116 protein-coding genes, 2 tRNA genes and 1 riboswitch (2 of these 119 only partly in view) are annotated in these 111357 nt (G+C 59.6%); of the genes, 64 read left to right on the plus strand and 54 right to left on the minus strand.

Going from position 1 to position 111357, the window contains the following annotated elements; genetic code table 11:
• Positions 1-1709, minus strand: partial view of a beta-glucosidase BglX gene (gene bglX, locus AC07VO_RS21795; protein ID WP_018926848.1) — the 5' portion only. Its footprint begins 583 nt before the window's first position; 1709 of the gene's 2292 nt are visible here — the first part of the coding sequence; the start codon lies at positions 1707-1709; its stop codon lies off the left edge, out of view.
• 247 nt (positions 1710-1956) lie between these two features.
• Between bglX and AC07VO_RS21800 the strand changes: the two genes are divergently transcribed.
• The 4 genes from AC07VO_RS21800 to AC07VO_RS21815 all read left to right on the plus strand — a co-directional run bounded on the left by AC07VO_RS21800 (position 1957) and on the right by AC07VO_RS21815 (position 5518).
• A complete protein-coding gene (locus AC07VO_RS21800; protein WP_138866209.1) occupies positions 1957-2568 on the plus strand; it encodes a LemA family protein in 612 nt (203 codons plus the stop codon).
• A gap of 43 nt (positions 2569-2611) precedes the next feature.
• Positions 2612-3352 (plus strand): TPM domain-containing protein, encoded by a 741-nt coding sequence (locus AC07VO_RS21805; protein ID WP_064619843.1) that lies wholly within the window; start codon positions 2612-2614, stop codon positions 3350-3352.
• Between the two features lie 48 nt (positions 3353-3400).
• Positions 3401-4018 carry a TPM domain-containing protein gene (locus AC07VO_RS21810; RefSeq protein WP_018926845.1) on the plus strand — a complete coding sequence of 206 codons (618 nt, stop codon included), beginning with the start codon at positions 3401-3403 and terminating at the stop codon, positions 4016-4018.
• Positions 4019-4291: 273 nt separating this feature from the next.
• A complete protein-coding gene (locus tag AC07VO_RS21815) occupies positions 4292-5518 on the plus strand; it encodes a class I SAM-dependent methyltransferase (protein WP_086944806.1) in 1227 nt (408 codons plus the stop codon).
• Here AC07VO_RS21815 and AC07VO_RS21820 read toward each other — a convergent pair.
• Positions 5508-6422, minus strand: coding sequence for a DMT family transporter (locus tag AC07VO_RS21820; RefSeq protein WP_086944807.1), 915 nt, complete (start codon positions 6420-6422; stop codon positions 5508-5510). The two genes, AC07VO_RS21815 and AC07VO_RS21820, sit on opposite strands and share 11 nt — an antisense overlap.
• A gap of 364 nt (positions 6423-6786) precedes the next feature.
• Between AC07VO_RS21820 and AC07VO_RS21825 the strand changes: the two genes are divergently transcribed.
• From AC07VO_RS21825 to AC07VO_RS21835, 3 genes are all read left to right on the plus strand, one after another.
• Positions 6787-7368 (plus strand): DJ-1/PfpI family protein, encoded by a 582-nt coding sequence (locus AC07VO_RS21825; RefSeq protein ID WP_018926842.1) that lies wholly within the window; start codon positions 6787-6789, stop codon positions 7366-7368.
• 14 nt (positions 7369-7382) lie between these two features.
• Positions 7383-7688, plus strand: coding sequence for a ribbon-helix-helix domain-containing protein (locus tag AC07VO_RS21830; RefSeq protein ID WP_018926841.1), 306 nt, complete (start codon positions 7383-7385; stop codon positions 7686-7688).
• Between the two features lie 192 nt (positions 7689-7880).
• Positions 7881-8225, plus strand: a complete 345-nt coding sequence (locus AC07VO_RS21835; RefSeq protein WP_018926840.1) for a YegP family protein — start codon at positions 7881-7883, stop codon at positions 8223-8225.
• A gap of 72 nt (positions 8226-8297) precedes the next feature.
• Here AC07VO_RS21835 and AC07VO_RS21840 read toward each other — a convergent pair whose 3' ends face one another.
• Entirely contained in the window at positions 8298-9185 is an 888-nt protein-coding gene (locus AC07VO_RS21840; protein WP_086944808.1) for a dihydrodipicolinate synthase family protein, read from the minus strand.
• A gap of 29 nt (positions 9186-9214) precedes the next feature.
• Positions 9215-9997: an aldolase gene (locus AC07VO_RS21845; protein WP_019647929.1), complete on the minus strand. Its 783-nt coding sequence runs from the start codon at positions 9995-9997 to the stop codon at positions 9215-9217.
• A 109-nt stretch (positions 9998-10106) separates the two neighbouring features.
• On the opposite strand from AC07VO_RS21845, the gene AC07VO_RS21850 reads away from it, so the two are divergent.
• Complete coding sequence (locus AC07VO_RS21850; RefSeq protein ID WP_086944809.1) at positions 10107-10649, plus strand: helix-turn-helix domain-containing protein; 543 nt, start codon at positions 10107-10109, stop codon at positions 10647-10649.
• A gap of 46 nt (positions 10650-10695) precedes the next feature.
• Here AC07VO_RS21850 and AC07VO_RS21855 read toward each other — a convergent pair whose 3' ends face one another.
• Positions 10696-11715 carry a DUF4917 family protein gene (locus AC07VO_RS21855; protein ID WP_018926836.1) on the minus strand — a complete coding sequence of 340 codons (1020 nt, stop codon included), beginning with the start codon at positions 11713-11715 and terminating at the stop codon, positions 10696-10698.
• Positions 11716-11871: 156 nt separating this feature from the next.
• On the opposite strand from AC07VO_RS21855, the gene yiaY reads away from it, so the two are divergent.
• Complete coding sequence (yiaY, locus tag AC07VO_RS21860) at positions 11872-13020, plus strand: L-threonine dehydrogenase (protein WP_019580882.1); 1149 nt, start codon at positions 11872-11874, stop codon at positions 13018-13020.
• Here the strand turns inward: yiaY and AC07VO_RS21865 are convergent.
• Both AC07VO_RS21865 and AC07VO_RS21870 read right to left on the minus strand, forming a co-directional pair.
• On the minus strand, positions 13017-14183 hold the full coding sequence (locus AC07VO_RS21865) for an MFS transporter (protein ID WP_086944810.1): 1167 nt from the start codon (positions 14181-14183) through the stop codon (positions 13017-13019). The genes yiaY and AC07VO_RS21865 overlap by 4 nt on opposite strands.
• An 18-nt stretch (positions 14184-14201) precedes the next feature.
• The gene (locus AC07VO_RS21870; RefSeq protein ID WP_086944811.1) at positions 14202-15437 is read right to left on the minus strand and encodes an aminotransferase class I/II-fold pyridoxal phosphate-dependent enzyme; all 1236 of its coding nucleotides are present in this window, start codon (positions 15435-15437) and stop codon (positions 14202-14204) included.
• A gap of 240 nt (positions 15438-15677) precedes the next feature.
• Here AC07VO_RS21870 and AC07VO_RS21875 point away from each other — a divergent pair, with 240 nt between their 5' ends.
• From AC07VO_RS21875 to AC07VO_RS21915, 9 genes are all read left to right on the plus strand, one after another.
• On the plus strand, positions 15678-16586 hold the full coding sequence (locus AC07VO_RS21875) for a LysR family transcriptional regulator (RefSeq protein ID WP_018926832.1): 909 nt from the start codon (positions 15678-15680) through the stop codon (positions 16584-16586).
• Between the two features lie 126 nt (positions 16587-16712).
• Positions 16713-17906: a CaiB/BaiF CoA transferase family protein gene (locus AC07VO_RS21880; RefSeq protein WP_086944812.1), complete on the plus strand. Its 1194-nt coding sequence runs from the start codon at positions 16713-16715 to the stop codon at positions 17904-17906.
• Positions 17903-18829, plus strand: coding sequence for a hydroxymethylglutaryl-CoA lyase (locus AC07VO_RS21885; RefSeq protein ID WP_086944813.1), 927 nt, complete (start codon positions 17903-17905; stop codon positions 18827-18829). The genes AC07VO_RS21880 and AC07VO_RS21885 overlap by 4 nt, the downstream gene beginning before the upstream one ends.
• Before the next feature lie 177 nt (positions 18830-19006).
• A complete protein-coding gene (locus AC07VO_RS21890) occupies positions 19007-20338 on the plus strand; it encodes an MFS transporter (RefSeq protein WP_019580877.1) in 1332 nt (443 codons plus the stop codon).
• Between the two features lie 220 nt (positions 20339-20558).
• Positions 20559-20975, plus strand: coding sequence for a fosfomycin resistance glutathione transferase (fos, locus tag AC07VO_RS21895; protein WP_086944814.1), 417 nt, complete (start codon positions 20559-20561; stop codon positions 20973-20975).
• A gap of 62 nt (positions 20976-21037) precedes the next feature.
• Positions 21038-21676 carry a LysE family translocator gene (locus AC07VO_RS21900; protein ID WP_007935730.1) on the plus strand — a complete coding sequence of 213 codons (639 nt, stop codon included), beginning with the start codon at positions 21038-21040 and terminating at the stop codon, positions 21674-21676.
• A gap of 103 nt (positions 21677-21779) precedes the next feature.
• Positions 21780-23129, plus strand: coding sequence for a sensor domain-containing protein (locus AC07VO_RS21905; protein WP_086944867.1), 1350 nt, complete (start codon positions 21780-21782; stop codon positions 23127-23129).
• Between the two features lie 116 nt (positions 23130-23245).
• The gene (locus AC07VO_RS21910; RefSeq protein ID WP_086944868.1) at positions 23246-23401 is read left to right on the plus strand and encodes a stress protein; all 156 of its coding nucleotides are present in this window, start codon (positions 23246-23248) and stop codon (positions 23399-23401) included.
• Between the two features lie 74 nt (positions 23402-23475).
• Positions 23476-23979, plus strand: coding sequence for a DUF4142 domain-containing protein (locus AC07VO_RS21915; RefSeq protein WP_086944815.1), 504 nt, complete (start codon positions 23476-23478; stop codon positions 23977-23979).
• A 42-nt stretch (positions 23980-24021) separates the two neighbouring features.
• Here AC07VO_RS21915 and AC07VO_RS21920 read toward each other — a convergent pair whose 3' ends face one another.
• The 3 genes from AC07VO_RS21920 to AC07VO_RS21930 form a co-directional block, all read right to left on the minus strand.
• Entirely contained in the window at positions 24022-24429 is a 408-nt protein-coding gene (locus AC07VO_RS21920; protein ID WP_086944816.1) for a low affinity iron permease family protein, read from the minus strand.
• 208 nt (positions 24430-24637) lie between these two features.
• Positions 24638-25168 (minus strand): DUF2867 domain-containing protein, encoded by a 531-nt coding sequence (locus AC07VO_RS21925; protein ID WP_086944817.1) that lies wholly within the window; start codon positions 25166-25168, stop codon positions 24638-24640.
• Positions 25169-25191: 23 nt separating this feature from the next.
• The gene (locus AC07VO_RS21930) at positions 25192-25860 is read right to left on the minus strand and encodes a DJ-1/PfpI family protein (RefSeq protein ID WP_086944869.1); all 669 of its coding nucleotides are present in this window, start codon (positions 25858-25860) and stop codon (positions 25192-25194) included.
• 126 nt (positions 25861-25986) lie between these two features.
• On the opposite strand from AC07VO_RS21930, the gene AC07VO_RS21935 reads away from it, so the two are divergent.
• A complete protein-coding gene (locus AC07VO_RS21935; protein WP_086944818.1) occupies positions 25987-26541 on the plus strand; it encodes a TetR/AcrR family transcriptional regulator in 555 nt (184 codons plus the stop codon).
• Positions 26542-26747: 206 nt separating this feature from the next.
• On the opposite strand, the gene bcaP is transcribed toward AC07VO_RS21935, so the two are convergent.
• On the minus strand, positions 26748-28136 hold the full coding sequence (gene bcaP / locus AC07VO_RS21940; RefSeq protein ID WP_086944819.1) for a branched-chain amino acid transporter BcaP: 1389 nt from the start codon (positions 28134-28136) through the stop codon (positions 26748-26750).
• A gap of 268 nt (positions 28137-28404) precedes the next feature.
• Here bcaP and AC07VO_RS21945 point away from each other — a divergent pair, with 268 nt between their 5' ends.
• Positions 28405-28863, plus strand: a complete 459-nt coding sequence (locus AC07VO_RS21945; protein ID WP_018926819.1) for an Lrp/AsnC family transcriptional regulator — start codon at positions 28405-28407, stop codon at positions 28861-28863.
• Positions 28864-28947: 84 nt separating this feature from the next.
• On the opposite strand, the gene AC07VO_RS21950 is transcribed toward AC07VO_RS21945, so the two are convergent.
• Positions 28948-29487 carry an AidA/PixA family protein gene (locus tag AC07VO_RS21950; protein ID WP_086944820.1) on the minus strand — a complete coding sequence of 180 codons (540 nt, stop codon included), beginning with the start codon at positions 29485-29487 and terminating at the stop codon, positions 28948-28950.
• 127 nt (positions 29488-29614) lie between these two features.
• Entirely contained in the window at positions 29615-30118 is a 504-nt protein-coding gene (locus AC07VO_RS21955) for an inclusion body family protein (protein WP_086944821.1), read from the minus strand.
• 441 nt (positions 30119-30559) lie between these two features.
• On the opposite strand from AC07VO_RS21955, the gene AC07VO_RS21960 reads away from it, so the two are divergent.
• On the plus strand, positions 30560-30889 hold the full coding sequence (locus tag AC07VO_RS21960) for a YXWGXW repeat-containing protein (RefSeq protein ID WP_018926816.1): 330 nt from the start codon (positions 30560-30562) through the stop codon (positions 30887-30889).
• A gap of 71 nt (positions 30890-30960) precedes the next feature.
• Entirely contained in the window at positions 30961-31731 is a 771-nt protein-coding gene (tam, locus tag AC07VO_RS21965) for a trans-aconitate 2-methyltransferase (protein ID WP_086944822.1), read from the plus strand.
• A 51-nt stretch (positions 31732-31782) separates the two neighbouring features.
• Here the strand turns inward: tam and AC07VO_RS21970 are convergent, their stop codons facing one another.
• The 3 genes from AC07VO_RS21970 to AC07VO_RS21980 form a co-directional block, all read right to left on the minus strand.
• On the minus strand, positions 31783-32190 hold the full coding sequence (locus AC07VO_RS21970; RefSeq protein WP_064619786.1) for a type II toxin-antitoxin system HicB family antitoxin: 408 nt from the start codon (positions 32188-32190) through the stop codon (positions 31783-31785).
• A gap of 36 nt (positions 32191-32226) precedes the next feature.
• Positions 32227-32406 (minus strand): type II toxin-antitoxin system HicA family toxin, encoded by a 180-nt coding sequence (locus AC07VO_RS21975; RefSeq protein WP_007984690.1) that lies wholly within the window; start codon positions 32404-32406, stop codon positions 32227-32229.
• 267 nt (positions 32407-32673) lie between these two features.
• A complete protein-coding gene (locus AC07VO_RS21980) occupies positions 32674-33009 on the minus strand; it encodes a hypothetical protein (RefSeq protein WP_018926814.1) in 336 nt (111 codons plus the stop codon).
• A 308-nt stretch (positions 33010-33317) separates the two neighbouring features.
• Here AC07VO_RS21980 and AC07VO_RS21985 point away from each other — a divergent pair, with 308 nt between their 5' ends.
• The 5 genes from AC07VO_RS21985 to AC07VO_RS22005 are packed head-to-tail and all read left to right on the plus strand — an operon-like array spanning position 33318 to position 38348.
• Positions 33318-34790 carry a cytochrome c oxidase subunit II gene (locus AC07VO_RS21985; RefSeq protein WP_064619784.1) on the plus strand — a complete coding sequence of 491 codons (1473 nt, stop codon included), beginning with the start codon at positions 33318-33320 and terminating at the stop codon, positions 34788-34790.
• Between the two features lie 48 nt (positions 34791-34838).
• Positions 34839-36614 (plus strand): cytochrome c oxidase subunit I, encoded by a 1776-nt coding sequence (gene ctaD / locus AC07VO_RS21990; protein ID WP_086944823.1) that lies wholly within the window; start codon positions 34839-34841, stop codon positions 36612-36614.
• Positions 36611-37297: a cytochrome c oxidase subunit 3 gene (locus AC07VO_RS21995; RefSeq protein ID WP_086944824.1), complete on the plus strand. Its 687-nt coding sequence runs from the start codon at positions 36611-36613 to the stop codon at positions 37295-37297. The genes ctaD and AC07VO_RS21995 overlap by 4 nt, the downstream gene beginning before the upstream one ends.
• 6 nt (positions 37298-37303) lie before the next feature.
• Positions 37304-38017: a heme-copper oxidase subunit III family protein gene (locus tag AC07VO_RS22000; protein ID WP_026286474.1), complete on the plus strand. Its 714-nt coding sequence runs from the start codon at positions 37304-37306 to the stop codon at positions 38015-38017.
• A gap of 13 nt (positions 38018-38030) precedes the next feature.
• Positions 38031-38348, plus strand: a complete 318-nt coding sequence (locus tag AC07VO_RS22005) for a cytochrome C oxidase subunit IV family protein (RefSeq protein WP_007935708.1) — start codon at positions 38031-38033, stop codon at positions 38346-38348.
• 51 nt (positions 38349-38399) lie between these two features.
• On the opposite strand, the gene AC07VO_RS22010 is transcribed toward AC07VO_RS22005, so the two are convergent.
• The 12 genes from AC07VO_RS22010 to AC07VO_RS22065 form a co-directional block, all read right to left on the minus strand.
• The gene (locus AC07VO_RS22010) at positions 38400-38954 is read right to left on the minus strand and encodes a hypothetical protein (protein WP_018926809.1); all 555 of its coding nucleotides are present in this window, start codon (positions 38952-38954) and stop codon (positions 38400-38402) included.
• A 265-nt stretch (positions 38955-39219) separates the two neighbouring features.
• Positions 39220-39293: transfer RNA gene (locus tag AC07VO_RS22015), tRNA-Gly, on the minus strand.
• Positions 39294-39475: 182 nt separating this feature from the next.
• A complete protein-coding gene (locus AC07VO_RS22020; RefSeq protein ID WP_018926808.1) occupies positions 39476-40360 on the minus strand; it encodes an alpha/beta fold hydrolase in 885 nt (294 codons plus the stop codon).
• Between the two features lie 316 nt (positions 40361-40676).
• Positions 40677-41369 carry a pseudouridine synthase gene (locus AC07VO_RS22025; protein WP_018926807.1) on the minus strand — a complete coding sequence of 231 codons (693 nt, stop codon included), beginning with the start codon at positions 41367-41369 and terminating at the stop codon, positions 40677-40679.
• Between the two features lie 33 nt (positions 41370-41402).
• On the minus strand, positions 41403-41621 hold the full coding sequence (locus AC07VO_RS22030; protein WP_018926806.1) for a cysteine-rich CWC family protein: 219 nt from the start codon (positions 41619-41621) through the stop codon (positions 41403-41405).
• 122 nt (positions 41622-41743) lie between these two features.
• Entirely contained in the window at positions 41744-43522 is a 1779-nt protein-coding gene (gene atzF / locus AC07VO_RS22035; RefSeq protein WP_086944825.1) for an allophanate hydrolase, read from the minus strand.
• A gap of 25 nt (positions 43523-43547) precedes the next feature.
• On the minus strand, positions 43548-47180 hold the full coding sequence (gene uca / locus AC07VO_RS22040) for an urea carboxylase (RefSeq protein ID WP_086944826.1): 3633 nt from the start codon (positions 47178-47180) through the stop codon (positions 43548-43550).
• A 323-nt stretch (positions 47181-47503) separates the two neighbouring features.
• The gene (locus tag AC07VO_RS22045; RefSeq protein WP_018926803.1) at positions 47504-48145 is read right to left on the minus strand and encodes an urea amidolyase associated protein UAAP2; all 642 of its coding nucleotides are present in this window, start codon (positions 48143-48145) and stop codon (positions 47504-47506) included.
• 11 nt (positions 48146-48156) lie between these two features.
• Positions 48157-48882 carry an urea amidolyase associated protein UAAP1 gene (locus AC07VO_RS22050; RefSeq protein ID WP_064619763.1) on the minus strand — a complete coding sequence of 242 codons (726 nt, stop codon included), beginning with the start codon at positions 48880-48882 and terminating at the stop codon, positions 48157-48159.
• 12 nt (positions 48883-48894) lie between these two features.
• Entirely contained in the window at positions 48895-49683 is a 789-nt protein-coding gene (locus AC07VO_RS22055) for an ABC transporter ATP-binding protein (RefSeq protein ID WP_018926801.1), read from the minus strand.
• A 19-nt stretch (positions 49684-49702) separates the two neighbouring features.
• Positions 49703-50518: an ABC transporter permease gene (locus tag AC07VO_RS22060; RefSeq protein WP_064619757.1), complete on the minus strand. Its 816-nt coding sequence runs from the start codon at positions 50516-50518 to the stop codon at positions 49703-49705.
• A 17-nt stretch (positions 50519-50535) separates the two neighbouring features.
• Positions 50536-51603 carry a putative urea ABC transporter substrate-binding protein gene (locus AC07VO_RS22065; protein ID WP_064619754.1) on the minus strand — a complete coding sequence of 356 codons (1068 nt, stop codon included), beginning with the start codon at positions 51601-51603 and terminating at the stop codon, positions 50536-50538.
• Positions 51604-51665: 62 nt separating this feature from the next.
• Positions 51666-51766: riboswitch (guanidine-I (ykkC/yxkD leader) on the minus strand.
• 281 nt (positions 51767-52047) lie between these two features.
• Between AC07VO_RS22065 and AC07VO_RS22070 the strand changes: the two genes are divergently transcribed.
• Together AC07VO_RS22070 and AC07VO_RS22075 are read left to right on the plus strand one after the other, a co-directional pair.
• A complete protein-coding gene (locus AC07VO_RS22070; protein WP_018926798.1) occupies positions 52048-52284 on the plus strand; it encodes a hypothetical protein in 237 nt (78 codons plus the stop codon).
• A gap of 212 nt (positions 52285-52496) precedes the next feature.
• Positions 52497-52940 (plus strand): hypothetical protein, encoded by a 444-nt coding sequence (locus AC07VO_RS22075; RefSeq protein ID WP_082920899.1) that lies wholly within the window; start codon positions 52497-52499, stop codon positions 52938-52940.
• 50 nt (positions 52941-52990) lie between these two features.
• Here the strand turns inward: AC07VO_RS22075 and dspII are convergent, their stop codons facing one another.
• The gene (dspII, locus tag AC07VO_RS22080; RefSeq protein ID WP_086944827.1) at positions 52991-54103 is read right to left on the minus strand and encodes an enoyl-CoA hydratase/isomerase DspII; all 1113 of its coding nucleotides are present in this window, start codon (positions 54101-54103) and stop codon (positions 52991-52993) included.
• A 132-nt stretch (positions 54104-54235) separates the two neighbouring features.
• Between dspII and ung the strand changes: the two genes are divergently transcribed.
• Positions 54236-54928, plus strand: coding sequence for a uracil-DNA glycosylase (gene ung / locus AC07VO_RS22085; protein ID WP_019580851.1), 693 nt, complete (start codon positions 54236-54238; stop codon positions 54926-54928).
• Between the two features lie 32 nt (positions 54929-54960).
• Here the strand turns inward: ung and AC07VO_RS22090 are convergent, their stop codons facing one another.
• Genes AC07VO_RS22090 through AC07VO_RS22110 form a run of 5 tightly spaced genes read right to left on the minus strand, consistent with a single transcriptional unit; the run spans position 54961 to position 60336 of the window.
• On the minus strand, positions 54961-56001 hold the full coding sequence (locus AC07VO_RS22090; RefSeq protein ID WP_018926794.1) for an AbrB family transcriptional regulator: 1041 nt from the start codon (positions 55999-56001) through the stop codon (positions 54961-54963).
• Entirely contained in the window at positions 55994-57508 is a 1515-nt protein-coding gene (locus AC07VO_RS22095; protein WP_064619745.1) for a tripartite tricarboxylate transporter permease, read from the minus strand. Before AC07VO_RS22095 ends, AC07VO_RS22090 begins: the two co-directional genes overlap by 8 nt.
• 1 nt (position 57509) lies before the next feature.
• Positions 57510-57968 (minus strand): tripartite tricarboxylate transporter TctB family protein, encoded by a 459-nt coding sequence (locus AC07VO_RS22100; protein ID WP_018926792.1) that lies wholly within the window; start codon positions 57966-57968, stop codon positions 57510-57512.
• 58 nt (positions 57969-58026) lie between these two features.
• On the minus strand, positions 58027-59004 hold the full coding sequence (locus AC07VO_RS22105; RefSeq protein ID WP_018926791.1) for a Bug family tripartite tricarboxylate transporter substrate binding protein: 978 nt from the start codon (positions 59002-59004) through the stop codon (positions 58027-58029).
• 39 nt (positions 59005-59043) lie between these two features.
• A complete protein-coding gene (locus AC07VO_RS22110) occupies positions 59044-60336 on the minus strand; it encodes an OprD family porin (protein WP_086944829.1) in 1293 nt (430 codons plus the stop codon).
• A gap of 234 nt (positions 60337-60570) precedes the next feature.
• Between AC07VO_RS22110 and AC07VO_RS22115 the strand changes: the two genes are divergently transcribed.
• Together AC07VO_RS22115 and AC07VO_RS22120 are read left to right on the plus strand one after the other, a co-directional pair.
• A complete protein-coding gene (locus AC07VO_RS22115; protein ID WP_007941432.1) occupies positions 60571-61242 on the plus strand; it encodes a response regulator in 672 nt (223 codons plus the stop codon).
• Complete coding sequence (locus tag AC07VO_RS22120) at positions 61235-62623, plus strand: sensor histidine kinase (protein WP_086944830.1); 1389 nt, start codon at positions 61235-61237, stop codon at positions 62621-62623. The genes AC07VO_RS22115 and AC07VO_RS22120 overlap by 8 nt, the downstream gene beginning before the upstream one ends.
• Positions 62624-62748: 125 nt before the next feature.
• Here the strand turns inward: AC07VO_RS22120 and AC07VO_RS22125 are convergent, their stop codons facing one another.
• Together AC07VO_RS22125 and ygfZ are read right to left on the minus strand one after the other, a co-directional pair.
• Positions 62749-63570: an HDOD domain-containing protein gene (locus AC07VO_RS22125; protein ID WP_086944831.1), complete on the minus strand. Its 822-nt coding sequence runs from the start codon at positions 63568-63570 to the stop codon at positions 62749-62751.
• Between the two features lie 35 nt (positions 63571-63605).
• Positions 63606-64547 (minus strand): CAF17-like 4Fe-4S cluster assembly/insertion protein YgfZ, encoded by a 942-nt coding sequence (gene ygfZ / locus AC07VO_RS22130; RefSeq protein WP_064619736.1) that lies wholly within the window; start codon positions 64545-64547, stop codon positions 63606-63608.
• Positions 64548-64695: 148 nt separating this feature from the next.
• On the opposite strand from ygfZ, the gene AC07VO_RS22135 reads away from it, so the two are divergent.
• Together AC07VO_RS22135 and AC07VO_RS22140 are read left to right on the plus strand one after the other, a co-directional pair.
• The gene (locus AC07VO_RS22135; protein ID WP_007941436.1) at positions 64696-64950 is read left to right on the plus strand and encodes an FAD assembly factor SdhE; all 255 of its coding nucleotides are present in this window, start codon (positions 64696-64698) and stop codon (positions 64948-64950) included.
• Positions 64934-65386 carry a protein YgfX gene (locus AC07VO_RS22140; protein WP_086944832.1) on the plus strand — a complete coding sequence of 151 codons (453 nt, stop codon included), beginning with the start codon at positions 64934-64936 and terminating at the stop codon, positions 65384-65386. The genes AC07VO_RS22135 and AC07VO_RS22140 overlap by 17 nt, the downstream gene beginning before the upstream one ends.
• On the opposite strand, the gene nadB is transcribed toward AC07VO_RS22140, so the two are convergent.
• On the minus strand, positions 65355-66971 hold the full coding sequence (gene nadB, locus AC07VO_RS22145) for an L-aspartate oxidase (RefSeq protein WP_018926784.1): 1617 nt from the start codon (positions 66969-66971) through the stop codon (positions 65355-65357). The two genes, AC07VO_RS22140 and nadB, sit on opposite strands and share 32 nt — an antisense overlap.
• A 557-nt stretch (positions 66972-67528) precedes the next feature.
• Between nadB and rpoE the strand changes: the two genes are divergently transcribed.
• The 4 genes from rpoE to AC07VO_RS22165 all read left to right on the plus strand — a co-directional run bounded on the left by rpoE (position 67529) and on the right by AC07VO_RS22165 (position 71376).
• Positions 67529-68110, plus strand: coding sequence for an RNA polymerase sigma factor RpoE/AlgU (rpoE, locus tag AC07VO_RS22150; RefSeq protein WP_003172477.1), 582 nt, complete (start codon positions 67529-67531; stop codon positions 68108-68110).
• Between the two features lie 30 nt (positions 68111-68140).
• Entirely contained in the window at positions 68141-68728 is a 588-nt protein-coding gene (locus AC07VO_RS22155; RefSeq protein ID WP_086944833.1) for a sigma-E factor negative regulatory protein, read from the plus strand.
• A gap of 8 nt (positions 68729-68736) precedes the next feature.
• On the plus strand, positions 68737-69699 hold the full coding sequence (locus tag AC07VO_RS22160) for a MucB/RseB C-terminal domain-containing protein (protein ID WP_064619726.1): 963 nt from the start codon (positions 68737-68739) through the stop codon (positions 69697-69699).
• A gap of 246 nt (positions 69700-69945) precedes the next feature.
• Positions 69946-71376, plus strand: coding sequence for a DegQ family serine endoprotease (locus tag AC07VO_RS22165; RefSeq protein ID WP_019647985.1), 1431 nt, complete (start codon positions 69946-69948; stop codon positions 71374-71376).
• 75 nt (positions 71377-71451) lie between these two features.
• Here the strand turns inward: AC07VO_RS22165 and AC07VO_RS22170 are convergent, their stop codons facing one another.
• A complete protein-coding gene (locus AC07VO_RS22170) occupies positions 71452-72885 on the minus strand; it encodes a M48 family metalloprotease (protein ID WP_086944834.1) in 1434 nt (477 codons plus the stop codon).
• 97 nt (positions 72886-72982) lie between these two features.
• Here AC07VO_RS22170 and AC07VO_RS22175 point away from each other — a divergent pair, with 97 nt between their 5' ends.
• Together AC07VO_RS22175 and AC07VO_RS22180 are read left to right on the plus strand one after the other, a co-directional pair.
• A complete protein-coding gene (locus AC07VO_RS22175; RefSeq protein ID WP_007941445.1) occupies positions 72983-73222 on the plus strand; it encodes a sulfurtransferase TusA family protein in 240 nt (79 codons plus the stop codon).
• A 31-nt stretch (positions 73223-73253) separates the two neighbouring features.
• A complete protein-coding gene (locus AC07VO_RS22180; protein ID WP_018926779.1) occupies positions 73254-74324 on the plus strand; it encodes an AI-2E family transporter in 1071 nt (356 codons plus the stop codon).
• A 108-nt stretch (positions 74325-74432) separates the two neighbouring features.
• Here the strand turns inward: AC07VO_RS22180 and AC07VO_RS22185 are convergent, their stop codons facing one another.
• Together AC07VO_RS22185 and AC07VO_RS22190 are read right to left on the minus strand one after the other, a co-directional pair.
• Positions 74433-74906 carry a peroxiredoxin gene (locus AC07VO_RS22185; protein ID WP_018926778.1) on the minus strand — a complete coding sequence of 158 codons (474 nt, stop codon included), beginning with the start codon at positions 74904-74906 and terminating at the stop codon, positions 74433-74435.
• Positions 74907-74916: 10 nt separating this feature from the next.
• Positions 74917-75477 (minus strand): glycine cleavage system transcriptional repressor, encoded by a 561-nt coding sequence (locus AC07VO_RS22190; RefSeq protein WP_007898662.1) that lies wholly within the window; start codon positions 75475-75477, stop codon positions 74917-74919.
• A 327-nt stretch (positions 75478-75804) separates the two neighbouring features.
• Between AC07VO_RS22190 and dapA the strand changes: the two genes are divergently transcribed.
• The 8 genes from dapA to AC07VO_RS22230 all read left to right on the plus strand — a co-directional run bounded on the left by dapA (position 75805) and on the right by AC07VO_RS22230 (position 81537).
• A complete protein-coding gene (gene dapA / locus AC07VO_RS22195) occupies positions 75805-76683 on the plus strand; it encodes a 4-hydroxy-tetrahydrodipicolinate synthase (protein WP_007941448.1) in 879 nt (292 codons plus the stop codon).
• A 17-nt stretch (positions 76684-76700) separates the two neighbouring features.
• Positions 76701-77816 carry an NlpB/DapX family lipoprotein gene (gene bamC, locus AC07VO_RS22200; protein ID WP_018926776.1) on the plus strand — a complete coding sequence of 372 codons (1116 nt, stop codon included), beginning with the start codon at positions 76701-76703 and terminating at the stop codon, positions 77814-77816.
• Between the two features lie 4 nt (positions 77817-77820).
• Positions 77821-78579: an MBL fold metallo-hydrolase gene (locus tag AC07VO_RS22205; protein ID WP_019580834.1), complete on the plus strand. Its 759-nt coding sequence runs from the start codon at positions 77821-77823 to the stop codon at positions 78577-78579.
• 28 nt (positions 78580-78607) lie between these two features.
• A complete protein-coding gene (gene purC, locus AC07VO_RS22210) occupies positions 78608-79321 on the plus strand; it encodes a phosphoribosylaminoimidazolesuccinocarboxamide synthase (protein WP_018926775.1) in 714 nt (237 codons plus the stop codon).
• A gap of 84 nt (positions 79322-79405) precedes the next feature.
• Positions 79406-79495: transfer RNA gene (locus AC07VO_RS22215), tRNA-Ser, on the plus strand.
• Between the two features lie 339 nt (positions 79496-79834).
• Positions 79835-80026, plus strand: a complete 192-nt coding sequence (locus tag AC07VO_RS22220) for a YegP family protein (protein ID WP_018926774.1) — start codon at positions 79835-79837, stop codon at positions 80024-80026.
• 169 nt (positions 80027-80195) lie between these two features.
• Positions 80196-81122, plus strand: a complete 927-nt coding sequence (locus AC07VO_RS22225; RefSeq protein ID WP_033064228.1) for a LysR substrate-binding domain-containing protein — start codon at positions 80196-80198, stop codon at positions 81120-81122.
• Between the two features lie 52 nt (positions 81123-81174).
• Positions 81175-81537, plus strand: a complete 363-nt coding sequence (locus AC07VO_RS22230) for a 5-carboxymethyl-2-hydroxymuconate Delta-isomerase (RefSeq protein ID WP_086944836.1) — start codon at positions 81175-81177, stop codon at positions 81535-81537.
• A 3-nt stretch (positions 81538-81540) separates the two neighbouring features.
• On the opposite strand, the gene AC07VO_RS22235 is transcribed toward AC07VO_RS22230, so the two are convergent.
• The 3 genes from AC07VO_RS22235 to AC07VO_RS22245 form a co-directional block, all read right to left on the minus strand.
• Positions 81541-82476, minus strand: coding sequence for a LysR family transcriptional regulator (locus AC07VO_RS22235; RefSeq protein WP_086944837.1), 936 nt, complete (start codon positions 82474-82476; stop codon positions 81541-81543).
• A gap of 147 nt (positions 82477-82623) precedes the next feature.
• Positions 82624-83571 carry a DMT family transporter gene (locus AC07VO_RS22240; RefSeq protein WP_086944838.1) on the minus strand — a complete coding sequence of 316 codons (948 nt, stop codon included), beginning with the start codon at positions 83569-83571 and terminating at the stop codon, positions 82624-82626.
• 15 nt (positions 83572-83586) lie between these two features.
• Positions 83587-84771: a cyanate transporter gene (locus tag AC07VO_RS22245; protein ID WP_086944839.1), complete on the minus strand. Its 1185-nt coding sequence runs from the start codon at positions 84769-84771 to the stop codon at positions 83587-83589.
• Positions 84772-85185: 414 nt separating this feature from the next.
• On the opposite strand from AC07VO_RS22245, the gene AC07VO_RS22250 reads away from it, so the two are divergent.
• From AC07VO_RS22250 to AC07VO_RS22275, 6 genes are all read left to right on the plus strand, one after another.
• The gene (locus AC07VO_RS22250; RefSeq protein WP_086944840.1) at positions 85186-86568 is read left to right on the plus strand and encodes a glutamine synthetase family protein; all 1383 of its coding nucleotides are present in this window, start codon (positions 85186-85188) and stop codon (positions 86566-86568) included.
• A gap of 166 nt (positions 86569-86734) precedes the next feature.
• Positions 86735-88384 (plus strand): phosphoethanolamine transferase, encoded by a 1650-nt coding sequence (locus AC07VO_RS22255; protein ID WP_086944841.1) that lies wholly within the window; start codon positions 86735-86737, stop codon positions 88382-88384.
• Between the two features lie 73 nt (positions 88385-88457).
• The gene (locus tag AC07VO_RS22260) at positions 88458-89120 is read left to right on the plus strand and encodes a class I SAM-dependent methyltransferase (RefSeq protein ID WP_086944842.1); all 663 of its coding nucleotides are present in this window, start codon (positions 88458-88460) and stop codon (positions 89118-89120) included.
• A 117-nt stretch (positions 89121-89237) separates the two neighbouring features.
• The gene (gene rnd, locus AC07VO_RS22265; RefSeq protein ID WP_086944843.1) at positions 89238-90371 is read left to right on the plus strand and encodes a ribonuclease D; all 1134 of its coding nucleotides are present in this window, start codon (positions 89238-89240) and stop codon (positions 90369-90371) included.
• A complete protein-coding gene (locus AC07VO_RS22270) occupies positions 90368-90661 on the plus strand; it encodes a YcgL domain-containing protein (RefSeq protein ID WP_019580824.1) in 294 nt (97 codons plus the stop codon). Before rnd ends, AC07VO_RS22270 begins: the two co-directional genes overlap by 4 nt.
• A 119-nt stretch (positions 90662-90780) precedes the next feature.
• Entirely contained in the window at positions 90781-91713 is a 933-nt protein-coding gene (locus tag AC07VO_RS22275) for a D-2-hydroxyacid dehydrogenase (RefSeq protein WP_018926763.1), read from the plus strand.
• Positions 91714-91804: 91 nt separating this feature from the next.
• On the opposite strand, the gene AC07VO_RS22280 is transcribed toward AC07VO_RS22275, so the two are convergent.
• Positions 91805-92398, minus strand: coding sequence for a nitroreductase family protein (locus AC07VO_RS22280; protein WP_007942200.1), 594 nt, complete (start codon positions 92396-92398; stop codon positions 91805-91807).
• Positions 92399-92672: 274 nt separating this feature from the next.
• Between AC07VO_RS22280 and AC07VO_RS22285 the strand changes: the two genes are divergently transcribed.
• Positions 92673-93122, plus strand: coding sequence for a YcgN family cysteine cluster protein (locus AC07VO_RS22285; RefSeq protein ID WP_007942199.1), 450 nt, complete (start codon positions 92673-92675; stop codon positions 93120-93122).
• Between the two features lie 159 nt (positions 93123-93281).
• A complete protein-coding gene (locus AC07VO_RS22290; RefSeq protein WP_086944844.1) occupies positions 93282-94511 on the plus strand; it encodes a hypothetical protein in 1230 nt (409 codons plus the stop codon).
• A gap of 61 nt (positions 94512-94572) precedes the next feature.
• On the opposite strand, the gene AC07VO_RS22295 is transcribed toward AC07VO_RS22290, so the two are convergent.
• The 4 genes from AC07VO_RS22295 to AC07VO_RS22310 all read right to left on the minus strand — a co-directional run bounded on the left by AC07VO_RS22295 (position 94573) and on the right by AC07VO_RS22310 (position 96719).
• A complete protein-coding gene (locus tag AC07VO_RS22295) occupies positions 94573-94950 on the minus strand; it encodes a YgaP family membrane protein (RefSeq protein ID WP_018926761.1) in 378 nt (125 codons plus the stop codon).
• Positions 94951-95030: 80 nt separating this feature from the next.
• Positions 95031-95501 (minus strand): RNA methyltransferase, encoded by a 471-nt coding sequence (locus AC07VO_RS22300; RefSeq protein ID WP_007942196.1) that lies wholly within the window; start codon positions 95499-95501, stop codon positions 95031-95033.
• A gap of 107 nt (positions 95502-95608) precedes the next feature.
• The gene (locus AC07VO_RS22305; RefSeq protein ID WP_007942195.1) at positions 95609-95983 is read right to left on the minus strand and encodes a YajD family HNH nuclease; all 375 of its coding nucleotides are present in this window, start codon (positions 95981-95983) and stop codon (positions 95609-95611) included.
• A gap of 49 nt (positions 95984-96032) precedes the next feature.
• On the minus strand, positions 96033-96719 hold the full coding sequence (locus AC07VO_RS22310; RefSeq protein ID WP_018926760.1) for a spermidine synthase: 687 nt from the start codon (positions 96717-96719) through the stop codon (positions 96033-96035).
• Positions 96720-96814: 95 nt separating this feature from the next.
• On the opposite strand from AC07VO_RS22310, the gene AC07VO_RS22315 reads away from it, so the two are divergent.
• Positions 96815-97099, plus strand: coding sequence for a hypothetical protein (locus AC07VO_RS22315; RefSeq protein ID WP_018926759.1), 285 nt, complete (start codon positions 96815-96817; stop codon positions 97097-97099).
• A gap of 3 nt (positions 97100-97102) precedes the next feature.
• On the opposite strand, the gene AC07VO_RS22320 is transcribed toward AC07VO_RS22315, so the two are convergent.
• Both AC07VO_RS22320 and AC07VO_RS22325 read right to left on the minus strand, forming a co-directional pair.
• Positions 97103-97576: a cyclic nucleotide-binding domain-containing protein gene (locus AC07VO_RS22320; RefSeq protein ID WP_018926758.1), complete on the minus strand. Its 474-nt coding sequence runs from the start codon at positions 97574-97576 to the stop codon at positions 97103-97105.
• Positions 97577-97662: 86 nt separating this feature from the next.
• A complete protein-coding gene (locus AC07VO_RS22325; RefSeq protein WP_064619681.1) occupies positions 97663-99717 on the minus strand; it encodes a S9 family peptidase in 2055 nt (684 codons plus the stop codon).
• A gap of 102 nt (positions 99718-99819) precedes the next feature.
• Between AC07VO_RS22325 and AC07VO_RS22330 the strand changes: the two genes are divergently transcribed.
• From AC07VO_RS22330 to AC07VO_RS22340, 3 genes are read left to right on the plus strand one after another with little or no spacing between them, the layout of a single operon-like run.
• Positions 99820-100317, plus strand: a complete 498-nt coding sequence (locus tag AC07VO_RS22330) for a hypothetical protein (protein WP_026286473.1) — start codon at positions 99820-99822, stop codon at positions 100315-100317.
• A gap of 32 nt (positions 100318-100349) precedes the next feature.
• Positions 100350-101126, plus strand: a complete 777-nt coding sequence (locus tag AC07VO_RS22335) for a class II glutamine amidotransferase (protein ID WP_018926755.1) — start codon at positions 100350-100352, stop codon at positions 101124-101126.
• Positions 101127-101140: 14 nt separating this feature from the next.
• Entirely contained in the window at positions 101141-101683 is a 543-nt protein-coding gene (locus AC07VO_RS22340; protein ID WP_018926754.1) for a DUF2937 family protein, read from the plus strand.
• 63 nt (positions 101684-101746) lie between these two features.
• Here AC07VO_RS22340 and AC07VO_RS22345 read toward each other — a convergent pair whose 3' ends face one another.
• From AC07VO_RS22345 to AC07VO_RS22360, 4 genes are all read right to left on the minus strand, one after another.
• Complete coding sequence (locus AC07VO_RS22345; protein ID WP_018926753.1) at positions 101747-103858, minus strand: TonB-dependent receptor; 2112 nt, start codon at positions 103856-103858, stop codon at positions 101747-101749.
• Between the two features lie 13 nt (positions 103859-103871).
• Positions 103872-105083, minus strand: coding sequence for an MFS transporter (locus AC07VO_RS22350; RefSeq protein ID WP_018926752.1), 1212 nt, complete (start codon positions 105081-105083; stop codon positions 103872-103874).
• Positions 105073-106995, minus strand: a complete 1923-nt coding sequence (locus tag AC07VO_RS22355) for an IucA/IucC family protein (protein ID WP_086944845.1) — start codon at positions 106993-106995, stop codon at positions 105073-105075. The genes AC07VO_RS22350 and AC07VO_RS22355 overlap by 11 nt, the downstream gene beginning before the upstream one ends.
• A gap of 109 nt (positions 106996-107104) precedes the next feature.
• Entirely contained in the window at positions 107105-108034 is a 930-nt protein-coding gene (locus AC07VO_RS22360) for a LysR family transcriptional regulator (protein ID WP_086944846.1), read from the minus strand.
• Positions 108035-108194: 160 nt separating this feature from the next.
• Between AC07VO_RS22360 and AC07VO_RS22365 the strand changes: the two genes are divergently transcribed.
• The 4 genes from AC07VO_RS22365 to AC07VO_RS22380 all read left to right on the plus strand — a co-directional run.
• Positions 108195-109481 (plus strand): MFS transporter, encoded by a 1287-nt coding sequence (locus AC07VO_RS22365; protein ID WP_086944847.1) that lies wholly within the window; start codon positions 108195-108197, stop codon positions 109479-109481.
• 78 nt (positions 109482-109559) lie between these two features.
• Complete coding sequence (locus AC07VO_RS22370; protein WP_086944848.1) at positions 109560-110312, plus strand: 5-oxoprolinase subunit PxpA; 753 nt, start codon at positions 109560-109562, stop codon at positions 110310-110312.
• On the plus strand, positions 110309-111013 hold the full coding sequence (gene pxpB, locus AC07VO_RS22375) for a 5-oxoprolinase subunit PxpB (RefSeq protein WP_018926747.1): 705 nt from the start codon (positions 110309-110311) through the stop codon (positions 111011-111013). Before AC07VO_RS22370 ends, pxpB begins: the two co-directional genes overlap by 4 nt.
• On the plus strand, positions 111010-111357 hold the start of the coding sequence (locus AC07VO_RS22380; protein WP_086944849.1) for a 5-oxoprolinase subunit C family protein. It continues 570 nt past the right edge of the window; 348 of the gene's 918 nt are visible here — the first part of the coding sequence; its start codon is at positions 111010-111012; its stop codon lies off the right edge, out of view. The genes pxpB and AC07VO_RS22380 overlap by 4 nt, the downstream gene beginning before the upstream one ends.

A 111357-nucleotide genomic window follows, 5' to 3' on the forward strand; every position in this document is an offset into this window, starting at 1 on the left:
AACCAAGTTTCCAGAATCGCGTCAGCCTGCTCTTTCTCTTCGAGAATCGACAGCGGACGGCCATTCATCAACACCAGCACCAGCGGTTTGCCGGTGGCTTTCAACGCCCTGATCAGCTCGCGCTGGTTACCCGGGATGTTCAGGTCGGTGCGGCTCGACGATTCGTGGGACATGCCACGGGATTCGCCCACTGCAGCCACTACCACATCAGCATCCTTGGCAGCTTTTACCGCTTCGTCGATCAACACGTTGGCCGGGCGCGGATCGTCCACTACTTCCGGGGCATCGAAGTTCAGGAAGTTCAGGTAATCGAGGATTTTCTTGTCGTCGGTGATGTTCGCGCCACGGGCGTAGATCAGTGTCGACTGCGCGCCGAGGGCATTTGTCATGCCGTCGAACAGGGTGACCGATTGCGCAGGTTTACCGGCGGCAGCCCAACTGCCCATCATGTCGATCGGTGCTTTTGCCAAAGGGCCGACCAGGGCGATTTTCGCGGTTTTCTTCAGGGGCAGGGTATCGCCCTGGTTCTTCAGCAACACCAGGCTGCGGCGCGCGACATCACGGGCCTCGGCGCGGTGCAGGCGGCTTTCGGCGTAGGTGTCGGCCGGGTCATCCTCGGCCTTGCCGATGCGCAGGTACGGGTCTTTGAACAGACCCATGTCGTACTTGGCGGCGAGCACTTCGCGCACGGCGTTGTCGATGTCTTTCTGTTCGATCTCGCCGGATTTGAGCAGTCCCGGCAGCTCTTTGCCGTAGAGCGTGTCATTCATGCTCATGTCGATGCCGGCCTTGATCGCCAGCTTCGCCGCTTCACGACCGTCGCGGGCGACGCCGTGTTTGATCAGCTCGAAAATCGCCCCGTGGTCGCTGACTGCCAGGCCCTTGAAGCCCCATTCCTTGCGCAGCAGGTCGTTCATCAGCCAGGTGTTGGCGGTGGCCGGTACGCCGTTGATCGAGTTCAGCGCAACCATCACCCCGCCGGCACCGGCGTCGATGGCGGCGCGGTAGGGCGGCAGGTAATCCTGGTACATCTTGACCGGGCTCATGTCGACGACGTTGTAGTCGCGACCGCCCTCGACCGCGCCGTACAAGGCAAAATGCTTGACGCTGGCCATGATACTGTCGGCCGCGTTCGCACCGCTGCCCTGCAAGGCCTTGACCATCACACCGGCAATTCGCGAAACCAGGTAAGTGTCTTCGCCGAAGCCTTCGGAGGTGCGGCCCCAGCGTGGGTCGCGGGAGATGTCGACCATCGGCGCGAAAGTGATGTCGAGGCTGTCAGCCGCGGCTTCCTGGGCGGCGATGCGCCCGGACCGGCCGATGGCATCCATGTCCCAGCTCGAGGCCAGGGCCAGGGGAATCGGGAAAATGGTGCGGTGGCCGTGGATCACGTCATAGGCGAAGAACATCGGGATCTTCAACCGGCTGCGCATGGCCGCGTCCTGCATCGGACGGTTTTCGGCGCGGGTGATCGAGTTGAAGGTGCCACCGATATTACCGGCCGCGATTTCCTTGCGGATCAGCTCCCGAGGCATTTCCGGGCCGATGCTGATCAGGCGCAACTGGCCGATCTTTTCATCGAGGGTCATTTGTTTCATCAGATGGCTGATGAAGGCGTCCTTGTTCTCTATCGGTGCGGGCGTCGTGGCGGCCAATACGGTATGACTGGCCAGGCTGACGAACAGGCCCAGCAAACACAGCTTCTTCATGAATGTTCTTCTCAAAAGGCCCAAGCGGCAGTGAATACGCGCCGGTCAGCCAAAATTTGGGGAGCGACTATTGTTGTTTGGGTATTGCTCAGAAAAATGCAGCACACTTCTTACTGCTTTTTCGCTGGGCATCTTTTAGCCCATTGGCTCGATGCAATCCAGTAGCGGCGCAGATTATGCCCCAAGAGCCGGGGTCAAAGTTCGCCGGTTGTTTTATCAACGCAATGTGCAAGGGAGCATCAACCAGATGAATGTACGACACCCCTATCGGTCGAGCCTGCAGGTTGCAGCCTTGATGTTGCTGACCGCTCTGCTGGCCGGTTGCGGCATCAACACGATCCCGACCCTCGACGAACAGGCCAAGGCCGCGTGGGGCCAGGTGCAGAACCAGTACCAGCGCCGCGCCGACTTGATCCCCAATCTGGTGGAAACCGTCAAGGGTTATGCCCGGCATGAGGAAGAAACCCTGACCGCAGTGGTCGAAGCCCGGGCCAAGGCGACGTCGATCCAGGTGGATGCGAGCACGCTGGATAATCCGGAAAAACTCAAACAGTTCCAGCAGGCGCAGGATCAGCTGACCGGCGCGCTGAGTCGGTTGATGGTGGTGTCCGAGCGTTATCCGGACCTCAAGGCCAACCAGAACTTCCTGGCGCTGCAATCGCAACTTGAAGGCACCGAGAACCGCATCGCCGTGGCGCGTCGCGACTTCATCCTCGCGGTGCAGAAATACAACACCGAGCTTCGCACCTTCCCCGGTCGCTTGTGGCACACCGTGTTGTACAGCGACTTGCCGATCCGCGAAACTTTCGAGGCCACCAGCCCCGGTGCCGAAAAAGCGCCTGAAGTGAAGTTCCAGTAGGCGCCGGACCGGGTTTGAAGTGCCACCAAGGAAGAGGTTGCCAATGCGCGTGATGAAAGTGGGCCTGATGCTGTTGTTCTGGGTCTTTGCCCTGACGGCCCAGGCCGGGTTGAAGTTTCCGGAACTGACCGGACGGGTGGTGGACAACGCCCAAATGATCGAGCCAGCGGTGCGCGAGCAGCTGGTTCAGCAGCTTAATGCCCACGAGAAGTCCACCGGCGAGCAGTTGGTGGTGGTCACGTTGCCGGACCTGCAGGGCGCCGACATCGCGGATTTCGGTTATCAGCTGGGACGCTACTGGGGCATTGGCCAGAAGGACAAGAACAACGGCGCGCTGCTGATTGTCGCGCGTGCCGAGCGAAAATTGCGGATCGAAGTCGGTTATGGCCTGGAAGATCGCCTGACCGATGCGCAGAGTTCGGTGATCATCAATCAGGTGATCACGCCGGCGTTCAAGGCCGGCAATTTCAGCAAGGGCATCAGCGATGGCGTTTCGGCGATGCTGGTGGTGCTGGGGGGCAATCCGCTGAACGAGCCGTCGACGGTGTATGAGCCGCGTGGCAATCAGGAGAGCGATTTCGTTGCGCGGCATCCGGGAATATTCGTGTTCCTGGTGCTGCTGTTTATCCTGACGATATTCGTCGGCCAGATGTTCGGTATTCTGCCAAGTGGAGGGGGTAGAGGCCGGGGTGGTTTCGGTGGCGGAGGTTTTGGCGGCGGTGGCGGGGGCTTCAGTGGCGGCGGGGGCAGTTTCGGCGGCGGTGGTTCGTCGGGCGGCTGGTGATGACACGGCGGGAAACACAACAACAATAGCGAGCAGGCATTCATAAACATGGCATTACTGACTGAACACGAACAACGCAAAGTCGCCGAGGCGATTGCCCGGGTCGAGCGCGACACCGACGCCGAACTGGTGACAGTGCTCGCGGCCCGCGCCGACGACTATGCGTATATCCCGCTGCTCTGGGCCAGCCTGTTGGCGCTGGTGGTGCCGGGTATCGTGCATTACCTGACCGGTTGGCTGACCATGCACAGTCTGTTGCTGGTGCAATGGGTCAGCTTCATCGTGTTGTGCCTGGTGTTCCGGATTCCGAAAGTCACCACGCGCCTGATCCCGCGCTCGGTCCGTCACTGGCGTGCGTCGAACCTGGCGCGTCGGCAGTTCCTGGAGCAGAACCTGCACCACACCGTGGGCGGCACCGGCATGCTGATTTTTGTCTCCGAGGCCGAGCGTTACGTGGAAATTCTGGTGGATGAAGGGATTTCCAAACGGCTGGACAACAAGAATTGGGACGCGATTGTGGCGACGTTTACCCAGCAGGTGAAGCAGGGGCAGACGTTGCAGGGGTTTGTGACGTGCATCGAGGCGTGCGGCGAGTTGCTCAAGGTGCACGTGCCGGTGACCCAGGTGCGCAATGAATTGCCGAATCGGTTGGTGGTGTTGAGCTGAATCAAAAAATCGTCCGAACGCGGCCCGAGCTTTCGGCAGCTTTTGTGGCGAGGGAGCTTGCTCCCGCTGGGCTGCGAAGCGGCCCCAAAACCGGCAAACACACGCTGTCAGACACACCTCGTTGTCTGCTTTGCGACTGCTGCGCAGCCGAGCGGGAGCAAGCTCCCTCGCCACAGAATCTTTGCCGTTTGGCAAATAACAGTGTTCCTGAACCGCATCCCCCCTAAAATACCCGCCATTCCCCGATTCGCACCGCCCGAGGCCGTTTTTTCCATGTCTGTCACCGCCACTCCCGCCAGCCTCGCGCCGGATCACCACGCCCAGTTCATCGACCTGCTGCAAACCAGCCTGGACGCCAATGCCTTCATCAAACTGGTGCTGGCCAAGTACGTTGGTGGCGAAGCGGACTTGCAGCGGTTGATCATCAAGCAGCTGACGGTCAAGGATCAGCCGTGCCTGTCCTTCGTCTACCGCTACAAGACCCGCGACATCACCAAGAACCTGCCGATTGCCGAAGGTGTGGCGACCATTGCCGCGCTGTTGCCGGCATCGTTCAAAAATGCGCATTTACTGTCACTGACCGACGAAGCCCAGCTCGAATACAGCAAAAAGGGCAAATCTTCGCTGTTCAAGAGCAAACCTCAGCAATTGCGTGAAGTGCCGTCCGCCGAGCACAACCGCGAGAAGAACCGCTTCCTCGACCTGAACCGGCCGTTCCTCAAAGACCTCGGCGTGACCAACGCCCAGCATGAGCTGATCCCGGCGATGTCGCGCAAGTGGAAGCAGATCAACAAGTTCATCGAAGTCTTCAGCCATGCGCTGACCTCCTCGCCGCTGGCGCTGGACAAACCGGTGCGGGTGGCGGATTTCGGCTCGGGCAAGGGTTACCTGACGTTCGCGATCCATGACTACCTGCGCAGCACCCTGAAAGCCGAGGGTGAGGTGACCGGCGTCGAGCTGCGCGAAGACATGGTCACACTGTGCAACAGCGCGGCGGCGAAGCTGGAGCATCCGGGGCTGGTGTTCAAATGCGGTGACGTGCGCAGCGTGGCGCCGAGCGAGCTGGATGTGATGATCGCGTTGCATGCCTGCGACATCGCCACCGACTATGCGATTCATACCGGCATCCGTTCCGGCGCTGCGATCATCATGTGCTCGCCGTGCTGCCACAAGCAGATCCGCCTGCAGATCCAGAGCCCGGCGCTGCTCAAGCCGATGCTGCAATACGGCCTGCACCTGGGCCAGCAGGCGGAAATGGTCACCGACAGTTTGCGTGCGTTGTTCCTGGAAGCCTGCGGCTACGAGACCAAGGTGTTCGAGTTCATCTCACTGGACCACACCAACAAGAACAAGATGATTCTGGCGGTCAAACGCGCCGAGCCGGTGGACCCGGCTCAGTTGTTGGTGAAGATTCAGGAACTGAAGGATTTCTACCACATCAGCGAGCATTGCCTGGAAACCCTGCTGCGGGCTGACGGGTTCCTGGTCGCTAAGGCTTGAGCTGAACCCCCGCCGGTAACGTGCCCGGTTGCGCCGGGCGCACTGCGGTCTTGCGCCCGAGCATCACCGTCACGATCACCCCGGCCGCAAACAGCCAGGTAATCGGCTCGACGTGCTCACCGAAGAACAACGCCGAAAACGCGATGGTGAAGAAGATCTGCAGCAACTGGATCTGACTGACCCGGGCGATGCCGCCCATGGCCAGCCCGGCGTACCAGGCAAAGAAGCCGATGAACTGCGAAAACAGCGAGACATAACCGAAGGCCCACCAGGTCCTGGCCGAAATCTCGCCCTGATGTTGCAGCGCCAGATACAACACCGGCCCAATCAGCAACGGCGTCGACAGCACCAACGCCCAGCAGATCACCTGCCAGCCGCCCATCTCCCTGGCCAACCGGCCGCCTTCGGCATAGCCCAACCCACCCACGGCAATCGCCCCGAGCATCAGCAAGTCACCGGCCTGAATACTGCCGGCTCCGCTGATCAGCGCATAGCCGAGCACCAGCGCACTGCCCAGCGCGGCGCAGGCCCAGAAGGCTTTCGACGGACGCTCATGGGACAGCCACGCGGCATACAGCGCCACGCACAGTGGTTGCAAACCGTTGACCAGTGCGCCGTGGGAGGCGGGCAGTGTCTGCATGGCCCAGGCCGACAGCACCGGGAAGCCGAGGATGACCCCGGCGATCACCAGTGTCAGGCCTTTGACCTGTTTCCAGGTGGGCCATTTTTCCCGGCGCCACAGCAATAACAGCGCAGCCGGAATTGCCGCGAACAGCGCCCGGCCAAGGCCGTTGAGCAGCGGATGGAGTTCCTGCACGACGATCCGTGTGAAGGGCAGGGTCAGGCTGAAGATAACGACGCCGAGCAGGCCGAGGGCCATGCCGGTGTTTTCGCGCGAGGACATGATGGATGACCAGAATTCAGGGTGGCGGGAAGTTTCTTTATCTAGCCATAAACCTGAGGCTTTCCGCTGTTACAGCTGGGTGCAGAGTTATCCGTACAGTTAAGCGCGGTCCCTGTGGCGAGGGAGCTTGTCGGATCGCCGCACCGTCCCGTTCGGCTGCGCAGCAGTCGCAAAACCAGAGACCATCGATTGATTGACGAAGCCGGTAGGGCCGCTTCGCGCCCCAGCGGGAGCAAGCTCCCTCGCCACAAAAAGCCAATCCAGTTCATATCGTCCGTAGTAGTCGGTTATTACCCGACCCGCCGGATAAGGACTACCTTGAATACTCCTGCAGGCCCACGCATTTTCCAGAGGAGTCCTCCCCATGGCTGCTAAAAAAATCCTGATGCTGGTTGGCGATTACGTCGAAGACTACGAAGTGATGGTGCCCTTCCAGGCGCTGCTGATGGTCGGCCACACGGTGCATGCCGTTTGCCCGGACAAAACCGCCGGCCAGACCGTGCGCACGGCGATCCATGACTTCGAAGGCGACCAGACCTACAGCGAAAAACCCGGTCATCTGTTTGCCCTGAACTTTGATTTCACCAAGGTCGATGCGGCGGACTACGACGCGCTGCTGATCCCGGGCGGTCGTGCGCCGGAGTACCTGCGCCTGAACGAAAAAGTCCTGGCGCTGGTGCAAGCGTTCGACAAGGCTGGCAAACCGATCGCCGCCGTATGTCACGGCGCGCAATTGCTGGCCGCCGCCGGTATTCTTGAAGGTCGCGAGTGCAGCGCCTACCCGGCCTGTGCCCCGGAAGTGCGCCTGGCTGGCGGCACGTACATCGATATCCCGGTGACGGAAGGCCACGTTCAAGGCAATCTGGCCACAGCCCCGGCCTGGCCGGCGCACCCGAGCTGGCTGGCCGGTTTTCTCGGGTTGCTGGGCACCAAAATCACGCTGTAACGAGGGACCTGCCCATGTGCGAGCTCTACGTCAAGGCCGATCCGATTCTCTACGAATCGCGCTCCCGCTCGCTGCGCATCTGCGGGGTGGTGACCACCCTGCGGCTGGAGAACCAGTTCTGGGACATCCTCAGCGAAATCGCCGAGGTCGACGGCATGACCACCAATCAGTTGATCGCCAAACTGTATGAAGAGGTGATGGACTACCGCGGCGAGGTGGTGAATTTCGCCTCGTTCTTGCGGGTCAGTTGCATGCGCTATTTGAGCCAGCGCCGGGTGCAGGCACCTGAGTTGTCGGTGGTGCGGACGGGGGTGAAGTAGGGCGGCTTTTGTATCGGCCTCGGGGGCGCCTTCGCGGGCAAGCCTCGCTCCTACGGATGTACGCCATATCCGCGATCACAGATATCTGTAGGAGCGAGGCTTGCCCGCGAAGAGGCCGGTACAGGCGACAGAAAACCTGGCTTGGTCTTTACTCTGACGCGCGAAACCTCTCAATCGCCAAGGAGAACAAGCATGTCTGGATGGTACGAAGTGAGCAAAACCAGCAATGGTCAGTTCAAGTTTGTGTTGAAAGCGGCCAACGCCGAAACCATTCTGGTCAGTGAGCTGTATACCACGCGCGGTGCGGTCGATAGCGGAATCGCCTCGGTCCAGGCCAATAGCCCGCTGGACGAACGCTACGAGAAAAAAGCCACCAAGGATGGCCATCCTTACTTCAATCTGAAGGCCGGTAACCACGAGATCATTGGCAGCAGCGAGTCTTATTCATCCGATGCCGCGAGGGAAAAAGGCATCGCCAGCGTCAAGGCCAACGGTCCGACCACGGTGATCAAGGACAAGACCTTGCCGGTGTTTTAAACACACCGCATACCCACTGCGGGAGCGAGCCTGACGGCTCGCTCCCGCAGTGGTTTTGTGTGTTCCCGACGATCAGCGCAACGCGTTCAACAAACCCTGCAACTGACTGCGGCCAGTCTCGCCGAGTGCAAACACCGGCAACCGCGGGTCGCCCGCTTCCAGCCCGACCAGGCGCAAACCGGCCTTGATGGTCGCTGGCAGACCGCCCTTGAGGATGAAGTCCAACAACGGCAACTGGCGATAGAACAGTTCGCGAGCCTTGCTCAGATCATTGGCCAATACCGCTTCGTACAAGTCGAGATTGAGCTGCGGGATCAGGTTCGGCGCCGCTGTGCACCAGCCTTTGGCGCCGGCCGCGAACGCTTCCAGTGCCAAGGGATTGCAGCCGTTATAGAACGGCACCCGGCCTTCGCCCAGCAGTTGCAGTTTGTGCATGCGCTGAATATCGCCGGTGCTCTCCTTGACCATGGTGACGTTGTCGACCGCGTTGAAAATCCGCAGGATCAACTCCACCGACATGTCGGTGCCGCTGGTGGCCGGGTTGTTGTAGAGCATGATCGGCACGCCGATGCTCTCGCCGATGGCGCGGTAGTGGGCGAGGATTTCCGCCTCGCTGAGTTTCCAGTACGACGCCGGCAGCACCATCACCACATCGGCACCGTGGGCCTCGGCGAAACGCGCGCGGCGCACGGCTTTGGCGGTGGTCAGGTCGGACACGCTGACGATGGTCGGGACGCGTTTGGCGACGTGGCGGAGGCTGAATTCGCTGACTTGATCCCATTCCGCGTCGCTCAGGTAAGCGCCTTCGCCGGTGCTGCCCAATGGGGCGATGGCGTGGACACCGCTGTCGATCAGGCGGTCGATGGAACGCCCGAGCGCGTCGAGATCAACGCCTTCGCCCTGGGCGGTGAACGGGGTGATGGTGTAGCCGATGATGCCGTGAATGTTTACGGTCGACATGGCGTCTCTCCTTTCAAGAATGAGTGGGGTCAGTTCAGGCAATCGGCGTGTTGGCGCAGGTTCTGCCGGGCGTAGTAGTTGAACGCGGCGGCGTGGCGCTTGGGCTTGGATATCCAGTCGTGGGCTTCACGGCCCAGCTCGGGAAGAATCGGTTTGATGACACCGGCGGCCATGGCCAGCAACTGCAACTTCGCTGCGCGTTCGATCAGTTGCGCAATGACACAGGCCTCTTCGATGGTCGCGCCGGTGGACAACTGGCCATGGTGGGAAAGCAGGATCGCCCGCTTGTCGCCCAAGGCCCCGGCAATCAGTTCGCCTTCTTCATTGCCCACGGGCACCCCCGGCCAGCCTTCGAGAAACGCGCAGTCGTCGTAGAGCGGGCAGAGGTCCATGTGGGAAATCTGCAGCGGTACTTCCAGCATCGACAGCGCCGCGACGTGAGTCGGGTGCGTGTGAATGATGCAGTTCACGTCCGGCCGGGCGCGGTACACCCAGCTATGGAAGCGGTTGGCCGGGTTGGGCATGCCGTGGCCTTCAAGCACTTCCAGGTCTTCGTTGACCAGCAACAGATTGCCTGAAGTGATCTCGTCGAAACCCAGGCCCAGTTGCTGGGTGTAATAGGTGCCCGGTTGCGGGCCGCGAGCGGTGATTTGCCCGGCCAGGCCGGAGTCGTGGCCGTTTTCGAAGAGAATGCGGCAGGTCAGGGCCAGCTTTTGCCGGTCGGTCCACGTATTATCCGCCAGGGTGTTTTGCATCTGTGTCAGCGCTTGCTTGACCAGTTGCTCTTTGGGTAGTGCTAATGTCTTGGCCATATCGGTGTCCTTTGGGTGGGGCATGCAAATGACACTAAAGAGGCTATATGACACTTTGTGTCATTGGCAAGGATAAATCGTTGCCTCCTTGATGGGTTAATCGCTCTACATGTCTATCCGTTTGAAATTATTGAGAAAAAAACTTGGCGTGACGCTGGAGGCCCTGGCCGAAAAATCCGGCATGACCAAGAGCTATCTGTCGAAAGTCGAGCGCGGGTTGAATACCCCGTCGATCGCCGCCGCGCTGAAACTGGCCAGGGCGCTGAACGTGAAGGTCGAGGAATTGTTTTCCGAAGACAACGTCAGCCTCGACAGCTACAGCCTGGTGCGCAACGACGAACGCCAGTCCCTGGCCGCCAACGACCAGAGCCCGGGTTATGCGGTGTTGGCCCATCAGGTCAGTGAGCGCAGTCTGTTGCCGTTCATCATTTACCCGCCGAGCGAGTTCACCGACAAAACCTTCAAGGAACACCTGGGGGAAGAGTTTCTGTTCGTCCATGAAGGGCAGGTGGAAGTGGACTTCATGAACGAGCGGGTGCTGCTCAATCGTGGGGATGCGCTGCACTTCAACGCGCAGAAACCGCATCGCCTCAGGTCAGTGGGCGAGGTGCAGGCGCAGTTGTTGGTGGTGGTGCATAGCAGCGAGGAATGAGGTTATCGGGCTTTTGTGGCGAGGGGGCAAGCCCCCTCGCCACAGGTCAGACCTCGACCGGCACGGTCAGCTTAGGGTTACCGAGCGCATGCGTCTTCGAATCAAAAAAACGCAACGCCACACCCGTCCCCTCGAACACCTTCGCGTAATGCCGCTTTTGATGCTGGATGAACGCCTTGCTGCGCGGGTAAATCGAGATCGCTACCACCTTCGGCTTCGCCTGTCGCAGTGCATGAGCGATGTGACTGTCCTGCTCGCCAAGGGCATGCCCGAAGATGCACAACCCGTCACCGTGGCCGAGTAACTGGTCGTAGCAGAACGACAGATAATCCGAACTGCGAATCGTCTTGAGCTTGTCTTGCGCTGGGCCTTCGTTGACGAACAGCGGCACGTCGTCGAGGGTCTTGATCGTATTGTTGATCGCGAAATTACCGAGCAACGTTCCCTCGGTCGACATCAACTTGCGCGCGGTGCCGTCCTGATTGCGCACCAGATGCAGGCCGCCGTGCAGGTACAGCAAACGTGGTTTGTCGGTGGCGCTGGCACTCAGATCGAAGCCGGGTTCGGCACCCTGGAACAGGTCGGTCACGACGTCCGGCCGATGCTGGATCGCCCAATAGCTGAGCAAGTCGTAGTTGGTGGTGAACACCGTCCGATAGCTGCCCAGTTCCTGATTGATCGTCGCCAGCGTCGAAGGCTTCACCAGCCGCCACGGGATATGCACCGCGTGCACGGTGTTGATCAGCGCTTCCTTGATCGCGTAGTAGCGATTGCGCGGTGCCGCAGAGCTGACGGCCAGGGCCTTGTTGACCCGGCTGGTGGTCTTCAGCGCCCCAAGCACTTGTTCAAAACTGCGCGTCTGCATCGCGTCGAACACGCTCAGCTCGGACTGGCTCAGCGGTTTTTCTTCGACGGTGCGGGCATTTTCGAACAGCGAGTCGTAGCCGAAGTCGTCCCACACGGCGCGGCTGGCGCCGTTACCCACCAGCAGGCCGCCGAATGAGGCGGTGGTGCGCAAGGCGTTCCAGTCTTCAAGTTGGGCATCGACATCCTGGAAATCGGTCATTGCGTTTGTCGTCTCGAAGCAAAAGGTCTGATGGACGGCGACTTTATCACGCCCGGGCGTTGAGCCAGATCAACATACCTCGTGACTGATCGGTCGACCCTGTGCGCACCCGCCGAATCGGCATTGCCGATTCGGTTTCAGCCAGGAGACTCGCGCATGAGCAGTACGTTTTTCATCCCCGCCGTGAACATCATGGGCACCGGTTGCCTCGACGAAGCCATGGACGCCATTGGCAAGTATGGTTTTCGCAAGGCGCTGATAGTCACTGACGCCGGGCTGGCCAAGGCTGGCGTGGCATCGAGGATTGCCGAGAAACTGGCGTTGCAGGACATCGACTCGGTGATCTTCGACGGCGCCAAGCCGAATCCGAGCATCGCCAACGTCGAGCACGGCCTGGGCCTGCTCAAGGAAAGTCGCTGTGATTTCGTGGTGTCTCTGGGCGGCGGTTCGCCTCACGACTGCGCCAAGGGTATCGCCTTGTGCGCCACAAACGGTGGGACGATCCGTGACTACGAAGGTGTCGATCGGTCGGCCAAACCCCAGCTACCGTTGATCGCGATCAACACCACCGCCGGCACTGCCAGCGAGATGACCCGTTTTTGCATCATCACGGATGAATCGCGCCACGTAAAAATGGCCATCGTAGACCGCAACGTTACGCCGCTGCTGTCAGTCAACGACCCAGAACTGATGGTCGCCATGCCCAAGGGCCTGACCGCCGCCACCGGCATGGACGCATTGACCCATGCCGTCGAAGCCTACGTCTCCACGGCAGCCAACCCGATTACCGATGCCTGTGCGCTGAAAGCCATCACATTGATCAGCGACAACCTGCGCCAAGCCGTGCAGGACGGCAGTGACATGATCGCGCGGGAAAACATGGCCTACGCGCAATTTATGGCGGGCATGGCGTTCAACAATGCGTCCCTTGGCTACGTTCACGCGATGGCCCATCAGTTAGGCGGGTTCTACGACCTGCCCCATGGTGTGTGTAACGCGGTGCTGCTACCTCACGTGCAGAGCTTCAACGCGCTGGTGTGCGCCCCTCGCCTGACCGACGTTGCCCACGCGATGGGGGCCGACATTCGCGGGCTCAGTCCGGAAGAGGGCGCGCAGGCGGCGATCGCGGCGATCCGCAGCCTGGCCAGGGATGTGGACATTCCCGCCGGTTTGCGTGAGCTCGGTGCCAGGCTCAATGACATCCCGGTCCTTGCCAGCAATGCCCTGAAAGACGCCTGTGGACTGACCAACCCACGGGCGGCGGATCAGCGGCAGATCGAGGAGATTTTCCGCAGCGCGTTCTAAGCGGTTCGACGGCCGGGCGCGAGCACTACGCAAAGCAGCGCGCCCAAGGCCAGCAAGGTGCATAACAGCGACAAAGGCCATGCCTGCTGGCTGGCTATCAGGCTGGCGATACCGCCGATAACGGCGGCCATCAGTTGATGAATGAAACCGCTCAACGCCATCGCATAAGCACCGCCGACCGGGGAACCGTGGTTGGCCAGGGACAAGCTGATTGGGTAAATCAGCGATTGGCCGAATACTGCAAAACAATAGGGCAACCAGAACAGCAGCGCGATAGACGTGCCTGCGAGGCTACCCAGCAACATGACTGCGCTGCCGGCCAGTATCAGCCCGACGCCCGCCGTCATCAGCCATTGCTGACCGGTATGCAGTACGAAGCGATTGACCGCCACGGCCCCGAGAAAGTACGCCGCGCTGATGGGCCAGCCCAACAAGCCGTATTCCACTGCCGACCACTTGAAGGCGCCTTGCAGAATCAGCGGTGCAGCGGTGTTGAACGCGACAATCACCCCATACCCCAAGCCACCGGCGAGGGCCGGTAACAGGAAGGCCCGATGCCGCAGAATGTGCCCGTAGCTCGTCCAGGCGGATGATGGTGTGTTCTCTTCTGCCAGCATCGGGAACGTGACCCGCACCACCACCAGCGCCATCAACAGGCTCACACCACCCAATAAGTAGAAAATCGCTGACCAGCCCAGTGTCACCTGGATGATCGACCCCAGGTATTGACCGATACCCAGCGCCACCACAAAGGAAATCGATATCCAGGACAACGCCTTGGCCAGCAGATCGCCGCGAAAACTGTCGCGGATCAGCACCCGGGCCATGACTGAAATCCCGCTGGCGCCAATCCCCTGAATCAGGCGAAAAACCAGGAACGATTCAAGTGTCTGGCCCAGAGGCAGGGCCAGGTTGCCCAGCCCATAGAGGCCGAGCGCCGCGAGCAATACCGGCTTGCGGCCAATGCGTTGGCCCAGGCTGCCCCAGAACAGCATCGGCAGCGCCATGCCGATCAGATACACCGCCAACCCCCATGAAACCTGTGAGGCATCTGCGGACAGATCCCGGGCAATATCCGGCAGCGCCGACAGATAAATGCTCATGCCCAATTGGGCGAGAAAAACCGTACAGCAGGTGATCAGGAGGGTGGTGCTGCTCTTCATTTAATCTTCCCTGTTTTTTCAGCCGCCGATGTCCCGGCCGTGAGCACGTAAAAGCTCGGTGATGAGTCCACAGAAATGGCGGATCAGCGTTGTCCCCATGTCGGCGCGCAGGGTGATTCTGATGGCTGCCTTGCCTTGTGCAACCACCGGGAAAAAGACTGCCGAGGTGAAGAATCCGTGATTGGCCAGTTCAATGGCGATGTGGTTGGCCAGCGATGCCTCACCGCAATTGACCAGTCGAATCGCCATGTTGCTGTTGTGTTGTGCGGTTCGTATGAGGCTGTCAAAGAGGCGGATATTAACCTGAAGCTTTTCCTGCAGCTCGGCGAATTCCAGGGTGTGGTGTAGCTGGATGGATGCCCGGCCCGCGCCAATGGCTGCACTGTTCAGGCTTTGCGACCAGTTGCTGGGGCCGCCGTAACGCGCAATGAGCTTCTTCTGCCGTTCACTGCCCAGCATCACCAGACCGCCGCTGGCGCCGAACGACTTGGCCAGCGAGGCGACGATGAGGCAGTCATCATCCAGGGTATGCAGCCTGGGACGCACAAGACCGGCGCCGAATGTTCCTACAGAGGAAAGCGCGTGGGAGTCGTCCAGATAGAGAAACAGCCCATAGCGGTCCTTCAGATACAAAAGGCTGTCCATGTCCGCAACCCCGCCCATGCTGTAGGCGCCGTCGGCGACATACGCGACCCTGGTGTGCTGTTGACACAGCGTCTCGAGGAAGTCCATGTCGTTATGCGGGCACGTCACGACCTTCGTTTCATCGGCACAGGCGGCTTTGAGGTGGCTTATCGAGTAATGCGCCGACCGGTCGAAAGCCATCACCGGAGGGCTATTTTCCGTGAATACGCCGCTGGCCAGCAGTGGCAGGATCCCGGCACTCGCCGCGCTGCACGACAGAGTGCTCAGGCAACTGGCGCCGAACAACTCGGACAGTTCGGTTTCGTATTGGTCCAGAATCGCCAGCTTGCAGCGGTTCTTGGAATTGGCGATGCGAAGTGTGCCGGTTTCCCACAGCGTGGTCATGGCGCCGTCGAGAATATCGGGATGGTGATCCAGCCCCAGGTATGACGTCGTACAGAAATCATGAAACGCTCTCCCGTACTGATCCAGCATGCGGTTGGCACTTTTTATCTCAACGTTGAGCCCCGCGATTTTTCCGGTTTCGGCGGCCTCCCAATCATGGTCAGCCAATGAAACGAGTTTGCGGTAGTTGGTGAAGGTGTGCGCCGTGTACGGTATCTGGCTCATGTGTAAGTGACATTCCTTGAATGAATCTATCCGTGGGTTTGTTGCAGTTTGTGTGTGTTGCCAGACTTTACAGAGAGTCCCGATGGGCTTTGAATCGGCTGTTTCCGGTAGTACTGAGAGTTGTAAGAGAATTAGTTGTAGGGCGATGCCCTGGGGTGCTGTGGGTAATTGGATGGCGGGCACGAATCGAATCCGGGCTATCCTGCCGACTCAGTCGAACCGAAATCATCGAGCCCTGCCATGCTGCAAAAAAGCCTGATCCGCCGCCTCGACCTGATCACTCTCCAGCTGTTTGTGGCCGTTCACGAAGAGGGCACCTTGACCCGTGCCGCCGCCCGCGAAGCGATCGCGGTGTCGGCGGCCAGCAAGCGGTTGATGGAGCTGGAGGAGGCGCTGGGCATCAGCCTGTTCGTACGCCAGGCCAAGGGCATGACGCTGACACCGGCCGGTGAAACCCTGCTGCACCATGCCCGGCAGATGCTGTTCAACGTCGAGAAAATGGGCCTCGAACTGGGCGAACACAGCCACGGTGTGCGCGGTTATGTGCGGATGCTCGCCAACCTGTCGGCGATCATTCAATTCCTGCCCGAAGACCTGCGGGACTTTTCCGCGCGCCATCCGCAGGTCAAGACCGACCTCGAAGAGCGCCCCAGCAGCGGGGTGATTCAAGGCGTGCTCGATGGCGTGGCGGACCTCGGGATCTGCTCCAGCGACAGCGACGTCAAGGGGCTGCACAGCGTTGTTTATCGCCAGGACAAACTGGTCGTACTTATGCCGGCCGATCATCCGCTGGCGAGTCGTTCGGCCTTGGCTTTTGCCGACACGCTGGACAGCGATTACGTCGGTCTGCATTCGGCCAGTTCCATCAACATGCGCACCCATGCGGCCGCGCGCAAGGCCGGCAAGGTGCTGAGGTTGCGGATCCATGTGCCGGGGTTCGACGCCATGTGCCGGATGGTCCAGGCCAACATGGGCATCGGCATCCTGCCGCTAAAGGCCTACGAACTGTTTGGCCGGGCGCTGGGGTTGCACGCGGTGCCGCTGACGGATGACTGGTCGGATCGTGCGTTGATTCTGGTGGTGCGCGATGAAGTGGCGCTGTCGCCGGTGAGCCGGATGTTGTTTGAGCATTTGCGCGGCCAGACCTGACAGTTCTCGATTGCATGGACGAGCATTCGCGTTTCGCGAACGGTCGTTGCCAACAGAAGGTTGGATTCCATGCCACTCGGTCCTCTAGCCTTGGCGCATATTCCAAGAACAAGAGGTACCCCCGCGATGACTGCCCCCTTGAGTGCAATCAAAGTGATCGAGATCGGCACGCTGATCGCCGCGCCGTTTGCCGCGCGCATGCTGGCCGAGTTCGGCGCCGAAGTGATCAAGATCGAAGCCATGGGCCAGGGCGATCCCCTGCGTAAATGGCGCAAGCTGCACGAGGGCACTTCGTTGTGGTGGTACCTGCAATCGCGAAACAAGAAGTCCCTGGCGCTGAATCTGAAATCCCCTGAAGGCATCGAACTGGTCAAGCAACTGGCGAGCGACGCCGATGTGCTGATCGAAAACCTGCGCCCCGGCGCCCTGGAGAAACTCGGCCTGGGCTGGGACGTGTTGCATGCCCTCAATCCCAACCTGACGCTGGTGCGCATTTCCGGTTACGGCCAGACCGGCCCGTACCGTGATCGTCCGGGTTTCGGGGCGATCGGCGAGGCGATGGGCGGGATTCGCTATACCACCGGTACTCCCGGTTCGCCGCCGGCCCGAGTGGGGGTGAGTCTGGGGGATTCCCTGGCTTCGCTGCACGCGGTCATCGGTGCCTTGATGTCGCTGCTGCGGGTCAAGACCGGGCAGGGCGGCGGGCAAGTGGTCGATGTGTCGTTGGCCGAAAGCGTGTTCAACGTCATGGAAAGCCTGGTGCCGGAATACGACATGCTCGGTCATGTGCGTGAGCGCAGCGGCGGGGCGTTACCGGGTATTGCGCCGTCCAACACCTACCTGACTGCCGACGGTGCCTACGTGGTGATCGCCGGCAACAGCGACCCGATCTACAAGCGTCTGATGGCGGTGATTGGCCGGGCCGACCTGGCCGAAGCGCCGGAGTTTGCGCATAACGATGGCCGCGCCGCCAAAAGTAATGTGCTCGACGCAGCCATTACTCACTGGACCAGCAGCCTGCCCATCGATGAGGTGTTGGCGGCTCTGGAAGCTGCCGAAGTCCCGGCCGGGCGCATCTATTCGGTGGCCGACATCGTTGCCGATCCTCACTATCAGGCGCGGGGCATGCTGCTCAACGCCGAACTGCCGGGCGGTGCCACGGTGAAGATGCCGGGCATCGTACCGAAAATGTCCGAGACCCCTGGTTGCGTGAACTGGTCGGGGCCGAGTCTGGGTCAGCACACCGACGGCATCCTCGCGGGGCTGGGCCTGACTGACCAGGACATCGAACGGTTGAAAGCTGAAGGGGTGGTGCAATGATCATTGATTATTCCCAGACGCTGATCGTTCAGGAGGTTTCCCCGCGTGACGGCTTGCAGATCGAGCCTACCTGGGTCGAAACCGCCGACAAGATTGCGTTGATCGATCAGTTGTCGCTGGCGGGTTTCAGCCGCATCGAAGCCGGTTCGTTCGTGTCGCCCAAGGCGATTCCGGCGCTGCGCGATGGCGAGCCAGTGTTCAAGGGCATCGCCCGACAGCCGGGCGTGATCTATGTCGCGTTGATCCCTAACCTCAAAGGCGCACAACGGGCACTGGACTCGGGGGCTGACGAGCTGAACCTGGTGATGTCCGCCAGCCAGACCCATAACCTGGCAAACATGCGGATGCGTTGCGAGGCGTCATTGGCCGCGTTTGGCGAGATCGTCGAGTTCGTTCGCGGCACGCCGGTGCGGCTCAACGGCAGCATCGCCACGACCTTCGGATGCCCGTTTGAAGGCACGATCGATGAGGATCGCGTGCTGCAGATTGTCGAGGCTTATCAGGAGCTCGGCATTACGGGCATTACCTTGGCCGACACCACCGGCATGGCCAATCCACGTCAGGTCGACCGCTTGGTGCGACGGGTGTTGCAACGGGTTTCACCGGCTGATCTGACCCTGCATTTCCACAACACGCGCGGCCTCGGTCTGTGCAACGTACTGGCAGCTTACGAGGCCGGAGCCCGGCGCTTTGACGCAGCCCTCGGTGGTCTTGGCGGTTGCCCGTTTGCACCGGGTGCCTCGGGCAATATCTGCACCGAAGATTTGGTCAACCTGTGCGATGAAGTCGGCATTCACACCGGCATCGACTTGCCGTTGTTGCTGCGATTGTCGCGAGGCTTACCCGCATTGCTGGGCCATGAAGTGCCCGGGCAGCTCGCCAAGGCCGGACGTAACTGCGACCTGCACCCGACACCGTCCTGAACCCACCGAACAAACACTGTAGGAGCGAGGCTTGCCCGCGAAAGCGGTCTGACATTCAGTATCGATGGAGGCCGACACACCGCCTTCGCGGGCAAGCCTCGCTCCTACAAAAGCCGCAACGAACCAGACAACAAAAACAATCGGACGCCCACGGGACGTCTGCCTGGAGAAACCACGATGAGCCTCAATGTTCTGGAGGCGGGCGTGAGCCCGTCCGTTAGTCACGACGCCGAAAAAGCCCTGGTCCGCAAAGTCGCCTGGCGACTGATGCCGCTGATCATGGTCTGCTACCTGTTCGCGTTTTTCGACCGCATCAACATCAGCTTCGCCAAATTCCAGTTGCAGGCCGACCTGAGCCTGAGCGATACCGCTTACGGCCTCGGCGCCGGGCTGTTTGTAGTCGGTTATGTGATCTTTGAAGTGCCGAGCAACATGATGCTTTACAAGGTGGGTGCCCGGCGCTGGATCGCCCGGATCATGATGTCGTGGGGGCTCGCGACGGCGGCCATGGTCTTCGTCAATAGCGAATGGCAGTTCTACGCCCTGCGTTTCGTGATCGGTGCGATGGAGGCGGGTTTTGCGCCGGGCGTGCTGTATTACCTGACGTTGTGGTTCCCGCAGCACTATCGCGGGCGCATCACCTCGATGCTGTTTCTCGCGTCGGCGTTTGCCGGGCTGGTTGGCGCACCGTTCTCCGGGTTGGTGCTGCAACACCTTGATGGCTTCCTCGATATGCGCGGCTGGCATTGGCTGTTTCTGCTCGGTGGCGTTCCTTGCATCGGCCTTGGCTTGTTGGTGCTGACCGTGCTCAAGGACCGCATCGAAGATGCCCATTGGTTGACCCCGTCGGAGAAGACACTGCTCGCCAGCCGTATCGCGCACCACGAACCCCACAAGAGCGGCGGCTCCTTGCTGGCCGCACTCCGGATTCCGGGTTTCCTGATGCTGGGGCTGATCTACTTTCTGATTCAGGTGGCATCCTACGGCTTGAATTTCTGGGCGCCGCAACTGATCCGCAGTGCCGGCACCGAGAGCCCGGTGATGATCGGCTTGCTGACCGCCATTCCCTACATCTGCGGCGCCATCAGCATGGTGGTGATCGGGCGGTTATCCGACGCCACCGGTGAGCGGCGCAAGTTTGTCGCAGGTCTGGTGGCGGCAGGCGCGGTGGGTTTCTTCTGCGCAGGAATTTTCGCCAACCACACGACTTTCCTGATTGTTGCCCTGGGCTTGCTCGGTGCCGGGATCATCGCGTCCATCCCGAGCTTCTGGACCCTGCCACCGAAACTCCTGGCCGGTGCCGGGGCAGGCGCCGCTGGCGGGATCGCGGTGATCAATACCCTTGGCCAGTTCGGTGGGATCGTCAGCCCGGTCATGGTCGGGCGGATCAAAGACCTGACCGGCAGCACCACCCCCGCGTTGTACGTCATCGGTGTCGCCGCGCTGATCGCCGCTGCGTTGTTGCTGTGGGGGTTGCCGCAGAAGCTGCGCACGCTCGACAAGTTCTGAAGTTCGCGGCGTCAGAAATACCGCTTTCGCGAGCAAGCCCGCTCCCACATTGACCGCGTCGGGCACATGATTCGTGCCCGCCGCCACTCCCTGTGGGAGCGGGCTTGCTCGCGAAGACTGACTCTCAGCCAACAAAGCCCCCGTCGGCTGTACGCTCAAGGATGTTTAAGCTTTACTCTCCGCTCGCGACCACCCAGAGAGACTCAAGGTTACCCAACCCATGCTAACCGGCCTCAACCACCTGACCCTCGCCGTCACTGACCTGAACCGCAGCGTGGCGTTCTATCGCGATCTGCTGCAACTTCAGCTTTCAGCCACTTGGGACACCGGTGCCTATCTCTCGCTACCCGGTCTGTGGCTGTGCCTTTCTTTCGATCCACGGCGCGAATCCACGCCCGCCGCCGACTACACCCATTACGCCTTCAGCCTCGAAGCTGTGGACTTCCTGCCGTTCGTCGAACGCCTGCGATCCGCCAACGTGCGGGAATGGCGGGATAACCGCAGCGAAGGTGCGTCGTTCTATTTTCTCGACCCGGACGGGCACAATCTCGAGGCGCATGTCGGGTCTCTGGCGTCGCGGCTGGCGGCTTGTCGGCAGCGACCCTATGCGGGGATGAAGTTCTTCGACGATCAGTGAGTCGATGTTCGGCGTCCTGAGATAGAATTGCGCCCCTTCACCCGGCGTCCTCAGGAATTTCCATGACTCCATCGCTGCTAATGGCCGTTCTCGCCTCGGGCTTCATTTATGGCATTACTCCGGGGCCCGGTGTGCTGGCGGTGTTCGGCATCGGCGCGGCACGCGGACGGCGGGCCGGGGCGGGGTTTCTGTGCGGGCATTTGCTGGGCGACGTGGTCTGGTGCAGCACTGCACTGATCGCGATTGTCGGTGCGCGGGAAATCGGCAGCACTGCCTTCGATGTGCTGGGTGTGCTCAGCGGGCTTTATTTGTTCTGGCTGGGCCTGCGCGCGGTTCGCGCTCGTCGCGCCAGTGCCGAGGCGCCTCAGGGCCCGGCGCGGCAGCCATTCTGGCACGGCATCCTGTTCGGTCTGACCAACCCCAAGGCATACCCGGTGGCGGTGGCGACCTTTACTGCGCTGTTGTCCAGCCGTGCAGAGTTGCTGCATTGGTCCATGTTGCCCTGGTTGATCATCTTGAGCTTCATTGGTGGCCTTTTGGCCTACGCTATTCTCATTGGCATCGTCGGTGCGCGTCAGGTGCGCACGTTGTATCAGCGTCATGAACTGGCGATCACCCGCTTGTGCGGGGTTATGTTCATCGGTTTCGCCATCAATGCCCTGGTACATGCGCTGCCAGGGCTGGTGACGAACAAGGCTTGAGGCTGAACGCAGGGAAGCGTCGGCTGCACAGTCATCGCTCGGGCGTATGACCGGTCAGGGAGGGTTGTTCAATGTTGCATTGTCCGGACATGCTCTCGGCATCATGGAAACCAGAAATTCCGCGCCACTGGCGAGTTACATCGATCTCTTGCTGGACGCCGTCTGTGCGGTGGACAAACAAGGTCGCTTCGTATTTGTCAGCGCGGCCTGCGAGCGCATTTTCGGTTACACCCCCGACGAGCTGATCGGCCAGTCGATGATCGACCTGGTTCACCCTGCCGACCGACAGCGTACCCTCGACGCCGCGCGGGAGATCATGGGGGGCGAACCCAAGCTCAACTTTGAAAATCGTTATCTGCGCAAGGACGGCCGGGTGGTGCACATTCTCTGGTCGGCACGCTGGTCGGAGGTCGATCAGTTGCGTATCGCCGTGGCGCGCGACATCACCGAGCGCAAACAGGCCGAGTCCCGACAAGCGGCGCTGTATGCAATCTCCGAAGCGGCCCACGCGGCGGAAGATTTGCTGGCGCTGTTCAAACGCATCCATTCGATCATCGGCGAATGGCTGCCGGCGTTGAATTTCTCCGTGGCACTGTATGACGAGCACTGCGCGCGGCTGAATTTCCCCTATCACGTCGACGACCATGAGCTGCAACCCGAGGATCCCGGGACTGTTACCGGGCGTTTGTGCGCAGAAGTGATTCGCAGTGGCTTGCCGATTCTGCTGACCCCGGATCAGGACAATCTGCCGGAAGGGTTTGCGGCATTGGTCAAGGGCCAGGACTCACCCTGCTGGCTGGGCGTGCCGTTGAGTTCGCAAAACGGCACCATCGGCGCTCTGATCGTCAAAAGCGTGCCGGGCGGCGAGCGCTACACCGAGCAAGACAAGGAGTTGCTGCAGTATGTTTGCGCTCAGGTCGCGACCGCGATCGAGCGTAAGCAATTGCACGCCCGGCTCCAGCGCATGGCCCAGTACGATCAACTGACTCAGCTGCCCAATCGCGAATTGCTGCGCGAACGCCTGAAAGCTTCGCTGGCGCTGGCCCGGGCAGACTCCGGTCGAATGGCGTTGCTCTATGTCGACCTTGACCGCTTCAAGCAAGTCAACGACACCCTCGGTCATGCGGTCGGCGACATGTTGCTGCAAGCGGTCGCCAATCGGCTCAAGGGCTGCGTGCGCGAAACCGACACGGTGGCGCGCATTGGTGGTGATGAATTTGTCGTGTTGTTGCACAACATCCACGCCGCCGAAGATGCCGAGAATGTGGCGGGGAAAATCCGCCAGGTGCTGGTTCAGCCCCTGCGTCTGGACGGGCACAACCTGACGATCCAGCCGAGCATCGGCGTCGCGCGATACCCCGAACATGGCACCGAAGAAAAGCAGCTGTTCAGGCATGCCGATGAGGCAATGTACGCCGCCAAACGCCAGCACCATTCACGTCTCGAGGTCTGAAAATCCGTCACCGTTCGTCGCGACGTTGCCAGGTTTTCTAAACCTTTTCAGGCATGGAAATTCATATCCTATGCGGGCGTCTGCTCGCTGTGATCATCACCAAGAGGATGAGAACCATGCCTACTTCAAAAAATCCGAGCCCGGGTAGCGCCATCGATCGAACGAAGGCGTCTGAAGCCGCTCGCAAAGGTGGGAAAACTACCACGACGACTGTTGATAAAGACCCTGCCAAAGGCGGCATGGGCCGCAAAGGCGGTCAGAAAACTCCGTAATAGGTGAAGGTAGTTTTGTTTAATAGACGGGGGCGCAAGCTCCCGTTTGAATTTTCAGGAAGGAGGGCGCGACCATGAGCCGGATGGCCACCCGTTTACGCAATGCCGGTTTTGCCACGTTACTGGGCCTGTGCGCCAGCAGTGCCTTTGCCCAGTCTCCCGCCGAATTCGTCAATGAGGCGTCGGCCCAAGGCATGGCCGACATCGAAGCCAGCCGCCTGGCGCACCAGAAAACGGCATCCAAAGAGGTCAAGGATTACACCATCGTGGTGATCAACGATCGCACCACCGCCAACCAGCATCTGGCGAAAATTGCCAAGCAACTCGATTTACCGGTCGCGCCACGCGAAGAGGTGGTCGACAAGGCCAAAGCCTTGATACCGGAGATTAAGGACGATACCTCTTTCGATCAGGCGTACGTCGACAGTCAGGTAAAAACCACCCAGGAAGCCATCGAGCAACTTCAACAACAAGCGCAGACAACGGACGTGCCGCAAATCAAAGCCTTCGCCGAAGAAACCCTGCCCAAGCTGCAAAACCATCTGCAAATGGCCAGGGCGCTGCAAGCCAGTCGTTAGTCAGTCTGTTGCGCGGGTGACGTCGGTCACCCGCTGCCGGGATCAATCCTGATTCGAATCCTTCTTGGTTTCCTCGACGACCGTGCCGTCCAGGGAAATCGTTTCCCCCTCGCCGAGGGTGCGATATTTCTTTCTCAACGCTTCCAGCTGTTTGAGGTCCAGGGACTCGAGCCCCAGCATCGCGTTCTGCGCGTCCTTGGTCACCCGCAATAACTCATCGATCTTCAAGTGCAAAATGTCCGTGTCACGGTTCTGGGTGTTCTGGATCAGGAACACCATCAGGAAGGTGATGATCGTGGTCGAGGTGTTGATGATCAGTTGCCAGGTATCGTTGAAATGAAAAATCGGCCCACTCAGGCCCCAAAGGACAATCAGAATGATCGCGCCCATAAATGTCCGGGGTTGGCCCGCCCATAGGGAGAGTTTCTGTGCGATTTTCGCGAATTTCATTGCCGTGCTCCTTATAGGGATGCGCCTGATTTTCAGACCGCACGGGTGTCATGAAAATTCTGTTTGAAAGCCCCGTGGTTGATGAAAAGCCGGGGCTTTGAAGGGCACTTGCTGCGTTTGGAATCTTTAGAGGTATAGAGGCCTGACGTTTGACATGAGAGCCTTGGCCAGGCTTGCCAGAACAGCCTTACGATGGGCGGGTTAGACCTTAGGGGCAGGTAGCCAGAGGCCAACCGATGCGCGCAGCACTGCGGAGGCTGGCCTTAACAACCAAGCGGTGAAATGGGGCAATAACGAAGATGTAGGCCCGGCCTAGACGGTTGTGGCACTGGACCACGGTTGAAAAAACGAGTTGGCGACTGCCTTCTGGCTCTGCCTCTCCAGAACATAGGATCGATATCCGGAAGTCGAGGTGCTTGTCGTCCTCTCCCAACACGATTTCAGTCTGGTTCGTGCTGTAGACCTTGAAGATTCCAATCCGATTAGCAAGTGATGCCAGATGTTTGGTGGTTTTGAGACCAAAACAGGCAACGATAGTGTCTCGGACTTTCATGAGCCATCCGATCCAGGATGGCTGGTGGGAAAGGATGAATCGAGCTAGCAAATCTGGATTGCTGGATGTGCCCGCAGGGAGCCGAATCGCAAAAGCGTCCGCCAGGTTCATCGACTTGTAAAGGTGGGTGATGCCGGACCTCGAGGGGACTGGCACGGACATAATGAGCTCAAATTCTCGGGGCATCGGGGATCTCTCCTGAGTTCTAACTACCAATTAGACGACATGCCATGTCGCGTTTCTTGTTGCGATGGTTTGTCGTGTAACGCTCCTTGTCGCCCTGTAAGTGCTTGTCGGATACTGAACCCGATCAAGGCATCATATAACGCTTGCTGCCCAGCTGGCAGAACAGGGAGCAGCGTCGCACGGCGCTTGTCGACATCGAACCAGGATTCAACCAACCATCCCACCAGATAGAGCGCCGAAAGGCATCCGCCAGCGGTTGCGACGTTCCCCTGGCATACAAGAGGCTGGTCCATGGGCTCAAGCCCCAGAGCTTGCAAGCTCGATCGTGCATCCGGGTGTGTAGTTGCCTGGCCGCTGAGCAGCCCAAGCCGTTCGAGAATGAAAGCTCCGGCGCATATTGAGCCGATTCGCTGGCGTCTGGAGTCAAGTTCAAACGACGGCAGGAAATCTGGGGCGGCAAGTGCAGCGGGTATCCCTTCCTTGCCGCTGACGAACAATACCGCGTCGGCGCTATTGGCCTCGGAAAGCGGACCGTGCACCGAAACAGGCAGGCCGTGCGCCGATCTCACGATAGAGCTGGAACCCAATATTCGGACGTGCCAGTCCTCGGTGTTGCGGCCTAAGATGTCCCACATCAGGAATAGGTCGATATCAGTGAATTGGTCGAAAGCAACCAGAACGATTTTCTTCAAGGCGAGCTCCATGAAAAGTGCTGGCGTGCAAAACGCAACGGCCATCTTTGCTGGTGTTCGCAGCGTATCAATCGGTTGCGCACCATACACAGTCTGTATGGCGCTAAACATGGAGCGAAATAACGGGTGAGAAAACTAACTCGTAACCATTGGATCGCGGCTGGTTTTGAGGCCCTCGACCAAATAGGGCATATCGGCGTTTCGGCCGAGAGTCTATCGCGCCGATTGAATGTGACCCGCGGATCGTTCTATCACCATTTCCGCAATCGCGAAGACTTTGTCCGCACCTTGCTGGCCGCTTGGGAAGAAGACTACACGGAGCGCATGCTCGCTTATGCGGCGCAGGGTCGTAGCGCGGGCGAAACCTTGAAACGCTACTTGAGTATTGCCGCTGAGAAACAACCTGGGCGGGAAATTTCCATCCGAGCCTGGTCGCTGCATGATCCGTTGGTAGGCGAGTTTCAGCAGCGTGTTGACACAAGACGACTGGATTTCGCGATACGCACGTGCCGCCGCTTGGTCCATATGCCAGGCCAAGCAGAAGTGATTGCTCAGGTGGCCCATCTGTGCCTGATTGGAGGTCAACAGGCAGGGCTGCGGCGTGATGCCGCTCGCTTCAACAGTTTCCTGCATCGAGCCTTTTCACTTTTCGAAGGGGCTCTTCCACCGTGGCGGGCCTAGGTCATGAGCTAAATGGGGTAACTGAATAAATAGAGTTCGCGTGCCACTGCAAATGCGCGCCACTGCTCTCCTGGGTCTAAAAACAGGACAAATGAGGTGAGGGTTGACTGGCGAATGCAATCAGGTGCGCAACTGGCATGCAGTTTCGCACCTGAAAACTATTGGAGGTTGATTGACACTCCAAAGAGACCTGACGAAATGCTGGATTAATGTAATAACGAGCGGCGTCTCGCATAGGCGAAGTAGATCACCAGGCCAATTGCCAACCACGCCCCAAATGCCAGCCAGGTTGTCTGCTTGAGGAAGGTCATCAAGGTTACGCAGAACGCGATGGCGAGCAATGGAACAATGGGCACGCCCGGGCATCTGAATGCGCGAGGAAGATCGGGTCGGGTCTTGCGCAAGACGATCACTGCCACCGAGATCAGACTGAATGCGGCCAACGTACCGATGTTGATCAGCTCGGCGAGGACGTTCAGCGGAATCAGTGCCGAGATCAGCCCGAAGACTATTCCGACCATCCAGGTGGCGAAAAATGGGGTGCCGAATCGTGTATGAACCCTGGAAAGGCGCTGGGGAAGCAGTCCGTCGCGCGACATCGCGTAGATGATCCGGGTTTGACCGTAAGCCATCACCAGAATGACAGTCGTCATGCCAACGATTGCGCCTAAATCAACGAACCCGGCAACCCAGCTTTCACCGGCATGTTGCAACGCCAATGAGACCGGATGATCAACGCCAAGGAATTGGGCATAGGGCACGATGCCGGTCATGATCATTGAAACGGCAACGTATAACACCGCACAAACGGCCAAGGAACCGATAATACCGATGGGGAGGTCACGCGCCGGTTTTTTCACTTCTTCGGCGGCAGAGGAAACCGCATCGAAACCAATGAAAGCAAAAAAAACCAAGGCCGAAGCACTCAAAATGCCATGGCCACCGAAGGGCGCGAATGGTTGCCAGTTAGCCGGCTGAACATGTCGCACACCAACGGCGATGAAGAGCAGCACCACGGCGATTTTGATGATTACCATCACGTTGTTTACGCGCGCGGATTCCTTGATGCCCATGGAAAGCATCCAGGTAATTGCCAGCATAATCACCAGCGCGGGTAGGTTGAACCAGGTTTCCACGCCGGGCAAAGAGCCTGGCGCCGCCGTAAGCACAACCGGAAGATTCAGCCCAAATCCGCTCAGCAGGGACTGGAAGTAACCCGACCACCCAACAGACACAGCCGAACTGGCCAGTCCGTATTCGAGCATCAGATCCCAGCCGATCATCCAGGCCACCAACTCTCCCAGCGTCGCGTAGCTGTAGGTGTAAATCGAGCCTGCTACCGGTACAGATGAGGCGAACTCGGCATAACAGAGTGCTGCAAATGCACAGGCCAACGCCGCTATCAGGAATGAAACCATGAGGGCCGGTCCCGCAGTCAATGCGCCGGTTCCGGTCAATACGAAGATGCCCGTCCCCACGATTGCACCGATACCAATCAGGACCAAATCCATCGGCCCCAGCACTTTTTTCAACCCTGCAGGCGCTCGGGCAGCAGCAATCATTGCGTCCAGGTCTTTTGTTCTGAAAATGCTCAATATTGCCTCCGTTGTTACTTATTTTTATTGTCAGAGCCAGTGGCTTGGGTGTCGGAAATGACAAGAAATTGTATTTCAGTGCCTTGAAAATTAGTTTTCGAAACGGGTCTGTATTTAGTTATTTTTCAGTCGTTAATTATCCAAAATGTGTTCTTTACGTAATTTTCTTTCTAGTATTTGTAGTTTCTAGAAATGGATGCTTGATCAAGGACCTGCGGGATGGGGCCAATCGCCCTACCGCGTACGCATTGTTAAAGGGAGAGAACACATGGCGGAAATGGATAAGGTTGATCGTTCAATTCTGGAAATTCTGCAAATGAATGGTCGCCTGACGAACGCCGAGATCGCCGCTCGTGTTTGCCTGTCAGCGCCAGCCTGCTGGAAGCGCCTGAAGCGCCTGGAAGAGGAGGTGATTGTCGGGTATCACGCGCACTTGAACCCGAAGACCATAGGGCTGGGACTTTTCGCTTTCATCAGCGTCACCCTCGATAGTCACTCCGAGCAAGCCATGGAACATTTCGAAGCGGGCGTTCTGGCGCTGCCCAACATTATTGCCTGTCACAAAGTGTCGGGGAAATACGACTACCTCCTGCAGGTAGTCGTCAAAGACATGGAGGCATTCCATGAAGTCGCCATGCATCGCATACGTACGCTCGGCAATATCAAGGAAATGTACACCGGTTTTTCGCTCAAGGAGATCAAGCACTGCAATACCTTGCCACTGTAAATGCCTGGACTTGCTTGTTTCTGTACCTACGGTGGTGTGAGAGGACGACGGCTGTGAAGCCGCCTCCTACTCGATAATCTTTATTCACGCCGACAGCGTCACCTCAGTCTTCCACCTGAAATACCCGAGCGCTTCGCAGCGCTGGTTGATCAGCATGAAGCTCAGTTCGCAAGTTGCCACGCCCGTGCTCAGTTGCGAGCACTCCCAATAATGATCATCGGCCTTGTGGCTGCCCGGCTGGTTCGGGTTGGCGGGGTCGGGCGCGGGGACGGTCTGGTCGCCGTGGACGATCAGCTTGGGCGGAGAAAGGATCCCGGTATCGTCCACCGTGATGTTGTGGAATACCACGCTGTGTTCGGCCAGCAAACTGACGGTCCTGCCGCGAATATGAAAGACTTTTCCGTTGTGGGTGGTCAGTGTAATTTTGCTGTCATTTTTAACATTTTTCGTTTTTGGTGTAGCGCTGATGCCGAAGATGAAACCATCTTCAATCACGGTCGGCTTTTGCGGGTCAAGGCTGGGTTGCGCATAGCGCGAAAGCAGCGATTCGGCATCGACGACCAGCAGCACGCTATTGGCGGTCAGGGTACTCGCTGAAGGGGGGGTAATCGGTTCGGAAGTCATCATGGATTCCTTTCATGATGTTGACGCAAAACGGTAACCGCTTCGGTTTCAAGCAAGACATCCTGTTCCAGCCGAGGCGGCAACGGACTGGAGGTGACCCCTCGTTGCCAAGGGGTCGATTCCATCATCAGTTATGGATGGAAATGAACGGGTCCCACGAGCAGCAGCCGACAATCTGACAGTTGCGGTCGACGATCAGGAAGTTGAAATGGTAGGTCACGCGACCACACGCCAGGGTCTCCGAGGACCAGTAGTGGTTGGCAACTTTCTGACAGCTAGGCACCGAGGGATTGCTGGGGTTGGGTACCGCAACGCTAGCGGTAGCCGTGCGTGGCGAAGGCGGGGAGATCAGATCGTTGCCTTGGTTGCCGATGAATTTGTAGAAGATCACGGCCTGTTCGAAGCTCTGGGACAGGCTGGTTTCACGCCAGCGAATCAGATCGCCAACCTGGGCCTTGAGGTCCAGCTCGCCACCGGCCTGGCCACTGATCACGTTATCCTGGTTGGTGACCATGTAGACGTGCTTCCAGTCGATCAGCGTCGGTGAAGCAGGGTTTTTGCTGATGTTCGGGTAGTTTTTCAGAATGGTTTCAGTGTCGATGGAAACAAGTACATCCGTGACTCGAGACATAGTGAAGCTCCTTTTAACATAGTGATTGTCTGGCTACTTACCAGGCACGACAACGCTTGCTTGCCTTGTGGCCGTTGCGAACACACTACTGGGGAACCCACTCGATCACGGGTACGAGCTGGCCTTGCTCCTTGCCTTGAAATGACGGGTTGGGTTCCTTCCAACAGGCCGCGATAGGACTATAGATGCCATTTTCATACTGTCAAAAATGCTTTGCCGGTCGGTCGACGAACGGTCATTTCGGTTATGGCTTCCTACGATTTGGCGATAAAAAAGGCTCATCCGGATCCCCTGTGTTTTCCGATCGTCAAGTGATCCGGGTTCAGGCAATAGACAGACAAGACCTGTTAAAAAAGCAGTGAGCCAGGCAGGAGCATGGTGGAAAAGGGGGCGTTTTTTTGCTGGTTCACTCAACTTGGCTTTCAAGCCAGAGGAGGCGGCATGTTGTTACGTTACATGGTGTTGCTGGCAGTGGTGGTTACCGCAGCGGGTTGTGTGCAGGAACGGGTCGTTCATGACCGGCGTCCGGTGGAGCGTGAATATGTTGAGGTCATCGCACCGCAGCCGCCGCCGGAACGCGTTGTCGAGGTAGAGCCCGCGGGGCGACCGGGTTACCTCTGGTCCAGGGGGTACTGGCGTTGGGAAGGCGGGCGTTATGTCGCGGTTCATGGCCATTGGGTCCCGGAGCGACCGGGGTATCGTTATGTGCATCCGCACTGGGAGCAACGTAACGATGGTTGGCATTGGCGGGTGGGGGCGTGGGTTAACTGACGCGGACGATGTATCGTAGCCAACCGGTTGTCTGCCCCTGGCGACAACAATGCACCCGACAGGAGAGCGATATGAGTTGGTCCGCCAAACAATACGTAGCTTTCGAAGATGAGCGCACGCGCCCGGCGCGTGACTTGCTGGCCGCCATCCCAGCGGTGGACGTCCGTTCGGCCATCGACATCGGTTGCGGCCCCGGCAATTCGACCGAGTTGCTGGTGCAGCGTTTTCCCGATGCCGCGGTGCGTGGGTTGGACAGTTCGACCGATATGATCGAGGCCGCCCGCAAGCGTTTACCTCAGGTACGTTTCGACGTCGCTGACATTGATACCTGGAGCGACACCGGCCCGTTTGACGTGATCTTCGCCAATGCGGTGCTGCAGTGGGTGCCGGATCACGCCAGGCTGCTGCCGTCGCTGGTAAACAGGCTCACACCCGGCGGCAGCCTGGCGATCCAGATGCCCGATAACCTCAACGAACCGTCGCACCGGTTGATGCGCGAGGTCGCAGCGAACGGCCCTTGGGCTGACAAGCTGGCAAGGGCTGCCGGCCTGCGAACGGAAATGGAGGGTGCAAGCGGCTACTACTCAATGCTGCGTGGCCACTGCACTCGCGTCGATGTATGGCGCACCACTTACTATCATCCGCTCGCGGACGGCGCATCGGGCGTGGTCGAATGGTTCAAAGGCTCCGGTTTGCGGCCTTTTCTCGAACCATTGGATGACGTGGAACGGGCGCACTATCTCAAGCAGTATCAGGCGGCAATCGAGCAGGCCTATCCGGCGCTGAGTGATGGTTCGGTGCTGCTGCCGTTTCCGCGGTTGTTCATGGTGGCAACGCGCTGACGAATCAAAGGGGACACATTCGTCCCCTTGATTGATCCGATTTTCAGGCTATCAACTTTGCTGCAAGACCTTGAGCGCCGCCGAGGCTAGAAACCCTGAGCGACTTTTCTCTTCCGGATGGTGCAATACGTACTCATCGATGCGGTTGAGCAGATAGCCGGGCAGGGTGATGTTGAGTTTCTGCGCCTTGCCCAGGTATTTGGTGATATCGATATCCACCACGGCCCACGTGCACCCTGCGTACTGTGGATTGGCCGCATGCAGGGTCACTTTGTTGGCGGGCGGAATCGGTGATCCGTCTTCGGCCAGAATCTCGAAATGACCTTCGATGGCTTCGCGAGCCATGGCCATGGCGTCATCCAGATCTTCACCGGCGGAGAAGCAACCCGGAATATCCGGAACTTCTACGCCCCAGGCGTGTTCGTCATCACCCATGGAAATCGCGATGGGGTAAAGCATGTTCGTTATCCTCCGAGGGCGCAGTCCATCGGTTCGTCAGAGCAGCGCCTGTTGCAAAATACTAATGGCCGTTTTCTTGAGCAGGTCCTTTTTCGGGTGAGGAACCGTCACCAGTCCAGGCTTGGTCGGATGCTTGAAGTGGTGATGACTCCCTCTGATTCGTACCAGATACCAGCCGTCCGCAACGATTTGGCTTATCAAAAAACGGCTATTCACATCACCTCCCTGTGGTGTGCTTATGGTTACTATACCTACTGAAATTCACTAATCAACACTATAACCACCAACGCACCCTGGATACGGATGGAAGAGCTGCATGAAACGAGTCTAGGAGGGCATGTCGCGATGGTTTGGGTAGACCCCGTTTTCTGTATTGCAGGGTTTTGCCGCAGCGCCGAAGCGCCAGGAATGCTCAAATTTCAGGCATAAAAAACCGGCCGCTGCGGACCGGTTTTTTGCGTTCCCGCGCATCATGCGGCGTTTTTAAAGCAACTGATCAATCAAAACCGCATTGGTGTAGATCAAGCTTCCATCGCTCGCTCGATGCCCGACCAAATGGAACTGACCGCGCTCGTAATGCAGATAGACGCGCATCTGGCAGTCGGACAAGGGGCCATATCCCTCTGGCAAGACCAAATCCATTGTGCTCATGTCGACATCGACCATGGCTTCGGGCTCATGGGTCTCTTGTAGACGTTCTTCAGCTTGCTCCAGACGCAGATGAAGGGGGTCATCGACGTCAAAATGGATCTCACCGATCGGGATGGACTTCTGGTCGGGGCTGGGCTTGCACCAGCCTTCGATCGTCAGGGCACTCATGACGAAACCTCCGTCGTGGACTGCTGGATTTTGTGGCTGTTGTTCTCAATACCATCACTTATCTGACTGCTACGCACAGGCAGGGTTCGTCTTTTGGGCCGCTTCTGGCCGATCCCTGCCGTCCGTAATCTGAAATTGAGTATAGCTGGCAACCGGGCCTCGCTTGCCCGCCTCACGGTACAGCCCGATGGCTCTATACTTCTTACTGACTTTGCCACCGGGATGGGTGGCAGTTGTCTGCCCTGCTTGGACGTCAGTGGCGATGCTTTGGCATAACCAATGAGCAACAGGAACAGGATGAAGAGAACATGGCAATAGCAATTATCTTGATACTAATCGTTATTGCATCAGTACTCTTCCATATACTCGCGCCTTGGCATGCAACACCGGCAGCTTCCAACTGGGGATCCATAGACACCACCCTGTTTATCACCCTGATCATTAGCGGAATATTCTTCATCGCCATCACGGTTTTTATGGCGGTGGCGGTGATGCGTTATCGTCACAAGGAGGGATCCAGGGCGCACTACCAACCAGAAAGTAAAAAACTGGAACTATGGTTAATTATCGTTACTTCGGTAGGTATTGTCGCCATGTTGGCGCCAGGCCTGGTTGTTTACGATGATTTTATCCGGGTACCGAAAAATGCCTATGAGCTTGAAGTGATCGCCCAGCAGTGGCAGTGGGCCTTTCGCTTCCCTGGCCAAGACGGGAAGTTGGGTAAGTCAGATATCAAATTTGTTGATTCCACCAACCCCCTCGGCCTTGATCCCAATGATCCTGCCGGGCAGGACGATGTACTGATAAAAAGCAATGAAGTTCGTCTTCCGCTCGATAAGCCGGTGAAAGTTTTACTGCGATCCAAAGATGTGCTGCACGATTTCTATGTTCCGCAAATCCGCAGCAAGATGGACATGGTGCCGGGGATGGTGTCGTACTTTTGGTTTACTCCGACCAAAACCGGAAAGTATGAAATTCTTTGCGCTGAATATTGTGGTGTCGGTCATTACAACATGCGCGGCCAGATGATCGTGGAAGAGCAGGGCGCCTTCGATCAATGGCTGAAAAGCCAACCGACGTTTGCACAGACATTAGCCGCGGCTGCCAAGCCCAGTCAGGACAGCGTGCTGGAAAAAGGCCGCCAGTTGGTCGAAAAATACGGTTGCGGGGCCTGCCATAGCCAGGATGGCAGTGCCAGTCTCGGCCCGGGATGGAAGGGCTTGTATGGCCGCACTGAACAGCTTGCCGATGGCAGCAGTGTGCAGGTCGATGAGGCTTACCTGAAAGAGTCGATCCTCGATCCGAAGGCCCGCCTGGTACAAGGCTACCCGCCGGTCATGGTGACCTATACTCTCAATGACGATGAACTGGGTGCACTCATCGCCCTGATCAAATCACTGGGTGCTGCGCGACAAGGCGACGAATCTGCTGCCGGCCAAGCGCCGGGCCCAGGTGAGGACCTGGCGGCGCAGGGACAGCAGTTGGCTGAATCGCTCGGCTGCCTGGCCTGCCACAGTGTCGATGGCAGCAAGGGCATCGGTCCCAGCTGGCAGGGTCTGTACGGCAAGACCGAAACCCTTGCCGACGGTACGAGCATCAAGGTCGATGAGGGCTATATAAAAGACTCGGTTCTTAATCCCGCTGCCAAAATCGTCAAGGGATATGCACCCGTCATGCCGGTCTTTGCTCCCAGCGATAAGGAGTTGAATGCACTGATCGCCTTTATCAAATCCAAAGCGAATGCCGACGCTGATACGAGCAAGGCGCAGCCAGGGAAATAGCCGTAAGCAGCCAGAAGTACACCGAAACTTCGACAGGAGGATGACGTGATGGCCTATGCGGAGCAAGCCGAAACAGAAGCACTGCACGAGCCTAAAAGTTTCCTGACCAAATACATCTGGAGTCAGGACCACAAGGTCATAGCCATTCAATACTCCTTGACGGCTCTGTTCGTGGGGCTTATCGCCGTGGTGTTGTCCGACTTGATGCGCTTACAGATAGGCTTCCCTGGCAGTTTGGCGTTCATGGACGCCAATACTTACTATCAGGCGATGACCATGCACGGCATGATCATGGTCATTTATTTGCTGACGGCCCTGTTTCTGGGTGGCTTCGGTAACTATCTGATCCCACTGATGGTGGGCGCCCGCGACATGGTCTTCCCCTACGTCAACATGCTGAGCTACTGGTTCTACCTGGTGGCGGTACTGGTATTGCTCGCCGGTTTCTTTGTGCCGGGCGGTCCCACCGGTTCGGGCTGGACGCTCTATCCGCCGCAGTCCATCACCAAGGGGACACCGGGGGTCGAGTGGGGCATTGTCCTGATGCTCGTCTCTCTGGCGATTTTTATTGTCGCCGCCACCATGGGCGGGCTGAACTACGTCACCACGGTATTGCAGGCACGCACGCACGGCATGACATTGTTTCGCATGCCGCTCTCCGTATGGGGAATCTTCATGGCGTCGATCATGGCCTTGCTGGCCTTCCCTGCGTTGTTTGTCAGCGCGGTCATGATGCTGTTCGACAAGCTATTGGGTACCAGCTTCTTTATGCCGGCGATCATCTCGCTGGGGCAACAGCTCAATCATCAGGGCGGCAGCCCGATATTATTCCAGCACCTGTTCTGGTTCTTCGGCCACCCGGAAGTCTACATCGTGGCTCTTCCTGCATTTGGTCTGGTCTCCGACTTGATCAGCACCCATGCGCGTAAAAATATCTTCGGCTACCGAATGATGGTGTGGGCGATTATTGCGATTGGCGTGCTCAGCTTTGTGGTCTGGGCGCACCATATGTATGTCAGCGGGATGAACCCGTACTTTGGCTTTTTCTTCGCCGTCACCACCTTGATCATCGCAGTGCCGACTGCACTGAAAGTCTATAACTGGGTGTTGACCCTGTGGCGGGGCGACATTCATCTGACCGTGCCGATGCTGTTTGCCCTGGCCTTTATCGTCACCTTCCTGGTGGGCGGTCTGACCGGGTTGTTTCTCGGCAATGTGATCGTGGACATTCCGCTCTCGGACACCTATTTCGTCGTCGCCCATTTCCATATGGTCATGGGGGTCGCACCGGTACTGGTGGTGTTCGGCGGCATCTATCATTGGTTTCCGAAAGTCACCGGGCGCATGTTTAACGACACCCTGGGCAAGCTGCATTTCTGGATTACCTTTCTGGGTACCTACGCCATTTTCTTCCCCATGCACTACTTGGGTTTCCAGGGTATGCCGCGCCGTTACTACGCCTATGAAAACTACGCGTTCATCCCGCAGTCGGCGCAAGAGTTGAATGCCTTCATTACGGTGGTCGCATTGACCGTCGGCGTTTCCCAGTTGCTGTTCGTGTTCAACATGGCTTGGAGTGTATTTAAAGGTAAGCCCGCAGGCAGTAATCCCTGGGGCGCGGCCAGCCTGGAATGGCAAACACCGAACACCCCACCGGTACACGGTAACTGGGGAGCGAAACTGCCGGTGGTGCATCGCTGGGCCTATGACTACAGCGTGCCGGGGATAGAGCAGGATTTCGTGCCGCAAACGGTCTCTGCCGAGGAGCTGGAGCAAATGCGGCAACTCAGTGCCGGAACCAAGATAGCGGACGTTAAAACATGAACAGACTGCTATTGAGAAACGCCGACGACGCTGACCCCGGCGGCAGCTGGAATCGCGATCCTGAAGGTATTCAGGCCGACGCCGATAGAAGCCGAACCGCAAGGGTAGGCCTGCGCTTGTTTCTGGCTGTGGTGAGTTCGTTATTCTTTCTCTTCCTGCTCGCCTTCATTGCCCGCTCACAAATGGCCGACTGGCTCCCCCTGACAGACCCCTTGGCGCCTTTAGCCAACCCATGGCCGTTGTGGGTGAATTCGGCTTTTCTGGTACTGAGTTGCATCGCACTGCAGTGGTCGCGCATGGCCGCCCGACAGGATCGACTGGACGCAACGGTCATGGGGTTTGTAGTGGGGGGGGTATTTGCAATTGCCTTTCTGGTGGGGCAACTCTGGGTCTGGCAGCAGTTTGTCGCCTGGGGCTACTTTGTCGCCAGTAATCCGGCCAACAGTTTCTTCTACCTGTTGACCGGTGTGCATGGCCTTCACCTGCTGGGCGGGCTGATTGCCTGGGGCATAACCGTCGCTAAATTCCTGCGTCACGTGCCGTTGCCGCAACTGCGCGTCAGCGTAGAGCTCTGTACCACCTATTGGCACTACTTATTGGGTCTTTGGTTCGTGCTCTTCGCGCTGCTGACCAGCACGCCGCAAACCTATGAAGCCATCGCCAGATTCTGCGGCCTGAGGTGAAAAGCCATGGCATCGCACCCATTAGCACCGGCCGAGTCAAGTTCATCCAATCCACCAAGCCCGCCGCCTGCCCCGGGATGGCAGGGCATCGCCAGCGACTGGGCCTCGGATAGGGAGGCTTTCAGGCAGGTCCCCTGGGGCAAGGCGATGATGTGGATATTCCTGCTTAGCGACACGTTTATATTCACCTGTTTTTTAACCGGCTACATGTCGGTCCGCATGACCATCACCGCCCCTTGGCCGAACCCTAGTGAAGTGTTCGCATTGACGATTGGCGGTAGAGAAATCCCGCTTATTCTGATTGCCATCATGACCTTTGTGCTGATCAGCAGCAGCGGCACCATGGCCATGGCTGTTAACTTCGCCTATCGCCGTGATCGCGCGAAAACCACAGCCCTGATGCTGGCGACCGCTGCCTTGGGCGTGACCTTCGTCAGCATGCAGGCATTTGAATGGAGCAAGCTTATCGCCGAAGGCGTGCGTCCCTGGGGGAACCCCATGGGCGCGGCGCAATTTGGGGCCAGCTTCTTCATGATTACCGGTTTTCACGGACTGCATGTGTCAATCGGCGCCATCTACCTCAGCATTGTGGCGATGAAAGTCATGCGAGGAGATTATGAGCGCTCCGGAAATTATCAGAACGTCGAAATAGCCGGGCTTTACTGGCACTTCGTGGACTTGGTGTGGGTGTTTATTTTTGCTTTCTTCTATTTATGGTAGAGGAGCGCGGGTGATGGCGCATGCTCAGGGTCAACAACATCCGATCAGTTTGTACCTCAAAATCTGGGGGCTGTTATTCGTCCTCAGCACGATGTCGTATCTGGTCGATTATTTTCACTTCCATGGCTACCTTCGGTGGGCCCTGATTATCACTTTCATGTTGTTGAAGGCAGGTTTAATTGTCTCCATCTTCATGCACATGGCCTGGGAACGGTTGGCCATGGTCTACGCCATATTGGTGCCACCGTTGTGTTTGCTGGTGCTCGTCGGGTTGATGGCCACCGAGGCGGATTATGTTTTCCTCAGCCGGGTCATCTTCTTCGGTCAATAAACAGCTTACGGAGGGCTTTGAGCCTCCGGGGTCAACCCGCAATAAATGGCGTTATATCGTTCGCTTGAACTGATGCCATTTGTGCAGCCAGGCGACTGTCCAGTGAGGGGATGCCGTACCCGTGCCGGCGATCTTCAGTTTTGGATGATGTTCAATGACCCGATCCAATACCGGCTCCTGATTCGGATCAACATCCACGAAGAAGATATGTTTGCCGTCTTCCACCATCTGTTTAAAGTTGCGGAAGTGCGCGTTAGGTACCTGAATACCAAAAAAGCCGCCTTCCCAGATGCAGAAGCCAAATATAACAATGGCAAGGAAGATAAAAGGTACCCAGCCTGCGGCGGTTTCGGTCCAGCCCAGCCAATAGGCACCGCCAAGGATCAGCGCTGCGAGTGGCACACCAACCACTGCACCAATCTCGCCAGAGTGAACAACATCCTGTTTCATCAACGAGTTGACCTCGTGGAGATGATGTTCTTCAACATCAGCCACTTGTTCGCTGAGCACATGAATTTGTTCGGTATTGATGCCGTTGGCTTCCAGTTCGGTTTCAAGGGCTTCGAGATCGTCGAGATTGTCACTGATGTAATAGTGTCGGTTCATGCCACACCTCCCATCTCGTGTTGGCCGTAGGCCTCCTCTGTCCCGCAGCCGTAAACTGAGATTTGCAGTCGGTATCTGCGCCCGTGGGGAACGTTGCACACTTCATGCAATCCGTAGGAAGTATAGCATTCGCTAGTATGCGGGGCCGGAGGTGTCAAGGACTGGAGGGCCCCCAAATCCCAGGCACAAAAAAACCGGCCATCAAGGCCGGTTTTTTCTTTACTTGCATCCCCCGTCAAGAAACGACGTGAGACTGAAATCTGATTGGAGCGGGTGAAGGGAATCGAACCCTCGTTATCAGCTTGGGAAGCTGGAGTAATGCCATTATACGACACCCGCTCAGAGCGGCTGACTTTGTACCAGATGTGAGCGCGGATTTGAAGTTTTTCTTTATGCGCGATGGCTTTAGCGTCGGGTGAAACACAAACAGGGACCGCTTGGCGGTCATTCGCGGGCAAGCCTCGCGCCTACGGGAGTGCGTTCAACACAGTAGGGCGGGACTTGCTCGCGATGACTCTGTTTCAGATTGCAAATGCATGGTGGTCCTGGACGTACTGGTAACGCGGTCGGCTTTCGAGTTGCGTCGGTTTCAGGAAGCCCAGCAGTGCGTTACGGCTGTCTTGGCAAGCGGTTTTGTGTTCCATGTCGAGGAAGTGGCCGGTGGCCTGAAGGGTGCTGAAGGTGCTGTGTTGCACATGGCCGGCGAACAGCCTGGCATCGGCGGGGGCGGTGTACTCGTCCCATTCGCCGTTCATGAACAGCACTGGCACATTGATTTTCTTTGCCGCGTTCAGGTAGCAGTTGCGGTCGCTGTTGAGCACGTCGCTGATGTGGAAGTGCATCTGCCCGTATTCGTGTTCGGCCAACGAACTGACGTGACGGTGGTTGAAGCGCTTGAACAGCGAAGGCAGGTGTTTGCCGATGGTGCTGTTCACCAGATGGCCGACGCGGTCACCGTCCCGGTTGCCGAGGTAATCGACACCGCGCTGAAGGTAGTCGAGCATGTGCTCGTTGACCACCGGCGAGAACGAGCTGATCACAGCCTTTTCGATGCGCCGTGGCCGGTGGGCTAGGGCGACGAGCGTGGCGGCGCCACCAAAGGAGAACGACAGCACGTGTTCGGCGGCGAAGTGGTCGATCAGCTCCAGGAGGATCTGCCCTTCGATTTCCTTGGTCAGCATTTTCTCATGCAGGTTGTGAGCCTTGGACTTGCCCGCGTAGGGCTGGTCGTAGCACACCACATTGAACTGCGGATAAAGGTTTTTCACGGTTTGGGCAAACGACGCAGTCGTGGACATCGAGCCGTTGACCAGAATGATGGTCTTTTCTGCGGCGTCTGCGCGATAGAACTCCGTGTAAACCCGATACTGACCCTGTATATCCAGCACAGCGATTTCTGGCCTCATGACATAAGACTCCTGGCAAGCGGGTATGCGCGCAAATCAGATTGCACGAGCTTTGTGACAGGTAGGCATACGCCTGGAATTTTTGAAGGCCCATGTCGATCCATTGCACGCCGGTCGACGGGTATTGTTATAAGCGGGCAGTTTGCCGGGGGAAGGCGGAACCTGAGGGTTCTCTGCCGGCAAAAAGTTTCTTAGAGTAGTTTTGGTGACTCGCCGGTCACATTTCGCGCCGACGTCCTGATTCAAGCAGGGGTCACGTCATCGCGCAAGTATCTTTCGAAAAATGTTCGACAACTTCTGCTGAGCGGTCGTCGGCTTAGATCAATCGGATCTCTTCGATGCTCAACGGCCGGTATTCGCCGGGCTTCAGCGCGTCGTCGAGCAGCAGCGGCCCCATGCGTTCGCGGTGCAGGCGCAATACCTTGTTGTCGAAGTGGCCGAACATCCGTTTTACCTGATGATAACGGCCCTCGACGATGCTCAGGCGCGCCGATTTTGCCCCGAGCAAGACCAGTTCGGCAGGCTGGGTTGTAAGGTCTTCGAAGGCGAAGTACAGGCCTTTGGCGAACGTGATCGCGTAGTCGGCAGTGATCTCCTGCTCCGTCTCGACGTAGTACACCTTGGGCAGTTTGGTCTGTGGCTGGGTCAGGCGTCGCGACCAGGTGCCGTCGTTGGTGATCAGCATCAGGCCGGTGGTGTTGAAGTCCAGGCGACCGGCGATGTGCAGGTCATCCTTGTCCGCTTCATGGATCAGGTCGAGCACCGTCGGGTGTTGCGGGTCGCGGGTCGCACTGACGCAGCCGGGCGGTTTGTGCAGCATGAAGTAGCGGGCCGGTTTACCGACCTGCAGCACTTCGTCGTCGACTTCCACGCGGCTGAACTCGAGAACCTCGGCGTGAGGGTCGCTGACGATAGTTCCGTCGACCCTGACGCGCTTTTCCACCAGCAACAGGCGTACCTGCTTGCGGTTGAAGCGGGGCAGGTTGCTGAGGAAACGGTCAACGCGCATGGCCAGGGATCGGTGGGAAAAGGGCTGCGTATGTTACGTGATCGGCCAGGCGGTTGCTTGCAACTGCGCCTCGACCCGGGCGCAGGCCGGGCACAGGCAGGACTTGTCACGCAGCTCGGCCGGCAGCGTTTCGAACACCGCCGGGTCGATGCTGACGCCGTAGCACCAGCAGGCACGATCGACGGTTCGTGGGTCGGCCAGGCTGCAGTCGTTGGAAGCGCCGCAGGCCGGGCAGAGGTCTGGCTTATTCATGAAAGGGTCATTCGGTAATGGCCGGTTTGCTTGGCCCGAGCTGCGCATGATCGTCCCGCAAGCTGCCATGTGCAAGCTAACGCTCGCACATTCCTGAAGGAGTCTTGCCGGTGATCAGGCGATCAACCCAGGCTTTTCAAATACGCCCGCCACCCGCCCAAATGACTGATTTCCACCGCCCCGTCCAGCCCATACGGCTCACAGATAAACCCGCTCTCCCAACGCCCATCCGCCAGTTGCACCTTGCCCAGTCCCAGTGGAGCAGGAATCCCGGTGAGGAACGACCCCAGCTCACTGCTCGGCAATTCCCAGACTTCCACCGCAATCGCCACGCCGCCCTCTTTAACGCGGACCATGCCGGGGCGATACGGTGGGCCGCCGGCCAAGGCATACAGCTGATAGTCGGGAGAACTCTGAGTTGTTTCTACCAGCCGCGCTCCACGCTGTTTGAGTTGCCAGTTCAGCGCCAGCCCCTCCAGGTGCGCGCCGCAGACCACCAGTCGTGCCCGGTCATTGTGCGCGATGGCGGCCGGTGCGGGTGACGCCAGGCCCTGCTGACGTTGCAGGGCATCTGCCACGCTCAACAGATACTGATCGGTAAACGCGCGACCAAACAAGGTCACGCCCCATGGCAAACCATTGCCCATCAATCCGCTGGGCACGGCGACGGCAGCGTAGTCGAGCAGGTTCATGAAGTTGGTGTAGTAGCCCAGTTCCGAGTTGCGCAGTACCGGTTCGGCGGCAAGTTCCGCCAATGTCACCGGACGGCCAATGGTTGGCGTCAGCACGCAGTCGAGGCCCACCAATGCTCTGTCGCACAGCGCCTTCAAGGCTTGCAGCCGGTAGTGGGCGCGGAAGGTTTGCACGCCGGTCACCGCCGGGGCCTTGGCCAGCACGGCACGAATCACTGGCAACACGGCTTGAGGATTTTGCTCCATCAATTTGCCGGCCACGCTGTAACGCTCGGCCACCCATGGCCCTTCGTAGAGCAACCGCGCCGCTTCCAGGAAGGGCGACAAATCCAGTTCGACCGCTTCACCGCCCAGGGCTTTAAGCTGGTCGATGGCGTCGCCAAACAACAACGGGCCTTCAGGGCAGCCGAAGAACGCCAGGTCCTGCGCACGGGGCACACCGAAACGAAACGCGCGCGGCGTGCCGAAGGCCGAGCCGTCATTCCACAGCGGATTGCTGCGACTGTATTCATCCCGTGGGTCGAGATGAGCGGTCAGTGCCAACAATTGACTGGCTTCCCGGGCTGTGGCCGTAAAGGTCGTGACGCAATCGAGCGTGCGACAGGCCGGAACCACCCCGGCCGTGGAGATCAGCCCTTTGGTGGCTTTCAAACCGACCAGATTGTTCAGCGCCGCCGGTACGCGCCCGGAACCTGCGGTGTCGGTGCCCAGGGCAAAACTCGCCACGCCGAGCGCCACCGCCAGTGAAGAGCCGGCGCTGGAACCGCCCGACGGATATTCCGGCAACACGCTGTTCGGGCAAGCGCCATACGGCGAGCGGCTGCCGTTGAGGCCGGTGGCGAACTGGTCGAGATTGGTCTTGCCCAGCGGGATCGCGCCCAGCGCCAGCAGTTGCTCGACGATGGTCGCCGAACGTTCCGGCACGTAGGCAAACGCCGGGCACGCCGCCGTGGTCGGAATGCCCGCCAGATCGATATTGTCCTTGATCGCGAACGGCACGCCGTACAGCGGCAGGCTGCCTGGGTCACGACCATCGAGGGCGGCGAGGTACGGTTCCAGTTCCTCGGCGCTGAGTAAATGGATGAACAAGTGATAGTCCGGGTTCAGCGCCGCGGCTTTTTCCCGCAGGCTCGGCAGCAATTGCCGAGGCGTGATGTGGCCGTCACGGTAAGCGTTGCGCAGGGCGTCGAGTTGCAGATTGATGTTCATGGTTCAGATCCTTGTTGAAATGGCTTCAGTCGAGTTCCAGCACCACGACGCGCTGTCCGGCGCGCACTGGCGAACCCGGTTGCACACGAATCTCGCGCACCACACCGGCCATGGGCGCGAGCAGCGGGATTTCCATCTTCATCGACTCCAGAATCACCAGCACATCACCGGCGACCACTTGGCTGCCGACCTCCACCTGAACCTGCCAGAGGTTGCCGGCGATGTGGCTGTCGATGCTCTGCTGACCGTCGGCCAACAGCGCCTCTTCGGTCACTTGCGGCGTCGGTTCTTCACTGTCGAAATGCGCCTGACCGCTGGCGATCCAGCGCTCGCGCTCGGCGTTGAACGCACCTTTTTGCTGATCTCGAAACGCCGCAATGCTGTTGGCTTCCTTCGCCAGAAACGCCTGGTAATCCGCCAGGTTCAACTGACTGTGCTCGATGTTCAGAGCGAAGCGCCCGAGCGGGAAATCCCGTCGAATGCGCAGCAGTTCATCGGCGCTTACCGGGTAGAAGCGGATTTGATCGAAGAACCGCAGCAGCCACGGTTTGCCATCGAACGCGGCGACCTCGCGGTAGCGATTCCACATCTGCAAGGTCCGGCCGACGAATTGATAACCACCGGGGCCTTCCATGCCGTATACGCACATATAGGCGCCACCGATGCCCACCGAGTTTTCAGCGGTCCAGGTGCGGGCCGGGTTGTATTTGGTGGTGACCAGGCGATGCCGTGGGTCGAGCGGGGTGGCGACCGGAGCGCCGAGGTAGACATCGCCCAGCCCCATCACCAGATAGCGGGCGTCGAACACCGTGCGCTGCACTTCGTCGAGGTTCGGCAGATCGTTGATGCGGCGGATGAACTCCAGGTTGCTCGGGCACCATGGGGCGTCCTTGCGCACGGTGGTCATGTATTTCTCGATGGCCAACTGGCAAGCCGGGTCATCCCACGACAGCGGCAGGTGCACGATGCGTGAGGGAACCTGCAAGTCTTTGGCGGCGCACACGGCGTCCCACTCACCGGCGACGATGCCCAGCAGATCGGCAAGCGGCAGTTGCTCCGGTTGGTAATGCACCTGCAGCGAACGGATGCCCGGCGTCAGGTCGATCACCCCGTGCAGGCGTTTGCCTTGCAATGCCTGCATCAGCGCGTGGGCGCGGAAGCGCAGGACCAGGTCCAGTTCCGGTGCGCCGATTTCCAGTAACAGGTGAGTATCCCCCGACAACCGGGCGACCAACCGTGTATCTCCCTGGCCGATATCCAGCATCACAGGCGACACAACCCCCTGTGGGAGCTGACTTGCCTGCGATGAGGCCCGATCAGACACCGCATCAACTTCATCGCAGGCAAGCCAGCTCCCACAGGAATCCCATTTCAAGGCGAGGTTACGGGCGGTCTCGAGATCGACTGGTTGGAACTGCACCTTGTCTCCAGCCTTGAGCTGCCCGAGCTGCCAAAGATCCGCTTCGATCACCGTCACCGGGCAGACGAACCCACCGAGGCTCGGACCATCGGGACCGAGGATCACCGGCATATCACCGGTGAAATCCACCGCGCCAATGGCGTACGGATTGTCGTGAATATTCGAGGGATGCAACCCGGCTTCGCCACCGTCGGCCCGTACCCATTCCGGCTTCGGCCCGATCAGCCGCACACCGGTGCGGCTGGAGTTGAAATGCACTTCCCATTGAGTGGCGAAGAAGGTGCCGATGTAGTGTTCGGTGAAGTATTCCGGCGCGCCATGGGGGCCGTAGATCACCCGAATTTGCCGCACGGCCGGCAACTCGGTGACCTGCTCATCAGGCAATTGAACACCCGCGCTACGGTCGATCAAGGCTGGCACATGCAACACGTCCCCGGCACGCAACGCACGACCGCCATGGCCACCGAACTGACCGAGGGTGAAGGTACTTTTGCTGCCCAGGTAGTCCGGTACTTGCAGGCCGCCGCGCAGGCACAGATAGCTGCGAGCGCCTGCACCGGCGATTGTGCCGAGATGTACTGTGGCCCCGGCCGGAATCAGCAGCGCAGTGTTCATCGGTGCCGCTTCGCCGTTCAGCGTCAATGGAATCTGCGCACCGGTCACCGCCACAACCGCATCACAATTGAAGCGCAGCATCGGCCCGCTCATGGTGATTTCCAGGGCCGCTGCGCCTTCATCGTTACCCAGTAAAAGATTACCCAAACGCAATGCACGACTGTCCATCGGCCCCGACGGCGGCACGCCCACCGCCCAGTAACCAAGACGCCCCGGATAGTCCTGAACGCTGGTCTGGGTGCCGGCGCTGATCACCTCGAAGGTGTTGGCCTGGTAGACCAGCGCTTCCAGACAACGGGTCCATGGCTGGCCGCTGGCAAAGGGCGCATCGAGCAGAATCTGTCGCAGGTAATCGCGGTTGGTTTCCACGCCGTACAACAGGCTGTCGCCCAAGGTTTGGAGCAGGTCAGCGCGGGCTTCTTCGCGAGTCGGCGCCCAGCGGATGACCTTGGCAATCATCGGGTCGAAGTACGGCGGGATCTCGCAACCGGCCTCGACCCACGTGTCGATGCGCAGGTGTTTGCCATCGGCGACGGGGAAACTTACCGCCGTCAGCAGACCGGGGCTCGGTTGAAAATCGCGCCCCGGATCTTCGGCGTAGAGCCTTGCCTGGATCGCGTGGCCGTCGGCTTTCAAGCCTTGGCTCAATGCGTTCAATGGCGGTAAATCTCCGGCCGCCAGTTCCACCATCCAGCGCACCAGATCCACGCCCCACACTTGCTCGGTGACACCGTGCTCCACCTGCAAACGGGTGTTCACTTCAAGAAAATAGAAACGCTGGGCGTCACTGTCGAAGACGAACTCCACGGTGCCGGCGCTGCGGTAATTCACTGCCTTGGCGAGTTTGATCGCGGCAAGGCAGAGCGCTTCGGCCATGCCGTCGGGCAGGTTGGGTGCCGGGGTTTCTTCAAGGACTTTCTGGTTGCGCCGCTGCACCGAACAGTCGCGCACGCCGAGGGCAATCACCTCGCCCTGGCCGTCGCCGAACACCTGCACTTCCAGATGTCGCGCGCGCTGGATGTACTTCTCGATGAACACACCGGCGTCGCTGAAGTTGTTCTGCCCGAGGCGTTTGACCGCTTCGAAGGATTCGCCCAATTCGGCGGCGCTGCGGCACACGCGCATACCGATGCCGCCACCGCCGGCGGTGCTTTTGAGCATCACCGGGTAGCCGACCTGTTCGCCGGCGATCAATGCCGCGTCAAGGCTGTCGAGCAGTTCGGTGCCTTCGAGCATCGGCACGCCGTGTTGTTTGGCCAGGGCGCGGGCGGTGTGTTTGAGGCCAAACACGCGCAGTTGCTCTGGCGTGGGGCCGATGAAGGCGATATCGGCTGCTTCGCAGGCCTCGGCGAACGCGGCGTTTTCCGAGAGGAATCCGTAGCCGGGATGGATCGCCGTAGCGCCGGTGGATTTGGCGATGGCGAGGATTTTGTCCACGGCAAGGTAAGTGCCGACCGCGGCGCCTTCACCTAGCCTGTGAGCTTCATCGGCGTGCAGGATATGCAGGCTGGCGGCGTCGGCTTCGGAGTAAACGGCGACGCCCTTGACCTGCAACTCTCGCAGGGTCCGCAGAATGCGGCAGGCAATGGCGCCACGGTTGGCGATGAGGACTTTTTCGAACATGGCATAACCCCTGGAGGCGATAGCGCATCAGCCTCGACCTGGGATGCGGGCCGTCCCGCAGTTTTTCGAGATGCACCCGGGCCGTCCCGGATGAACAAAATTCACGCTTTTTTGTGGCGAGGGAGCTTGCTCCCGCTCGGCTGCGCAGCAGTCGCAAAACCTGCTGCTGTGGTCCGTCAGACATAGCGCGATAGCAGGGTTTGGGGCCGCTTCGCGACCCAGCGGGAGCAAGCTCCCTCGCCACAGGGATCAGCGTTGTTTGAGGCACTGGCCGGAGCGGGCCTGACACAGGGCAAATAACCACCGCCGCAAACGCGCAAGTTTCAGTTCCATACCAAAAGCTCCGCAGGCGTGGGGTTGTAGGCGTTGCACGGGTTGTTCAGTTGCGGGCAGTTGGAGATCAGCACGATCACGTCCATCTCGGCGCGCAGGTCGACGTATTTGCCGGGCGCTGAAATCCCGTCTTCAAACGTCAGCCCGCCATCGGCCGTCACCGGCACATTCATGAAGAAATTGATGTTCGGCCCGATGTCGCCCTTACCCAGGCGCCCGTCGTGGGCGCAGGCGCGCAGGTAGTTGTCGCGGCAGCTGTGCATGTAGCGTTTTTCCAGGGCGTAACGCACGGTGTTGCTCTCTTGCGCGCAGGCACCGCCGAGGGTGTCGTGACGCCCGCAGGTGTCTTCGACGATGGTCAGCATTGGCTTGCCGAGGTTGGAATAGAGCACGCTGCCGGTGCTCAGGTAGACGCTGTTCTGCCGACGCAACGTGCGTTGCACGTCATAGCGTTCCTTGGGATTGGCAAGGCTGTAGAACAAAGTGTCGACCGCCTGATTGCCTTCCAGGTCGAGGATACGCAGGGTCTGGCCGGCCTTGACCTCCATCAGCCAGGGTTCACCGGCGGCGATGGTGGCGCGGTAGACCGCTGTTTCCGGTTGCTTGTGGGCGGTGGCGATAGCGAGTGACATGGCAGCGATCCTCAGGCGAACAGACGGTCGGTGTTGATGAAGCCGCGCTCGTTTTCCGGGCGCGAGGTGCGGCAGTGTTCGGCGACGCTGGCATCGGCGTTCATCCAGCTCAGCTTCAGCGGTTTCGGTGCGTATTCCGGCGACGGATCCATCGGGTGTTGCAACGCGGTGAGTACCACCAGGGTGTCCATCGGCGCGTACAACTCGATGTAATCACCGGCCTTGGAATTGCCTTCGACGAAGTGGAAGCGGCCAGCCTCATCGACGTTCACCCGGCTGAACAGGTTGAGCGTCATCAGCAGGTCGGACAGGCCCAGTCCCCACTTGCCCAGCTCCACCAACAAGTTGTCGGTGCCGTTGCGGAAGAAACCGTTGCGCAGCTCTTGATAGCGGCCCTGGCCATATTTTTGTGCGACTTCTTCAGCGCAGAGCACGCCGCCGAGGCTGTCGCTCCAGCCACAGGTGTCGGCGGTGATGGCCGCCAGCACGCGGCCCATGTCCGAGTACAGGCAATGGCCGGTGGTGAGCTTGGCGGTGTGTTGGCATTTGAGGCTGTCGGGCAGATTCAGGCGTTCGGTTTTTTCGTTGGCGTTGAGCAACGTCAGGCTGACGTTGGCACCGCCGCGCAGGTCGGTCAGGCGCAGCAATTGGCCGCGTCTCAGGACGAATGAACGATGGCCGCCGCCGGGGAGCATTTCTTCGGCGAACGGCGGGAACAGTTGGGTCGAATCAGTCATGTGCAGATTCCTCTAAGCGATACGAAGCGTGCCTGCCAACTGAGCTGGCAGGGCGTCGACGGCGGCGCGGTTGGCGCGGCGGTCGCTGTTCAAAGGGATGTCGTAGGTGATGCGTGCGCCATAGGCGCCGGGGGCGTGCGGGTCGACACGGACCTTGTCGAACACCAGCAAGCGGGTGCCGAGACTGAAACCTTCGGACAGGTCGTGGGTGACCATGAACACCGTCAGTTGCGTCTCGCGCCACAGCTCCAGCAGCAGGCTGTGCATGTCTTTGCGGATGCCCGGATCGAGGGCGCCGAACGGTTCGTCGAGGAGCAACACGCGGGGTTTCATGATCAGCGCCTGGGCAATCGCCAGTCGTTGCTGCATACCACCTGAGAGCTGCGCCGGGTACTTGTCCAGTGAATGGCCAAGGCCGACTTTGTGCAGCAACACCGAGGCGTGATCGCGTGCCTCTTTCTTAGTGCTGCCGAACAACCGCCCCAGTAATGGCGAGCGCGGCAGTTCGAGGCCGAGGGCGACGTTGTCCAGCACGGTCAGGTGCGGGAACACCGAATAGCGCTGGAACACCACGCCACGGCTCGAATCCGGTTCGCCAGCCAATGCCTGACCGTCCAACAGAATCTCGCCACGACTGGCGCGTTCTTGGCCGAGCAATAGCCGCAGGAAGGTCGATTTGCCGCAACCCGACGCGCCGACCAAGGTGCAGAACTCACCTTCGTTGACGCTCAGGTTCAGCCCTTCAAGCACCACCTGATCGGCGTATTGCTGCCAGACGTTTTTCACTGTGATGAAGCTCATGCCCGCGCCTCTTCATAACTCATTTGGAGGCACCTTGGTGCCAGGGAAAGGCCCGTTGGGTCAGGTGCTTGAGGCCCCAGTCCATCAGCCAGGCGAGCAGGGTGATCCACGCCACGTAGGGCAGAATCACGTCCATCGCCAAGTAGCGGCGCACCAGGAAGATCCGGTAACCCAAACCGTCCGTGGAGGCGATGGCTTCGGCGGCGATCAAAAACAACCACGCCGAGCCGAGCATCAGTCGCAACGAGATCAGCAGGCGCGGCAGCAATTGCGGCAGCACCACGCGCAGCATCAGAGTCCAGGTTGAAGCACCGAGGGTCTGCGCCTTGATCAGCAATTCCAGCGGAATTTCCCGGGCGCGCTGTTCCAGATCACGGGCCAGGCATGGGGTGATGCCGATCACGATCAGCATCACTTTCGACAACTCCCCCAACCCGAACACGATGAACAGAATCGGCAGGATCGCCAGCGGCGGCACCATCGACAGCACCGTCAGCACGGGCGACAACGGCGCACCAAACAGCGGCAGCGTACCGGCGGCGATGCCCAGGCACAGCCCGGCCAGCGCACTGATGCCGAGGCCGATGGCCAACCGCCGCACGCTGGAGGCGGTGTCTTGCCAGAGCAGGTATTCACCAGTGCGGGCGTCGGCGGTGAAGGCCAGGCGTTTCACCGCGTCGGTCATCTGCACGGCACTGGGCAGCAGTTTGTCGTTGGGGTTGTCCATCAGCCGTTCGGCCGAGCCCATGAAGTAGGCGAACAGCACCAGGGCGAACGGCAGGATCACCAACAGCAGGCGACTCGGGCGATCCGGGTGGCGATTGATCAGGCGCATGGCCAGCTCCTCCTGTCTTACAGCTTGGCGTCGGCGGCCATCTGCACGTAAGTCGGGTCGAAGCGCAGCTTGAGGTTGCCTTTATCGCCGCTGGTCACGCCATTGGCGAAGGCCATGCCGATGGCGCTGGTGTCCTTGGCGCCTTCACCCAGCAAGCCGTGCTGGAACGAGAACTCGGCGACCTTGCGCATGGTGTCGGGCAGTTGCTTGCTGGTGGAGAACGCCAGGGCTTCTTTGGGCGTGGCGAACAGTTTGGTGGTGTCTAGTTGCGCCTGGAAACCGGCCAGGTCGGTGCCCGAAGCTTTGGCCATGTGTTCGAGGGCGGCCTGGCTGGTGGCGTTTTTCGCGTTCATCAACGCGACCACTTCGAACCAGGCGCCGGTCAGGGCTTTGCCCAGGGCCGGGTTGTCTTTGAGGGTGGCGCTGTTGACCACCATCATGTCCATGATTTCGCCGGGGATCTGGCTGGAATTGAACACTTCAGTCACCGCAGGCTTGGCCTTGATGTCCGAGAGCATCGGGTTCCAGGTGGTGACAGCGTTGACCTGCTCGGTGTTGAAGGCGGCGGAGATGTCGGCGTCGGAGGTGTTGACCACTTTCAGGTCCTTCTCGGTGAGGTCTACCGAATCCAGAGCACGGGCCAATAGATAGTGGGACACGGACAGCTCCACCAGATTGACGTCCATGCCTTTGAGGTCAGCGACTTTCTTGCCTTCGCCTTTGAGCACGATGCCGTCGTTGCCGTTGGAGAAGTCGCTGACGATCAGCGCCGTACTGTCGACGCCACCGGCAGCCGGAATGGTCAGCGCGTCCATGTTGGTCATGGTGCAGCCGTCGAACTGGCCGGCGGTGTATTGGTTGATGGATTCGACGTAGTCGTTGAGCTGCACCACATCAATCTTGATGCCGTACTTTTTCGCCCATTTGTCGACGATGCCTTGGCTGCCGGCATATTCCCAAGGCATCCAGCCGGCATAAATCGTCCAGCAGACGCTGAAATGGTCTTTCTGTGCGGCGTGGGACGAGACGCTCACGAGGGCTGCAAAAGCAGCGGCGAGCAGGGCGGGTAAACGAAGTCGGGACATGGGATGGTTCTCCAGTTGATCAAGGGCGGACAGGAAGGCAGCGGCACCGCGAACGGTGGCTTGTCTCCCGGGCTTTTGTCCCGCCGTGTAACCTCAACTGGAGGTCGCCAACTCTCGGACCAGTCACTCGCGATTGCGAGCCGGAACCCTAGTCAGCCATTGCAAATTGTGGTGCCGCGAACCTGTGATGACTCCTGCACGTCTTTGGTTAAGCGAGAGCCGTGCCAAGTCGGCTTGAGCGCTCTGGCTGGGGGCATGGAAGGGAGGGCGAGACAACCAGGGGAGGGCGCTTTGCCTTGTCATGGTGCGCAGCGCATGGGTATGCACCGTAGAAGGACAGCTAGCCGCTGATCTGAAGGTCGATGCGATCAGGCACTCGGTGCCTGTTTTAAAGTCAAAACAGGTGTGACTCGACTGCCGTTGCAGGTCTTTCAGGAGGCCTCCATGTTCTGTCAGAAAAAGCTCCGCCAAATACTGCTCAGTGTGTTTTTTGGTTTGGGTCTGTCCGGGTGTTACTACTATGTAGGGGGCGCCGATGTTTATCCGGCACCTTATTACTACCCCGGCTATTACTACTCACCTTACTACTACGGCGGCCCACGCTTTTACGGGGGTTATCGTTACTACTATTTCAGTGGGCCTCGCTATTACCATGGTGATCACGATCGCGGGCATCGCTAAACGGCTCATGAGCACAACGGCGCCTGCGGCTTACGCAGGCGCCGTTTTCTTTTGCGCAGGATGAAAAACCTTTCATCGGCTACTTGTATCGGCGTGTTACAGAAACGCACCAGATCCCGATTTCACTGTCTGATCTTTCGACAGTCGCCGAACAATTGACTGTCGCCTGCCAGCGTCGCTGGTGTGGCTCACTCGCGGTCCAGGAGGCCGCCATGCTCTGTCGAAAACAGCTCCGCCATATTCTGCTGATCGTTCTATCGGGATTGTTTCTTGGTGCGTGCGTGCCCTATTCCGATGGCGACAGCTACTACCGCTCGGATGTCTACACGTCCCCAGCGCCGTATTACTCCGATGGTGGTTACTACACAGCTCCGCGCAGGTATTACTCGCCGCCTGCACGGTATTACCAGCCATCGCCACGTTATTACTACCAGCCGCGGGTTTATCAACCGGCACCGCGCTATTACGACTACCGCGGCAACCAGAGTCGCGGATGGGACCGTCATGACCGCGGTGGTTGGGATGGTCGTCGCGACGGTTGGGATGGTCGTAGTCGCGGCAACTGGAACGACGATTCCCGGGGCCACAGTGGACGGGATCACCATGGCGGAAGAGGCGATCATGGCGATAACGATGGCCGAGGCGGCCGTCGCTAACTCCTCAATAGAAAGCGGCGCATGAAGCGCCGCTTTTTTGTGCCCGGATTTCAGTATTCCGACAGATCGGCCAACGGATGCCGACCTTCCCAGACCTTGTGAAAATGCGCTTCCACCGCCGCCTCCGGCACCGTGTTGATATCCGGCCAGTGCCAGTGAGGTTTCTGGTCCTTGTCGATCAACCGCGCGCGCACGCCCTCGCTGAATTCCGGATGACGGCAGCAATTGAGGCTCATGGTGTATTCCATCTGAAAGACTTGAGCCAGCGACAGGTGCCGGGCGCGGGCGATCTGTTCCCACACCAGATGAGCGGTCAGGGGCGAGCCTTCAATCATGGTGCAGGCCGCACGACTGAGTAGCGGGTCTTTATGAACGCGTAGCGCACTGATGGCCTTCCAGGCACAACGAACGTCGCTGACATCCAGCAACTCGTCGATCTGCTGGCGTCGCGGCAGCCACTGCGCTTCGGGCATTTTTACGAGCGCTTCTTGTTGCAAGGCCTTGAGCAGACTGTTGAGCTGCATGGCGGTCTGTTCCTGCCAGTTCAATTGCAGCAAACCTTCGATCAGCTCCGGCTGTTGTTGATCGAGCAAAAAGCGGTCCGCGAGGTCCAGATCGATTGCATCGCGACCGTTCATCCGGGCGCCGGTCAAGCCGAGAAACAACCCGAGCTTGCCGGGCAGCCGCGACAGAAACCAGCTGGCGCCGACGTCCGGGTACAAACCGATACTGATCTCCGGCATCGCCAGTCGGCTGCTCGGCGTGACAACCCGAATGCCCGCCCCTTGCAGCAGCCCCATGCCGCCACCCAACACGTAACCATGACCCCAGCAGATCAACGGTTTCGGGTAGGTGTGCAACTTGAAGTCGAGGCGATATTCTGCCGCGAAGAAGTGCGCAGCCAGGGGCGGTACTTCCCCGGGATGGGCGCGACACGCTTCCACCAGACTGCGCACTTCACCGCCGGCGCAAAAGGCCTTGTCGCCATTGCCGCGCAGCAGTACACAAACGATCTGTGGTTCCTTGGCCCAGGCGTCCAGTTGATCGCGCAAGGCGTTGATCATCGGCAAGGAGAGGGCGTTGAGGGACTTTTCGGCATCCAGGCTGGCGATGCCGATGCGTGCGCCGTCGGTGCCGGTGAGTTCTTCGAAGTGCAGATTCATCATGACCTCGATCGGGAATTTGAGCGTTCAGTATGATCGCTCTATAGGAAAATGCCGGATCTGCGTCAGATCAATTGACAAGCGTGATGGGCTTTCCTAGGGTTCGCCCCATTGTTTTTGCCGGATGTAACCATGACTGCTGACGACCGTATCAAACTCGAACCGAGCTGGAAGGAGGCCCTCCGTGCCGAATTCGACCAGCCTTACATGGCAGAGTTGCGCACTTTCCTGCAACAGGAACGCGCGGCGGGCAAGGAGATCTATCCGCCGGGACCGTTGATTTTCAATGCGCTCAATTCCACGCCGCTGGACAAGGTCAAGGTGGTCATCCTCGGGCAGGATCCATACCACGGCCCGGGTCAGGCCCATGGGCTGTGCTTCTCGGTGCAACCGGGTGTACCGGCGCCGCCGTCGCTGGTGAACATCTATAAAGAGTTGAAACGCGACCTGAACATCGACATCCCCAACCATGGCTACCTGCAGAGTTGGGCAGAGCAGGGCGTGTTGATGCTCAATACCACCATGACCGTGGAGCGGGCGAATGCCAACGCCCACGCGGGCAAGGGCTGGCAGCACTTTACCGACCGGATTATCGAAGTGGTCAGCGAGCACCAGCCGCATCTGGTGTTTTTGCTGTGGGGCGCGCATGCCCAGAGCAAGCAGAAACTCATCGACGCCACCAAGCATTTGGTATTGACGTCGGTTCACCCGTCACCGCTGTCCGCTTATCGCGGCTTCCTCGGGTGCGGGCATTTCAGTCGGGCGAACAAGTTTCTGGAACAGAATGGCGAGACGCCGATCGAGTGGCGGTTGCCGCCGGTGTGAAGAGTGTGAAGAGTGTGGCGAGGGGGCTCATATCAGACGGAATCCGGCTCCCGGTTCCAATACCTGAACAACGGCTCTGCCAAAAACAACACGAACAACAGCCGCATCACCTGCATCGCCGTCACCAGCGGTACCGATAGTTGCAGGGTTTCAGCCGTCAAACTCATCTCGGCAATCCCGCCGGGCATCATGCCCAGCGTCAGCGAACGCAGATCCAGATGGGTCAATACACTCAACCCCAGTGCCGCCAGCGTGGCGATCAACATGGTCAAGACCGTGCCGATCAGGGTCCGGCCCATGAAGGACGGTGCCCGTCGGAAGAACTGTCGATTGAAGTGGCAGCCCAACCCGCTGCCGATCAGCCACTGGCCGATCTGACTGCCGCCGTTGGGCAAGCCGATGTGCAGGTCCCAACCAATGCTCACTGCCGCACTCACCAGCAACGGCCCGAACAGCCAGGGGTTGGGTTGCCGCAGGCGCTCCCAGATCCAGGCGGCCAGGGCGCCCGCCGGGAACAGAAGGGCCAGCCACCACCAGTTGACGGTCGCTGCATGCAAGGCCGGCGCACCGTCGCCCAACAGATACTTGAACGCCGCTGGCACACACAGCACCACCACCAGCACCCGCAAGCTTTGTCCCGCCGCGACACGGCTGAGCACCGCGCCATTGCGGGCGCCGAGGTTGACCATCTCCCCGGAGCCACCGGGCATGCTGGAAAAGAACGCCGTGGCGCGATCTTCGCCGGTACGCCGCATCAACCAGACCCCGACCACCGCGGACAGGCTGGTGACCAACGCACCGAAGAAGATCAGACCGAAGTGGCTCAGCACCTGCTCCATCACCACCGGGGTGAAGTGCAGGCCGATGCCGATGCCGACAACCCACTGGCCGCACTTGCGCCCGCCAGGGATTTCCGCCAGTTGCCAGGGTGTCAGGCAGCGCACGAGGATGATCGCCAGTAACGAGCCGACCATCCACGGCAGTGGCCAGCCGATCTGGCTGGCGAGGTAACCGCCCAGCAGACCGACCAGCGGTGTACCCCACCAGGCTTTGAAGGGTGTTCGATCAGGCATCGGCGATAGCGCGCCGGGCGACCGAACGTTTGCGCCAGATGCGCAGCAGCGGCATCAGCAACATGATGGCAGTCAGCACCCAGCAACCGAACGTGATCGGGCTCGACCAGAGGATTTCCAGTGCACCGTTGGAAATCGACAGCGCGCGACGCAGGTTCTGTTCCATCAGACCACCGAGGATGAAGCCCAGCAGTACCGGCGACAACGGGAAGTCCAGCTTGCGCAGGATGTAGCCGAAGATGCCGATGCCGATCATCAGGAACAGGTCGAAGGTGGTGGCGTGTACGGCGTAGACGCCGATCCCGGTGATGATCGCGATCACCGGCACCAGTGCCCAGTTCGGCACGGCGAGGATGCGGGTGAAGATGCGGATCATCGGGATGTTGAGGATCACCAGCATCACGTTGGCGACGAACAACGACGCGATCAGGCCCCAGACGATGTCTGGCTGCTGCTGGAATAACAGCGGGCCCGGGGTGATGTTGTACAGCGACAGTGCGCCGATCATCACCGCCGTGGTCCCCGAGCCCGGAACACCGAGGGTCAGCATCGGCACCAGGGCACCGCAGGCTGCGCCACCGATGGCGGTTTCCGGAGCCGCGAGGCCACGCATGTCGCCTTGGCCGAAAGTGCCCTTGGCGCCGGCGATACGTTTCTCGGTCATGTAGGCCACCGCGCTGGCCAGCGTCGCGCCGGCACCCGGCAATACGCCCATGATGAAGCCCAGCAAACCGCAACGGACGTTTACAACGAACACCGCCGAGGCTTCCTTGAAGTTGAACATCATGCGCCCGGTGGCTTTCACCGCTTCCTGGCCACGGTGGGTTTTTTCCAGCAGCAAGAGGATTTCGCTGATGGAGAACAGGCCCAATACCAGCACGACGAACTGAATGCCGTCTGTCAGATGAATGTTATCCCCGGTGAAGCGGTATACGCCGCTGTTGGCATCGATGCCGACGCTCGACAGAAACAGACCGATCAGCGCTGCAATGAAGGTCTTCAGCGGTCGGTCGCCGGCCATGCCGCCGAGACAGACAATCGCAAACACCATCAGCACGAAATACTCCGCCGGCCCGAAGGCAATCGCCCATTTCGCCAGCAACGGGGCGAACAGCACCATGCCACAAGTCGCGATGAAGGCACCGATGAACGAACTCCACGCCGACAGCGACAGCGCTACACCGGCCAGACCCTTGCGGGCCATCGGGTAACCGTCGAGGGTGGTCATGACGGTGGAGGCTTCGCCCGGAATGTTCAGCAGGATGGAGCTGATCCGGCCGCCGTATTCGCAACCCAGGTACACCGCCGCCAGCAGGATCAACGCCGACTCCGGTGGCAGGCCGAGGGCGAACGCGATCGGAATCAGCAACGCCACGCCGTTGATCGGCCCCAGCCCCGGCAGCAGCCCGACGACGGTGCCGATCAAGGTGCCGCACAGTGCGGTCACCAGGTTGTACGGGCTCAGCGCAACGCCGAAGCCCTGACCCAAATAGCCAAGAGTATCCATATCAGTTCTCCAGAACGTCGAGCACGCCCAACGGCAGTGGCACGTCCATCAACTTGTCGAACAGCAGATAAAGACCGATGGCCATCAGGCTGATGATCACCGCGCTGGGCAGCCAGCGGCCGCCATACAGGCGTGCCATCGGGACCCCGATCAGAATGCTGGCGACGATGAAACCAAGGGGTTCGAAGGCCCCGGCGAACACCAGCAACAGCGCCACGCAGATGCCGATCTTGATCAGGGTTTCGCGGTCCAGTTTTGGGTCGTCATCGCTGTGCACGATCGGCGCCGGCCGAAACACCATGTACAGCAAAGCCAGGCCCATCAGGCCGAGCATCAGCAGGGGGAAGGCGCGAGGCCCGACCGGTTCGTAGGAAAAAGCCGCTTGATACGGCCACGCCATCAGCGCCAGGCCGACACAGGCCAGCAACAGCACCGAAGCAAAAATGCGTTGTATGAGCATGGGGAACTCCTGGGCCACGACCCCGAGAACCGGGGCCGCAGCCGCTAGACAGAGGCGATCACTGGATCAGGCCGAACTCTTTGGCCAGCACTTTGTAGTCCGCGACCTGCTTCTTCACGTAGGTGTCGAGCTCCGGGCCGGTCATGGCGAACGGGAACAGTTCACGCTGATCGCGCAGCTTGGCGAAATCCTCGGAGGCCAGCAGTTTGTCGAAGGCGTTTTTCCACCAGGCGTAGTCTTCGTCGCTGACTTTTGGCCCGAGGTAGAAGCCGCGAACCACCGGCCAGACGATGTTGTAGCCTTGCTCTTTAGCGGTCGGAATGTCTTTCATTTCCGGCTCGTCCAGACGCTTCTCGGAGAACACCGCCAGCAGACGCATGTCACCGCTCAGGATGTGTGGCATGGAGTCGGAGATGTCGGTGCTGCCAACCTGGATGTGGCCGCCGAGCAGGGCGGTGGCGATTTCACCGCCGCCTTCGAGGGCGACGTAACGCAGGTCGCGCGGGTTGATCCCGGCCGCTTTGGCGATCAGGGCGGTTTGCATCCAGTCCTGGCTGCCGACGGTGCCGCCGGAACCGATCACCACCGAGCTTGGGTCTTTCTTCAGGGCTTTGACCAGATCGTCCAGGGTCTTGTAAGGCGAATCGCTTTTCACCGCGATGGCGCCATAACTGGTGCCAACCGCCGCCAACCAGCGCACGGCGCTTTCATCGAAACGCCCGAATTTGCCTTGCGCCAGGTTCAGCAGCGAACCGCTGGACCAGGCCACCAGCGTACCGGCATCGGCCGGGCGCTGAGCGACCACAGCGTTGTACGCCACCGCGCCGACACCGCCGGGCATGTAGGTCACGCGCATCGGTTTGGTCAGCAGTTTTTCGTTGACCAGCGCGCTTTGCGCCAGTTTGCAGGTGAGGTCGAAACCACCGCCCGGCGAGGCTGGGGCGATGCATTCCGGGCGTTTGGGTTCGGCCAGCAATTGGCCGGCGAACAGCATGATGCCGGTGGCCAGAGCAACTTTACGCAGTGATAGGTTCATTCAAGTCTCCTTAAGAGTTTTTGTTATGGACGTACTGAATTACCAAAGGGCAACGCTATAGCTCACCAGCAGACGCACTTCATCGGCATCGCGAGCGGAGTAGTTGGAACGGTAGGTGGCATTGCGCAGGCGTACGGCAACGTCCTTGAGGGCGCCGCTTTGTACGACGTATTTGATCTCGGTGTTGCGTTCCCACTCTTTGCCTTCATCACCGTTCTTGAGCTTGATGTTGTCGCCGCTCACGTAACGGCTCATGAAGCTCAGGCCGGGAACGCCGAGTTTGGCGAAATCATAGTCGTAACGTGCCTGCCAGGAGTGTTCTTCGGCGCCGGCAAAGTCATTGATCTGCACGAAGTTGACCAGGTACGGATCGCTGCCATCGACGTAGGGGAAGGCGCTGTCACCGGACATGCGCTGATAGCCGGCGCTGAGTTTATGCCCGCTCAAGGCGTAGCTCACCAGCCCGTTCAGGGATTTGTTGTCGATCTTGCCGCCACGGGCCGCGCCCTCATCGTCACTGATGGCAAACCGCAGGTCGGTACCGAAAGTGCCGGGGCCGAACGGTTGCGAAGCGACAACACCGAGGAAGTGCTGGTTGTAGACTTCATCGAGTTGAGCGAAGTGGTAGCTGCCGGTGATCTTGTCGGTGAACTTGTAGTCCACGCCGCCAAAGTCAAAATGCTTGCCTGCCACGGTGCCGGCGAAGCGGCTGTTCTTGTTGTTGAGGGCGATGTCTTCGAAGTCGGTGCTGTCGCGGTCCTTGGCTTTCTCCAGACGCCCGCCGGTGAAGGTCAGGTTCTTGATCTCTTTGGAGGTCAGCATCCCGCCTTCAAAGGTCTGCGGCAGAATGCGGCCGTCGTTGGGCTTGAGGATCGGCAGTTCCGGAATCAGGCTGCCGATTTTCAGTTCCGTGGCGGAGATCTTCACTTTGCCGGTCAGGCCGAGCTTGGAATACTCGTTCGCCGCGCGCCCGTCGTCATGGGTTGGCAGCAGGCCGGTACCGGTGCGGTCCGGACTCGAATCGAGTTTTACCCCCAGCATGCCCAGCGCATCGACACCAAACCCCACGGTGCCGTCGGTGTAACCCGATTGCAGATTGAGCATGAACCCCTGGGCCCATTCGTCCCGCTTGGATTGCTGGGCGCTGGTGCCATCGCGAAAGTCGCGGTTGAAATACATGTTGCGGGTTTCGAAGGTTGCCTTACTGTCTTCGAAGAAGGCAGCCTGGCTCAACGGCGAAAAGCCGGCGAGGGCGGCGGCACTGACAAGGGCGGTGTGGTTGAGGCGGGAAAAACGAACAGGCGGGCGAGCCTGAAGCTGCATGGACAGCATGGTGACATACTCCGTTTATTATTCTTATTGGCGAAAACGCTTCGGGGCGTTTTTCGTATCGCTATGTGCTCTGACTACGGCAGTGAAAGCTGTCCGTAGCGGGACTCTAACCGGCCAACCTTTCGCTAACCTTTCAGCTGACTTTCACGGTTTTCGGGCTTCACAGCGACGGATGCGGCTGTAAACTCCGCGCCAAAGAATGGCGTCGACCATCCCTGAATGAGGTAAAGATCCATGCGTGTTCTGCTCGTCGAAGACCATCTGCAGCTTGCCGAAAGTGTCGCCCAGGCGCTCAAGAGCACCGGGCTGACCGTGGATGTGCTGCACGACGGTGTGGCGGCCGACCTGGCCTTGAGCAGCGAGGAATACGCCATGGCGATCCTCGATGTCGGCCTGCCGCGCATGGACGGTTTCGAAGTGCTGGCGCGCTTGCGGGCCCGGGGCAAGAACCTGCCGGTGCTGATGCTGACCGCCCGCAGCGACGTCAAGGACCGGGTCCATGGCCTGAACCTGGGGGCTGACGATTACCTGGCCAAACCTTTCGAACTGACCGAACTCGAAGCCCGGGTCAAAGCCTTGCTGCGCCGCAGTGTGCTCGGCGGTGAACGCCAGCAACGCTGTGGCGTGCTGGCTTACGATCTGGACACCCGGCGCTTCACCCTCGGCGAAGAATTGCTGACCCTGACCTCCCGCGAGCAGGCAGTGCTCGAAGCCCTGATCGCCCGTCCCGGCCGGGTGATGAGCAAGGAGCAATTGGCGGCTCAGGTCTTCGGCCTGGATGAGGAGGCCAGTCCCGATGCCATCGAGATCTACGTCCACCGCTTGCGCAAAAAACTCGACGGCCAACCGGTGGCCATCGTGACCTTCCGTGGCCTTGGCTATTTGCTGGAAAGCCGCGATGCATAAGCTCAGCAGCCTGCGTTGGCGGTTGCTGTGGAACCTCGCGCTGCTGCTGGTGGTGTTGATGCTCGCCAGTGGTTTGAGTGCGTACTGGAACGGTCGCGAAGCCGCCGACACCGCGTATGACCGGACCTTGCTGGCCTCGGCGCGGACCATCGCCGCCGGCCTGTCCCAGCGCGACGGCAGCCTCAGCGCCAACGTGCCTTACGTGGCCCTCGACACGTTCGCCTACGACAGCGCCGGGCGGATTTTTTACCTGGTCAACGACATCAATCAGAAGCTGATTTCGGGCTACGAAAACCTGCCGCCACCACCACCGGGAACGCCGCGCACCGATGACTATCCGGCGCTGGCGCGTTTCTACAATGCTACCTATCAAGGGCAGAACGTGCGGGTGGTCAGCCTGCTCAAAGCGGTCAGCGAACCGAACATGAACGGCATGGCGGAAATCCGCGTGGCGGAAACCGATGAGGCGCGGGTCCGTATGGCGCGCAGCCTGATGGCCGACACCTTGTTGCGGCTGGGCATGCTGGCGATCGGTGCGTTGTTGCTGGTGTGGTTTGCGGTCAGTGCGGCGCTGCGTCCACTGGAGCGCTTGCGTACCGCGGTGGAAGAGCGTCAACCCGATGACTTGCGCCCCTTGCCGCTGGTGGAAGTGCAGCACGAGCTGGGGCCGCTGGTGCGTGCGCTCAATCACTTTACCGAGCGGTTGCGCGGGCAGTTCGAGCGCCAGGCGCAATTCATCGCCGATGCCGCCCATGAACTGCGCACGCCGCTGGCGGCGCTCAAGGCTCGCCTCGAACTGGGCTTGCGCTCGAACGAACCCGAAATCTGGCGCAGCACCCTGGAAACGGCCGCCCAGGGTACGGATCGCCTGACCCATCTGGCCAATCAATTGCTCTCGCTGGCACGGGTCGAGAATGGCGCCCGGGCCATCGCCGAGGGCGGTGCGCAGTTGCTCGATCTCAGTCAATTGGCCCGTGAACTGGGCATGGCCATGGCGCCGCTGGCCCATGCACGTGGCGTGGCACTGGCGCTGGAAGCTGACGAGCCGGTGTGGATGCGTGGTGAGCCGACGCTGCTGAACGAGCTGTTGAGCAATCTGGTGGACAACGCACTGGCCCACACGCCACCGGGCGGCAATGTGATTCTGCGGGTCACGGCGCCGGCGGTGCTGGAGGTCGAGGACGATGGTCCGGGAATTCCCCTTGAAGAGCGGGAACGGGTGTTCGAGCGCTTTTACCGGCGCAACCAGCAGGTGGCTGGGTCGGGATTGGGGCTGGCGATTGTCGGCGAGATCTGCCGCGCCCATCTGGCGCAGATCAGCCTGCACGATGGCGAGTTGGCGGGGCTGAAAGTGCGGGTAAGTTTTATTGCGGGGGAGTGAACACACTCATACCTGCGGAGAGAGGCTTGTTGTGGCGAGGGAGCTTGCTCCCGTTGGGCAGCGAAGCGGCCCCAAGAAGGGACTGCTGCGCAGTCCAACGGGGGCAAGCCCCCTCGCCACAGAAATCAGTAAAACATCGACCGCGACTCTTCCAGATCCTTGCACATCGCTTCGTTCTCCGGATCGATCCCCAGCTTCTCGAAGGCAGGCACACTGACCGGGTCGATGCGAGCCAGAGGATGGTCGGTGTCCTTGTGGCAATACAGGCTGGCCACTTGCACCAGATCGACATAGTCGACCCGCGCCGATTGCCGCTTGAAATCCAGATACAGCCCCGGCAATTGCACCAGCATTTCCGGAAAATCCCAGACCCTGAGCAATTTATCGCCGAGCAGCGGATGGATGCGTTCGATCACATGGTTGAGGCTGACCGGGTCTGACAGCAATTCATAGTGATCTTCGGCGTAGGTCAGGATCGGCAGCACGCCAATCTGATGCACCAGCCCGCCGAGCGCCGCTTGATCAGGCTTGAGTTGTGTGTAGCTGCGGCACAACGCATAGCTGACGCCGGCGATTTCCAGGCTTTTGCGCCAGACCTCGCGCATTTTCTGTTCCACCACTTCGGAACGGGCATTGAAAATCTGTTCCATCACCAGGCCGATGGCCAGGTTGCTGCTGTAATTGACGCCCAGCCGGGTGATGGCCGTGTGCAAGTCAGTCACTTCCTGGGTCGCGCGCAGCAACGGGCTATTGACCACTTTGATCAGGCGCGCCGACAGCGCGGTGTCACGGCCGATCACTTTGCTCAGGGTGCTGACACTGATTTCCGGGTCTTCGGCGGCCTTGCGAATCTGCAGGGCCACTTCCGGTAATGTTGGCAGAACCAGGTCATCATTATCGATGGCCTCAACCAAATCCTGTTGGACCTTATCCGCCAGCTCACTCATTTCTTTTCTCTAGGGTATTGCGACAAGTGCTGCTGTTAACGCTGGATTTCGCGATCACGATCCAGTTGGTAAGGCAGGTCGAGCAAATGCAGGCCCGGACCTTCGAGTGCGCCAAGGTGCAGGTTGCCATCTTCTGCAGCTTCGGCTTGCAGCACGGCCAGGAGTTCAATGTTTTGCTCGGTGCGAGCAGCGATCACCACTTCACCGATCGAACTGCCGTGAGTCGGGGAGAACAGTGGCGTGCCGGGTTCAGGCAGTTCACTACCTTCCAGTTGCAAGCGATACAGACGACGCTTGAGTTTGCCCAGGTATTGCATGCGCGCAACGATTTCCTGGCCAGTGTAGCAACCCTTCTTGAAGCTCACGCCGCCGACGGCTTGCAGATTGAGCATCTGCGGGATGAACAGCTCGCGGGTGCTTGGCATGACCTGGCCGATCCCAGCGCGGATCTGGCCCAGCAGCCATTGATTCAGTTCGCCTTCGGCCAGCAGGGCGGACAGCTTGCCCTTGATGGTGTCGGCTTGATCGGCGTTCACCCAGAGTTCAGCGCGCTCAGGCGAGACGCGAAGGGCGATCAGGCCGTCATTGCGCACGACGCTGTCGGTGTCGACCGGTAGCGCCAGGCCCAGGCTGGCCAGTGCCGCATCGCCATGCTCAAGGCCAAAACGAACCCAGCCGGCACTTTCGTCGGTCAGTTTCGATTTGGAGAACACCGCGTACTTTTTCAGGTCCGCCAATTGCGGCTCCAGCAGCTCGCTGGCCATCGCCATGAGCACACCGTCGCCTTCCAGCAGAATGCGGAAACTCGACTGCATCCGGCCTTTCTGCGTGCAACGCGCGCCAAGGCTGGCCTGGGTTTCGCTCAGGTAATTGAGGTTGCAAGTCAATTGGCCTTGCAGGAATTTGCTGGCATCCGAGCCGCGTACCGCGAGAACGCCTTCGTGAGACAGGGTGCAGAAAAAAGCAGAATCGGCCATGGGTCATCGCAGGGTAAAGAGTCTGAGGGACATCATAAGGGGGCGCCCTTGAAATGGGTAGTTCACAAAGGATCGTCAGTGCCGACCAAAGCCGACTGTTCGGCTCGCCTCGGGGCTGTATACTTGCGGCCTATTTGAGGAGCGCTCCATGGTCGATAACGTTGAACTGAACCGCCTCTTTTGGCACAGCCGTCGCGGCATGCTGGAACTTGACGTGCTTCTGGTGCCGTTCGTGAAAGAGGTTTACGCGAATCTGAACGAGGTAGATCGCGCGCTGTATGTCCGCCTGCTGGAGTGCGAGGATCAGGACATGTTCGGCTGGTTCATGGAACGCGCCGAATCGGAAGATCCGGAGCTGCAGCGCATGGTTCGCATGATCCTGGATCGTGTCCAGCCCAAGTAACGCGTTCGAATGCCGCTGGCATGCCTCACGGCAGTTGCTGGCGGCCTATCTTCTCGCCCAGCTGTTCGCGTTGGGTTCGCTGTTTCTTCTCTCGATACCGCTCTGGGCCAACCTGCTCGGCGTAGCGTTGTGCGTGGCTCACAGCATTTGGGTATTGCCGCGACAGATTCTGCTGACACACCCACAGGCTTTTCGCGGCTTGCGTCGCGATGCCGATGGCTGGCAGTTGTGGAGTCAGGCGCAAGGTTGGCAACCCGTACAGCTACGGCCGGACAGCCTGGCGCTGCCGTTGGTTGTGGTGCTGCGCTTTCGCCTGCGGGGCGAGCGAGGTGTCAGGGCGATATGCGTGCCGCGGGATTCGCAGGCGGCGGATGTGCACCGACGCCTGCGGGTTCGGCTCAAGTTCAGTCGGCGTAGGTGGGCGGCACCAGAATAGTGTCCAGGGCGACCGGCAGCAGGTTCGGGTAGTCGAGGGTGTAATGCAGGCCGCGACTTTCCTTGCGTTCCATGGCCGACCGGATCATCAGGTCTGCTACCTGAGCCAGGTTCCTCAGCTCGATCAGGTCTCGGCTCACTTTATAGTTGCTGTAGAACTCGTCGATTTCGTCCAGCAATAACTGCACTCGGTGCTGGGCTCGTTGCAGGCGCTTGTTGGTGCGCACGATGCCCACATAGTCCCACATGAATCGCCGCAGTTCGTCCCAGTTGTGCGCGATGATCACGTCTTCGTCGGAGTCGGTGACCTGGCTGGCATCCCAGACGGGCAGGGCGGTCGGAATCGACACCTCTGGCAACTGCTCAAGAATGTCCGTCGCCGCCGAACGGGCATAAACGAAACATTCCAGCAGCGAGTTGCTGGCCATGCGGTTGGCGCCATGCAGGCCGGTGAAGCTGGTTTCACCAATCGCATACAGGCCCGGCACGTCGGTGCGACCCCGCTGATCGACCATCACGCCGCCGCAGGTGTAGTGCGCCGCCGGCACCACCGGAATCGGTTGTTTGGTGATGTCGATCGAGAATTCCAGGCAGCGTTCATAGACCGTCGGGAAGTGCGTCTTGATGAAGTCTTCAGGCTTGTGGCTGATGTCCAGGTAAACGCAGTCGATGCCCAGGCGCTTCATCTCATGGTCGATGGCGCGGGCGACGATGTCCCGTGGTGCCAGTTCGGCCCGTGGATCGAAGCGCTGCATGAAGCGTTCGCCGTTAGGCAGCTTCAAGTGTCCGCCTTCGCCGCGCAGGGCTTCGGTTATCAGGAAACTCTTGGCTTGCGGGTGATAAAGGCAGGTCGGGTGGAACTGGTTGAACTCCAGGTTCGCCACCCGGCAGCCCGAACGCCAGGCCATGGCGATGCCATCACCGCAGGCGCCATCAGGGTTGCTGGTATAGAGGTAGACCTTCGCCGCGCCGCCCGACGCAAGGATCACGAAGCGCGCACCGTAAGTGTCGACTTCACCCGTGCTGCGGTTGAGGACGTAGGCACCGAGGCAGCGGTCGCCTTCAAGGCCCAGGCGCTTTTCGGTGATCAGATCGATTGCGACCCGCTGTTCCAGCAGCTCGATGTTGGGCCGCTGTATGGCCTGGTCGAGCAGGGTTCTGAAGATCGCCGCACCTGTCGCATCGGCGGCGTGGATGATGCGTCGATGGCTGTGACCGCCTTCGCGGGTCAGGTGAAACTCGAAACCGCCGTCTTCGGTGCCGGACTGTTCGTCACGGGTAAAGGGTACGCCTTGGTCGATCAGCCATTGAATCGCTTCTCTGCTGTGCTCGACGGTAAAGCGCACGGCGTCTTCATGGCACAGGCCACCCCCGGCGTTGAGGGTATCGTCGACGTGGGACTCGACAGTATCGGTGTCATCCAGGACGGCGGCGACACCGCCCTGGGCCCAGAAGGTCGAGCCATTGGCGAGGTCGCCTTTGCTCAATACGGCGATGCGCAAATGACCGGGCAAGGTCAGCGCAAGACTCAAGCCGGCAGCACCGCTGCCAATTACCAGAACATCGTGTTGAAACTGTTGGCTCATTTCAGGATTCCGCTCAAAGCGACCCGGGTCGGGGGTGGCGCAAGACAGCTGGATCGGCGAGTCAGGACAGCCACACAGCCCACTAGTATATAGAGGGGGGGAGCGGCACAATAGCCGGGCCCACATGGCATTGTGAAACTACTGTGACGGAAAAGACTGGACTCTTCGTCGGAAGTTTTTTTGACTGTGTTGGCGACAAGGCGACTGTATCGTGGATTTAACAGTCTTTTTCGTTTCACGGTTGCACAATGTCGGTTTCAGGCGGCTATAAATATGGAACTTTTGCCAAAGGCTCAAGATCAATAGACGGTTGCCTGGAACAAGGGACAGTGTCGGTTTCGGTGCGGGACTTGCGGTTAGGTCCCTGCTGACGAATCCGATGACAAGATTATTCGCGCAGCCTGGGTTTCCCGCGCTGCGCTTTTCGTGCGTGCCAAATCAGAGCCCGCAGGAAACTTGCTTGGAGGGGGAGAACTTTTGCGAAAAGCCCGAGTCTATGTTTGCAAGTCTGGTCGTTCAGTAATGCAAGCCTCCTTCGAGCTTATCGAGGAGTGTTCATGCTAACCCAGGAAGAGGATCAGCAGCTGGTCGAGCGCGTTCAACGCGGCGACAAGCGAGCTTTCGATCTGCTAGTGCTGAAATACCAGCACAAAATTCTCGGGTTGATCGTGCGTTTCGTGCACGACACCCATGAAGCCCAGGATGTCGCACAGGAAGCCTTTATCAAGGCATACCGTGCACTTGGTAATTTTCGCGGAGACAGCGCGTTTTATACGTGGCTTTACCGTATCGCCATCAACACGGCGAAAAACTATCTGGTTTCACGCGGCCGTCGGCCGCCGGATAGCGATGTCAGTTCCGAGGATGCAGAGTTCTACGATGGCGATCATGGCCTCAAGGATCTCGAGTCGCCAGAACGTGCATTGCTGCGGGATGAGATCGAAGGCACCGTCCATCGAACCATTCAGCAACTGCCAGAAGATTTGCGTACGGCTTTAACTTTACGTGAATTCGATGGTCTGAGTTACGAGGACATTGCCAGCGTCATGCAGTGTCCGGTGGGTACCGTGCGCTCCCGGATCTTCCGCGCCCGGGAGGCCATCGATAAAGCCCTGCAGCCGTTGTTGCAGGAAAACTGAGACAGCGGCGACAGCCAAGAGAGGAACGCCATGAGTCGTGAAGCCCTGCAGGAATCGCTGTCCGCAGTGATGGATAACGAAGCGGACGAACTGGAATTGCGTCGGGTGTTGAATGCCTTCGACGATGTTGAAACCCGCGAAACCTGGGCTCGTTACCAGATCGCTCGGGCAGTCATGCACAAGGACCTGCTGCTCCCTCGTCTGGACATCGCTGCAGCAGTTTCTGCTGCGCTGGCTGACGAAGCCGTACCGGCAAAAACCTCTCGTGGTCCATGGCGCAGCCTGGGTCGTCTGGCAGTCGCTGCTTCGGTGACCATTGCCGTGCTGGCAGGTGTACGTCTGTACAACCAGGACGAGATCGCAGGTGTCGAACTGGCTCAGCATTCTAATCAGCCAAGTCTGACCACTCCTCAGGTCAAGGGTCCCGCTGTATTGGCAGGCTACAATGAGAGTTCGGACGCCACTGGCCCTATGGCCAACGGTGTATTGCAAGGTCAGCCAGGCTGGCACGATCAGCGTCTGCCAGGTTACTTGCGCCAACATGCTCAACAGGCTGCACTGAAAGGTACTGAGAGCGCTCTGCCTTACGCTCGTGCAGCAAGCCTGGAAAACCGTTAAGGAGGATCATGCGCGCCATACCTCTACTTACGCTTCTGCTCAGTGGCTGGTTTATTGTTCCAGCCCATGCCGATGAAGCCCAGGACTGGCTGAAGCGTCTGGGACAGGCGGAGCAAACGCAGAGCTTTCACGGTACTTTCGTCTACGAGCGTAACGGTAGTTTTTCTACCCATAACATCTGGCATCGCGTCCAGGATGGCAAAGTCCAAGAGCGTTTACTTCAGCTCGACGGTTCGGCCCAGGAAGTCGTGCGCATTGATGGGCATACTCAATGCGTCAGCGGCACCCTGATGGCAGGGCTGGGGGACTCACCCAACTCCGCTGCTCGTGCACTCGATCCACAAAAGCTAAAGAATTGGTATGACCTTGCCGTCATCGGCAAGTCGCGCGTGGCCGGGCGTTCGGCGGTGATCGTCTCGTTGACACCTCGCGATCAGCACCGCTATGGTTTTGAACTGCATCTGGACAAGGAAACAGGCTTGCCGTTGAAGTCATTGTTGCTCAATGACAAAGGGCAACTGCTGGAACGGTTCCAGTTCACCCGGCTGGATACTGCCGAGGTGCCTTCCGACAGCGATTTGCAGGCAGGTTCCGAGTGCAAGCCCATTAACCTGGACAGTGACAAGGCGTCCGCCGTCAAGACTGCGCAGGTCTGGCATTCTGACTGGTTGCCGCCAGGTTTCGAACTGACCAGCAGTAACTCTCACAAGGATCCGGATACCAAAGTCCAGGTCAACAGTCTGATGTTCGACGACGGTCTGGCCCGATTCTCGGTGTTCCTTGAGCCATTGAATGGGGCAACAGTCACCGACACCCGTACCCAGCTGGGGCCAACAGTCGCTGTGTCCCGTCGCTTGACCACTCCGCAAGGCGAAATAATGGTGACCGTGGTCGGTGAAATACCGATTGGTACCGCCGAACGGATTGCGCTGTCCATGCGCAACGATGCCGCGGCTACCAACAAGCAGTGAGCTGATCAGTCATGCTCATCAATCGGGGCTGTAGGGTGCGGGAGGTTGGCAATGGCTGCCCCGTCGTTGAGGCCTCGAAATGTTTTGCCGAGCATTTTCATTTGCAAATATCCCGAAAATTTTTTATAGGTCAGAGCCCCTCGGCTCTGGCCTTGTTTGTTGTTCCCGGAACAAAAATACCGGCGTATCGTTTCCGGTGTTCCTTGCTCCATATCGCTTAACCATGCTCGTCGTAACGGGAGCCGTATGTCGATACCACGCTTGAAGTCTTATCTCTCCATTTTTGCCACCGTGTTGGTGCTCGGTCAGGCGGTCACTGCGCAAGCGGCCGACTTGCCTGACTTCACGCAACTGGTCGAGCAGGCCTCGCCCGCGGTGGTGAATATCAGTACTACCCAGAAGTTGCCGGAACGCAAAGTGTCCAGCGAGCAAATGCCTGATCTTGAAGGCTTGCCGCCGATGCTGCGCGAGTTCTTTGAACGTGGTATGCCGCAGCAGCCACGCTCACCTCGTGGCGATCGCCAGCGCGAAGCGCAGTCCCTGGGATCGGGTTTCATCATTTCGCCTGACGGCTACATCCTGACAAACAACCATGTGATCGCCGATGCCGACGAGATTCTCGTGCGCCTCGCCGATCGCAGTGAGTTGAAAGCCAAGCTGATCGGTACCGATCCGCGTTCCGACGTCGCCTTGCTGAAAATCGAAGGCAAGAACCTGCCGGTTCTGAAGCTCGGCAAATCGCAGGACCTGAAGGCCGGTCAGTGGGTCGTGGCCATCGGCTCGCCGTTCGGCTTTGATCACACAGTGACTCAAGGTATCGTCAGTGCCATCGGTCGCAGCCTGCCGAACGAAAACTATGTGCCGTTCATCCAGACCGACGTGCCGATCAACCCGGGTAACTCCGGTGGTCCGCTGTTCAACCTGGCCGGTGAAGTGGTCGGCATCAACTCGCAGATCTACACCCGTTCCGGCGGCTTCATGGGCGTGTCGTTCGCGATCCCTATCGATGTGGCGATGGACGTTTCCAATCAGCTGAAAAGCGGCGGTAAAGTCAGCCGTGGCTGGTTGGGTGTGGTGATCCAGGAAGTGAGCAAAGATCTGGCCGAGTCGTTCGGTCTTGAGAAACCGGCCGGTGCGCTGGTGGCTCAGATCCAGGATGACGGTCCGGCTGCCAAGGGTGGCCTGCAAGTGGGCGACGTGATCCTGAGCATGAACGGTCAACCGATCGTCATGTCCGCCGATCTGCCGCACTTGGTGGGTGCGCTGAAGGCAGGCTCGAAAGCCAATCTTGAGGTGATCCGCGAAGGCAAACGCAAGAATGTCGAGCTGACCGTCGGCGCTATCCCTGAAGAAGGCAAAGAGCTGGACGCCCAGCCTAAATCTGGCGCGGAGCGCAGCAGCAATCGCCTGGGTGTTTCCGTGGCCGAATTGACCGATGAGCAGAAGAAAGCCTACGACCTTAAAGGTGGTGTGGTAATCAAGGACGTGCAGGACGGTCCTGCTGCCCTGATCGGCTTGCAGCCTGGTGATGTGATCACTCACCTGAACAACCAGGCGATCGGCTCCACCAAGGAGTTCACCGAGATTGCCAAGGCGTTGCCGAAGAACCGCTCGGTGTCGATGCGGGTTCTGCGCCAGGGTCGTGCCAGCTTCATCACCTTCAAGCTGGCTGAATAAACCGGTTGTCGGCTGAATAAAAAACCGCCTCGAAAGAGGCGGTTTTTTTGTACCTGAATTTTGACCTCGAAGCGGTCAGCCCATCATGTCCTTGACCATGCGTTCCTGCTCTATCAGCTCGCGTTGCCGTGCGTCGATCCGCGATGACAGCGGGAAGTTGCTGCCCGCCTTGCGTTTGGCGAAGTCCAGTTGCTGGATCGCCTGGCGATAATCGCCGATCAGTGCGAAGTACTCTGCACGAGCTTGATGCAGGCCGATGATGTTGCCCGACAGGCCGCGAGTCTCGGCCACCAGGTACCAGACGTCCGGATCTTCGGGGCGGGTCTTGAGCAGGTTCTCCAGCGCTTTTTCCGCATCGGCTGCTCGATTCTGCTTGAGCAGCAGATCGACACGCACCTGATTCAGTGGGTAGTTGCCCGGATACTGAGTCAGCATCCGGTCAACCCGTGACTGAGCATCGGGCAGACGATTATTGGTGATGTCCAGATCGACCTGCGCCAGGTTGTAGATGATCTCGTTCGGCGACTTGGTCAGCAGCTGCTTGAGGTTCTCGCGAGCTTCATTCAGCTGGCCGCCCTTGATCTGGGCGATTGCCAGGCCATAGCGCGCGACGTCGTTTTTCGGGTTTTCATCGAGTTGGGCGCGGAAGCGCTTGGCACCCAAGCCTGGGGTTTCTTCATAGATCAGCTGCACGCGTGCACGAATCAGCTGATAACGCATGCTGTCTTCGATACCGCCCGGTTTGGCCTGTTCGGCACGGTTGCGGGTGTCGGCGATACGCGATTCGGTCACCGGGTGAGTCAGCAGGAATTCCGGCGGCTTGGCATCGTAGCGGTACTGGCGCATCAGCCGTTCGAACATGGTCGGCATCGAGCGCGGATCGTAACCGGCCTTCTCCAGATTCATGATGCCGATACGGTCGGCTTCCTGTTCGTTCTGGCGCGAGAACCGTCGTTGTTCCTGCATCGCCGCCGCCTGGGTGCCGGCAATGGTTGCGATCCCGGCATCGCCTGCGCCGGCAGCGGCAATCACGATCCCGGCCAGCAATGCAGCCATCATAGGAACTTGCATGCGTTGCGAGGCTTCGACACCACGGGCGAAGTGACGCTGCGACAAGTGGGCCAGTTCGTGGGCCAGGACCGAGGCATATTCGCCTTCGGTCTGGGCGTTGAGGAACAAGCCCCCGTTGACGCCGACGATCCCGCCCGGCGCGGCGAAAGCGTTGAGCTGTGGGCTGTTGATCAGGATGAACTCCAGGCGCCGGTCATTGACCTGGCTGGTCTCCACCAGTCGGTAGACGCTCGACTCGACGTAATCCTTGAGTTGCGGATCGTTGAGTTGCGACACCTGGCTGCGCAGCATCGCCAGCCACGCACGGCCCAGTTGGTATTCCTGTTGCGGCGAGACGATGGCAGAACTGGCGTCACCGAGTGACGGCAAGTCGTCGGCGAAGCCCGGTGAGGCGAGCAGGCAAGCGAGCGTCAGCAGGGTAGGGCGCAAAAAAGTCATGCACAAAGCCTTAGTCGACAAAGACGTTACTGTAGCCGGACACTACGCTTGGGACCAGATATTCTAAGCGACTCAACCCCTGCCCCGGAGTGATTCGATGACTGACGCTGTAACCCACGACGCCGAGCTGGACGCCAGCGGTCTGAATTGTCCGCTGCCGTTGCTCAAGGCCAAGATGGAACTCAACCGACTGGCCAGCGGGGCGGTGCTCAAGGTGATTGCCACCGATGCGGGCTCTCAGCGCGATTTTCGCACCTTTGCCCGATTGGCCGGTCATACGCTGCTTCGTGAAGAAGATGAGGCGGGCGTTTACCGCTATTGGTTGAAAAAAGCCTGAAACCTGCGGCGTTCGTTCCTAAGGATTATTGATGTTCAAAGTGTTACGCGACTGGATTCAGCGCTATTTCTCGGATGAAGAGGCCGTGGTGCTGGCGGTGCTGCTGTTTCTGGCATTTACCGCCGTACTCACCCTGGGTGGAATGCTTGCGCCAGTGCTGGCCGGGATGGTGCTGGCGTATCTGATGCAGGGGTTGGTGGTGATCCTCGAGCGCCTGCGTCTGCCGGGGGCCGCGGCGGTGGGGCTGGTCTTCGCGTTGTTCATGGGGGGGCTGCTGGTATTCATCCTCGTCGTGGTGCCATTGCTTTGGCATCAGTTGATCACGCTGTTCAACGAATTGCCCGGCATGCTCGCCAAGTGGCAATCACTGCTATTGCTGCTGCCCGAGCGTTATCCGCATCTGGTGTCGGATGAGCAAGTGCTACAGGCAATCGAAGTGGCGCGGGGCGAGATCGGCAAATTCGGCCAGTGGGCGCTGACGTTCTCGTTGTCGAGCTTGCCGCTGCTGGTGAACATCATGATCTACCTGGTGCTGGTGCCGATCCTGGTGTTCTTCTTCCTCAAGGACCGGGAGATGATCGGCCAGTGGGTGCGTGGTTACCTGCCGCGGGAGCGAGCGCTGATCACTCGGGTCGCCCAGGAAATGAACCGGCAGATTGCCAATTACATTCGTGGCAAGGTCATCGAAATCTTCATTTGTGGGGGCGTGACCTACATCGCTTTCGTGGCGCTGGGGCTCAACTATGCGGCGCTGCTGGCGTTGTTGGTGGGTGTGTCGGTAGTGGTGCCCTATGTCGGGGCGGTGGTGGTGACCGTGCCGGTGCTGCTGATTGCGCTGTTCCAATGGGGGTGGAGCGATCAGTTCATCTATTTGATGGCGGTCTACGGGATCATCCAGACGCTGGACGGTAACGTGCTGGTGCCGCTGCTGTTCTCGGAGGCGGTCAACCTGCACCCGGTGGCGATCATCTGCGCGGTGCTGCTGTTTGGCGGGTTGTGGGGCTTTTGGGGCGTGTTCTTTGCGATTCCCCTGGCGACGTTGTTCAAAGCCGTGCTGGATGCCTGGCCGCGCAAGGAGCCGGAGGTGTCGCCGCTGCTTTGATCGTCGATTTGAGGGCCTCTTTGCGGGCAAGCCCGCTCCCACAGGGTTCATACCATCCCTATGGGAGCGGGCTTGCCCGCGAAGGCGTCCGAATAGACGCCCAAAAAATCAGGCCTTGTTCAGCGCCTGAGCAGCCGCCAAAACCGCATCCACATGCCCCGGCACCTTCACGCCGCGCCATTCCTGACGCAGCACGCCATCCTTGTCGATCAGGAACGTGCTGCGATCAACACCCATATATTCCTTGCCGTAGAGCTTTTTAAGCTTGATCACGTCGAACAGCTGACAGATGGCTTCGTCCTTGTCGCTGATCAGCTCGAAGGGGAACTCCTGCTTGCACTTGAAGTTTTCGTGAGACTTCAGGCTGTCGCGAGATAGGCCGAACACCTCGGTGTTGGCCGCCTTGAACGCCGCGTACTGGTCGCGAAAACCCTGGCCTTCGGTGGTGCAGCCCGGCGTGCTGTCCTTCGGGTAGAAGTAAATCACCACTTGCTTGCCTTTGAGGGCCGCGAGGCTGACGGTCTGCCCGCTGGTGGCGGGTGCTTCGAAGTCGGCAACCGGTTGGTCGATGGCTACGGCCATGAAAGCTTCCTTACATTGGGTTTTGTGGGCGCCACGGTTCAATCAGTGCGTCCAGGTTCATGGCGTCGGCGAAATCCAGGAACTGGTCGCGCAGCCAGCTGATCTGGGTGCCGGCCGGCAAGGTCACGGTAAACGTGGCGTTGAGCATGGTGCCGCCGGTCTGCGGAGCCTGATAGGTGTCGCAGGTCAGATTCTCCAGCTCGACGTTGTGGTCCATGAAGAACTGGCACAGCTCGTTGATGATGTCCGGGCGGTAGGCCGAGCTGACGTAGGCGACGTACGGCAAGGCCTGGGGACGGTTCTCCAGGGCTGCGCTGCGCACCACGTTGACAGTGAAAGCGTGTCGTTTGGCCAGTACTGGCAGACTGCCTTCGAGGCGCGCCAGGGCGTCCCAGCTGCCGGAGATCTCAAGGATCAGCGCGCTGCATTCGCCATGACGCGTCAGGCGAGAGGTGACCACGGCGCAGCGGTTTTCATGGCTGGCGCGGCACAGGACGTTAGTCAGCTCCATGGGGTTGGCGCCGAGGGCACTGATGACAAGGAATTGTTCGCGAACTGTGGGGGTGGACATGCAGCATTCCTAAAGCGATGAGCGGTCGATACTGTTTATGGGCTTTTTTGCCGGGACGAGCCTGCGGATGCGAATTCACAAACCCCCAGCCGAAGGTTGCAACGTGCTCCAGTATGGCAAGAGCGAGGGGTGGCAACGCTGGATCGGGGCTTGTGATGCCGAAAATGGAGGCTGGAAACCGGCGTACGAGCTTATCAGTACCGATCAAAGTCTGAAGGGTAGCGAAAAGCAGCGCCAAGGGGAATGGCGGCAGCGCAGTACTTCGCTTGTACAAGCATCTTGGCGCCAGTACCATTACCGCTCTCTTTTTCCGGCAGGAGCGGTTGCATGATTGCGGGCAGTATGGTGGCACTGGTCACACCCATGGATGCACAGGGTCGTCTCGACTGGGACAGCCTGAGCAAACTGGTGGACTTCCACCTGCAAGAGGGCACCAACGCCATCGTGGCGGTCGGCACTACGGGTGAGTCGGCCACGCTTGACGTGAACGAGCACATCGAAGTGATTCGTCGCGTGGTTGCCCAGGTTGCAGGGCGTATTCCGGTGATCGCCGGTACGGGCGCCAATTCGACGCGTGAAGCGATCGAACTGACGACCAACGCGAAGAACGCTGGCGCCGATGCGTGCCTGCTGGTAACCCCTTATTACAACAAGCCGACGCAAGAAGGCCTGTACCTGCACTTCCGCGCCATCGCCGAAGCGGTCGATATCCCGCAGATTCTTTACAATGTGCCGGGTCGTACCGCGTGCGACATGCAGGCCGAGACGGTAATCCGCCTGTCGACCGTGAAGAACATCATCGGCATCAAGGAAGCCACGGGCGACCTGCAGCGCGCCAAGGATATCCTGGCCGGCGTGAGCAGCGACTTCCTGGTCTATTCCGGTGACGATGCGACCGCGGTCGAGCTGATGCTGCTCGGTGGCAAGGGCAATATTTCGGTGACCGCCAACGTTGCGCCGCGCGCCATGAGCGAGCTGTGCGCCGCTGCGATGGCCGGTGATGCCGTCAAAGCCCGGGCGATCCACGAAAAGCTGATGCCACTCAATAAAACCCTGTTTATCGAATCCAACCCTATCCCCGTGAAATGGGCGCTGCATGAAATGGGCCTGATGCCGGACGGTATCCGTCTGCCGCTCACCTGGCTCAGTGCTGCCTGTCACGAACCGCTGCGGCAGGCCATGCGCCAGTCCGGCGTCCTGGTTTAATTGAGGAAGTACTACGCATGAAGCGAATGGCCGGACTTTCCGCACTTGCCTTGATTATCTCCAGCACCAGTGGCTGCGGATGGATCTGGGGCCCGGAAGGTTACTTCCGTGACCGTGGTAGCGATTACCTGGAAGCGCAACAGACTGCACCGATGCAACTGCCACCGAACGTCAGCACCTCCAAGCGTCTGGATCCACTGTTGCCGATCCCGCGCAATGTGGCCGACGATACAGCCAAGGGCGAATATGTCGTGCCTCGTCCGCAGCCGCTGTCGGCGGCGGCTGATATCAGCGCCTACTCGTTGCAGAAGAGCGGCGATTCGCGTTGGATCATGGCGCAGAACCCACCGGCCGAAGTCTGGCCAGTGGCCGTGCAGTTCTTCCAGGACAACGGTTTCCGTCTGGACGAACAGCGCCCGCAAACCGGTGAGTTCACTACCACTTGGCAGCATTCCGACGAACTGTCCGCAGCCATGGCCAAGCGCCTGAGCGCGGCCGGTGTCGGCGCCGACAGCGAAACCCGCGTACGGGTGCGTATCGAGCCAGGCGTGCAGCGCAACACCAGTGAAGTCTATGTGGTCAGCGCCGAGCGTCCTGCCGGCAGCACCGCCAACGTCGACTTCACCAATCGTTCGGTCAATACCGGCCTGGACGCAGCATTGGTCGACGACATGCTCGCGAGCATGAGCCGCACTTCGGAGAAGGGCGGTTCGGTCTCCATGCTGGCCTCGCGTGATTTCGATACGCCAAGCCGTGTCAGCCTGACCGAGGATGGCAGCGGCAACCCGGTGCTCAACGTCGGTACCGACCTGGATCGTGCCTGGTCGAGCGTCGGTCGTGCGCTGGAACAGGGCGAATGGCGTGTTGAAGACATCAACCGCAGCCTGGGCCTGTACTACATCAACCTCGCCGAAAAGGCCGAGAAGAAGGATGAGCAGCCAGGTTTCTTCGGCAGCCTGTTTGGCAGCAAGCCGAACAAGGAAGAAGTTGAAGCCCGCGCCGAGCGTTATCAGGTTCGCCTGAGCAAGGTCGGCGAGAACGTACAAGTCACCGTCGAGAAAAACATCAACACCGTGGCGCCAGCAGACGTGGCGCGCAAAGTGTTGACCGTGATTCAGGACAACCTGGGCTGATCGCATGCGTTTTGCCGTTCTCGGCAGCGGTAGCCAAGGGAACGGCACGCTGGTAGCCAGCGATGACACGTATGTGCTGGTGGATTGTGGTTTCTCCTTGCGGGAAACCGAAAAACGCCTGCTGCGCCTTGGGGTAAACCCTGCGCAGTTGAGCGCGATACTTGTGACCCACGAACATGCCGATCACGTGCATGGCGTGGGTTTGCTGTCTCGGCGTTACAATCTGCCTGTCTACCTCAGTCGCGGGACCCTGCGCGGGATGCGCAAACCGATTGAACCCGCGGGCTTTCTGGCTGGCGGCGAGCAACTGCAAATCGGCCCTCTGAGCATCGGCGTCATTGCCGTGGCCCATGATGCACAGGAGCCGACGCAGTATGTTTTCAGCGACGGTCAGCGGCGTTTCGGCCTGTTGACCGACCTGGGCTCATACTGCAACAAGGTGCTGGACGGCTATCGGGACCTCGATGCGTTGATGATCGAGGCCAACCATTGCCGTGACATGCTGGCTCGCGGTCACTACCCGTACTTTCTCAAGCAGCGGGTGGGCGGTGAATTGGGACATTTGAACAACCATCAGGCGGCATTCCTGGTGGCCGAGTTGGGCTGGCAAGGCCTGCAACACCTGGTCCTGGCCCATCTGAGCAGCAAGAACAACCTGCCGCAGCTGGCCCGGCAATGTTTTGTCGACACCCTCGGGTGCGACCCGGACTGGCTGCAACTGGCCGATCAAGATTCAGGGCTCGACTGGCGACACATCGCCTAGCCCACCTACTTAGCAAGCGGAGCCCATCATGGAAAAACGTGAAGAACTCTACCGCGGCAAAGCCAAATCGGTTTACAAGACCGACGACGCTGACCGCTTGATCCTGCTGTTTCGCAACGACACCTCGGCGTTCGACGGCAAGCGTATCGAGCAGCTCGACCGCAAAGGCATGGTGAACAACAAGTTCAACGCTTTCATCATGCAGAAACTCGAAGCAGCCGGCGTGCCGACTCAATTCGACAAACTGCTGGGTGACAACGAATGCCTGGTGAAAAAACTCGACATGATTCCGGTCGAGTGCGTCGTGCGTAACTACGCCGCCGGCAGCCTGGTCAAGCGCCTGGGTGTTGAAGAGGGTATGAAGCTCAACCCTTACACCTTCGAACTGTTCCTGAAGGACGACGCCAAGGGCGACCCGTTCATCAACGAATCCCACGTAGTGGCATTCGGTTGGGGCACCGCCGAGCAACTGGTTCGCATGAAAGAACTGTCGCTCAAGGTCAACGAAGTACTGAGCAAACTGTTCGACGACGCCGGCCTGCTGCTGGTCGACTTCAAACTCGAATTTGGCGTGTTCTCCGACGGCTCCATCGTTCTGGGCGACGAATTCAGCCCGGACGGCTGCCGTCTGTGGGACAAGGCCACCAAGAAGAAAATGGACAAGGACCGCTTCCGTCAGGGCCTCGGTGACGTCATCGAAGCCTACGAAGAAGTCGCCAACCGTCTGGGCGTACCGCTTTAATCGACGCAAGCATCTGATAGCACGGAAAAAAATCGCTAAAGGGGGTTCGCTTCCAGCGATTGTGCTGTTATGATGCGCGCCGTTGGAGAGATGCCAGAGTGGCCGAATGGGACGGATTCGAAATCCGTTGTACCTTCACCGGTACCTAGGGTTCGAATCCCTATCTCTCCGCCATACATAGAAAAGCCCCGTAGATGAGAATCTACGGGGCTTTTTCGTTTGCGCAGCTTTTTCCATCGGGTCACTTTCGCATCCGTCCCGCTTTTTCCCCAAGCTTTTGGTGTCGGAAAAATCAGCACGACAGAGTAAGAAAGATATGTCCATCCACAGGAAAAGTTACTTCGCCAAGTCGTTCTAATTACCGTCCCCCGTATTCATTGAACGTTTCGGCAATCAAGGTTTTTCCTTCGAAATATCCCCTGACATTGAAAGACGTTGCCGCAAAAATTCCTCATCTACTCTGGTTTCGCAGGTCTCTGATCTGTCGTAATCAGCCATCGCAAGGAGCGATCAATGTACTTTGAGATTTACAGGCAAACCCGTGGCACCTCACAGACCGGCAAGGGCCAATGGCGCTGGCGTTTGCGAGCGGGGAATCATGAAACGATTGCCAGTGGGGAGGCTTACGTCAACAAGTCTGATTGCGTGCATGCCATCGATTTGATCAAAGGGACTCAAGAGCAGACACCGGTCAAGGAGATATAGGTTCCAGGCGGTGAAGCTGCTCAATCAGAGCAGCTTCGTTTCAGTCGGGTGCTCCTGAGTGGTGAGTGCCCCCGGATTTTATGGATCGGGTCGTTTGCCAACCTGCATAGACGCCGATCGCGACACCTCCCTAAACTGTCATCCAGTCTTGGGGACCGGGGTGCAACGGATGAATCGCAACGAACTACGCAAGGCCGACATCAACCTGATGGTGGTGTTCGAGACATTGATGCTCGAACGCAACGTCACGCGAGTGGCGGAGAAGCTGTTCCTCGGTCAGCCGACCATCAGTGCGGCGCTGAACCGCTTGCGGACGATGTTCAACGATCCGTTGTTCATTCGGGTTGGTCATCGCATGGAGCCGACAGCGCGGGCCGAGGAGATCATTCAGCATCTGTCGCCGGCACTGGATTCGCTGTCGGTGGCCTTGAGCCTGACCCACGATTTCGATCCGCTCAGCAGCACCATGACGTTTCGCATCGGGCTGTCGGACGATGTCGAGTTCGGCCTGTTGCCACCGTTGCTGCGCGCCTTGCGCCAGGAAGCGCCGAAGGTGGTGTTCGTGGTCCAGCATGTCGACTACTGGCGCATTCCCGACTTGCTGGCGTCTGGCGATATCACCGTTGGTATCAGCCAGACCCGCGGCCTGCCGGCCAACGCCAAACGCAAGTTGTTGCGACATATCCAGCCCAGTATCTTGCGTGCAGATGCGTCGGACACGCCGTTGACCCTCGATGAATATTGCGCGCGACCGCACGTGCTGGTGTCCCACACCGCCAATGTCAGTGGCTACGCCGATGAATGGCTGGCGGAGATTGGCCGAACACGCCACGTCGTGCTGTCCGTTCCGCAATACAGCTCATTGCCGGCGTTGCTCGCCGGCACCGATCTGATCGCCAGCCTGCCTGACTACACGGCGGAGGCGATGGCCGCGTCAGGCCAACTGTTCAAAGAGCCGTTTCCGTTCAAGACGCCGACCCTGGACCTGTCCATGGTCTGGCTCAGTCATGTCGACAGCGACCCGGCTGAACGCTGGCTGCGCTCGCGCCTGGAGGCGTTCATGAGTGAACGTCCGATCCTTCCGCTGACAGAGTGAGCAGGGCGGTGTTATATCTACGACCTTTCTGCCAATCCTCAGGAACCCCGTCATGCCCCACCTGCACATGGAATACACCACCAACCTGTCTGAACTGAATGCCGATGTGGCGTTGATGAGACTCAACAACGCACTGGTCGCTTCCGGGCAGTTTGAAGAGTTCGACATCAAGGCCCGTGCGGTGAAGGTCGAGACTTTCAGGGTGGGCACTGCACCGGGCGAGCGGGCGTTCGTGCATGTAAAGCTGGCGCTGTTGAGCGGTCGCTCGCCGCAGATCAAGAAGCAGTTGTCCGACAGCCTGCTGGCCGTGGTGCAGGATGTGTGCGAATGGCCGGTCGGGGTTGAGGTTCAACTCTGTGTGGAAATCATCGACATCGATCGAGAGTCCTACACCAAGACTGCCATCGGCCTCTGAGTTTCAGGCCATTTCCTGCTCGGCGCAGGCCTTGATCACTTGCTCGCGCAGCCAGGTGTTGGCGCTGTCCTGGTCGACGCTTTGACTCCACTGCATGTCCAGGGTGAAGCCCGGTAAACCATTGGGCGCTTCGCAGTGATTGAAGATCGCCTCATTGGCCAGCAATTGCTGGATGCGCCGGGGCAAGGTCAGGATGAAGTCGGTGCCGGTGATCATCTTCAGTGCCGCGCTGTAGCTGTTGGAGCGCGCGACAATCTGGCGTTTGTGGGCCTGTTGAGCCAGCCAGCCGTCAACCATGTTGGTGGTGGACGTCCAGGGCGTCGGGAACACATGCCGACGTTCAGTGAACGCTTGCAGGCTCAAGCGCGGCTCCAGCGGCGTGGCGCGTTTGTCGAAGACGCAGACCAGATCGTCCTCCAGTAGTCGTCTGGAGTTGAAGTCGGTGTGGCTTCGATGAAAGTTCGGGCCGAAACAGATCACCAGGTCGAGGCTGCCGTCGCGCAGTTCTTCGGCCGGGATGTCGGTTTCGAACTTGTGCATGTTGACCATCACCGGCAGGTCGGCGAAATCGAAGCTCTTCAACAGGCGCGGCAGGATCAGTTGCTCGAAGTACTCCGGCGCACAGATATTGAAGGTGACTGGTTGCAAGGTCGGATCGAACGTTGGTGTCCCGGCGTGACACAGGTTGATGCTTTCGAGAATCTTCAGCACATGGGCATACATGGTGCTGGCTTTGTAGGTGGGGCGCATACCCGTGCGGGTATTGATGAATAACTCGTCTTCGAAACTGGTGCGCAGTTTTTTCAGGCAGTAACTCACGGTGGACTGGCTGACGCAAAGTGCCTCCGACACACCGGTGACGCTGCTTTGCTCATACACGGCAACAAACACCATGAGGTCTTGCATATCGAGCTTTCTAAGCAAGTTACTGTTCAGCATCCGTTCTGTCTCGCTGTGCTCCTTGCGCTGACCGTGCGCAAACGTGTGCGAATGATCTTAGCGGAACGATAGTACCAAGAGAATGCCTTGTAGGATGTTTCATGGTCAGTTGTGGGACAGATAGTGTTATGAACACGACCTGTGAATTCAATCGCCCGAAACATGGCCAGAGGCCTTCAGCGCTGATTGCTGTGCAGGCATCGCATCGCGGCTGGATATTAACAGCGCCAACATGCCGACGCCCACCAGCAACGCGCCGATGATTTCCAGGGCGCGTGGCGACTGACGTAGCCACAACCAGTGGAACAATGTGATGAACAGGGTGCTCAGGTAGATGTAGGAAATGACTGAGGAAGGGGCGATCACGCCAATGGCTCGATGCAGCAGCCAGAAAGTCGCCAGGGTGGCAAACAGGGCCAGGTAGATCAACCACCAGAGATCGCTCGCGCTCAGCAACGACGCCGAACGCCAGCCGCCGCTGAATCCACAAAACGCCAATAGAAACAGTGCGCCGAACAGCATGTTCCAGAAAGTCATGCCCACCGGGCCGCGCCCCTTGAGGCTGTTGGCCTTGAGCCGTTGACTCAGGGGCGAGTAGAGCGCCATTGCCAGGCAACCGACCACATACACCGATACCGCGTACAGCGACGGCAGTTCGCCGGGGCCTGCGCCTTTCAATACCAGTAGTACGGCGCCGGCCGCGGCAACCAGCATGGGCAACACGCGCTGTTTCAGGCGGCTGTCGGGTGTCAGGATGGCTTCGAACAGCAGCGTCAGCAACGGCACCAGAGTAAACATCGTCCCGGTGTTCACCGCCGAGGTGTAACGCAGTGCTTCGAACAACGAGCCGAAGTACAGTGCCAACAACATGCCGAGCACGGCATGACCGAGCAGGCCGCGGGCGGTCATGGCGGTATCGCCCTTGAACAGCAGCAGGGGTAAAAACACCAGAGCGCAACACAACAAGCGCAACCCGGTCAGCAGAATCGGGTCTATGGCCTGGCTGACCTGGGCTGCCGCGGAAAACGAGACGGCAATCAACAGCGCCCAGAGCAACATGCCGACGTGAGCGGCAGCAAAACCTGTGCGTTTCATGGTGGGGGTTCCGGGTTAATGAATGTGTTTGGCGTAATGCCGCGGATCGAAGCGCAGAACCATCAGAATCATCAGTGCCATGACGCCCATCAGTGACCACCAGGCCCATTCGAAACTGCCCAGTTGATCGCGAATTATCCCGGCGATCAGCGGCGAGAGGCCGGCGATCAGGTAACCGATGCCTTGCACGAAGGCGGTCAACCCGCCCGCGCGTTGGGGATTGTCCAGATGATCCAGCGACACGATCAGGCTCATCGGGAACAGCCCGCCGATGCCCAGTCCCAGCAGGCACGGCCACAGCAGGCTCAGGTGTTGCGGGCTCAGAATCAGACCGCAAAAACCGGCCATGATCAGTGCCAGTAACACCACCAGCACCAGGCGCCGGTCACGGCTGCGGTTGGCGATGGCGGGCGTCAGTAGCCCCGACAACACTTCCATGGCCGTCAAAAAGCCCAGTAACAAGCCGGCCTGTTGTTCGCTCCAGCCTTTTTCCACGTAGTACGGTGCCAGCCAGGCCAGGACACAGGTGTAGGACGCCGTGCCCAGGCCGAAGAAGATCGCGAGTAACCAGGCGCGGGAACTGCGGAAAAAGGATTTTTTGCGGGACGACTTTTCCCCCAATGTCGGCATTCCCGTGCGTTGAACGCACCAGAACAGCAACGCCGCCAGCGCCAGTGCCGCCCAGATCGCCAACCCCACTCGCCAACTGCCGGTGCGGGTCATCACCAACGGCGCGAATGACGCCGCAATTGCCGCGCCGGCCATGATCGACGTCACGTAGAGACCCATGCACACGGAAACGTTGTCGCTGAAACGGGACTTGATCAGGGCCGGCATCAGCGCCTGAATCAGCGCAATGCCGACGCCGGCCAGCACGGCGCTCAGGATCAGTTCCGCCGCCGAATCAAGGAATAACCGCGACACCGTGGCCTGGCCGATGATCAACAGCGACAGCACTACGGTGCGCTGCTCGCCCAAGCGCTGACTGATACCGATACCAAAGAACATTGCCAGTCCCATGGCCATGACTGGCAGCATGGTCAACAGCGAGGCCAGGCTGAAACTCAGCGGGATATCACCGCGAATGGCTGACAGCAACGGGCCGACAGCGGCCATGGACGGACGCAGATTCAGGGCGACAAGAATGATGCTGAACATCAGCCAGGGGGCAGGGCGGGAGGTTGCGCGAACGTTTTCCATAATCGGACCTTCAGGAACAAGGAGCCGATTAGGCGCGCGAGCCCTGGAGGCGGCAAATCAGAAAGTCTGGAGCAGTATTTAGAAATTAAATAACTGTACCGCTCGGCTAATCCCCTTTAGCGAATAATCGATTGTTTAGCCAATCCACACCCAAGGTTCTTCAAATCCCGATTTAACGGCTTAACCGCCCGTGTGACGCTGCTGCTCATCTGTTTATCGCGGTCTTCCCTATGGACGGTTGTCCAGTCGCACTCCCTTCCGAACTGGCCTTCTGGGCGCTGTGGCACTGCCGTCACGCGCGCCCGCCGGATTCCTGCATCTCCCGCTGATTGTTCTGACAGGTCCCGCGCTGTGCGCCGGGATCAAACCGGCGGCGCCTGTGCGTTTGCCTGACGCGGAAAGACGAGGACTCCCATGAGCTGTGCCACGACATCCTTCGCTACGAAAGAACAAGCCCTGACGTTTCTTGAACAGAACCCGGATATCGAGATGTTCGAGCTGTTCATCCTCGACAATAACGGAGTGCCACGCGGCAAATTACTGCATCGCGATGAGTTGCTGGCGGTGTATGAAAGCGGTCGGCCACTACCGAGTACCATCCTGGGACTGACCATCAATGGCGATGACGTGGAAAACTCCGGTCTGGTCTGGGACGTCGGTGATATCGATTGCCGCGCTTATCCCGTCAGCGGCAGTTTGCAGCGCATGCCGTGGCGATTGATTCCCACGGCGGCGGTGCAGGTCAGCATGCATCCGCAAGAGGGCATGCCCGCGACCATCGCCGACCCACGGCACCTGCTGGCCAAGGTCATCGAAGGCTTGCAGGCCGACGGTTATTACCCGGTGATGGCGGCGGAGCTGGAGTTCTATCTGCTGGATCAGCAGCGCGACGGCAACGGTCGGCCGCAACCGGCGCGGGATGTCGACGGCGGGCGGCCACGCGGGACTCAGGTCTACGGCTTGCGTGAACTGGAACAGATCGAGCCATTTCTGGCCGACCTCTACAGCGCCTGCAAGCTCCAGGGCATTCCGACGCGCACGGCGATTTCCGAATACGCGCCGGGGCAAGTGGAAATCACCCTCGAACACCGCACCGACGCTTTGCAGGCGATGGACGAAGCCGTGCGCTACAAGCGGCTGGTCAAGGGCGTGGCGCACAAGCACGGGATGACGGCTTGTTTCATGGCCAAGCCGTTCGATGACCTGGCCGGCACCGGCATGCACATGCATGTCAGCCTGGCGGACAAGGACGGCAATAACCTGTTCGCCAGCGAGGCCCCGGTCGGCACGCCGCTGCTCAAACACGCGGTCGGCGGGATGCTCGCCACATTGCTCGATGCGTTGCTGTTGTTCTGTCCGAACGCCAACTCGTACCGTCGTTTCCAGACCAACAGCTACGCACCCCTGGCGGCCACTTGGGGCGTGGACAACCGCACCGTGAGTTTGCGAGTGCCCGGCGGGCCGGCATTCTCCCGGCATATCGAGCACCGTATTTGTGGTGCCGACGCCAACCCGTATCTGGCGGCGGCGGCGATCCTGGCCGGTATTCATCGCGGCATCCGCGAGCAACTTGACCCCGGGGCGCCGGTGGAGGGCAACGGTTACGCCCAGGCCGCGCAATTGTTGCCGACCGACTGGTTGACCACGTTGCGAGCGCTGGAAGGCTCGAATTGGGCCGGGGAAGCATTCGGCAGTGAGTTTCTAGGTGTCTATCTGGCAGTGAAACGCGCCGAATACCGGCAATTCATGGGCGAAGTCGGTGAGCAGGACTGGCGCTGGTATCTGCATCAGGCTTGAAACGGGTCGCCAGTGTTGGAAGTTTTGGCCTAATACCAGAAGCCAACTATTCGTTGGCTTCTTTTTCACGAAATATTGATGGTTGACTGATTAAGATTTGTGGCGTCTCGGTCAATGAAATTTTCACATTTGCCGCGGGCACTTCTTTTCAGGAACAGCCGATCACATGTTGAAGTTCAAAGCCGTGCGCCCCGAATGGGTGACGTTGGTTTCCAGTGCCTTTCTATTGGCAGGGTTCAATTTAGTTCTCTGGCAACACCTCTTCGATATCACTGCAGCAGACGGTCAAGGCATCGTCATGCGTGTCGCGTTCGGGCTGATGATCCTGGCGGCCTTTAACATTGTGCTGACCTTGCTGGCATTCCGACCCGTGATGAAACCCGTGTTGACGCTGATCTTTCTGATCAGTGCCGGTGTGGCGTACTTCATGAGCCAATATGGCGTGCTGATCGACGCCGGTATGTTGCGTAACTTCGCCGAAACCAATGCCACGGAAGTACGCGACTTACTCTCGCTAAAACTGTTTGTTTATATCGTGCTGCTCGGCGTCTTGCCGTCGTGGTTGTTGTGGAAAACCCCGGTTAATTATCGTCGCTGGCACCGTGAGTTATTAAGTAAAGTGCTGGTGAGTGTCGCGTCGGTTGCGGTGATCGGCGGTGTCGCATTGGTCAACTATCAAGGCCTGTCGTCGTTGTTTCGCAATCACCATGAATTGCGTCTGATGGTGGTGCCGAGCAACTACATCGGTGCCTCGTTCGGTTATCTGCGTGAGCAAGTGGTGTCTGCACGGCAACCTTTCGCCAAACTGGGTGAAGATGCCCAGAAAAAACCGGCCTGGCAGGCCCACGACCGTAAATCCCTGACGGTACTGGTGGTGGGCGAAAGTGCCCGGGCCGAGAACTTCGGCATCCTGGGTTATGACCGCGACACCACGCCGAAACTGAGTAAGGAATCCGGCCTGATTGCCTTCACCGATGTGCATTCGTGCGGCACGGAAACGGCGGTGTCGGTGCCCTGCATGTTCTCCAACATGGGTCGCAAGGATTACGACGCCAGCAAGGCGAAGAACCAGGAAGGCCTGCTGGACGTGCTCAAGCGTGCCGGTCTCGAGGTGATCTGGCGCGATAACCAGTCGGGCTGCAAAGGCACCTGCGATCGGGTCACTGTCGATGACGTGAGTGACCTGAAAGACCCTGTGCTGTGCGCCAACAGCGAGTGCCGCGATGAAATTCTCCTGCAAGGCATGCAGCACTTCATCGACACGCTGAATAAAGACACCGTGCTGGTCCTGCACCAAATGGGCAGTCACGGTCCGGAATACTTCAAGCGCTACCCGAAAGAATACGAACACTTCACACCTGTGTGTGAAAGCAATGCGCTGAACAATTGCAGCCGCGAAAGCATCGTCAATGGCTACGACAATACGCTGGTGTATACCGACCACGTGCTGTCGACCCTGATCGATCTGTTGCGCAGCAACCAGGGCAAAGTCGATACCGCGATGCTGTATCTGTCGGACCACGGCGAGTCGCTGGGCGAATACAACCTGTTCCTGCATGGCACGCCTTACATGCTTGCACCGGAACAACAGAAACATGTAGCGATGCTGGCGTGGTTCTCCGACAGCTATCAAAAGTCGTTCTCGGTGGACACCCATTGCCTGCAACTGAGTCGTGAAAAACCCTTGAGCCAGGACAACCTGTTCCATTCGATGCTCGGTCTGTTGGAGGTCAACAGCACGGTCTACAACCCGGGTCTGGATATGTTCGCCGGATGCCGCGGCGCAATGGGCGACGGTGTGCTGGCCAAAAAATGAGCGAATCGAGCTTTTTTTTACGTAACGACCGCTAATCTGCGGCGCCTGGAACATCCAACAAGAGCCATTACACATGTCCGCGCAGCCCCCATCCGCCTTCGAGCTTGAGTTCGCCCGGCGCTACGATCAGGAACACGCCCGCGTCTGTAAACAGCCGCGACCGCGCGGCCTGGCGGGGCGTTTGACGTTCTGGCGCGAAGAGCAATTGGTGCGTAACGCGCTTCAGGTCGCTGGCGAACCGGGATTGATTCTTGATGTGGCCTGCGGGGTCGGGCGTTTCTGGCCAGTTCTGGCCGAGCATGCGAACCGGGTGATTCTCGCGACCGATCCGTCTCAGGACATGCTCGATCACGCCAGCACCCACCATCCGCAGAACCTGCTGAAACGGATCAAGACCTTTCAGAGTTCTGCCTTCACCATCGGCTTGTCGGCGAATGCGGTTGACTGCATTTTTTGCCTGCAACTGTTTCAACGCATTGCCTGTCCCGAGCATCGATTGGCCATGCTGGGCGAGTTCCACCGGGTCAGTCGCGATACCGTGATTGTGGCGGTGCGGGTTGATGGGCGTTTCAAGCTCGAGCGTTCGGACGTGGAGGGCGCACAGGCCCAGCCACAGGCCAGCAAGGCCGAGCTTGAGGCCGAGTTCAGGCAAGCGGGTTTCTGCTTGCTCAGTCATCAGGACTTGGTACCGGGTTGCACGCGGATGCGGGTCTACGTGTTGCGTAAGGACAGCTAGCCTTTCAGACAATTCTTGCTGTCCGGCAGGTATTTTCGCTAAAGCTCTTGTTCAGTGGATGCGCGGAAATCGCCGGGGGCGATATATACTGCGCGCCATTCTTCAAGGGAGAGCCGTGTGGCCATCGATATTCACTGGATTCGCGACAACGATAGCCTCGGTCAGTTTTGCACCGAGTGGCAGCAGCTGCCATTCGTTGCCCTCGATACCGAATTCATGCGGGTCGACACCTTTTACCCAATCGCAGGCCTGCTGCAGATCGGCGATGGCGTACGCGCTTACCTGATTGACCCACTGACCATCGACAACTGGCAGCCCTTGGCCGCGTTGCTGGAAAACCCGGCCGTGGTCAAGGTCGTGCATGCGTGCAGCGAAGACCTCGAAGTCCTGCTGCGCCTGACCGGCAGCCTGCCGGTGCCGCTGTTCGATACCCAACTGGCCGCTGCTTACCTGAACCTGGGTTTCTCCATGGGCTATTCGCGGCTGGTGCAGGACGTGCTCGGCATCGACCTGCCCAAGGGCGAGACCCGTTCCGACTGGCTGCAACGTCCACTGTCCGAGACTCAGATCAGCTACGCCGCCGAAGATGCCGTGCATCTGGCGGAGGTTTTCGTACAGCTGCGTCCGAAGCTTTCTGACGAAAAATACGCGTGGGTCCTGGAAGACGGTGCCGAGCTGGTCGCCAATCTGCGGCGCGAGGTCGACCCGTACGAGGTCTATCGCGACGCCAAACTGGCCTGGAAGCTGTCCCGCGCCCAACTCGCCGTGTTGCGTGAACTCTGCGCCTGGCGCGAGCGTGAAGCCCGCGCCCGTGATCTGCCGCGCAACCGCATTATCCGTGAACATTCACTGTGGCCGTTGGCACGCACCCAACCGGACAACCTCGGCGCACTGGCGAAAATCGAAGACATGCACCCGCGCACCGTGCGTCAGGACGGCGAATTTCTGCTTGATCTGATCAAGCGCTCTGGCAGTGTGTCGCCTGATCAGTGGCCGCCAGCGGTGCCGGAGCCATTGCCGGTAGAAGCCGCCGCGCTGGTCAAACAGCTGCGTGCCATCGGCCAGGCCGAAGCCGAGCGCCTGAACATCGCGCCGGAGCTGATGCTGCGCAAGAAAACCCTGGAAGCGCTGCTCAAGAGCGGCTTCCCCAATGGTCCTTACCAATTGCCTGATTCGCTGCGTGGCTGGCGCCGCGAATTGATGGGCCAGGCGCTGCTCGACAGCCTGGCCACCGCCGGAGAACAGCCTTGAAACGTATTTGCTCGATTTATCGAAGCTCGAAGAAAAGCGGGATGTACCTCTATGTGCTCAAAAGCGATGCACTGGAGCGCGTGCCTGAACCCCTGATGGCGGCTTTCGGCAAAGCCATCCACGCTTTCGACCTGGTGTTGACCCCCGAGCGCAAGCTGTCGCGCGAAGACATTGCTGTAGTACTGGAGAACCTCGACAAGCAGGGCTACCACCTGCAAATGCCACCGGCCGAGGATGAATACATCGAACACTTGCCGGAAGAATTGCTGCGCCGCAACGACCCGATGTAATCGGCAGACAGGCTCTATTCAGAGCCTTATGAAACACTGGAATGATTTTGGCGATGGCCGTGACGATGGAGTGATCCTCTGTCGGCGGTCGTCTGCACTGCTTTTGAAAGGTTTGAAACATGCGCGTTCTGATTGCTGAACACGACCACCCTGTGTATGCCCAACTGTTGCGTCAGGCAGCGCCTGATCTGGAAGTATTGACCAGCGGCGACTCCGCCGAACTGGCCCGTCAGGCCGCCGACTGTCAGGTTTGGCTCGGTCAGCCGGACCTGCTGGCGACGCTGTTGCGTCAGGGCCACACGCCTGCATGGTTGCAGTCGACCTGGGCCGGTATCACGCCGCTGCTGGCCGATGGCTTGCCACGGCACTATCGGCTGACTCGCGCGGTAGGGATTTTTGGTCAGGTCATGGCTGAATACGTGCTGACTTACATGCTCGGCCACGAGCGCGAAGTGTTGGCGCGGCTGGTCAGCCAGGTCGAGCGCAAATGGGACAATCGCCAGGGTCAAAGCCTGGCTGGACGAAAGGTGCTGATTGTCGGCACCGGTGATATCGGTCAGACAGTGGCGCAGTTCCTGCTGCCGTTTGGCGTCGAGTTATACGGCATCGCCAGCACTGCCCGGGAGCAGGCGCCCTTTGTCGAAGTCGGCGCGCTGAGCGATTTGCCGCGCCTGGTCGGTGAGGTGGATTACGTGATCAATCTGCTGCCGAATACCCCCAATACGCACGACCTGTATGACGCTGCCCTGTTCAAGCAGTTCAAGGCGACGGGGTTGTTCATCAACGTCGGACGCGGCGTTGCGGTGGTCGATGCGGATCTGGTGGAAGCCTTGAAGGAAGGGCATCTGGCCGGGGCTGTGATCGACGTCTGCCGTCAGGAACCACTGCCGCAACGTCATCCGTTCTGGACCGCGTGGGGCCTGCTGCTGACCGGCCACAGCTCGGCACCGACCTCGCCACCGGCGATGGTGAAGCTGTTTGTCGAGAACCTGCGGGCGTATCAGGCGGGTGAAGCGTTGCGTGGGGAAGTGGATTTCGCGCGCGGGTATTGAGGCGCAGCTGAAAAGGTCGCAGCCTGCGGCAGCTCCTACAGGGCTTTGTGAACACCTGTAGGGAGCTGCCGCAGGCTGCGATCTTTTGTTTTTACAGGGTGAAATTACCTTCAGCCGCCAACTCGCTCAGCGGACGACGCGGGCTCGGCTCTTCACGTGCTTGCAGGTACTCGGCCAGTGTCGCCTTGTCGCCCAGCTTGCCGATCGCCACGGCGGCGTGCAGCGCGTAGCCTTCAGGAATGTTCAGCTCCTTGCGGGTCAGCTCCTGATCGAAACCGGCCATGCCGTGGGTGTGCCAGCCGCTGATGCTCGCTTGCAACGCCAGGTGGCCCCAGGCGGAACCGGTGTCGAAGGTGTGCCACAGCGCCGGGGTTTCTTCGCTGGCGCCAGGTGCCACGAAGGTGGTTTTCGAGATCACGATCACCAGTGCCGAGGCGTGCTGCGCCCAGCTGCGGTTGAACTCGTTCAGCAGGCCCAGGTAACGCTCCCAGTTCGGCGTGTCGCGACGCGCATAGAGAAACCGCCAAGGCTGCGAGTTGTACGCCGATGGTGCCCAGCGGGCGGCTTCGAAGAAGCTCAGCAGGGTCTCTTCGGGAATGGTTTCACCGGTGAAGGCGCGGGGCGACCAGCGATCGGTGAACTGAGGGTGAATGGCGTAATCGGCAACGCGTGGATTAGCACTCATCAAGAGATTCCTTTACGTTTGAAAGTGGGGGTCGTCGAAAAACCGGCGGGTACAGTTGAGCTGAGCGCCAGTTTTTTTGAGCCAGCAGTTCACCTGAATGCAACGCGGTTGAGCGTTAATGGCACTTGGGGAGGGCTCCTTGCGACTGGCAAAGCTACTGGGTGGCGCAAAAACTGACAAGTGCCGTCGTACCGGCAGTCGCCAATGCTTGGCCCGCCGATGCCTTGGCACTAGACTGGCGGCCTTTTCACCACCTGATGTTGATGCTTGAGCCATGGCCGCCAAAGTCGAACCGTTCTGGATACGCAAAACCCTCGATCAACTCGATCAAGAGGAATGGGAATCGCTGTGCGACGGCTGTGGCCTGTGCTGCCTGCAAAAGCTCGAGGATGAAGACGACAACGCCGTCTACTACACGCGTATCGCCTGCAAACTGCTGGACCTCAAAACCTGTCAGTGCACCGATTACCCCAACCGTCGCGACTTTGTCCCCGATTGCATCCAGCTCACGCCGGGCAAGGCCGATGAGTTCAAATGGTTGCCGCCGACCTGCGGTTATCGACTGGTCAGCGAAGGCAAGGACCTGCCGCTCTGGCATCACCTGGTATGCGGTGATCGTGATGCGGTGCATCACGAACGTATTTCCCAGTCCGGGCGCATGCTCGCCGAAGGCAGCGTGGCCGAAGACGATTGGGAAGATCATCTGATTTTTCGCGCGGGTTAATTCCCGATGCCATTTAGTCTGTGGCGAGGGAGCTTGCTCCCGCTTGACCGGGCTGGCGCTCCAGTGCGCAGCACTCACAAAATCGGCGGTGATCACAAGAATTTTGGGCCGCTACGCAGCCCGGCGCGAGCAAGCTCGCTCGCCACAATAGGAGTGTGTATGGCGGTGGGAGTGCTCCGGGCGTTGGCTGTCGGGCTGCTGGCCCTGAGTTCGCCCGTGTGGGCGGCGAAGAAAGTCGATCTGGATTATCACGTGCGCCTGTTGCCGCAAAGCGATCAGGCCGAAGTGCGCCTGACCCTGGCCCAAGGCTCGGCAGTGCGCAGTCTGGATTTCGACTTGGGCGACGGCAGTCACTACAGTGATTTCAAGGCCGACGGCCAATGGCAGCTCACACCGGGCACGCAGGTCCGTGGTGTCTGGCGCCCGGCCGCCGACAAGGCCAGCCTGACCTACCGCGTGCGCATCAGCCACGGGCGCAAGAGCGGCAGCTTCGATACACGCATGACGCCAACGTGGGCGCTGATGCGTGGCGATGACCTGGTGCCCGCAGCGAAACTCGATCAGCAGGACGGTATCGAGTTGGTGTCACGCCTGGAATTCGAATTGCCCACCGGTTGGAAAAGCGTCGAAACCGCCTGGCCGCGGATCGGCAAAAACAAGTTCCGCATCGATAACGTCTCGCGCCTGTTCGACCGTCCCACTGGCTGGATGCTCGCCGGTAACCTCGGCAGCCGTCGCACGCGGTTGGGGGAAACCGAAGTCACCGTGGCCTCGCCCCAAGGCCAGGGGATGCGCCGCATGGATGTGCTGACGCTGCTGACGTTCGTGTGGCCGCAAGTGCAGGAAGTTTTTCCGCGTCACCCCAGCAAATTGCTGATCGTCGGCGCCAATGACCCGATGTGGCGTGGCAGCCTGGCCGCGCGGGAATCGATCTATCTCAATAGCCGCCTGCCGCTGGTCAGCGAAAGCGGCACCAGTACCTTGATGCGTGAATTGGCTCAGGTGTTCGGGCGGATCAACGACAGCCAGCGCAGCGGCTGGATCAGCGAAGGGTTTGCCGAGTATTACGCCATCGAACTGGTGCGCCGTGCGGGCGGCATGAGTGATGAGCGGTATGAGAGCCTGCAGAGCAAGTTGGCCAAGGCCAGCCAGAAGGTCACCACCTTGCGCGGGGAGCAGATCAACCCGGCGCAGGTGGCCAAAGCGGTGGTGTTGCTGCAGGAACTGGATCGCGAGATTCGCCTGAAGACCCGCAACAAGCGTTCGCTGGATGATGTATTGCGTGGGGCGATGCGTTTGGAGAGTGTCGATACCAAGGAATTCGTTCAGCTCAGTGAGAGCGTTATTGGCGAGTCTTCCAAGGTGCTTGATACCGGGTTGCTTCAGTAATACCGCCTTCGCGGGCAAGTCGGGTCGCGAAGAGGCCCTGAGCCTCACCGCAAATGCCGGATCAAACCCCGGCTTTCGGCGACTTCAAAGAATCATTCCCGGTCACGGTGGCGGTTTTGGTCGCCGCCTCGGCATTGGCCTTCAACCGACTCAACTCTTCCCCGGCACGCTCAATCCTGGCTCGAGCGTTAACCATGTCCTGACGGCTCTTTTCCAGAAAGCTTTTCGCCGAACTGTGCCCGGTAATACCCCGCGCCATCGCTACGCCGCCAATGGCCACTTGAATCAACCCGAACACACCACCGCGCCGCAGGCCTTTGCCGACCATCACCACGCCGCCGGCCAGGGAACCGATGCGCTCCCAACCCTGGACGTTCTGCGCGGGCTGAGTCTGGAACGGGGTGGATTCGATGCGCTCTACGCGTTTGAGGTCGCTCATGATCTGTCTCCAGGCTTCAAGAATGGATAATTAAGCTGACTGCCGAGGCGGTCGGCTCGTTCCATCGGATGTGCGGTGATTCAGCGGAATTTCGGGCCTGAGCGGGTGTTGTTGCCCTTGGCCATGCGGTCGTACAGCACCACGTTGACCGTGGCCGCCAGGTTCATGCAGCCGGTGGTCGGGATATAGACCACGTCTTCGCACCAGTCGCGGATCTCTTTATCCAGCGAACCGTCTTCGGGGCCGAAGATGTAGAGGGCGCGATCCGGGTGCGTGTATTCCGGCAGCGAGCGGGCGCCGTCGACCAGTTCTACGGCGACCGGTACACAGCCCAGCGGCAGGATTTTCTTCAGGTCATCGATGCCGATCAGCGGAATGTCGTAGTGGACTTTCTTGGTGTCGGTGACGAAGTCGGCGGCGCGCTCATAGCGCTTGCCGGTGTAAAACACCGACGCCACGCCATAGCAACCGGCGGCGCGCATCACCGAACCGACGTTCTCCGGTGATTTGGGGTTATACAAACCAATGCAGCTGTACCGTTTGTCTGCCACGAGCGGGGTGCCTTCGGGAAAAAAGCGCGATTATACGGGGATTGGGGGAGGGGTGTTCAGTTTGGAGATGATCGTACCCACGGAGCGTGGGAACGATCAGCAGATCTTCAGTCTTCTTTCTTCATCAGTCCGGCCAACGCCGCAAACGGGTTATGCGTCGCCTTGGCAATCTTTGGCGTACTCAGCGAGCCTTCGTCGAAATACTGCTGATCGGTGTAACGCGAATGCTCGTTGTCATGGCAATACAGGCACAACAGCTCCCAGTTCGAGCCGTCCTGCGGGTTGTTGTCGTGGTTGTGGTCGCGGTGGTGCACGGTCAGTTCGCTCAGGCGTTTGCCGGAGAACTCACGGGCGCAGCGGCCGCACACGTGCGGGTACATCTTCAGGGCCTTGTCGCGGTAACCCATTTCCTTGTCGCGCTGGTTGTCGGCGAGGATGCGGTCCAACTTTGAGGTGTTGGTTGGAGGCGTTGACGAACTCATGGGTTCACCTTTGTAAAAGACTAATGACGGTTATGTGTTGAAGTTTAGCCTAGCCCTTGAGCTTCTCGGCAATCCAGATGGTGTGGCGGGTGCCTTTGTTGCCGTGGGCGAAGACCTGCACTTCTTCGGCCTTGAAGCCGGCCTTTTTCAGCTTGTCGGAAAACTGCCGGTCAGCGCTGGCCGACCATACCGCCAGCACGCCCTTGGGTCGCAGGGCCTTGGCGCAGGCGCTCAGGCCACCGGCGGAGTACAGCCAGCTATTGGCTTTCTGGGTCAGGCCTTCGGGACCGTTGTCGACGTCGAGCATGATTGCGTCGAAACCCTGCGGCTCGGCTTGCAGCACCTTGGCCACGTCTTCCATGCGGATCACCGTACGCGGGTCGAGCAATGGGTTGCCGGCTTTTTCCCCCAGCGGCCCACGGTTCCACTCCACCACGCCGGGCACCAGTTCGGCGACCACCACTTCAGCGGTCTTACCCAAATGCTTGAGCGCCGAGGCGAGGGTGAAGCCCATGCCCAGGCCGCCGATCAATACCCGCGAATTCGGCCGGCCGGCGACCTTGCGGCAGGGGATTTGCGCCAGGGCATCTTCGGAGCCGTGCATGCGGGTGTTCATCAACTGCCCGCCATCGCCGCCCTGAATCTTGATGACGAAGTCTTCGCCGTATTCGAACAGGCACAGGGCACCGCCGTTTTCAGGAATGGGGGTGGTGTCGAGCAGAACGAAACGTTTCATGGGGCTCTCTTGAGGAGAAAATGACAGGCGGAAGAAGGCAAACGAGCGCAGTTGGGAGTAGCCTGCAATAGACCACAAGGCCAACGGAGCCATTGATGAAGCGCATCATTCTAACGGCCATTGCCTTGGCCGCGCTCTCGATAACTGCAGTGCAGGCCCAGGAGCAGCAAACCATCCCCACCGGCCCTACGCCGATACCCGGTTCGCCCGGCACTGCTACGCCGACGCCGTACCCGCAGATTACCCCGACCACTGTGCCCAAGACCGGCAACGGTGGGCCACCATTGTTGCCGCCGATCGAAATGCCCAACCCGCCCAAGGACCAGACCTTGCCGGGCCTTGAGCCGAGCACGACGAAAATCAAAACGCCGGGCGGATAGTGTCTAGATCTGCTGCGAGAGCAGTTGCCCGTCGGCCATGCGCAAGCGTTTGGAGAGGGAGACGGCGAGGGCGCGGATGATCTTGGCGGCGATTTTCGGCGCTTCGTTGAGCATCTTTTCCAGGGAGTCCTTGCCCAGGTTGAGCAACTGGCAGTTGCTCGCGGCCACACAACTGGCTGAGCGCCGTTCGCCGTCGAGCACGGCCATTTCGCCGAACGCCCGACCGCTGCGCAAGGTGGCCATGGTCACCGGTTGCCCTTCGCTGTTGGTCTTCTGCACCGCAACCTGGCCGGTGTGGATGATGCACATGAAACTGCCGGCATCGCCCTCATGGAAGATCTCTTCGCCTTCGGCGATGGTGCTGATGCTGAAGTAACCTGAAGCCGCCACGAAGTCGGCCGGCAGCAGTTGATCGAACAGGCCGCAGTCCATCAGCCAGTCGCGAATTTCTTTGTTCAGTAAGGTCGGTTCTGACATGTCGTCACGGTCTTTTTCTTGTGTCTGTTGCTGTTCCAGGCGCGCCCGGCGTCTGGTGTTAAGACCGGGACGCCGGGCCAAGTTCCTCAGGCAATGCCCAAAACCTTCAAAACAAATGCGTATTCGAGGGCTACGTCACGTAATCCCTGGTAGCGACCGCTCATCCCACCATGCCCGGCGCCCAATTCAGTCTTGAGCAGCAGGGGATTGGTGTCGGTTTTGGTCGCGCGCAATTTCGCCACCCACTTGGCCGCTTCCCAGTACTGCACGCGACTGTCGTTGTAGCCGGCGATCACCAGCGTTGCCGGATAGGCTTGCGCGGTGACGTTTTCATACGGGGCGTAGGCCTTGATCCGATCATAGACGTCTGGCTCTTGCGGGTTGCCCCATTCGTCGTATTCGGTGACGGTCAGCGGCAACTCCGGGTCGAGCATGGTGTTGAGCACGTCGACGAACGGCACTTCGGCTATTGCCGCACCGAACAGCTCCGGCCGCTGATTGAGCACCGCGCCGATCAGCAGGCCACCGGCGCTGCCGCCACTGATTGCCAGCTGCGATGAGGTGGTGAAACCGTTGGCGATCAGGTGTTCGGCGCAGGCGATGAAGTCGCTGAAAGTGTTGTGCTTGTGTTCCTGCTTGCCGGCGCGATACCAGGCTTCACCCAATTCACCGCCGCCGCGAACATGCGCGATGGCAAACGCCATGCCGCGATCCAGCAGGCTCAGGCGGGCGTGGGAGAACCACGGGTCGAGGCTTTCGCCGTAAGCGCCATATCCGTACAGATAAAGTGGCGTCGGTTTACCGAGGAACTCGCGTTTGACCACCAGGCTGATCGGCACTTGCGTACCGTCCGGGGCCGTGGCCCAAAGCCGCTGGCTGACGTACGCGTCGGCGTCGAACGGGCCGAGCACCGGGGTTTCCTTGAGGACTTTCTGCTCGCCGGTGGCCAGGATCAGTTGACGGATTTGCGCCGGACGGTTCAAGGCCTCGTAGCGCAGACGGATTCTGTCGCTGACAAATTCCAGGCTGTTCTGCACATGCAGGCTGTAGGCCGCGTCCGGTAATTGCACGCGATACGGCGCCAGGCCTTGTGGGCGGACTTCAATGATCGGCAGGCCGCCTTCACGCAGGCTCAAGGTCATGGCCTCGGCGTTCAGGCTCATGCCATCGATCATCACCGCGTCGCTGTGGGGGATCAGGTTCTGCCAGTCGGCTTCGGTCGGCGCGACGCCGGTGTCGGCGGCCTGGTACAGGGCAAAGTTGATGCCGTCGCGGTTGGTGCGGATCAACCACGTCCACTCGCCATCGAGTTTGCCGTGGTCGACATCGTACTCATGGTCTTCGACCCGTGGTGCCAGGCAGGTAAAGGCCTGATGGGGCAGCGAGGCGTCGAGCACCCAGACTTCGCTGGTGGTCTTGCTGCCCAGCGACAGCAGCAATTGCCGTTCGGAGCTTGAGCGGTAGCAATGCAGGAAGAATCGGCCGTCCGGTTCATGGAACACTTCTTCGGCGGCGGTGCCGTCCAGCCGATAGCGGAACAGCTTGTGTGGGCGATGGGTGTCGTCGAGTTCACCGAAGAACAGCGTCAGGCTGTCATTGGCCCAGGTCATGCTGCCGTCGCAGTCCTGGAATTCCAGTTCGCTGACGCGGCCGCTGGACAACTCCTTCACGAACAGCGTGTAAACCTCCTCGCCACTGGAATCGATGCTGTAGGCCAGGCGCTGGTGGTCCGGGCTGACGCTGAACGCGCCCAGGGAAAAGAAACCGCCCTTGGCCAGCACGTTCGGATCGAGCAGCAGGAGTTCCTGGCTTTCGTCGATGTGCAGGCTGCCATCGGTCGGAAGTGGGCAGCGGTAATGACGGGCGTATTCGTCGCCGGCCGTGGTGCGGGTGTAATACAGGTACGGGCCCCAGGGCGAGGGCAGCGACAGATCGGTTTCGAGAATCCGCCCCTTGATCTCTTCGAACAGGATTTCGCGCAGCCCGGCCTGATCGGCGGTTTGCGCCTCCTGATAGCGGTTTTCAGCTTTCAAGTAATCAAGCACTGCGTCGGTGTCGCGCTCCTGCAGCCAGGCATACGGGTCATCGCCGTCGGCCTTGTGGGCAATGGGCGCGTCGGAAACGTTGGCGGATAGGGGCATGAAGGACTCTCGAACGTTGTACGAAATTGGGGGATCGCAGACGGCGGGGCAGCCTGAAGTGCGAAAAGTCGTTACTATAAGCGCCTCTTTGCCTGCCTTGCCATGGACACCATGACCGAGAACGACTATCTGATCGCTTGGGGCCTCTACGCCTTTGCCGCTTTAGGCTGCCTGTTGGTGTGGATGCGCATCACCCGCTGGATGTGGCGTTGGCTGCGTGAGCCGCTGCGGCTGCTGATGGCAGTGTTGCTGTTCAGCCCGACCATCATTGACCCGGTGAAGGAAAAGGTCGCCCCGGCCATTGCCATTACTGTGCTGGATCTGCTGTTCAAGGTCGGCAACAACGCCTGGCGGGCGATTTCCGACCTGTTCATGTACAGCATGATTGCCTTCGGCCTTTACCTGGTTCTCGTGGCGATCCGTTTCCCGATCGAGCGCGCATCCAAGGCTCGCAAGGAGCGGGCGGAGGCGGCCAAGGCTGCGGCGCGCACCGACGAGCCTGAAGGCGATCAACCGTTCGGCGGTGCCGGCGATGATCGTTACGGTCGGCCACCGGTGCCGAGCAACCCGCAGCGACTGCGGGTCGAGCCGCGTCTGTAACTGTGCCCCTGCATTGAATCGAGAGTCCGAGCATGTGTGAGTTATTGGGCATGAGCGCCAATGTCCCGACCGATATCGTGTTCAGCTTCACCGGGCTGATGCAGCGCGGCGGCCGCACCGGACCGCACCGTGACGGTTGGGGCATCGCTTTCTATGAAGGCCGTGGCCTGCGCCTGTTCCAGGACCCGGCGGCGAGCAGCGAGTCGGAAGTGGCGAACCTGGTGCAGCGCTATCCGATCAAGAGCGAAGTGGTGATCGGCCACATCCGCCAGGCCAATGTCGGCAAGGTCTGCCTGTCCAACACCCATCCGTTTGTGCGCGAGTTGTGGGGCCGCAACTGGTGTTTCGCCCACAATGGCCAGTTGGCCGACTTCAACCCGACCGCCAGTTTCTACCGCCCCGTCGGCGATACCGACAGCGAAGCGGCGTTCTGCGACTTGCTCAACCGGGTACGCGCTGCATTCCCTGAGCCGGTAGAGATCGAAGAACTGCTGCCGGACCTGGTGGCCGCTTGCGCCGAGTACCGCAGCAAAGGCGTGTTCAACTGCTTGCTCAGCGACGGCGACTGGCTGTTCTGCTACTGCTCGACCAAACTGGCGCAAATCACTCGCCGTGCCCCGTTCGGCCCGGCACGCTTGAAGGACGTCGATGTGATCGTCGACTTCCAGGCTGAAACCACGCCCAACGACGTGGTTACAGTGATCGCCACCGAACCCTTGACCGAAAACGAAACCTGGACCCGCTACGAACCGGGCCAATGGAGCCTCTGGCGACGCGGTGAATGCGTCAGCCAGGGCAATACCGAATAAGGATCTCTCCCCCCATGTTGCTCAGTTATCTACGGCTGGTGTTGTTTGCGGCAGGCCTGTTGATCGGCGTCCAGGTGCCTGGGTTCATCAGTGACTATGCCAAGCGGGTCGAGGCGCATCTGATCGAGGCGCAGAGCGGTTTGAGCGGTTTTCAGGGCACTGCCAATCAGTTTTTCAAGGGCGACATGCAGGCGTTGGTGGCCCATTACCGTGCCAGCGAAGACCCGATCTTTCGCAGCGATGCCGACAGCCTGAGCGCCTTGCTCACCCGTCAACTGGCCCTCGACAAGCAATTCCAGGCCATGCAGGGCCCGTGGTACATCCGCTTCCTGCAAGTGGTGCTGGCGGCCGACCCGGATATTCGCAAGGAAACCTGGAACGGCTACAGCTACCAGATCCTGCTGACGCCGGAAGCGATGATCTGGGGCATGAGCGGCGCGTTGCTGCTGTCGTTCGGCATTGAATGCCTGTTCCGACTGATCGACTGGGTGGTGCTGGGCGGCAAGCGCCTGCGCCAGAGCCGGCCGATCGAAGAGCGGGATTTGCGCGGGTTGTAACACTGGAGCCGACTTGCCGGCGATTGCCGCGAGATCGCATCGCTGGCAAGCCGGCTCCTGTTTTTACCAATCGACCGAGTAACTCATGCTCAGCGTGCGGCCTTCGGCATTGGCGTACGGCGCTCTGGCGTTGGCTTGGGTGAACAGGTTCTGGTACGTGCGATTGGTCAGGTTGTACACGCCGCCTTCAAGACGACCGACCGGCAGTTGCACGGAGCCGAGCAGGTCCACCAGCGTATAACCTTCGATGTCGCGTCCATTGTCGTCCTTGGCGGCGGCATCGTAATTGGCCAAACGCATGCCTTGCAGGCGCAGGCTGTAGTCGTCTTCGGTGTAGCCGACGAACAGTGTGGTCTTGGCGGGTGAGATGCGTGTGGCCGGCAGATCGATCCATTTGCCGTTCTGCTCGGTCTCGCCTTTGGCCCAGGCATAAGTGCCACCCACCGACCAGTGATCGGTCGCGCGGTAGGTCAGGCTGTTTTCGATGCCGCGAACTCGCTCTTTCTGGTTGATCAGGCGCAATACTCGATCATTGGCATCGTAGAACTGGGTCACGTCCGAGGTGTTTTCGTACACGGTGACGTCGGCTTGCCACTGGTCCCAGTTGCCACGCCAGCCCAACTCGTAACTGTCGACCTTGATGGCCTGGGCGTTAAGACTCTGGATGTCGAAGGTGCTGCTGACGTCACGCATGAAGCGCTGGATATCCGGCAGCGAAAACCCCTGGCTGTAATTGGCGAAGACGTCCTGGTTTTCACTCAGGTGGTAGACCGCCCCCAGGTTGTACAGCGTGGCGTCGTATTTGAGGGTGTCACCGGGCAGCGTTGCGCGTATGCCGGTCTGGACGATCTGACCGTAGGCGATGCTGTCGGAGACGTCGCTTTCGATCCATTCACGGCGCACTCCGCCACGCAAGGTCCAGTCTCCGATGTCCCAGGACATCTGCCCGAACAGCGATTTGGTGGTGGTTTCGATGTCCGGGCCCAGCTCGTAGGTGGTGCCGGTCTTGGTGTAGTTCAGGCCATTGAGCGTGTATTGATCACCTCGTTGACGGGAGCGCTCATTGTCATAGTCGGCGCCCCAGACCAGATTGCCCGTGGCGCTTCCGATCGCCGGCAGCGGCGTGTCGATGGCCGCGCGCAGGCCGTAGACGTCCTGCACACTGTTGTTGTTGGAGATCCCGGCTCTGCCTCGCGACAGGTCTGGAAAGAACAGTGCATCGGCGCGGCGCCAGTAGCTTTCCAGTTGCAGGCCCTGACCGTAGAAGTCCTTGTCGGTGTAGTTGAGATTGACCGCCTGGTTATGGGTATAGGGTTGGTCGTCGAGTTTCAGCCCTTTGACGGCCACCGCTTGCTGCGAGTTTTTCGGGTCTTTGGTGTAGCCGGTGTCCTGCTGGTCCTTGTAGTCCTGCAGCGACAGGCTGATTTTCTTGTCGGCATCCAGTTCGTAACCGAAACGACCTTGCAGGTCATAGGTTTCGGTGTCCATGTTGCTGCCCTGGGAGGTGTCCTGGGGGATGCGGTTGCCGTTGCCGTCGAACTGGTCGTTGCGCTGGGTCAGGTCGGCGGACACATACCAGTCCAACGCGTCCTTGCGCCCGGTGGCACTCTGGAAAGCTTCGTAGGCGAAGCCTTTTCTGTTGAGGTTGTTACCGCTGGTCAGGCCCAGTTTGCTGCTGTAGGCAATGTCCTGGCCCTGATTGCGCTTGGTGATGATGTTGATGATGCCGCCTGAAGCACCGGCCCCGTAAATGCTGCTGGCGCCGGAGATCACTTCGATGCGTTCGATGCTGGCCGGGGCGATGCTGTTGAGCTGGCGGAAGTTGTCACGGGTGGCGTTCTGCGATACGCCGTCGATCAACACCAGCATGTTGCGCCCGCGCAGGGTCTGGCCGAAGTTGCTCATCCCGCCGCTCGATGGCGCAATACCCGGGACCAATTGCCCGAGGATGTCGGAGACCCGGCGACCCGCGCCGCTCTGCTCACGGACTTGCTGCTCGTCGATCACCTGGACCGAGCCCGGAATCGAAGCGATGCTCGCTTCGCTGCGAGTCGCGGACACGACGGTGGCTTGCATGTTCAAGGTGCCGGGCTGCTGTTCGGTGTCCTCGGCCCAGGCCTGGGCGCTGAAGGTGCCAAGTAGCGGGATCAGCAGGGAGAGTTTGGTTCGGGTCATGACGTGGTCTTTTTTAGTTGTGATAAGTGTGGGGCGATAAGGTCGAGCGGTCAGGCGTAGCGTTGAACGACCGCACCCAGCGGATGCCGATGGCGGCTATGGCGTAGGTCAGTGCCACCAGCCAGAAACTGTGGGCCAGGCCCACCAGGCCCATGCCGATACCGCCAAGGACGACACCGAGCAGAGCACCAGCCTTTGCCGCACTGTTACCGAGGCCGAGCGCGAAGCCCTGCTGGGTGATGGAAACGGTGTTGGCGATCAGGGCATAGGCGACGGGCAGCAGGGCGCCTTGCCAGATGCCCCAGACGAGTCGGCTGACGAGAAAGCCCAGCCATTCATTGGCCAATGCCGTGGCCGCCAGCGTCAGGGCACATAACCAGGCCACGCCTTCGATGACGCGCAGGGTGTAGGCCGGCTGCCAGCGGTCGAACAGGCGTCCCCACAGCGGGGCGGAAATGGCCAGGGTCGCGGCGCTCGCCGCGTAGGTGGCGCCGATCAGCCAGCTTGGGGCATGCAGAATGTTCGCGACATATAGGGCGTAGAACGACTGCGGCATCATCTTCGCCGCTTGAATCAACACGATCACCAACAGGATTCCACTGAGCCAGCCTTTGGGCAGGGCCACCGGCTCAACAGGTTTTTTCTTCGCGGTTCGCGCCTTGTCGGCCGGCAGGAAAAAACTCCCCAGTGCGCACAGCAGGCAAATCGCCGTCGCGCCATAACACAGCAAGGCAAACCCCGAGACGTCCATCAGCCAGCCACCCAGCACCGGGCCGATCAACGAGCCGACGGCGGTTGCCGATTGCAGGCGGGCCAGGGTGTGACCCCGTCTGGCACTGTCGCAGCAGGCCAGGGCATAGGCTTGCGCGGCCGCGAGAAAACCGGCCAATGCGCCTTGCATCACGCGAATACCCACCAGCAGCCACGGGTCGAGGGTGATGGCTGCCAAGCCTTGGCACAGCGCGAGGGCCAGCAACGCCCGAACAATCATCGGTTTGTGCCCGGTGCGATCCCCCAGCCGACCCCACAGGGGGGTCAGCAACATGGCCGCCAGCATCGGGCCGGCATAGACCATCGCCGATAACAGCGCGGTGTAGCCGGCGCCTTCGGGCCCGAGCAGATGCTGGATCTGCAAGGGCCAGAACGGGCCGCTCATCTCCATGGCGCCCATGGAGACAAACTGGATGACGATCAGCAGTCGCAAGGCGCGACCGTCAGCGAGCATGGGTGTTGGGTCGCAGCGGATTACTCAGGCGTCCGACGATGTCGGCATGACTGTCGAGCAAGCGCATGCGCATGAACGATTTGGCGGGCCAATCCTGTTCCAGCAAGGCCTGGCGCTCGCATTCCCAACGTGCCGGTTCAACGCGCTCGCGCAAGGTCTCGAAGCACTGTGCAACGTGCGCTGCCAATCGCTCCCACAGGATATTTTCCGGCACATTCCAGTGGCGGGCACAAAGCAAGGTCAGCTCACCGAGGTGGCACATGAAAGTGGTGTGCAGGAGTTTGTCGCGGACAAAGCCGGCGTCGTCATACAGGGTCATTTTCGGATCGTGCAGCTGGATATCCAGACCCTTGGCGTGCAGGGTTTTGCGATCGATACGAACGTCGCCGAAATCACGCAACAGCAGCCGATTCAGCTGCCCGTCAGCGCCCATCACCATGAAACTGTTTTGCTGGTGCGCTTCGAACGCCACGCCGTACATCAGATAGATGCCCAGCAGACTTGGTACGGCAATCGACAGGTAATCATCGAAGAACGTCAGCATGGCCTCGCTGTCGTCCCGGCCTTGAGCCAGTCTGACCCAATCACGCAGCAACGGTTGTTCGAATTCGTTGACGGCGAACAGGCTGCCGACCGGCACCGCCAACTCGCCTGCTTGCAGCAGGGTCAGCGGGTTGTCGCGATACAGCACGCCAGCATGCCGGGAGCGTTCGTCATCGGCCGGCAGTGGTGAGTAATGCACACCGATGCGCTCTGGAACGATGTTCAGCAGGCGTTGAATCTGCGGTTCCTGATCGAGGATATCCAATACCAGTTGGCTGATGCGCGGACCCATCCGGGCCGAGCGCGGCGACACGGTGCGCTGCACGCTGGTCAGGCGCAAAGCCACCGGCAGTTTGACCATCGGTGCCGTGCGACTGGCCTGCGGCAGGACCGTGCGGAAGGACATGGTCGGGTGGCCGGTAAACGCCACGATGTCAGTGACGATCAGCAGGTTGTCGGTGATCTCGTTGGCGAATGAATGTGGCAGCTCTTCATGGGCTTGCCATGGGTGCGACGGCAGCGGGAGGTAGTCCTTTGCGTCCAGGCCCAGCTGCTGCAAATGGCGTTGCAATTGCTCGGCGGCTTGTGGGAAGTGACCTTGCCACCAATCCCAGTAGTCCGTGGTGCCAGCCAGCGCTTCAACATGTGCGTACTGGCGGTGCAGGGCGCACAGCACGATCGGAAAACTCGCTTCGAATTCTGGCGAGAAAGCGATGACCTGAGCGGCGCTCAAGCCCAGTTTGGTCTTGTAGTTCGGGTGCCACGGATGGCCGAGAGTCCCCCACTGTTCGAGCAGCGACGTAGGGTTCTGGTGGCAGGGGCTGGCTTTGAGCCAGGCGAGCAGATTGTCATCGTATCCGGTGTCGATCTGCTCTCTCAGGCGCTCGGTCCATCCGTGGTGAAACGCCAGGCACAGGGTGTCGTTGCTGAAGCTGTCATCCAGCTCCCGGGTCAGACGTTCCAGTACCTGCGGGGAGGCTGGCGGATTGAGCTGAGTGCTGAGGTGAGCGAGCAGTTCGCTGGGCAACTGGATTTTGTGCGGCAGTTTGTCGGGGGTGTGCAGGACGATGCTGCCGCGTACGTCCCAGCTGTTCATTCTGCTGCTGGACAAATGCTCGAAGCAAAGATGCGCGCCATCGCCAAGCGGCAGCCAGCAGCGGCTGGTGTCGTCGTATTCGCAGGTGTCGGGATCAATCAGCTCTTCACGGAACAGCGCCTGGATCAGGCGTTGGAAACAGCGCTGGGCGGCGGGCTCCAGGGCATTGCTCAAATGATCGAGCGTAATGCGGTGGGACTGGAAAGCCTGAGTACCGAGAGCTTCGCTCCAGTGAGCGAGCAATTGCTGCTGTTGTTGCGTGTAATCGCGCATCAGGTCCGACTCCTTCTGGACAATTGATTCTGAAAGCGCGCAAAGAATACCGCTTTGAAAAATTAATGCAAATGATAGTGGTTCATATTTACACTTCGGAAAATGCCTTTCAGGCTCTGGCCTGCGGTTTGCTCAAGACGATGTAGTGCTCGCCCACTTTCTGCGCATAACACTCCACGACTTGCTGACACAGCGCCACGATTTCTTCGACCCACTCCACACCCACCCGCCACGACACCACCACCGGCAAATTCGCTGGTCGCTGATCGATGGCCAGCAAGGTCAACTCTCCCCGGGCCAATTCCTCGGCCACCAGCACGGGCGACAGTGCGCCTATACCGAAACCGTCCCGCAGCAATCGGGTAATCGCCGACACCGAGTTCACGCAGTTCAGCCGTGGCGCCATGACCCCGTTGGCCTGCATCAGGCTCAAGATGTCCTGGTGCGGACGGGAGTTTTTCGAATAGGTGATGATCCGCTCCCGCGCCAGGTCGGCGACACCTGAATACTCACGGTTGTAGATGGAGTTGCTGGCCACGATCCAGCCCATCGGATGACTGGCCAGCTCCAGGCTGCGCACGCTTTCCTGGCGCAGCAGGTCGGTTTGCAGGATCAGATCGAGAAAGCCTTTTTGCAGCTGATCGCAGAGGTTGAGCGCGGTATCGGCCACCAGCTCGATTTCCACCAGCGGATAGTGATCCATCATCTGTGCCACCAACGGGCTGAGCCAGGTGTGGATCACCGTGTCCATGACGCCGATCCGCACCCGCCCGGCCTTGCTCGAACGCGTTTCGATCGACTGCTTGAGCGACTGCATCGTGTCCATCATCTGCTCGGCATATTCGAGCACTTTCAGGCCTTCGGGGGTCAGGCTCACGCCGCGGGAGTCGCGCAGAAACAGCTTCACCCCAAGCTCGCTTTCGAGCACGGCGATGCGGCTGGAAATCGACGCCTGGGTGGTGAAGAGCTTGTCCGCCGTCAGGCGAAAACTCTTGAGTCGGGCGACCCAGACAAACGTCTCGAGAAACTTCAGGTTCATGGGGTCAGCTCGTGGATAAAGTTTTTCTTATGTCTAGGGCGGGGTTTTATTAGTTGGACGCAGCGGGGCCAACCGCCCAAAAATCAGGCCATCCGGTTCCCACGATAGGCGTCGTCGGGGCTCAGAACAATACCAATAAAATATGCACGGAGATTTTGCCATGAGTGCGCCCGACACCCTCGATATCCCCAAGTCCACGGCTCGCCCGGGACCTTTTGACTGGTACCGCAACATCAACAAACAGGAGCGTCGCACGTTCTGGAGCTGCAAGATCGGCTATGGCCTGGACGGCATGGACACCCAGATGCTCAGCTTCGTGGTGCCGACCCTGATTGCCATGTGGGGCATCACCACCGGCCAGGCCGGGCTGATCCACACCAGCACCCTGATCGCCTCGGCTATTGGTGGTTGGGTGGCGGGGATTCTCTCCGACCGCATCGGTCGGGTGCGTACCTTGCAACTGACAGTGCTGTGGTTTGCGTTCTTCACTTTCCTCTGCGGCTTCGCCCAGAACTACGAGCAACTGTTGATCAGCCGCACGTTGATGGGCTTCGGTTTCGGTGGTGAATGGACCGCTGGCGCGGTGCTGATGGGCGAAGTGATTCGCGCCAAGGACCGTGGCAAAGCCGTCGGCATGGTGCAATCGGGTTGGGCATTGGGTTGGGGGCTGACAGCCATTCTGTATGCGCTGCTGTTCTCGGTGTTGCCGCCAGAAGACGCCTGGCGTGCGCTGTTCATTCTTGGCATCGTGCCGGCGATTTTCGTGATCTTCGTCCGTCGCCTGGTCAAGGATCCGGAAATCTACCGCGAAGCCAAAGCCAGGCAAGAGCCAGGCAACCCGGCGAAGTTTTACGAGATTTTCGCTCCCGGCATCCTCTTCACCACGATTCGCGCGTCGATACTGACCACCGGCGCACTCGGCGGTTACTACGCGATCACCTCCTGGCTGCCGACGTTTCTGAAGAACGAGCGGGGCTTGAGCGTACTCGGCACGGGCGGTTATCTGGCGATGGTGATCATCGGGTCTTACGTCGGTTATGTAATCAGCGCGTATCTGACTGACATCCTTGGTCGTAAAAAGAACTTCATTCTGTTTGCCGTCGGCTCGTTCACTATTGTTCTGCTGTACACCCAATTGCCGGTCAGCAACGGCGTGATGCTCTGGCTGGGCTTCCCCTTGGGCTTCTTCGCTTCGGGGATTTTCAGTGGCATGGGGTCGTTTCTGACCGAGTTGTTTCCAACGCGGATTCGCGGCTCGGGCCAGGGTTTTTGCTACAACATCGGTCGGGCACTGGCGGCGTTGTTTCCGCTGCTGATCGGCTTGCTCAGTCAGAAGGTGCCATTGAGCGTGGGAATCGGGGCTTTCGCTGCGGTGTCCTACGGGGTGGTGATCCTGGCGGCGCTCAGCTTGCCGGAAACCTGTGGTAAACAACTCGACGCCGAATAACCGAATGTCCGGTAACTGATAATCTGAGGGGCAGATGCCCTTCAGCTAAAAAGACAAAAGCCTACAGGAGTGTTCACCGTGAACCGCCTGCTATTGAACTGCGACATCGGCGAGAGTTTCGGCAACTGGACCATGGGTCTGGACGCCGAGGTCATGCCCTTCATCGACTGCGCCAACATCGCCTGCGGTTTCCATGCCGGCGACCCGAGCATCATGCGCAAGACCGTCAGCCTGGCCCTGAGCAACGGCGTGCAGATCGGCGCGCATCCGGCCTATCAGGATCTGGTCGGTTTCGGCCGCCGCTCCATGGCGTATACCGCCCAGGAACTGCAGGACCTGTTGCACTACCAGATTGGTGCCCTCGACGGCATTTGCCGGGCTCAGGGCGGGCGGGTGAGTTACGTCAAACCCCACGGCGCGATGTACAACGACATGATGGCCAACCCGGCGCAATTGCGCGCGGTGATCCAGGCCGTGGCGGCCTATGACCGGACGCTGCCGCTGATGCTGATGGCCACTCGCGACAACAGTGCCGCCCAGCAGTTGGGCGACGAATACGGCGTGACCCTGTGGTTTGAAGCCTTCGCCGATCGCGCTTACGACAGCGTCGGAATGCTGGTCTCGCGGCAACTGCCGGGGGCCGTGCATCACGATCCCGAGAAAATCATTGAGCAGGCGCTGATCATTGCCCGCGGTGACAACCTCACGGCCAACGATGGCAGCGCCTTGCACTTGCAGGCCAATACCTTGTGCGTACACGGTGACAACACCAGTTCGGTGGCCGCCGTGCGGCGCATTCGCGAGGCCTTGAATCAGCAGAGCGCATCATGAAACCACGGGTGGAAGTGGTGGCGCTCGATTGCCTGATGGTGCGCCTGTTCGATGAAATTGCCGAGGCCAACATGCCGTGGATGCTGGCTGCCAGTGAGCGTTTGCGAGAAGCATTCGCCAGCCATTTGATCGATCTGGTGCCGTCCTACACAACGTTGATGGTGCATTACGATCTGATGGCATTGAACCCGGCCCAGGCCCGGGAGTTGATCGCTCAAGCCCTGATCGATCTGACGCCCAACGCTCGGGCCAAGGGTAAATGCCATGTGCTGCCGGTCTGGTATGACTTGAGCGTTGGGCCGGAGTTGAACCTGTTGTCCCAGCGTAGCGGCTTGGCGGTGAATGAAGTGATCCGCCGTCACAGCGAACACGAGTATCAGGTGTTCGCGTTGGGCTTCGCGCCGGGGTTCGCGTTCATGGGGTTGGTGGAAGAAGTGTTGGCCGCACCGCGTCTGAGTACCCCGCGCAAAAAAGTCGCCGCCGGCAGTGTCGGCATTGCCGAACGCCAGACGGCGGCTTATCCGGTAGTGTCTCCCGGCGGCTGGAACCTGATCGGTCGCACACCGGCCAAATTGTTCGACCGTGAACGCGACGGCTATAGCTTGATGCAACCGGGCGACACGGTGCGCTTCGAGGCGGTCAGTCATGCCGAGTTCATCAACCTGGGCGGTGACGACACGCCGTTGGAGACCTTGGCATGAGCCGACTGACGATTGAAGCAAGTACACCGCTTTGCCTGTTGCAGGACGCCGGGCGATTTGGTGTGCGGCATCTGGGCGTGACCCAGGGCGGCGGACTGGATTGGCGATCGATGTCGTGGGCCAATTGGCTGTTGGGCAACGGGCTGGATGCGTCGGTGATCGAAATTACCTTCGGCGGGTTCAGTGTGGTGGCCGAGGACGATTGCTTGCTGGCATTGGCTGGTGCCGATCTTGGGGCGCAGATTGATGGCCAGCCCTTGGCGCCGTGGCGCAGTTTCAAACTGGGCAAAGGTCAACGATTGCAATTCACGCAACCGTTGCTTGGCGCTCGGGCGTACCTCGCG

It is taken from the genome of Pseudomonas sp. GW821-FHT03E01, assembly GCF_059420765.1.

Coding starts and splice junctions, on each gene's coding strand:
- AC07VO_RS21825 (WP_018926842.1), top strand. CDS start 6,787: ATGGCTGCTAAAAAAATCCTGATGCTGGTTGGCGATTACGTCGAAGAC.
- AC07VO_RS22240 (WP_086944838.1), bottom strand. CDS start 83,571: ATGAAACGCACAGGTTTTGCTGCCGCTCACGTCGGCATGTTGCTCTGG.
- AC07VO_RS22050 (WP_064619763.1), bottom strand. CDS start 48,882: ATGACTGATTCGACCCAACTGTTCCCGCCGTTCGCCGAAGAAATGCTC.
- AC07VO_RS22030 (WP_018926806.1), bottom strand. CDS start 41,621: ATGAATAAGCCAGACCTCTGCCCGGCCTGCGGCGCTTCCAACGACTGC.
- AC07VO_RS22000 (WP_026286474.1), top strand. CDS start 37,304: ATGGCATCGCACCCATTAGCACCGGCCGAGTCAAGTTCATCCAATCCA.
- AC07VO_RS22165 (WP_019647985.1), top strand. CDS start 69,946: ATGTCGATACCACGCTTGAAGTCTTATCTCTCCATTTTTGCCACCGTG.
- AC07VO_RS21820 (WP_086944807.1), bottom strand. CDS start 6,422: ATGTCCTCGCGCGAAAACACCGGCATGGCCCTCGGCCTGCTCGGCGTC.
- AC07VO_RS21890 (WP_019580877.1), top strand. CDS start 19,007: ATGAGCCTCAATGTTCTGGAGGCGGGCGTGAGCCCGTCCGTTAGTCAC.
- AC07VO_RS22065 (WP_064619754.1), bottom strand. CDS start 51,603: ATGTCCCGACTTCGTTTACCCGCCCTGCTCGCCGCTGCTTTTGCAGCC.
- AC07VO_RS22125 (WP_086944831.1), bottom strand. CDS start 63,570: ATGAGTGAGCTGGCGGATAAGGTCCAACAGGATTTGGTTGAGGCCATC.
- nadB (WP_018926784.1), bottom strand. CDS start 66,971: ATGAGCCAACAGTTTCAACACGATGTTCTGGTAATTGGCAGCGGTGCT.
- AC07VO_RS22290 (WP_086944844.1), top strand. CDS start 93,282: ATGGCGGTGGGAGTGCTCCGGGCGTTGGCTGTCGGGCTGCTGGCCCTG.
- AC07VO_RS22285 (WP_007942199.1), top strand. CDS start 92,673: ATGGCCGCCAAAGTCGAACCGTTCTGGATACGCAAAACCCTCGATCAA.
- AC07VO_RS21920 (WP_086944816.1), bottom strand. CDS start 24,429: ATGAAATTCGCGAAAATCGCACAGAAACTCTCCCTATGGGCGGGCCAA.
- AC07VO_RS21840 (WP_086944808.1), bottom strand. CDS start 9,185: ATGTCGACCGTAAACATTCACGGCATCATCGGCTACACCATCACCCCG.
- AC07VO_RS22335 (WP_018926755.1), top strand. CDS start 100,350: ATGTGTGAGTTATTGGGCATGAGCGCCAATGTCCCGACCGATATCGTG.
- AC07VO_RS21995 (WP_086944824.1), top strand. CDS start 36,611: ATGAACAGACTGCTATTGAGAAACGCCGACGACGCTGACCCCGGCGGC.
- dapA (WP_007941448.1), top strand. CDS start 75,805: ATGATTGCGGGCAGTATGGTGGCACTGGTCACACCCATGGATGCACAG.
- AC07VO_RS22255 (WP_086944841.1), top strand. CDS start 86,735: ATGTTGAAGTTCAAAGCCGTGCGCCCCGAATGGGTGACGTTGGTTTCC.
- tam (WP_086944822.1), top strand. CDS start 30,961: ATGAGTTGGTCCGCCAAACAATACGTAGCTTTCGAAGATGAGCGCACG.
- AC07VO_RS22360 (WP_086944846.1), bottom strand. CDS start 108,034: ATGAACCTGAAGTTTCTCGAGACGTTTGTCTGGGTCGCCCGACTCAAG.
- AC07VO_RS21925 (WP_086944817.1), bottom strand. CDS start 25,168: ATGCCCCGAGAATTTGAGCTCATTATGTCCGTGCCAGTCCCCTCGAGG.
- AC07VO_RS22340 (WP_018926754.1), top strand. CDS start 101,141: ATGTTGCTCAGTTATCTACGGCTGGTGTTGTTTGCGGCAGGCCTGTTG.
- AC07VO_RS22330 (WP_026286473.1), top strand. CDS start 99,820: ATGGACACCATGACCGAGAACGACTATCTGATCGCTTGGGGCCTCTAC.
- AC07VO_RS21970 (WP_064619786.1), bottom strand. CDS start 32,190: ATGCTTTACCCCATCGCGATTTCCATGGGTGATGACGAACACGCCTGG.
- AC07VO_RS22220 (WP_018926774.1), top strand. CDS start 79,835: ATGTACTTTGAGATTTACAGGCAAACCCGTGGCACCTCACAGACCGGC.
- AC07VO_RS22075 (WP_082920899.1), top strand. CDS start 52,497: ATGCTCTGTCGAAAACAGCTCCGCCATATTCTGCTGATCGTTCTATCG.
- AC07VO_RS22310 (WP_018926760.1), bottom strand. CDS start 96,719: ATGAAACGTTTCGTTCTGCTCGACACCACCCCCATTCCTGAAAACGGC.
- AC07VO_RS22355 (WP_086944845.1), bottom strand. CDS start 106,995: ATGCGCGATTACACGCAACAACAGCAGCAATTGCTCGCTCACTGGAGC.
- AC07VO_RS21870 (WP_086944811.1), bottom strand. CDS start 15,437: ATGAGCCAGATACCGTACACGGCGCACACCTTCACCAACTACCGCAAA.
- AC07VO_RS22090 (WP_018926794.1), bottom strand. CDS start 56,001: ATGCCTGATCGAACACCCTTCAAAGCCTGGTGGGGTACACCGCTGGTC.
- AC07VO_RS22180 (WP_018926779.1), top strand. CDS start 73,254: ATGTTCAAAGTGTTACGCGACTGGATTCAGCGCTATTTCTCGGATGAA.
- AC07VO_RS22110 (WP_086944829.1), bottom strand. CDS start 60,336: ATGCTGTCCATGCAGCTTCAGGCTCGCCCGCCTGTTCGTTTTTCCCGC.
- AC07VO_RS22005 (WP_007935708.1), top strand. CDS start 38,031: ATGGCGCATGCTCAGGGTCAACAACATCCGATCAGTTTGTACCTCAAA.
- AC07VO_RS21855 (WP_018926836.1), bottom strand. CDS start 11,715: ATGACCGATTTCCAGGATGTCGATGCCCAACTTGAAGACTGGAACGCC.
- AC07VO_RS22315 (WP_018926759.1), top strand. CDS start 96,815: ATGAAGCGCATCATTCTAACGGCCATTGCCTTGGCCGCGCTCTCGATA.
- AC07VO_RS22245 (WP_086944839.1), bottom strand. CDS start 84,771: ATGGAAAACGTTCGCGCAACCTCCCGCCCTGCCCCCTGGCTGATGTTC.
- AC07VO_RS22365 (WP_086944847.1), top strand. CDS start 108,195: ATGAGTGCGCCCGACACCCTCGATATCCCCAAGTCCACGGCTCGCCCG.
- uca (WP_086944826.1), bottom strand. CDS start 47,180: ATGTTCGAAAAAGTCCTCATCGCCAACCGTGGCGCCATTGCCTGCCGC.
- AC07VO_RS22160 (WP_064619726.1), top strand. CDS start 68,737: ATGCGCGCCATACCTCTACTTACGCTTCTGCTCAGTGGCTGGTTTATT.
- AC07VO_RS22325 (WP_064619681.1), bottom strand. CDS start 99,717: ATGCCCCTATCCGCCAACGTTTCCGACGCGCCCATTGCCCACAAGGCC.
- AC07VO_RS22230 (WP_086944836.1), top strand. CDS start 81,175: ATGCCCCACCTGCACATGGAATACACCACCAACCTGTCTGAACTGAAT.
- rpoE (WP_003172477.1), top strand. CDS start 67,529: ATGCTAACCCAGGAAGAGGATCAGCAGCTGGTCGAGCGCGTTCAACGC.
- AC07VO_RS21845 (WP_019647929.1), bottom strand. CDS start 9,997: ATGGCCAAGACATTAGCACTACCCAAAGAGCAACTGGTCAAGCAAGCG.
- AC07VO_RS21945 (WP_018926819.1), top strand. CDS start 28,405: ATGGCGGAAATGGATAAGGTTGATCGTTCAATTCTGGAAATTCTGCAA.
- AC07VO_RS21980 (WP_018926814.1), bottom strand. CDS start 33,009: ATGAGTGCCCTGACGATCGAAGGCTGGTGCAAGCCCAGCCCCGACCAG.
- AC07VO_RS22135 (WP_007941436.1), top strand. CDS start 64,696: ATGGTCGATAACGTTGAACTGAACCGCCTCTTTTGGCACAGCCGTCGC.
- ctaD (WP_086944823.1), top strand. CDS start 34,839: ATGGCCTATGCGGAGCAAGCCGAAACAGAAGCACTGCACGAGCCTAAA.
- AC07VO_RS21910 (WP_086944868.1), top strand. CDS start 23,246: ATGCCTACTTCAAAAAATCCGAGCCCGGGTAGCGCCATCGATCGAACG.
- AC07VO_RS22115 (WP_007941432.1), top strand. CDS start 60,571: ATGCGTGTTCTGCTCGTCGAAGACCATCTGCAGCTTGCCGAAAGTGTC.
- AC07VO_RS22175 (WP_007941445.1), top strand. CDS start 72,983: ATGACTGACGCTGTAACCCACGACGCCGAGCTGGACGCCAGCGGTCTG.
- AC07VO_RS22055 (WP_018926801.1), bottom strand. CDS start 49,683: ATGAGCTTCATCACAGTGAAAAACGTCTGGCAGCAATACGCCGATCAG.
- ung (WP_019580851.1), top strand. CDS start 54,236: ATGACTGCTGACGACCGTATCAAACTCGAACCGAGCTGGAAGGAGGCC.
- AC07VO_RS21865 (WP_086944810.1), bottom strand. CDS start 14,183: ATGAAGAGCAGCACCACCCTCCTGATCACCTGCTGTACGGTTTTTCTC.
- AC07VO_RS22095 (WP_064619745.1), bottom strand. CDS start 57,508: ATGGATACTCTTGGCTATTTGGGTCAGGGCTTCGGCGTTGCGCTGAGC.
- AC07VO_RS22100 (WP_018926792.1), bottom strand. CDS start 57,968: ATGCTCATACAACGCATTTTTGCTTCGGTGCTGTTGCTGGCCTGTGTC.
- fos (WP_086944814.1), top strand. CDS start 20,559: ATGCTAACCGGCCTCAACCACCTGACCCTCGCCGTCACTGACCTGAAC.
- AC07VO_RS22250 (WP_086944840.1), top strand. CDS start 85,186: ATGAGCTGTGCCACGACATCCTTCGCTACGAAAGAACAAGCCCTGACG.
- dspII (WP_086944827.1), bottom strand. CDS start 54,103: ATGAATCTGCACTTCGAAGAACTCACCGGCACCGACGGCGCACGCATC.
- AC07VO_RS21880 (WP_086944812.1), top strand. CDS start 16,713: ATGACTGCCCCCTTGAGTGCAATCAAAGTGATCGAGATCGGCACGCTG.
- AC07VO_RS22120 (WP_086944830.1), top strand. CDS start 61,235: ATGCATAAGCTCAGCAGCCTGCGTTGGCGGTTGCTGTGGAACCTCGCG.
- AC07VO_RS22155 (WP_086944833.1), top strand. CDS start 68,141: ATGAGTCGTGAAGCCCTGCAGGAATCGCTGTCCGCAGTGATGGATAAC.
- AC07VO_RS22070 (WP_018926798.1), top strand. CDS start 52,048: ATGTTCTGTCAGAAAAAGCTCCGCCAAATACTGCTCAGTGTGTTTTTT.
- AC07VO_RS21875 (WP_018926832.1), top strand. CDS start 15,678: ATGCTGCAAAAAAGCCTGATCCGCCGCCTCGACCTGATCACTCTCCAG.
- ygfZ (WP_064619736.1), bottom strand. CDS start 64,547: ATGGCCGATTCTGCTTTTTTCTGCACCCTGTCTCACGAAGGCGTTCTC.
- purC (WP_018926775.1), top strand. CDS start 78,608: ATGGAAAAACGTGAAGAACTCTACCGCGGCAAAGCCAAATCGGTTTAC.
- AC07VO_RS22295 (WP_018926761.1), bottom strand. CDS start 94,950: ATGAGCGACCTCAAACGCGTAGAGCGCATCGAATCCACCCCGTTCCAG.
- AC07VO_RS22025 (WP_018926807.1), bottom strand. CDS start 41,369: ATGCGCGTTGACCGTTTCCTCAGCAACCTGCCCCGCTTCAACCGCAAG.
- AC07VO_RS22225 (WP_033064228.1), top strand. CDS start 80,196: ATGAATCGCAACGAACTACGCAAGGCCGACATCAACCTGATGGTGGTG.
- atzF (WP_086944825.1), bottom strand. CDS start 43,522: ATGAACATCAATCTGCAACTCGACGCCCTGCGCAACGCTTACCGTGAC.
- AC07VO_RS22190 (WP_007898662.1), bottom strand. CDS start 75,477: ATGTCCACCCCCACAGTTCGCGAACAATTCCTTGTCATCAGTGCCCTC.
- AC07VO_RS21950 (WP_086944820.1), bottom strand. CDS start 29,487: ATGACTTCCGAACCGATTACCCCCCCTTCAGCGAGTACCCTGACCGCC.
- AC07VO_RS21805 (WP_064619843.1), top strand. CDS start 2,612: ATGCGCGTGATGAAAGTGGGCCTGATGCTGTTGTTCTGGGTCTTTGCC.
- AC07VO_RS22235 (WP_086944837.1), bottom strand. CDS start 82,476: ATGCTGAACAGTAACTTGCTTAGAAAGCTCGATATGCAAGACCTCATG.
- AC07VO_RS21915 (WP_086944815.1), top strand. CDS start 23,476: ATGAGCCGGATGGCCACCCGTTTACGCAATGCCGGTTTTGCCACGTTA.
- bamC (WP_018926776.1), top strand. CDS start 76,701: ATGAAGCGAATGGCCGGACTTTCCGCACTTGCCTTGATTATCTCCAGC.
- AC07VO_RS21955 (WP_086944821.1), bottom strand. CDS start 30,118: ATGTCTCGAGTCACGGATGTACTTGTTTCCATCGACACTGAAACCATT.
- AC07VO_RS21885 (WP_086944813.1), top strand. CDS start 17,903: ATGATCATTGATTATTCCCAGACGCTGATCGTTCAGGAGGTTTCCCCG.
- AC07VO_RS22185 (WP_018926778.1), bottom strand. CDS start 74,906: ATGGCCGTAGCCATCGACCAACCGGTTGCCGACTTCGAAGCACCCGCC.
- AC07VO_RS22205 (WP_019580834.1), top strand. CDS start 77,821: ATGCGTTTTGCCGTTCTCGGCAGCGGTAGCCAAGGGAACGGCACGCTG.
- AC07VO_RS21815 (WP_086944806.1), top strand. CDS start 4,292: ATGTCTGTCACCGCCACTCCCGCCAGCCTCGCGCCGGATCACCACGCC.
- AC07VO_RS21830 (WP_018926841.1), top strand. CDS start 7,383: ATGTGCGAGCTCTACGTCAAGGCCGATCCGATTCTCTACGAATCGCGC.
- AC07VO_RS21985 (WP_064619784.1), top strand. CDS start 33,318: ATGGCAATAGCAATTATCTTGATACTAATCGTTATTGCATCAGTACTC.
- AC07VO_RS22345 (WP_018926753.1), bottom strand. CDS start 103,858: ATGACCCGAACCAAACTCTCCCTGCTGATCCCGCTACTTGGCACCTTC.
- AC07VO_RS22010 (WP_018926809.1), bottom strand. CDS start 38,954: ATGAACCGACACTATTACATCAGTGACAATCTCGACGATCTCGAAGCC.
- AC07VO_RS22170 (WP_086944834.1), bottom strand. CDS start 72,885: ATGACTTTTTTGCGCCCTACCCTGCTGACGCTCGCTTGCCTGCTCGCC.
- AC07VO_RS22280 (WP_007942200.1), bottom strand. CDS start 92,398: ATGAGTGCTAATCCACGCGTTGCCGATTACGCCATTCACCCTCAGTTC.
- yiaY (WP_019580882.1), top strand. CDS start 11,872: ATGAGCAGTACGTTTTTCATCCCCGCCGTGAACATCATGGGCACCGGT.
- AC07VO_RS21835 (WP_018926840.1), top strand. CDS start 7,881: ATGTCTGGATGGTACGAAGTGAGCAAAACCAGCAATGGTCAGTTCAAG.
- AC07VO_RS22350 (WP_018926752.1), bottom strand. CDS start 105,083: ATGCTCGCTGACGGTCGCGCCTTGCGACTGCTGATCGTCATCCAGTTT.
- AC07VO_RS21810 (WP_018926845.1), top strand. CDS start 3,401: ATGGCATTACTGACTGAACACGAACAACGCAAAGTCGCCGAGGCGATT.
- AC07VO_RS22275 (WP_018926763.1), top strand. CDS start 90,781: ATGCGCGTTCTGATTGCTGAACACGACCACCCTGTGTATGCCCAACTG.
- AC07VO_RS22060 (WP_064619757.1), bottom strand. CDS start 50,518: ATGCGCCTGATCAATCGCCACCCGGATCGCCCGAGTCGCCTGCTGTTG.
- pxpB (WP_018926747.1), top strand. CDS start 110,309: ATGAAACCACGGGTGGAAGTGGTGGCGCTCGATTGCCTGATGGTGCGC.
- AC07VO_RS22020 (WP_018926808.1), bottom strand. CDS start 40,360: ATGAGGCCAGAAATCGCTGTGCTGGATATACAGGGTCAGTATCGGGTT.
- AC07VO_RS22305 (WP_007942195.1), bottom strand. CDS start 95,983: ATGAGTTCGTCAACGCCTCCAACCAACACCTCAAAGTTGGACCGCATC.
- AC07VO_RS22260 (WP_086944842.1), top strand. CDS start 88,458: ATGTCCGCGCAGCCCCCATCCGCCTTCGAGCTTGAGTTCGCCCGGCGC.
- AC07VO_RS22105 (WP_018926791.1), bottom strand. CDS start 59,004: ATGAACCTATCACTGCGTAAAGTTGCTCTGGCCACCGGCATCATGCTG.
- AC07VO_RS22045 (WP_018926803.1), bottom strand. CDS start 48,145: ATGTCACTCGCTATCGCCACCGCCCACAAGCAACCGGAAACAGCGGTC.
- AC07VO_RS21850 (WP_086944809.1), top strand. CDS start 10,107: ATGTCTATCCGTTTGAAATTATTGAGAAAAAAACTTGGCGTGACGCTG.
- AC07VO_RS21800 (WP_138866209.1), top strand. CDS start 1,957: ATGAATGTACGACACCCCTATCGGTCGAGCCTGCAGGTTGCAGCCTTG.
- AC07VO_RS21960 (WP_018926816.1), top strand. CDS start 30,560: ATGTTGTTACGTTACATGGTGTTGCTGGCAGTGGTGGTTACCGCAGCG.
- AC07VO_RS21905 (WP_086944867.1), top strand. CDS start 21,780: ATGGAAACCAGAAATTCCGCGCCACTGGCGAGTTACATCGATCTCTTG.
- AC07VO_RS21900 (WP_007935730.1), top strand. CDS start 21,038: ATGACTCCATCGCTGCTAATGGCCGTTCTCGCCTCGGGCTTCATTTAT.
- AC07VO_RS22320 (WP_018926758.1), bottom strand. CDS start 97,576: ATGTCAGAACCGACCTTACTGAACAAAGAAATTCGCGACTGGCTGATG.